The 114,543-nt window shown below is 72.1% G+C and carries 101 protein-coding genes (2 of these 101 only partly in view); 58 read left to right on the top strand and 43 right to left on the bottom strand.

The window, feature by feature from the left end:
- Window positions 1–1,178, top strand: the 3' portion of a protein-coding gene (locus ACFQW6_RS06025) for a vanadium-dependent haloperoxidase (RefSeq protein WP_378542281.1). The gene continues 151 nt to the left of window position 1, outside the view; 1,178 of the gene's 1,329 nt are visible here — the last part of the coding sequence; its start codon lies off the left edge, out of view; it ends in the stop codon at window positions 1,176–1,178.
- A 27-nt stretch (window positions 1,179–1,205) separates the two neighbouring features.
- On the opposite strand, the gene ACFQW6_RS06020 is transcribed toward ACFQW6_RS06025, so the two are convergent.
- The 3 genes from ACFQW6_RS06020 to lipB all read right to left on the bottom strand — a co-directional run bounded on the left by ACFQW6_RS06020 (window position 1,206) and on the right by lipB (window position 3,780).
- Window positions 1,206–1,913, bottom strand: coding sequence for a DUF4191 domain-containing protein (locus ACFQW6_RS06020; RefSeq protein WP_378542279.1), 708 nt, complete (start codon window positions 1,911–1,913; stop codon window positions 1,206–1,208).
- A 61-nt stretch (window positions 1,914–1,974) separates the two neighbouring features.
- Entirely contained in the window at window positions 1,975–2,916 is a 942-nt protein-coding gene (gene lipA, locus ACFQW6_RS06015; protein WP_378542277.1) for a lipoyl synthase, read from the bottom strand.
- Window positions 2,917–3,027: 111 nt separating this feature from the next.
- Entirely contained in the window at window positions 3,028–3,780 is a 753-nt protein-coding gene (gene lipB / locus ACFQW6_RS06010) for a lipoyl(octanoyl) transferase LipB (RefSeq protein ID WP_378542275.1), read from the bottom strand.
- 165 nt (window positions 3,781–3,945) lie between these two features.
- On the opposite strand from lipB, the gene ACFQW6_RS06005 reads away from it, so the two are divergent.
- Entirely contained in the window at window positions 3,946–4,530 is a 585-nt protein-coding gene (locus tag ACFQW6_RS06005; RefSeq protein ID WP_378542273.1) for a hypothetical protein, read from the top strand.
- Here ACFQW6_RS06005 and ACFQW6_RS06000 read toward each other — a convergent pair.
- From ACFQW6_RS06000 to lpdA, 4 genes are all read right to left on the bottom strand, one after another.
- A complete protein-coding gene (locus ACFQW6_RS06000) occupies window positions 4,476–5,366 on the bottom strand; it encodes a TIGR01777 family oxidoreductase (RefSeq protein ID WP_378542271.1) in 891 nt (296 codons plus the stop codon). The two genes, ACFQW6_RS06005 and ACFQW6_RS06000, sit on opposite strands and share 55 nt — an antisense overlap.
- 40 nt (window positions 5,367–5,406) lie before the next feature.
- Window positions 5,407–8,916: an ATP-binding cassette domain-containing protein gene (locus tag ACFQW6_RS05995; RefSeq protein WP_378542269.1), complete on the bottom strand. Its 3,510-nt coding sequence runs from the start codon at window positions 8,914–8,916 to the stop codon at window positions 5,407–5,409.
- Window positions 8,917–9,308: 392 nt separating this feature from the next.
- A complete protein-coding gene (gene sucB / locus ACFQW6_RS05990) occupies window positions 9,309–11,291 on the bottom strand; it encodes a 2-oxoglutarate dehydrogenase, E2 component, dihydrolipoamide succinyltransferase (protein WP_378542267.1) in 1,983 nt (660 codons plus the stop codon).
- A 40-nt stretch (window positions 11,292–11,331) separates the two neighbouring features.
- On the bottom strand, window positions 11,332–12,708 hold the full coding sequence (lpdA, locus tag ACFQW6_RS05985; protein ID WP_378542265.1) for a dihydrolipoyl dehydrogenase: 1,377 nt from the start codon (window positions 12,706–12,708) through the stop codon (window positions 11,332–11,334).
- 148 nt (window positions 12,709–12,856) lie between these two features.
- Here lpdA and ACFQW6_RS05980 point away from each other — a divergent pair, with 148 nt between their 5' ends.
- Window positions 12,857–13,216 (top strand): hypothetical protein, encoded by a 360-nt coding sequence (locus ACFQW6_RS05980; RefSeq protein WP_378542263.1) that lies wholly within the window; start codon window positions 12,857–12,859, stop codon window positions 13,214–13,216.
- Between the two features lie 16 nt (window positions 13,217–13,232).
- On the opposite strand, the gene ACFQW6_RS05975 is transcribed toward ACFQW6_RS05980, so the two are convergent.
- Window positions 13,233–14,750, bottom strand: a complete 1,518-nt coding sequence (locus ACFQW6_RS05975; protein ID WP_378542261.1) for a leucyl aminopeptidase — start codon at window positions 14,748–14,750, stop codon at window positions 13,233–13,235.
- A gap of 54 nt (window positions 14,751–14,804) precedes the next feature.
- On the opposite strand from ACFQW6_RS05975, the gene gcvT reads away from it, so the two are divergent.
- The 5 genes from gcvT to ACFQW6_RS05950 all read left to right on the top strand — a co-directional run bounded on the left by gcvT (window position 14,805) and on the right by ACFQW6_RS05950 (window position 18,747).
- Window positions 14,805–15,914 carry a glycine cleavage system aminomethyltransferase GcvT gene (gene gcvT, locus ACFQW6_RS05970; RefSeq protein WP_378542259.1) on the top strand — a complete coding sequence of 370 codons (1,110 nt, stop codon included), beginning with the start codon at window positions 14,805–14,807 and terminating at the stop codon, window positions 15,912–15,914.
- A gap of 1 nt (window position 15,915) precedes the next feature.
- Window positions 15,916–16,167, top strand: a complete 252-nt coding sequence (locus ACFQW6_RS05965) for a hypothetical protein (protein ID WP_378542257.1) — start codon at window positions 15,916–15,918, stop codon at window positions 16,165–16,167.
- Between the two features lie 76 nt (window positions 16,168–16,243).
- Window positions 16,244–17,101 (top strand): hypothetical protein, encoded by an 858-nt coding sequence (locus tag ACFQW6_RS05960; RefSeq protein WP_378542255.1) that lies wholly within the window; start codon window positions 16,244–16,246, stop codon window positions 17,099–17,101.
- A gap of 32 nt (window positions 17,102–17,133) precedes the next feature.
- Complete coding sequence (locus ACFQW6_RS05955) at window positions 17,134–17,913, top strand: class I SAM-dependent methyltransferase (RefSeq protein ID WP_378542253.1); 780 nt, start codon at window positions 17,134–17,136, stop codon at window positions 17,911–17,913.
- Between the two features lie 24 nt (window positions 17,914–17,937).
- Window positions 17,938–18,747, top strand: coding sequence for a thymidylate synthase (locus tag ACFQW6_RS05950; RefSeq protein WP_378542251.1), 810 nt, complete (start codon window positions 17,938–17,940; stop codon window positions 18,745–18,747).
- Here ACFQW6_RS05950 and ACFQW6_RS05945 read toward each other — a convergent pair.
- On the bottom strand, window positions 18,744–18,875 hold the full coding sequence (locus ACFQW6_RS05945) for a hypothetical protein (RefSeq protein WP_378542249.1): 132 nt from the start codon (window positions 18,873–18,875) through the stop codon (window positions 18,744–18,746). The genes ACFQW6_RS05950 and ACFQW6_RS05945 overlap by 4 nt on opposite strands.
- Window positions 18,876–18,969: 94 nt before the next feature.
- Here ACFQW6_RS05945 and ACFQW6_RS05940 point away from each other — a divergent pair, with 94 nt between their 5' ends.
- The 3 genes from ACFQW6_RS05940 to ACFQW6_RS05930 all read left to right on the top strand — a co-directional run bounded on the left by ACFQW6_RS05940 (window position 18,970) and on the right by ACFQW6_RS05930 (window position 20,557).
- A complete protein-coding gene (locus ACFQW6_RS05940) occupies window positions 18,970–19,464 on the top strand; it encodes a dihydrofolate reductase (RefSeq protein ID WP_378542247.1) in 495 nt (164 codons plus the stop codon).
- Window positions 19,461–19,811, top strand: coding sequence for a GntR family transcriptional regulator (locus ACFQW6_RS05935; RefSeq protein ID WP_378542245.1), 351 nt, complete (start codon window positions 19,461–19,463; stop codon window positions 19,809–19,811). Before ACFQW6_RS05940 ends, ACFQW6_RS05935 begins: the two co-directional genes overlap by 4 nt.
- A 335-nt stretch (window positions 19,812–20,146) precedes the next feature.
- Window positions 20,147–20,557: an NUDIX domain-containing protein gene (locus tag ACFQW6_RS05930; RefSeq protein ID WP_378542243.1), complete on the top strand. Its 411-nt coding sequence runs from the start codon at window positions 20,147–20,149 to the stop codon at window positions 20,555–20,557.
- 7 nt (window positions 20,558–20,564) lie between these two features.
- On the opposite strand, the gene ACFQW6_RS05925 is transcribed toward ACFQW6_RS05930, so the two are convergent.
- Window positions 20,565–21,368, bottom strand: coding sequence for a nucleotidyltransferase domain-containing protein (locus ACFQW6_RS05925; protein ID WP_378542241.1), 804 nt, complete (start codon window positions 21,366–21,368; stop codon window positions 20,565–20,567).
- On the bottom strand, window positions 21,365–21,697 hold the full coding sequence (locus ACFQW6_RS05920) for a TfoX/Sxy family protein (RefSeq protein WP_378542239.1): 333 nt from the start codon (window positions 21,695–21,697) through the stop codon (window positions 21,365–21,367). Before ACFQW6_RS05920 ends, ACFQW6_RS05925 begins: the two co-directional genes overlap by 4 nt.
- 112 nt (window positions 21,698–21,809) lie before the next feature.
- Between ACFQW6_RS05920 and dapA the strand changes: the two genes are divergently transcribed.
- From dapA to ACFQW6_RS05905, 3 genes are all read left to right on the top strand, one after another.
- Window positions 21,810–22,700: a 4-hydroxy-tetrahydrodipicolinate synthase gene (gene dapA / locus ACFQW6_RS05915; RefSeq protein WP_378542237.1), complete on the top strand. Its 891-nt coding sequence runs from the start codon at window positions 21,810–21,812 to the stop codon at window positions 22,698–22,700.
- A gap of 28 nt (window positions 22,701–22,728) precedes the next feature.
- A complete protein-coding gene (locus tag ACFQW6_RS05910; RefSeq protein WP_378542236.1) occupies window positions 22,729–24,414 on the top strand; it encodes a ribonuclease J in 1,686 nt (561 codons plus the stop codon).
- Between the two features lie 88 nt (window positions 24,415–24,502).
- A complete protein-coding gene (locus ACFQW6_RS05905; protein WP_378542234.1) occupies window positions 24,503–26,284 on the top strand; it encodes an ATP-binding protein in 1,782 nt (593 codons plus the stop codon).
- Here ACFQW6_RS05905 and cydD read toward each other — a convergent pair.
- The 3 genes from cydD to ACFQW6_RS05890 are packed head-to-tail and all read right to left on the bottom strand — an operon-like array spanning window position 26,244 to window position 32,113.
- Window positions 26,244–29,603 (bottom strand): thiol reductant ABC exporter subunit CydD, encoded by a 3,360-nt coding sequence (gene cydD, locus ACFQW6_RS05900; RefSeq protein WP_378542232.1) that lies wholly within the window; start codon window positions 29,601–29,603, stop codon window positions 26,244–26,246. The genes ACFQW6_RS05905 and cydD overlap by 41 nt on opposite strands.
- Window positions 29,600–30,619, bottom strand: coding sequence for a cytochrome d ubiquinol oxidase subunit II (cydB, locus tag ACFQW6_RS05895; protein ID WP_378542230.1), 1,020 nt, complete (start codon window positions 30,617–30,619; stop codon window positions 29,600–29,602). The genes cydD and cydB overlap by 4 nt, the downstream gene beginning before the upstream one ends.
- 48 nt (window positions 30,620–30,667) lie before the next feature.
- Window positions 30,668–32,113: a cytochrome ubiquinol oxidase subunit I gene (locus ACFQW6_RS05890; protein ID WP_378542228.1), complete on the bottom strand. Its 1,446-nt coding sequence runs from the start codon at window positions 32,111–32,113 to the stop codon at window positions 30,668–30,670.
- 90 nt (window positions 32,114–32,203) lie between these two features.
- On the opposite strand from ACFQW6_RS05890, the gene ACFQW6_RS05885 reads away from it, so the two are divergent.
- Both ACFQW6_RS05885 and ACFQW6_RS05880 read left to right on the top strand, forming a co-directional pair.
- Window positions 32,204–32,593: a BlaI/MecI/CopY family transcriptional regulator gene (locus ACFQW6_RS05885; RefSeq protein WP_378542226.1), complete on the top strand. Its 390-nt coding sequence runs from the start codon at window positions 32,204–32,206 to the stop codon at window positions 32,591–32,593.
- 13 nt (window positions 32,594–32,606) lie between these two features.
- Window positions 32,607–33,473 (top strand): M56 family metallopeptidase, encoded by an 867-nt coding sequence (locus ACFQW6_RS05880; RefSeq protein ID WP_378542224.1) that lies wholly within the window; start codon window positions 32,607–32,609, stop codon window positions 33,471–33,473.
- Between the two features lie 101 nt (window positions 33,474–33,574).
- Here ACFQW6_RS05880 and ACFQW6_RS05875 read toward each other — a convergent pair whose 3' ends face one another.
- Complete coding sequence (locus tag ACFQW6_RS05875) at window positions 33,575–36,946, bottom strand: M4 family metallopeptidase (protein ID WP_378542222.1); 3,372 nt, start codon at window positions 36,944–36,946, stop codon at window positions 33,575–33,577.
- 256 nt (window positions 36,947–37,202) lie between these two features.
- Here ACFQW6_RS05875 and ACFQW6_RS05870 point away from each other — a divergent pair, with 256 nt between their 5' ends.
- The 7 genes from ACFQW6_RS05870 (at window position 37,203) to ACFQW6_RS05840 (ending at window position 52,380) form a co-directional block, all read left to right on the top strand.
- Window positions 37,203–39,863, top strand: a complete 2,661-nt coding sequence (locus ACFQW6_RS05870; RefSeq protein ID WP_378542220.1) for a DNA translocase FtsK 4TM domain-containing protein — start codon at window positions 37,203–37,205, stop codon at window positions 39,861–39,863.
- On the top strand, window positions 39,863–41,563 hold the full coding sequence (locus ACFQW6_RS05865; protein WP_378542218.1) for a helix-turn-helix domain-containing protein: 1,701 nt from the start codon (window positions 39,863–39,865) through the stop codon (window positions 41,561–41,563). The genes ACFQW6_RS05870 and ACFQW6_RS05865 overlap by 1 nt, the downstream gene beginning before the upstream one ends.
- 6 nt (window positions 41,564–41,569) lie before the next feature.
- Window positions 41,570–42,646 (top strand): serine hydrolase domain-containing protein, encoded by a 1,077-nt coding sequence (locus tag ACFQW6_RS05860; RefSeq protein WP_378542216.1) that lies wholly within the window; start codon window positions 41,570–41,572, stop codon window positions 42,644–42,646.
- 152 nt (window positions 42,647–42,798) lie between these two features.
- Window positions 42,799–44,259, top strand: coding sequence for a 30S ribosomal protein S12 methylthiotransferase RimO (rimO, locus tag ACFQW6_RS05855; protein WP_378542615.1), 1,461 nt, complete (start codon window positions 42,799–42,801; stop codon window positions 44,257–44,259).
- Window positions 44,256–44,897: a CDP-diacylglycerol--glycerol-3-phosphate 3-phosphatidyltransferase gene (gene pgsA, locus ACFQW6_RS05850; protein WP_378542214.1), complete on the top strand. Its 642-nt coding sequence runs from the start codon at window positions 44,256–44,258 to the stop codon at window positions 44,895–44,897. The genes rimO and pgsA overlap by 4 nt, the downstream gene beginning before the upstream one ends.
- Before the next feature lie 250 nt (window positions 44,898–45,147).
- Window positions 45,148–49,902 (top strand): ExeM/NucH family extracellular endonuclease, encoded by a 4,755-nt coding sequence (locus tag ACFQW6_RS05845; RefSeq protein ID WP_378542212.1) that lies wholly within the window; start codon window positions 45,148–45,150, stop codon window positions 49,900–49,902.
- Window positions 49,903–50,043: 141 nt separating this feature from the next.
- Complete coding sequence (locus ACFQW6_RS05840; RefSeq protein WP_378542210.1) at window positions 50,044–52,380, top strand: bifunctional metallophosphatase/5'-nucleotidase; 2,337 nt, start codon at window positions 50,044–50,046, stop codon at window positions 52,378–52,380.
- Window positions 52,381–52,419: 39 nt separating this feature from the next.
- Here the strand turns inward: ACFQW6_RS05840 and ACFQW6_RS05835 are convergent, their stop codons facing one another.
- On the bottom strand, window positions 52,420–54,186 hold the full coding sequence (locus tag ACFQW6_RS05835; RefSeq protein WP_378542208.1) for a glycoside hydrolase family 15 protein: 1,767 nt from the start codon (window positions 54,184–54,186) through the stop codon (window positions 52,420–52,422).
- Between the two features lie 18 nt (window positions 54,187–54,204).
- On the opposite strand from ACFQW6_RS05835, the gene ACFQW6_RS05830 reads away from it, so the two are divergent.
- Both ACFQW6_RS05830 and ACFQW6_RS05825 read left to right on the top strand, forming a co-directional pair.
- Window positions 54,205–54,693, top strand: a complete 489-nt coding sequence (locus ACFQW6_RS05830) for a CinA family protein (RefSeq protein ID WP_378542206.1) — start codon at window positions 54,205–54,207, stop codon at window positions 54,691–54,693.
- A gap of 120 nt (window positions 54,694–54,813) precedes the next feature.
- Window positions 54,814–55,125 (top strand): helix-turn-helix domain-containing protein, encoded by a 312-nt coding sequence (locus tag ACFQW6_RS05825; RefSeq protein ID WP_378542204.1) that lies wholly within the window; start codon window positions 54,814–54,816, stop codon window positions 55,123–55,125.
- A gap of 19 nt (window positions 55,126–55,144) precedes the next feature.
- Here ACFQW6_RS05825 and ACFQW6_RS05820 read toward each other — a convergent pair whose 3' ends face one another.
- Window positions 55,145–55,936, bottom strand: coding sequence for a DNA-formamidopyrimidine glycosylase family protein (locus ACFQW6_RS05820; RefSeq protein WP_378542202.1), 792 nt, complete (start codon window positions 55,934–55,936; stop codon window positions 55,145–55,147).
- Window positions 55,929–60,488: an ATP-dependent helicase gene (locus ACFQW6_RS05815; RefSeq protein WP_378542200.1), complete on the bottom strand. Its 4,560-nt coding sequence runs from the start codon at window positions 60,486–60,488 to the stop codon at window positions 55,929–55,931. The genes ACFQW6_RS05820 and ACFQW6_RS05815 overlap by 8 nt, the downstream gene beginning before the upstream one ends.
- Window positions 60,489–60,641: 153 nt before the next feature.
- Here ACFQW6_RS05815 and ACFQW6_RS05810 point away from each other — a divergent pair, with 153 nt between their 5' ends.
- The 8 genes from ACFQW6_RS05810 (at window position 60,642) to ACFQW6_RS05775 (ending at window position 69,073) form a co-directional block, all read left to right on the top strand.
- Window positions 60,642–60,866, top strand: coding sequence for a hypothetical protein (locus ACFQW6_RS05810; RefSeq protein WP_378542198.1), 225 nt, complete (start codon window positions 60,642–60,644; stop codon window positions 60,864–60,866).
- A gap of 124 nt (window positions 60,867–60,990) precedes the next feature.
- Window positions 60,991–62,532, top strand: a complete 1,542-nt coding sequence (locus tag ACFQW6_RS05805; protein WP_378542196.1) for a M1 family metallopeptidase — start codon at window positions 60,991–60,993, stop codon at window positions 62,530–62,532.
- Window positions 62,533–62,677: 145 nt separating this feature from the next.
- Window positions 62,678–62,953 (top strand): Fe-S cluster assembly protein HesB, encoded by a 276-nt coding sequence (locus ACFQW6_RS05800; RefSeq protein WP_378542194.1) that lies wholly within the window; start codon window positions 62,678–62,680, stop codon window positions 62,951–62,953.
- 113 nt (window positions 62,954–63,066) lie between these two features.
- Window positions 63,067–63,864, top strand: coding sequence for an aldo/keto reductase (locus tag ACFQW6_RS05795; protein WP_378542192.1), 798 nt, complete (start codon window positions 63,067–63,069; stop codon window positions 63,862–63,864).
- 114 nt (window positions 63,865–63,978) lie between these two features.
- Window positions 63,979–66,705: an AAA family ATPase gene (locus ACFQW6_RS05790; protein WP_378542190.1), complete on the top strand. Its 2,727-nt coding sequence runs from the start codon at window positions 63,979–63,981 to the stop codon at window positions 66,703–66,705.
- Window positions 66,706–66,784: 79 nt separating this feature from the next.
- Window positions 66,785–67,609 carry an alpha/beta fold hydrolase gene (locus tag ACFQW6_RS05785; protein WP_378542188.1) on the top strand — a complete coding sequence of 275 codons (825 nt, stop codon included), beginning with the start codon at window positions 66,785–66,787 and terminating at the stop codon, window positions 67,607–67,609.
- A gap of 13 nt (window positions 67,610–67,622) precedes the next feature.
- The gene (locus ACFQW6_RS05780) at window positions 67,623–68,468 is read left to right on the top strand and encodes an alpha/beta hydrolase (protein ID WP_378542186.1); all 846 of its coding nucleotides are present in this window, start codon (window positions 67,623–67,625) and stop codon (window positions 68,466–68,468) included.
- 107 nt (window positions 68,469–68,575) lie between these two features.
- Window positions 68,576–69,073: a winged helix-turn-helix transcriptional regulator gene (locus ACFQW6_RS05775; protein ID WP_378542184.1), complete on the top strand. Its 498-nt coding sequence runs from the start codon at window positions 68,576–68,578 to the stop codon at window positions 69,071–69,073.
- A 67-nt stretch (window positions 69,074–69,140) separates the two neighbouring features.
- Here ACFQW6_RS05775 and ACFQW6_RS05770 read toward each other — a convergent pair whose 3' ends face one another.
- From ACFQW6_RS05770 to ACFQW6_RS05760, 3 genes are all read right to left on the bottom strand, one after another.
- Complete coding sequence (locus ACFQW6_RS05770) at window positions 69,141–70,055, bottom strand: lipase family alpha/beta hydrolase (protein ID WP_378542182.1); 915 nt, start codon at window positions 70,053–70,055, stop codon at window positions 69,141–69,143.
- Between the two features lie 265 nt (window positions 70,056–70,320).
- On the bottom strand, window positions 70,321–71,619 hold the full coding sequence (locus ACFQW6_RS05765) for an RNA polymerase sigma factor (protein WP_378542180.1): 1,299 nt from the start codon (window positions 71,617–71,619) through the stop codon (window positions 70,321–70,323).
- Window positions 71,620–71,655: 36 nt separating this feature from the next.
- Window positions 71,656–72,018 carry a YciI family protein gene (locus ACFQW6_RS05760; protein WP_378542178.1) on the bottom strand — a complete coding sequence of 121 codons (363 nt, stop codon included), beginning with the start codon at window positions 72,016–72,018 and terminating at the stop codon, window positions 71,656–71,658.
- A 170-nt stretch (window positions 72,019–72,188) separates the two neighbouring features.
- Here ACFQW6_RS05760 and ACFQW6_RS05755 point away from each other — a divergent pair, with 170 nt between their 5' ends.
- Complete coding sequence (locus ACFQW6_RS05755) at window positions 72,189–73,343, top strand: PQQ-dependent sugar dehydrogenase (protein ID WP_378542176.1); 1,155 nt, start codon at window positions 72,189–72,191, stop codon at window positions 73,341–73,343.
- Window positions 73,344–73,346: 3 nt separating this feature from the next.
- Here the strand turns inward: ACFQW6_RS05755 and ACFQW6_RS05750 are convergent, their stop codons facing one another.
- Complete coding sequence (locus ACFQW6_RS05750) at window positions 73,347–74,102, bottom strand: YqjF family protein (RefSeq protein ID WP_378542174.1); 756 nt, start codon at window positions 74,100–74,102, stop codon at window positions 73,347–73,349.
- A gap of 130 nt (window positions 74,103–74,232) precedes the next feature.
- Between ACFQW6_RS05750 and ACFQW6_RS05745 the strand changes: the two genes are divergently transcribed.
- Genes ACFQW6_RS05745 through ACFQW6_RS05730 form a run of 4 tightly spaced genes read left to right on the top strand, consistent with a single transcriptional unit; the run spans window position 74,233 to window position 78,460 of the window.
- On the top strand, window positions 74,233–75,147 hold the full coding sequence (locus ACFQW6_RS05745) for an ABC transporter ATP-binding protein (RefSeq protein WP_378542613.1): 915 nt from the start codon (window positions 74,233–74,235) through the stop codon (window positions 75,145–75,147).
- A gap of 32 nt (window positions 75,148–75,179) precedes the next feature.
- Entirely contained in the window at window positions 75,180–76,001 is an 822-nt protein-coding gene (locus tag ACFQW6_RS05740; RefSeq protein WP_378542173.1) for an ABC transporter permease, read from the top strand.
- A gap of 1 nt (window position 76,002) precedes the next feature.
- Complete coding sequence (locus ACFQW6_RS05735; protein ID WP_378542171.1) at window positions 76,003–76,803, top strand: ABC transporter permease; 801 nt, start codon at window positions 76,003–76,005, stop codon at window positions 76,801–76,803.
- A 28-nt stretch (window positions 76,804–76,831) separates the two neighbouring features.
- Entirely contained in the window at window positions 76,832–78,460 is a 1,629-nt protein-coding gene (locus tag ACFQW6_RS05730; RefSeq protein ID WP_378542169.1) for an AMP-binding protein, read from the top strand.
- Window positions 78,461–78,469: 9 nt separating this feature from the next.
- On the opposite strand, the gene ACFQW6_RS05725 is transcribed toward ACFQW6_RS05730, so the two are convergent.
- The 6 genes from ACFQW6_RS05725 to ACFQW6_RS05700 are packed head-to-tail and all read right to left on the bottom strand — an operon-like array spanning window position 78,470 to window position 83,144.
- Window positions 78,470–79,450: a nucleoside hydrolase gene (locus tag ACFQW6_RS05725; protein ID WP_378542167.1), complete on the bottom strand. Its 981-nt coding sequence runs from the start codon at window positions 79,448–79,450 to the stop codon at window positions 78,470–78,472.
- Window positions 79,447–80,352, bottom strand: coding sequence for a hypothetical protein (locus tag ACFQW6_RS05720; RefSeq protein WP_378542165.1), 906 nt, complete (start codon window positions 80,350–80,352; stop codon window positions 79,447–79,449). Before ACFQW6_RS05720 ends, ACFQW6_RS05725 begins: the two co-directional genes overlap by 4 nt.
- Complete coding sequence (locus tag ACFQW6_RS05715) at window positions 80,349–80,897, bottom strand: hypothetical protein (RefSeq protein WP_378542163.1); 549 nt, start codon at window positions 80,895–80,897, stop codon at window positions 80,349–80,351. The genes ACFQW6_RS05720 and ACFQW6_RS05715 overlap by 4 nt, the downstream gene beginning before the upstream one ends.
- The gene (locus ACFQW6_RS05710) at window positions 80,894–81,778 is read right to left on the bottom strand and encodes an ABC transporter ATP-binding protein (protein ID WP_378542162.1); all 885 of its coding nucleotides are present in this window, start codon (window positions 81,776–81,778) and stop codon (window positions 80,894–80,896) included. Before ACFQW6_RS05710 ends, ACFQW6_RS05715 begins: the two co-directional genes overlap by 4 nt.
- The gene (locus ACFQW6_RS05705) at window positions 81,775–82,581 is read right to left on the bottom strand and encodes a hypothetical protein (protein ID WP_378542160.1); all 807 of its coding nucleotides are present in this window, start codon (window positions 82,579–82,581) and stop codon (window positions 81,775–81,777) included. The genes ACFQW6_RS05710 and ACFQW6_RS05705 overlap by 4 nt, the downstream gene beginning before the upstream one ends.
- Window positions 82,578–83,144: an RNA polymerase sigma factor gene (locus ACFQW6_RS05700; RefSeq protein ID WP_378542158.1), complete on the bottom strand. Its 567-nt coding sequence runs from the start codon at window positions 83,142–83,144 to the stop codon at window positions 82,578–82,580. The genes ACFQW6_RS05705 and ACFQW6_RS05700 overlap by 4 nt, the downstream gene beginning before the upstream one ends.
- A gap of 161 nt (window positions 83,145–83,305) precedes the next feature.
- Between ACFQW6_RS05700 and ACFQW6_RS05695 the strand changes: the two genes are divergently transcribed.
- Window positions 83,306–83,803, top strand: a complete 498-nt coding sequence (locus tag ACFQW6_RS05695; protein ID WP_378542156.1) for a superoxide dismutase family protein — start codon at window positions 83,306–83,308, stop codon at window positions 83,801–83,803.
- Between the two features lie 18 nt (window positions 83,804–83,821).
- Here the strand turns inward: ACFQW6_RS05695 and ACFQW6_RS05690 are convergent, their stop codons facing one another.
- On the bottom strand, window positions 83,822–84,304 hold the full coding sequence (locus tag ACFQW6_RS05690; protein WP_378542154.1) for a GNAT family N-acetyltransferase: 483 nt from the start codon (window positions 84,302–84,304) through the stop codon (window positions 83,822–83,824).
- 43 nt (window positions 84,305–84,347) lie between these two features.
- On the opposite strand from ACFQW6_RS05690, the gene ACFQW6_RS05685 reads away from it, so the two are divergent.
- The 12 genes from ACFQW6_RS05685 to ACFQW6_RS05630 all read left to right on the top strand — a co-directional run bounded on the left by ACFQW6_RS05685 (window position 84,348) and on the right by ACFQW6_RS05630 (window position 93,229).
- Window positions 84,348–84,872, top strand: coding sequence for a DinB family protein (locus ACFQW6_RS05685; protein ID WP_378542152.1), 525 nt, complete (start codon window positions 84,348–84,350; stop codon window positions 84,870–84,872).
- Complete coding sequence (locus tag ACFQW6_RS05680) at window positions 84,869–85,489, top strand: class I SAM-dependent methyltransferase (protein WP_378542150.1); 621 nt, start codon at window positions 84,869–84,871, stop codon at window positions 85,487–85,489. Before ACFQW6_RS05685 ends, ACFQW6_RS05680 begins: the two co-directional genes overlap by 4 nt.
- Window positions 85,486–85,680, top strand: coding sequence for a DUF3046 domain-containing protein (locus ACFQW6_RS05675; protein WP_378542148.1), 195 nt, complete (start codon window positions 85,486–85,488; stop codon window positions 85,678–85,680). Before ACFQW6_RS05680 ends, ACFQW6_RS05675 begins: the two co-directional genes overlap by 4 nt.
- Entirely contained in the window at window positions 85,677–86,933 is a 1,257-nt protein-coding gene (locus ACFQW6_RS05670) for an MFS transporter (RefSeq protein ID WP_378542146.1), read from the top strand. Before ACFQW6_RS05675 ends, ACFQW6_RS05670 begins: the two co-directional genes overlap by 4 nt.
- Window positions 86,934–87,141: 208 nt before the next feature.
- Window positions 87,142–88,194, top strand: coding sequence for a recombinase RecA (gene recA / locus ACFQW6_RS05665; protein ID WP_378542144.1), 1,053 nt, complete (start codon window positions 87,142–87,144; stop codon window positions 88,192–88,194).
- Window positions 88,195–88,299: 105 nt separating this feature from the next.
- Window positions 88,300–89,034, top strand: coding sequence for a regulatory protein RecX (locus ACFQW6_RS05660; RefSeq protein WP_378542142.1), 735 nt, complete (start codon window positions 88,300–88,302; stop codon window positions 89,032–89,034).
- A 204-nt stretch (window positions 89,035–89,238) separates the two neighbouring features.
- Window positions 89,239–89,730: a phosphoribosyltransferase gene (locus ACFQW6_RS05655; protein ID WP_378542140.1), complete on the top strand. Its 492-nt coding sequence runs from the start codon at window positions 89,239–89,241 to the stop codon at window positions 89,728–89,730.
- A gap of 1 nt (window position 89,731) precedes the next feature.
- Complete coding sequence (locus ACFQW6_RS05650; protein ID WP_378542138.1) at window positions 89,732–90,481, top strand: GNAT family N-acetyltransferase; 750 nt, start codon at window positions 89,732–89,734, stop codon at window positions 90,479–90,481.
- A gap of 7 nt (window positions 90,482–90,488) precedes the next feature.
- A complete protein-coding gene (locus tag ACFQW6_RS05645) occupies window positions 90,489–91,340 on the top strand; it encodes a PPK2 family polyphosphate kinase (protein ID WP_378542136.1) in 852 nt (283 codons plus the stop codon).
- Window positions 91,337–92,149: a HipA family kinase gene (locus ACFQW6_RS05640; RefSeq protein WP_378542134.1), complete on the top strand. Its 813-nt coding sequence runs from the start codon at window positions 91,337–91,339 to the stop codon at window positions 92,147–92,149. The genes ACFQW6_RS05645 and ACFQW6_RS05640 overlap by 4 nt, the downstream gene beginning before the upstream one ends.
- Window positions 92,146–92,532: a DUF3037 domain-containing protein gene (locus ACFQW6_RS05635; protein ID WP_378542132.1), complete on the top strand. Its 387-nt coding sequence runs from the start codon at window positions 92,146–92,148 to the stop codon at window positions 92,530–92,532. The genes ACFQW6_RS05640 and ACFQW6_RS05635 overlap by 4 nt, the downstream gene beginning before the upstream one ends.
- A 4-nt stretch (window positions 92,533–92,536) precedes the next feature.
- Window positions 92,537–93,229 carry a DNA alkylation repair protein gene (locus ACFQW6_RS05630; RefSeq protein ID WP_378542130.1) on the top strand — a complete coding sequence of 231 codons (693 nt, stop codon included), beginning with the start codon at window positions 92,537–92,539 and terminating at the stop codon, window positions 93,227–93,229.
- Window positions 93,230–93,349: 120 nt separating this feature from the next.
- Here ACFQW6_RS05630 and ACFQW6_RS05625 read toward each other — a convergent pair whose 3' ends face one another.
- The 4 genes from ACFQW6_RS05625 to ACFQW6_RS05610 form a co-directional block, all read right to left on the bottom strand.
- Window positions 93,350–94,093 carry a sirohydrochlorin chelatase gene (locus tag ACFQW6_RS05625; RefSeq protein ID WP_378542128.1) on the bottom strand — a complete coding sequence of 248 codons (744 nt, stop codon included), beginning with the start codon at window positions 94,091–94,093 and terminating at the stop codon, window positions 93,350–93,352.
- Between the two features lie 120 nt (window positions 94,094–94,213).
- Window positions 94,214–94,957, bottom strand: a complete 744-nt coding sequence (locus ACFQW6_RS05620) for a phosphoadenylyl-sulfate reductase (protein WP_378542126.1) — start codon at window positions 94,955–94,957, stop codon at window positions 94,214–94,216.
- Entirely contained in the window at window positions 94,954–95,130 is a 177-nt protein-coding gene (locus ACFQW6_RS05615; RefSeq protein WP_378542124.1) for a hypothetical protein, read from the bottom strand. Before ACFQW6_RS05615 ends, ACFQW6_RS05620 begins: the two co-directional genes overlap by 4 nt.
- A gap of 15 nt (window positions 95,131–95,145) precedes the next feature.
- The gene (locus tag ACFQW6_RS05610) at window positions 95,146–96,858 is read right to left on the bottom strand and encodes a nitrite/sulfite reductase (protein ID WP_378542122.1); all 1,713 of its coding nucleotides are present in this window, start codon (window positions 96,856–96,858) and stop codon (window positions 95,146–95,148) included.
- A gap of 324 nt (window positions 96,859–97,182) precedes the next feature.
- Between ACFQW6_RS05610 and ACFQW6_RS05605 the strand changes: the two genes are divergently transcribed.
- A complete protein-coding gene (locus tag ACFQW6_RS05605) occupies window positions 97,183–98,667 on the top strand; it encodes a glycine hydroxymethyltransferase (protein WP_378542611.1) in 1,485 nt (494 codons plus the stop codon).
- A 66-nt stretch (window positions 98,668–98,733) separates the two neighbouring features.
- Here the strand turns inward: ACFQW6_RS05605 and ACFQW6_RS05600 are convergent, their stop codons facing one another.
- Both ACFQW6_RS05600 and glgA read right to left on the bottom strand, forming a co-directional pair.
- A complete protein-coding gene (locus tag ACFQW6_RS05600; protein WP_378542120.1) occupies window positions 98,734–99,621 on the bottom strand; it encodes a DUF559 domain-containing protein in 888 nt (295 codons plus the stop codon).
- Window positions 99,622–99,754: 133 nt separating this feature from the next.
- Entirely contained in the window at window positions 99,755–100,951 is a 1,197-nt protein-coding gene (glgA, locus tag ACFQW6_RS05595; RefSeq protein ID WP_378542118.1) for a glycogen synthase, read from the bottom strand.
- A gap of 79 nt (window positions 100,952–101,030) precedes the next feature.
- Here glgA and glgC point away from each other — a divergent pair, with 79 nt between their 5' ends.
- On the top strand, window positions 101,031–102,278 hold the full coding sequence (gene glgC, locus ACFQW6_RS05590) for a glucose-1-phosphate adenylyltransferase (RefSeq protein WP_378542609.1): 1,248 nt from the start codon (window positions 101,031–101,033) through the stop codon (window positions 102,276–102,278).
- A 5-nt stretch (window positions 102,279–102,283) separates the two neighbouring features.
- Here the strand turns inward: glgC and ACFQW6_RS05585 are convergent, their stop codons facing one another.
- The 4 genes from ACFQW6_RS05585 to ACFQW6_RS05570 are packed head-to-tail and all read right to left on the bottom strand — an operon-like array spanning window position 102,284 to window position 104,615.
- Window positions 102,284–103,531 (bottom strand): RNA polymerase sigma factor, encoded by a 1,248-nt coding sequence (locus ACFQW6_RS05585; RefSeq protein ID WP_378542116.1) that lies wholly within the window; start codon window positions 103,529–103,531, stop codon window positions 102,284–102,286.
- 9 nt (window positions 103,532–103,540) lie between these two features.
- Window positions 103,541–103,894, bottom strand: a complete 354-nt coding sequence (locus ACFQW6_RS05580; RefSeq protein WP_378542114.1) for a YciI family protein — start codon at window positions 103,892–103,894, stop codon at window positions 103,541–103,543.
- On the bottom strand, window positions 103,891–104,244 hold the full coding sequence (locus ACFQW6_RS05575; protein WP_378542112.1) for a YciI family protein: 354 nt from the start codon (window positions 104,242–104,244) through the stop codon (window positions 103,891–103,893). Before ACFQW6_RS05575 ends, ACFQW6_RS05580 begins: the two co-directional genes overlap by 4 nt.
- Before the next feature lie 20 nt (window positions 104,245–104,264).
- Entirely contained in the window at window positions 104,265–104,615 is a 351-nt protein-coding gene (locus tag ACFQW6_RS05570) for a YciI family protein (RefSeq protein ID WP_378542110.1), read from the bottom strand.
- Between the two features lie 136 nt (window positions 104,616–104,751).
- On the opposite strand from ACFQW6_RS05570, the gene pgm reads away from it, so the two are divergent.
- Window positions 104,752–106,395: a phosphoglucomutase (alpha-D-glucose-1,6-bisphosphate-dependent) gene (gene pgm / locus ACFQW6_RS05565; RefSeq protein ID WP_378542108.1), complete on the top strand. Its 1,644-nt coding sequence runs from the start codon at window positions 104,752–104,754 to the stop codon at window positions 106,393–106,395.
- On the opposite strand, the gene ACFQW6_RS05560 is transcribed toward pgm, so the two are convergent.
- The 3 genes from ACFQW6_RS05560 to ACFQW6_RS05550 form a co-directional block, all read right to left on the bottom strand.
- Window positions 106,376–106,720, bottom strand: a complete 345-nt coding sequence (locus ACFQW6_RS05560; protein WP_378542107.1) for a hypothetical protein — start codon at window positions 106,718–106,720, stop codon at window positions 106,376–106,378. The two genes, pgm and ACFQW6_RS05560, sit on opposite strands and share 20 nt — an antisense overlap.
- A 156-nt stretch (window positions 106,721–106,876) precedes the next feature.
- Window positions 106,877–107,188, bottom strand: coding sequence for a hypothetical protein (locus tag ACFQW6_RS05555; protein ID WP_378542105.1), 312 nt, complete (start codon window positions 107,186–107,188; stop codon window positions 106,877–106,879).
- Between the two features lie 96 nt (window positions 107,189–107,284).
- Window positions 107,285–108,937 (bottom strand): acyl-CoA dehydrogenase family protein, encoded by a 1,653-nt coding sequence (locus ACFQW6_RS05550; protein ID WP_378542103.1) that lies wholly within the window; start codon window positions 108,935–108,937, stop codon window positions 107,285–107,287.
- Between the two features lie 109 nt (window positions 108,938–109,046).
- Between ACFQW6_RS05550 and ACFQW6_RS05545 the strand changes: the two genes are divergently transcribed.
- From ACFQW6_RS05545 to ACFQW6_RS05530, 4 genes are all read left to right on the top strand, one after another.
- Window positions 109,047–110,012 carry a YihY/virulence factor BrkB family protein gene (locus ACFQW6_RS05545; RefSeq protein ID WP_378542101.1) on the top strand — a complete coding sequence of 322 codons (966 nt, stop codon included), beginning with the start codon at window positions 109,047–109,049 and terminating at the stop codon, window positions 110,010–110,012.
- Between the two features lie 2 nt (window positions 110,013–110,014).
- On the top strand, window positions 110,015–111,112 hold the full coding sequence (locus tag ACFQW6_RS05540; protein ID WP_378542099.1) for a potassium channel family protein: 1,098 nt from the start codon (window positions 110,015–110,017) through the stop codon (window positions 111,110–111,112).
- 4 nt (window positions 111,113–111,116) lie between these two features.
- Window positions 111,117–111,740, top strand: coding sequence for a hypothetical protein (locus ACFQW6_RS05535; protein ID WP_378542097.1), 624 nt, complete (start codon window positions 111,117–111,119; stop codon window positions 111,738–111,740).
- A gap of 236 nt (window positions 111,741–111,976) precedes the next feature.
- Entirely contained in the window at window positions 111,977–113,662 is a 1,686-nt protein-coding gene (locus ACFQW6_RS05530) for a CHAP domain-containing protein (protein ID WP_378542095.1), read from the top strand.
- 12 nt (window positions 113,663–113,674) lie between these two features.
- Here the strand turns inward: ACFQW6_RS05530 and ACFQW6_RS05525 are convergent, their stop codons facing one another.
- Window positions 113,675–114,543 carry the 3' portion of an AI-2E family transporter gene (locus tag ACFQW6_RS05525; RefSeq protein WP_378542093.1) on the bottom strand. Its footprint extends 253 nt past the window's final position, so only the last 869 of its 1,122 coding nucleotides appear in the window; its start codon lies off the right edge, out of view; its stop codon occupies window positions 113,675–113,677.

The following is a 114,543-nucleotide window of genomic DNA, read 5'->3' as shown; positions in this document are numbered from 1 at the left end:
ACGTCGTGGTCGACTGGAGCCGCATCGTCTTCGAGGCGGCCATGACCGACGACGGCTATATCTCCTTCCTCGGCGTACGGCACCAGGCGATGGTGCACATCGCGATGCACGACGCGCTCAACGCCATCAGGCCCCGCTACGAGCAGTACGCCTACCTCGGCCGTTCGTACGGTGCGGACCCGGTCGCGGCTGCCGCGACAGCGGCGCACCGCGTGCTCGTGGCCGTCTATCCCGCCCAGCAGGAGACGCTGGACGCGGAGCTGGCGACCTGGCTCGCCACCGTGCCCGACGGCCCCGCCGAGACCACTGCCGTGACGCTGGGTACCGAGGCTGCGGCGGCGATCGTCGCCCTCCGCGAGGACGACGGCACGGCCGTCGACCTGTTCAGCCCGACGTACGTGCCGGGGACCGAGCCGGGCGACTACCAGTTCGTGCCGCCGTACCCCTTCACCTTCGCCGAGGACCTCCGCTACGCGACGCCCTTCGGGCTCACGTCACCTGCCCAGTTCCGGGTGCCGCCGCCCCCGTCGTTGAGGAGCCGCACCTACGCCCGGGCGTACGACGAGGTCTCGTCGGTCGGCGCCCTCGGCAGCACGACCCGCACCGCGGACCAGAGCAGCTACGCCAACTGGTGGTACGAGGGTTCGGAGATCGGCTGGGCCCGCATCGCCCGCGTCACGACGACGAGCGAGGACCTGGAGCTCTGGCGGGCGGCGAGGATGTTCGCCCTCGTCAACATGGCCCTGTACGACAGCTACGTCGCGGGCTGGGACTCCAAGTTCCACTGGGACTTCTGGCGGCCCTACACCGCGATCCGGGCCGGCGACGCTGACGGCAACCGCCGCACGGTCGCCGACCCCGCGTGGCTGAGCTACCTGGAGACCCCGCCGGTCCAGGACTACCCCTCGACGCACAGCACGCTGGGCGCCGGAGCGGCGGAGGTGCTCGAGCGATCCTTCGGCACCGACCACGTGCCGTTCTCGATGGACTCCACGACGGCCCTGCCGGCGGACCCCGTGCGTTCGTTCGAGACCTTCACCCAGGCCGCGGACGAGAACGCCGACTCGCGTGTGCAGGCCGGCATCCACTTCCGCTTCTCGACCGAGATGGGCAAGTCCCTCGGGCGGAAGGTCGGCGCCTACATCGTCAAGAGCCATCTCCGGCCGTTGCGTCGCTGACGCCGACGGCCGGAGCGTACGGCGCGGTCAGCGGCCGCGCTGCTGCGAGCGCATGCCCTTCATCGAGGTCGGCATGGGTCCCTTGGGGAGCGGCAGCTTGCCGCGCTGGGCGTCGAGGGCCTTGAGGCGCTGGAGGATGTCGGTCATCTCGGCGGGCTTCACGTTGCGACCGAGCTTCTGGACGTGCTTGACGAGCTTGGGCAGCGGGACCTCGCCCTCGCCGCGGCCGCAGACGACCTCGTGGATCGGGACGCCGTAGGCGACGCGCTCGTGCTTCTTGCGCTCCGTCGCGAGCAGCTGCTTGACCCGGCTGGGGCTCGAGCCCTCGCCGACCAGGACGATCCCGGGCGGGCCGACGACCCGGTGCACGACGTCCTGCTGCTTGGTGAAGCCGACGACCGGGTCGACCTTCCAGCCGCGGCGCAGCATCTGCAGGGCTCCCGCCCCGGCGGCCGGCTGGCCCTCCATCTGGGTGTACGCCGCCTTCTGGGCGCGGCGACCGAAGACGAGCAGCGCGCAGAGCGCGCCGATCAGGAGCGCACCGACGACCGCCATGATCCAGCCGATCAGGCCGTCGCCGGGCAGCACCCACATGAGCGCGAAGCCCAGGGCGGCGCCGAGCACGAAGACACCCACCACGATCAGGCCGATGCGCGGGTCGCTCCGCTTGGCCATCTGGTAGGTCTGCATGATCTGCCCGCGGCGCGAGCTGGGCGTGGTGGCGGGGGTCGACATGAGGTGGCCTTGTCCGGTCAGGTGTTGAACAGGTGCTGGGTTCAGATGAGGTGGTGCGGGATCAGACGGTGGCGGCGGCGCGCGCGTCCATCGCCTGACCGTACAGCCGGCCGGCGCGGTAGGACGAGCGGACCAGCGGACCCGAGAGCGCTCCGGCGAAGCCGATCTCGTCGGCCTCGGCCTTGAGCTCCACGAACTCCTCCGGCTTGACCCACCGCTCGACGGGGTGGTGCCGGGGGGAGGGGCGGAGGTACTGGGTGATGGTGATGAGCTCGCAGCCGGCCTCGTGGAGGTCGCGCAGCGCCTGGCTGACCTCCTCGCGGGTCTCGCCCATGCCGAGGATCAGGTTGGACTTGGTCACCAGGCCGAAGTCGCGCGCCTGGGTGATCACGTCGAGCGAGCGGTCGTAGCGGAACGCGGGGCGGATCCGCTTGAAGATCCGGGGGACCGTCTCCACGTTGTGGGCGAGCACCTCGGGGCGCGACTCGAAGACCTCCTGGAGGAGGTCGGGCTTGCCGTTGAAGTCGGGGATCAGGTTCTCGACGCCGGTGTCGGGGTTGAGCTCGTGGATCGCCCGGACCGTCTCGGCGTAGAGCCAGGCGCCACCGTCGGGGAGGTCGTCGCGGGCGACGCCGGTGATGGTGGCGTACTTGAGCTGCATCTTCTGCACCGACTCCGCGACGCGGCGCGGCTCGTCGCGGTCGAGCGGCTGCGGCTTGCCGGTGTCGATCTGGCAGAAGTCGCAGCGGCGGGTGCACTGGTCGCCGCCGATGAGGAAGGTGGCTTCCTTGTCCTCCCAGCACTCGAAGATGTTGGGGCAGCCCGCGGACTGGCAGACGGTGTGGAGCCCCTCGGACTTCACGAGGTTCTGCAGGGAGGTGTACTCCGGGCCCATCTTGGCCTTGGTCTTGATCCACTCCGGCTTGCGTTCGATCGGGGTCTCCGCGTTGCGGATCTCCAGTCGGAGAAGCTTGCGTCCTTCGGGTGCGGGAGCGGTCGTCACACGCGCCACTCTACGACGGTGCCCCGAGCGTCCCCAATCAGCATCCGGTCAGCATCCGGCGCACTCAGGCCGGGGCGTCGACGTCGTCGGGCTCGGTGGACCCGAGCCGGGTCAGGCGCCCGGTCGCACCAGCTCGATGCGCGGGCCGCGGCCCGGCTCGGGACGCGCCTCGTAGTCGGGGGTGGCGTCGTAGGGCTGCCAGGCGAGGTACGTCGCCAGGTGCCGGCGCACGCTCGGGAGCACGTCGTCGATCGTGACGTCGCGACCGAGCTCCTTCGAGAGCGAGGTGACGCCGGCGTCGGCGATGCCGCACGGGACGAAGCGGTCGTACCAGCCCAGGTCGACGTCGCAGTTGAGCGCGAAGCCGTGCATCGTCACCCCCCGGCTGACCCGGATGCCGATGGCGGCGATCTTGCGCTCGGGGCCGCGCTCGTCCTCGCGCAGCCACACGCCGCTGCGGCCGGGGATGCGGGCCGTGGTCACACCCAGGTCGGTGCAGACCGCGATGAGCGCCTCCTCGACCCGGCGCACGTAGTCGACGACCTTGACGTGGTCGGGCAGCCGGACGATCGGGTAGCCGACGAGCTGGCCGAGACCGTGGAAGGTGATCTTGCCGCCGCGGTCGACGTCGATCACCGCGGCACCGCCCGGGTCGACCGGACGCTCGTGCGGGTCGGTGCGCTTGCCGGCGGTGAAGACGGGCGGGTGCTCGAGCAGCAGCACGGTGTCGCGCCGCGCGCCCGCGACGACCTCCTCGTGCACCCGGCGCTGGAGGTCCCAGGCCGCCAGGTAGTCGACGGCGTCGTCGCCGAGACCGGCGACCTCGACGTCGAGCGGGTGCGTGGTGATCTGGTCCGACGACATGGCCCCGAGCGTACGCCGGTGGACCGTCCGTCCCACCGCGGGTCGGCGCTGCGTCGTACGGATCGGCACCCATGGGTTCGGCTGCGGATGACGCAGGGGAGGGGGACCCGCCAACGCCTGTGGATGACGCCTGCAGGCGGCCGGGGGATCGGCGAGGGTGGAGGGGTGGACCCGCGCCGACTGCTCCCCGCGCTGACCGCCGTCGCCTGCGCGCTGGTGGTGGCGATGCTCGTTGTCGTCGTGGCGCGGCCCGACCCTGCGCCGCGCCCGCGCCCGACGAGCCCGGCGTCGTCCCCTGCCTCCTCCCCGTCCGCACCGCAGCCCGCCCGCTCCGGCCCGGCTGCGGTGCTCGCGGCATGGGACGAGCGCCGGTCCGCCGCCTGGGCCGAGGGCGACGCGGACGCGCTGGCGAGGTTGTACGCCGACGGGTCCGGCGCGGGGGCGGCCGATGTCGGGCTGCTCCAGGACTATGCCCGGCGCGGGCTCCGGGTCAGGGAGATGGCGACGCAGGTGCTGGCCCTGCGCGTGGCCGCTCGGTCGCCGGGCCGGCTCGAGCTGGTGGTGACGGACCGCGTCGTCGGTGCGGAGGCCGTCGGATCCGGCGCGCCGGTGTCGCTGCCGGTCGACCGACCCTCGACGCGACGGGTGGTGCTGGTCCGTGAGGGCGCGAGGTGGGTGGTGGAGGAGGCGCGCGATCAGGACAGCGCAGCGGCCAGCACCTCGCGCACGTCCTCGTCCTCGAAGTCGTAGCCGGCGCGCTCGAGCGCTGCCGGTCGGGCGTTGACCGAGCCGAGCACCTCAGGTGCGAGGTCGCCGGCGGCCAGCTTCAGCAACGGTGCGGGCACGGCGAGGAAGGCCTTGCGGTGCAGCGCGGCCGCCAGCGCTTGGGTGAACTCGGCGTTGGTCGGCGTCTGCGGGCAGCAGAGGTTGAACGCGCCGGAGACGTCGCGTGACTCGATGAGGTAGCTCACCGCGCCCACCCAGTCGCGCAGCGAGATCATCGGCATGAACTGCTCGCCCGACCCGAGCCGGGCGCCGCCGCCGGCCTGGAAGAGCAGGCGCAGCTGCTTCAGGGGCGGTGACGTGCGATCCATGACGGGCGAGGTCCGCAGCTCGCACACACGCGCCCCGGCCTTGCGGGCAGGGTCGGCCGCCGCGGACCACTCGTGGGAGACGTTGGTGAGGAAGGCGTCGCCGGTGCTGGGGGTGTCCTCGGTGACCGGCGACGTGCCGTGGTCGCCGTACCAGGCGACGCCGTTGCCGGCGAGGAACGCCGCGGGGCGCTCGGTCCCGGCGATCGTCTCGGCGAGCAGCCGGGTGGTCGACACCCGCGACTCGAGCACCTCCCGGGCCCACTTCCTCGAGTGCGGGTTGCCGGCGATCGGCGCTCCGGCGAGGTTGACCACCGCGTCGGCGGACGCGATCAGTGCGGCGTCGACACGGCCGGCGGCCGGGTCCCAGCGGCATTCATGGGCCGAGACGGGCTCGCGCCGGACGAGGGCCGTCACCTCGTGGCCGTGCACCCGCAGGTGGTCGGACAGGTGGGTCCCGAGGAATCCCGAGGCACCAGCGATGACGACGCGCATGTCACCACCCAACCATGCGGCCAAAGCGCGCGCGGGCGGTTCACCCGGCCAGGTGGGCCCACCGTGACGACAGCTCGTGCCACGGTCCGTCGTCGACCACGCGGCCGGCGTCGAGCACCACGACACGGTCGGCCTGCGCGAGCGCCGCCGCCTTGCTCGTGGCACCCACGACGGCGGTGCCGCGAGCCCGCAACGCCTGCCACAGCTCGATCTCCGTGGCGGCGTCGAGCGCGGAGGAGACGTCGTCGGCCAGCAGCACGTCGGCGTCGGTCGCCAGCGCCCGAGCCAGCGCGAGGCGCTGCACCTGGCCACCGGAGAGGCGTACGCCGCGGTGGCCGACGACGGCATCGGCGCCACCGGCCTCCGAGACGTCGCGGCCCATCCGGGCCGCCTCGAGCGCCGGCACCACCGACCGGTCGGCGTGGTCGAGGGCGACGTTGCCGGCGAACGTGCCGGACAGCACCCGCGGCACCTGCGCCACGTGGGCGACCCGGCCGGGCCGCAGGGTGGTCTGCGGGTCGTCGACGAGGCGGTCGTTCCAGCGGATCTCGCCGGTGCTCCCGACGAGGCCGGCGAGCGCGCTGAGCAGGCTGGACTTGCCCGACCCGACCTGGCCGAGCAGCAGGACGAGCTCGCCGGCCCGCACGTCGAGGTCGACGTCCCGGACGCCGACCGTGCCGTCGTCGTGCACCGCGGCGAGGTCGCGCACCGTGAGGACCCGCAACGGGTCGCGGTGGGGCGTGGAGGGCTCCGGCCCGGTGCCGCGGACGAGGTCGACCCCGGGGGGCAGGTCCATCAGGTCGCCGCCGCCGGCGAGCTCGCTGGTGGCGTTCATCCAGGCACGGGTGCCGGGCGCCTCGGTCACGACCGTGCCGGCGACCCGGCCGAACCAGTCGAACCCGCTGACGGCGTTGGCGACGAGCAGCGCTGTCGCGAGCTCCCACTGGCCGGTGAGCAGCCCGCCCCACGCCGCGACGACGCCGAGCTGGACCATGACCACGGGCACGCCCTCGAGCAGCGCCTGCACGCGGTGCTCGCGCACGGCGGCGTCCACCCGGCCACCATCGACGTCGCGCAGGTGCTGGTGGACCTGCGGCGTCGCCGCGGCGAGCTTGACGGTGCGGACCGACTCCAGCGCCGACACGAGCGACTGCCCGAACCTCGCGCGCGCGGTCGACGCGGCCGCAGCCGAGCGTCCGGCGACGCGGCGGCCCAGGGTCGAGGCGAGGGCGGACGCGACCATCACGGCCAGCAGGACCGCGCCGGCCACCCAGGTGCGGGCGATCAGGGCGGTCACCACCGCGATGATCAGTCCGTTGACGAAGTCGACCCAGCGGTCGGTGTAGCGGGCGAGCCGGTCGGCGTCCATCGTGCGGGCGACGACCTCGCCGGGCGGCGTGCGCAGCAGCCGCCGCTGGGACGTCTGCCCGTGGAGCACCGCGGCGCGCACGCGGAGGCGTACCTCCACCCACCAGTGCGGGTAGGTGCGGAACGCCTGGGCGAGCAGGAGCGGCCCGACGAGGAGGGAGGCGACGAGAGCGACGACCAGGAGCCCGGGGCGCTCACCGGCCTGCAGGTCGGTGACGATGTGGCCCCACACCCAGCCGGTCACCGCGCCGAAGGCACCGGTCAGCGAGGAGATGAGGAACAGGACCGCTCCGAGCAGGCCCCACTGCGGCTGCATGCTGATCGTGTGGAGCACCTGCCGGGCCAGGCTCGGTGTCGGCGCGAGCTCGGGCGGCGCCGGGGGAGTGGTGCTGCGGCGCACGGACCCGATCGTGGCGTCGTCGTGGTGGTGCTCCTCGACGACCGCCTCGTGGGCGGCAGCGTCGAGGAGGTCGCGGAACCGGCCGTCCTCGGCAGCGAGGCGGTCGCGCGGGCCCTGCTGGACCACCCGACCGGACTCGAGGACGGCGACCTGCTCGGCGCGCTCGGTGGTGGAGAGCCGGTGGGCGACGAGGATGCCGGTGCGCCCCGAGATCAGCCGGTCGGCGGCGCGTACGACGCGGGCCTCGGTGACGGGGTCCATGCGGGCCGTGGCCTCGTCGAGGACGACCACGCTGACGTCGCGCACCAGGAGCCGCGCGAAGGCGACGAGCTGCTCCTCGCCGGCGGACAGGCTGGTGCCGCCGGGGCCGAGGACGGTGTCGAGGCCGTCGGGCAGCCCGGCGACCCAGTCGGTCAGGCCGAGCTCGGCCACCGCGGCCTCGACGACCGAGACGGGTACGTCGTCGAAGAGCGTGATGTTGTCGGCGAGGGTGCCGGCGAGGACCTCGGTGCGCTGGGTCACCACACCGACGGCGGAACGCAGCTGCTGCAGGTCGAGGTCGAGGACGTCGACCCCGCCGAGGAACACCATGCCGCGCGGTGGCTCGACGGCGCGGGAGAGCAGGGAGGCGAGGGTGGACTTGCCCGACCCGGTGCGACCGACGAGGGCACAGGTGTGGCCCGCGGTGAGCAGGAGGTCGACGTCGCTGAGCGCGAAGGTGCCCGTGCCGTAGCGGAACTCCAGGTGCCGGAACTCCACGTCGAGCGGGCCGTCGGGCACAGGAAGGCCACCGGTGGGCTCGACGGGCGAGGCCATCATGGCGCGCAGCCGGAGCACGGCGCCGAAGCCCTCCTGGAGGTCGGGCAGGTGGCGCGCGAGCATGTCGACGCCCCCGACGAACATCGTCGTGACGAGGAACAGCGTGACCAGCCGCGCCGTGGACAGGTCTCCGGACAGGACCAGCGCGACGCCGAGGACGCCGACCCCGGCGAGAGCGCCGTGGAGCAGCCCGCCGCTTCGGCGGGTGACGCGCACCTCGACCGCCAGCACCGCGTCGAGGGTCTGGTGGACGACCGACGCGAGGTGGGCGTTGCGGCGGAGCACGTGGGCCTGGCCCAGCGAGGTGCGCACGTCGTCACGAGCGGCGACGCCCTCCTCGGTGGACGCGGCATGATCGGTCCAGGCGGCCTCCTCGAGGACCTTGCGCTGGGCGATCTGGGGGAGCAGGTGGCGGATCGCGAGGTAGGTGACGACCGCGGTCAGCGGGAAGAGGAAGACGGCCGGCCACCAGGTGAGGGTCGCGACCACCCACAGGGGGCCGGAGGCGAGGAAGGTGCGCGCGGCCTGCCACACGCCCCAGCGCATCAGCTGGCCGACCTCCCACGTGTCGTCGTCGATGCGGTCGAGGACCTCGCCGACCGCCTGCTCCGAGAGCTCGGACAGCGGCTGCGCCATGGCCGCGTCGAGCAGGTCGGCGCGCAGCTGCCCCTCTGCGCGGTCGCAGATGGTGGCCCAGATGGTCTTGGCGACCGTGTCGATCGCCGCGCCGCCCACGACGCACAGCGCCAAGAGGGTCAGGAGCGTGCTGGTCGGGCCGTCGGCGAGGCGTCCGGCCACCATCGAGCCGAGGGACGCCGCGACCGCGCCGAGCAGGGACATCGAGAAGCAGAGGTAGGTCAGCGGACGGCGGACCCGGTGCCAGTCGACAGGCACCCGTCCCGGCGGCAGTCCGTCGGTCGGGGACGTGGTCGCCGGTGCCGGGTGGGTCTGCGTCTCGGTCACCGTCACAATGACCAGACGTTACGTGTCGGGACCGACATCGCGCCCCCGGTTTTCGTGTGACGCCCGCCGCTGTCGCGGCGGTCGCGCGCTCGTACGTGCTGAGGATCGTGGAAGATCCGCGTCACCTGGCGGCTCGGACCTTCCACGTTGTCGATGCGATCCCCGGATATCCGGGGATCGCGCCGGCCGGGGCGGCCGGGGGCGGCGGGAGAGCGTCAGACGGCGGACGTACGACGACGCCCCGCCCACCGAGGTGGACGGGGCGTCGGTCAGCGGCGCTGCTCAGACAGGTTTCGAGACGACCGGTCCACCCGGCTCGCAGGCTCGCCGGGTGCCGGTCCCTCAACCTCTTCGGCCGACGCCGCCCGTCGCTTCGCTCCGGGCGACTGGCCTCAGACCTCGAACTGGCCGGCCTCGAGGCGCTTCTTGACCTCCTGGAGGAAGCGGCCCGCGTCGGCGCCGTCGACCAGGCGGTGGTCGTAGGTCAGCGACAGGTGGACCATGTGGCGCACCGCGATCGTCTCGCCGAGGTTGGGGTCGTCGATCACGACGGGGCGCTTCACCACGGCACCGGGGCCGAGGATGGCGACCTGCGGCTTGTTGATGATCGGGGTGTCGAAGAGCGCCCCGAAGCTGCCGAGGTTCGTGATGGTGAAGGTGCCACCGGACAGCTCGTCCGGAGTGATCTTGTTGGTGCGGGTGCGCTCGGCGACGTCGGCGATCTTCTTCGCCAGCCCGGCGATCGAGAGGTCACCGGCCTCCTTGACGACCGGCGTGAGCAGGCCCTTCTCGGTGTCCACCGCGAACGCGATGTTCTCGCGGTCGAAGTAGGTCACCTCGCCCTTGTCGGTGTCGATGGCCGCGTTGAGCTTGGGGTGCAGCTTGAGCGCGTCGATCGCCGCCTTGGCGAAGAAGGGCAGGTAGGTGAGCTTCACGCCCTCGCGGGCCAGGAAGTCGGCCTTCGACGCCTCGCGGAGGCGGGCGATCGAGGTGACATCGACCTCCATCACCTGCGTCAGCTGGGCGGCCTCCCGCAGCGACTCGACCATGCGCGTGGCGATCACCTTGCGCAGGCGCGAGAGCGGCTCGGTGGTGCCACGCAGCGGCGACGGCGACGCGGACGACGGAGCGGCAGCTGCGGGCGGAGCGCCGGCGGCAGCGGCTGGCGCGGCGGCAGGCGCAGCCGGGGCGGAGGCGGCCTGCTGGGCGGCAGCCGCGGCGTCGAGGACGTCCTGCTTGCGGATGCGGCCACCGACACCGGTGCCCTGCACCGAGCCGAGGTCGATGCCGTGCTGGTCGGCCATCTTGCGCACCAGCGGGGTGACGTACGCCGACTGGTCGCGGCCACCCTCCGACGACGCGGCCGATCCACCGGACGAGGACGCCTGGGCCGCGGCGTCCGTGCGCTGCGGCTCGGGCTCGCCCTGTGGCGCGGGTGCGTAGGGCGCCTCGCCCTTGGCCTCCGGCTCGACCTCCTGCTTCTCCTCAGCAGCGGGGGAGTCCTGCTTGTCGGACTCGGGGGTCTCGTCGCCGGCCGGCAGCTCGCCCTTCTCCTCGGCGATCTGCTGCTCCTGCTCGGCCTTCTTCTCGGCGTTCTCCTCGTCCTTGGGTCGAGCCTCGGCGGACTGGGGCTCCGACGACCCGCCGGAGCCGGCGTCGCCGGACCCGATGATCGCGAGCTCGGCGCCGACCTCGACCGTCTCGTCCTCCTCGGCCTTGATCTCCAGCAGCGTGCCGGCGACGGGCGAGGGGATCTCGGTGTCGACCTTGTCGGTGGAGACCTCCAGCAGCGGCTCGTCGACGGCGACCTCGTCGCCGACCTGCTTCAGCCAGCGGGTGACGGTGCCCTCGGTGACGGACTCACCCAGCGCGGGCAGCGTGACCGGCGTACCGCCACCGCCACCGCCGGAGGACGAGCCACCGGAGGAGGAGCTGCCGGACGAGGCCTGCTCGGCCGCGGGCTCGGACTGGGCCGGGGCGTCGTCCTTCTCCGACTCGGGGGTCTCGTCGCCGTCGGGGAGCTCGCCCGTCTCCTCGGCGACCTGCTCCTCCTGCTCGGCCTTCTTCTCCGACTCGCCCTCGTCCTGGGGCTGCGCCTCGGGCTCGGCGGTCTCGGAGGCGTCGCCCGCGGACTCGCCCTCCTCGCCGATCACGCCGAGGACCGCGCCGACCTCGACGGTGTCGTCCTCGTTGGCCTTGATCTCGAGGAGCGTGCCGGCGACGGGCGACGGGATCTCGGTGTCGACCTTGTCGGTGGAGACCTCCAGCAGCGGCTCGTCGACGGCAACCGTGTCACCGACCTGCTTCAGCCAGCGGGTGACGGTGCCCTCGGTGACGGACTCGCCGAGTGCGGGGAGGGTGACTTCGGAGGCCATGTGTTTCCTTCTCGCGTTGGTTGGGGAGGTTCTGGGGTCTTCAGGAGTGCGCGTGGAGCGGCTTGCCGGCCAGCGCGAGGTGCGCCTCGCCGAGGGCCTCGTTCTGGGTGGGGTGGGCGTGCACGAGCGGCGCGACGTCGTCGGCGTGTGCCTCCCAGTTGTAGATGAGCTGGGCCTCGCCGATGAGCTCGCCGACCCGATCGCCCACCATGTGGACGCCGAGGACGGGACCGTCGACCAGGCCGACCAGCTTGACGAAGCCCTGGGTCTGCAGGATCTGGCTCTTGCCGTTGCCGCCGAGGTCGTACGTCACCGTGGTGACCGCGTCGCCGTGGAGCTCGCGGGCCTTCGCCTCGTCGAGCCCCACCGACGCGATCTCCGGGTGGGAGTACGTCACCCGGGGGATGCCGGCGTCGTCGACCGGGCGCGGGTCGAGCCCGGCGATGTCCTCGGCCACGAAGATGCCCTGCTGGAATCCGCGGTGGGCCAGCTGGAGGCCGGGGACGATGTCGCCGACGGCGTAGACGCCCTCGACGTTGGTGCGGCAGCGCTCGTCCGCGAGCACGAAGCCGCGGTCCATCTCGATGCCCTGCTCGGCGTAGCCGAGGCCGTCGGTGGAGGGCCCGCGCCCGACGGCGACGAGGAGGACCTCGGCCTCGATCACGTCGCCGCCCTCGACGGTGACGGCGACGCCGTTGTCGGTGGTCTTGACGCTCTGGAACGGGGTGCCGGTGAGGAAGCTGATCTTGCGCTTGCGGAACGCGCGCTCGAGCGCCTTGGAGCAGGCCTCGTCCTCGGCGGCGACGAGCCGCGGGAGGGCTTCGATGATGGTGACGTCGGAGCCGAAGGACCTCCACACGCTGGCGAACTCGCAGCCGATCACGCCGCCGCCCAGCACGATGGCGGACGCCGGGACGCGGTCGAGGCGGAGCGCGTGCTCGGAGGTGAGGACCTTCTCGCCGTCGACCTCCAGGCCGGGCAGCGACTTGCTGTAGGAGCCGGAGGCCAGCACGACGGCCTTGCCGGTGTACGCGGTGCCGTCGACGGTCACCTCGCGGGGACCGGTCAGCGTGCCGGAGCCCTGGATGACCGTGATGCCGCGCGACTTGATGAGTCCGGTGAGGCCCTTGAACAGCCGGTCGACGACCTTGTCCTTGTAGGCGTTGACCCCGGCCATGTCGATGCCGTCGAGGGTGGCGGTGACGCCGAACTGCGCGGCCTCGCGGGCCGAGTCGGCGACCTCCGCGGCGTGCAGGAGCGCCTTGGTCGGGATGCAGCCCACGTGGAGGCAGGTGCCGCCGAGGTTGCCCTTCTCGACGAGCCCGACGCTCAGGCCCAGCTGGGCTGCTCGTAGGGCACAGGCGTAACCGCCCGATCCAGCCCCGAGGACGAGGACGTCGAACTCACCGTCCGTCACTGACTTCCCTCCACACGCTCGACTCGCACCGACCATCTCGGGCGCGTCCATCTTTGCACTCTTCACGGCGCTGTCCACACCGGGTCGGGTGGGCCCGAACCGGCGATCCGCGCGCACTGATGGGGAACGTCCCGGCAGAATGTGCGCCATGGGCATGTTCGACCGATTCCGCCGCAAAGGACGCACCAGCGCTCCGGCGCGGGACGCCACCCGCACCGGCTCGACCCGCGTGCGTGCATCCGACGGTGAGGACGTCCGGCACCTCGAGACCTTCGTCGCCACCCGCCAGGGGGTCGAGGGGTTCGTCGAGCCCCGCACGGCCGTCAACGACGTGACCCTCCTGCTCGTCGCGCACGACGGCGAGTGGACGCGACGGCGCGTGCCCAGCGTGAAGTGGGCGCACGACTTCGCCAACCGCCACCGCGTGCCGTCGTACGACGCCGCGGTGGTCGGCGTGCCGCAGCGGATGCGCGACTACAACCGGCGCAAGAAGGCCGGAGGCCTCTAGCCGCGCGAGCCCCGGGTCAGTCCTCGGACGGGCCCTCGGCGAGCGAGCGCGCGATCTCCACCAGCGTGGTGACCCCGAAGCCGGTGGCGCCTGCGGGCACGTGTCCGTACGCGCCGCCGGTGTTGATCTCCTTGCCGGCGATGTCGAGGTGCGCCCACCGCAGCCCGCCGGTGAACTCGCGCAGGAACGCCGATGCGTAGAGGCCGCCGCCCCACCGCACCCAGTCGTGCTGGAGCAGGTCGGCGATCTTGGAGGACGTGATGCGCTCCTTCATCTCCTCCGGGATCGGCATCGGCCAGTGCTGCTCGCCCGCGGCCCGGCCGGCGGCCAGGACGACCTGCACCTCGTCGTCGGTTCCCATCACGGCGCCGACCTTGTCGCCCAGCGCGAGCTGCATGTGGCCGGTGAGGGTGGCGATGTCGACGACCACGTCGGGGTCCTCCTGCACCGCGAGGGACAGCGCGTCGCCCAGCAGCATCCGGCCCTCGGCGTCGGTGTTGGCGATCTCCACGGTCGACCCGTTGTGCATCGTGATGACGTCACCGGGGCGGGTGGCGGTGCCCGACACCATGTTCTCGGCCATCGGCGCGAACGCGGTCACCTTGACCGGCAGGCCGAGCCGCGCGATCGCGAGGGTGGCCGCGACGACGCTGGCCGCACCGGCCATGTCGCCCTTCATGTGGACCATGCTCGAGGACGGCTTGATGGTGAGGCCGCCGGAGTCGAAGGTGACGCCCTTGCCGACGAGCGCGAGGTGCGCCACGGCCCCCTGCGGTGCCCAGGTCAGCTTGACCAGGCGGGACGGCGCGGCCGAGGAGTCGCCGACGCTGAGGATGCCGCCGCACCCCATCTCGGCGAGCTGCTCGTGGTCGAACACCTCCAGCTCCACCTTGGGGCCACCGCGGCCCTTGGTGACCTCCTTGTGCGCGGCCGTGACGAGCTCGGCCAGCAGCGGGGGCGTGCAGTCGCGCGGCGGCGTGTTGACCCAGTCGCGGGTCAGGGCGACGGCGTCGGCGAGGACCTCCGCGCGCTCGAGGGCGGCGACGGCATCGGCCCTGCGCGCGATCGCGGTGAGCACGACGACGTCGTTGGGCTCGGTGGTCTCGGACTTCGAGGACTTGTAGGCGGTGAACGTGTAGCCGCCGAGGCGGTGGCCCTCGACCACCGCGGCGACCAGCTCGGGGGTCTCGCTCGGCAGGGCGAGGGCGACCGAGGCGGCGTTGGGGATGTTGCGGGCGGCGACGCCCGCGGCACGGCGTACGGCGATGGGGTCGGTCGGGTCCTCCCCGAGCCCGACGAACACCAGGAGCGGGGCGTTGACCTCGTCGCGAGTCGGCGTCCGGACCGCCTCACCGGCCTTGCCGGTCACGCCCATGGTGGAGAGGAAGGGGCGCAGCCGGCGACCGTACGCAGCGCTGACGTCCGCCGCGGCCTCGCACAGGTGTGGACCCTTCGGGCCGGCGACCACTCCCACGACGACGGCGTCGGCTCGGGTCTTGGCGGGGCTGGCGCTGCGGAGGGCGTAGGTGCTCACCCGGGGCATGTTAGGGGAGACCTGACGCAGCTACCGCTGCGGTAGGTTCGCGCCATGGCCGGATCGCTCAAGCAGTCGCCCCTCCACGACCGTCACGAGGCCCTCGGTGCGAAGTTCGCCGAGTTCGGTGGGTGGTCGATGCCGCTGGAGTACCCGACCGGTGTCGTCAAGGAGCACACGACGGTCCGCGAGTCGGTCGGCATCTTCGACGTGAGCCACCTCGGCAAGGCGATGGTGTCCGGCCCGGGCGCCGCCGACTTCGTCAACGCGACCCTGTCCAACGACCTGGCGAAGATCGAGCCCGGCAAGGCGCAGTACACCCTGTGCCTCGACGAGTCCGGCGGCATCGTCGACGACCTCATCGCCTACTGGCACGACCTCGAGCACGTGCTGCTGATCCCCAACGCGGCCAACACCGCGGAGGTGGTCGCCCGCCTCGCCGCCGCCGCGCCCGAGGGGGTGAAGGTGCGCAGCCACCACGACGACTACGCCGTGCTGGCCGTGCAGGGCACCCGCTCCGACGAGGTGCTCGAGAAGGTGGGGATGCCGACCGGCCACGACTACATGTCCTTCGTCGAGGCCGAGCTGGGCGACACCGGCGTCGGCGTCGTCGTGTGCCGCACCGGCTACACCGGCGAGCGCGGCTACGAGCTGGTCGTCGCCAACTCCGCGGCCGGCCAGCTCTGGGACGACCTGATGGCCGCCGGCGAGGAGTGGGGGATCACCGCCTGCGGCCTCGGCTCGCGCGACACGCTGCGCACCGAGATGGGCTATCCCCTCCACGGCCAGGACATCAGCCTCGACACCGACCCCGTCGAGGCGGGGCTGTCCTGGGCGGTCGGGTGGAAGAAGAACACCTTCTGGGGCCGCGACGCGGTCGTCAGGGTCAAGGAGGACGGTCCCAGGCGTCGCCTGCGCGGGCTCGTCGCCGTCGGTCGCGGCATCCCGCGCCCCGGCATGGGCGTCACCCTGACCCACGACGTGCCGCTGGCAGACATCACCTCCGGGACCTTCTCCCCGACGCTGAAGAAGGGCATCGGGCTCGCCCTGATCCCGACGATGGTCGCCGAGGACGCCCAGGTCGGCGTCGACATCCGCGGTCGGCGCGAGATCTTCCAGCTGGTCAAGCCGCCCTTCGTCGACCCGTCGGTCAAGGAGTCCTGACGTGCTGCCCGGCCAGCCCCCCACGTTCCGCCAGCCCACGTCCGCCGAGAGGCCGTGGTGGTGGCGACTCGAGGACGCGTCCGGCGAGGCCGTCGAGGTCGCCGGCCACTCCGACCAGCGCTTCGCCAACCAGGGCGACGCTGAGTCGTGGGTCGGCGAGATCTGGGCCGACCTGGCCGAGCACGGCGTCGCCGCGGTCACGCTGTTCGAGCACGACCGCCAGGTCTACGGGCCGATGTCGCTGAGCGCCTGACCCCATCCGCAGCGGCCACCGGGTCCGAACGGTCGATGACGCCTCACCCGGACGAGGCGAGGCGGCGGGAGGTGGCATGACGGACCGGTCGGACTTCGCGACGTACGTCGACGCGCGCTGGCCGGACCTCGTCGCCGGGCTCGAGGACGACGGCGTGCCGGGTGACCGCGCACGCCTCGCGGTCGCCGAGGTGCTGCTCGCCGCCCGCCGGCCGTGGCAGCGCCGGGTGCGTGACGAGCAGGTCGACGTCACGCTCTGGGCGGAGGTGCGCGAGAGGGCGGGGCTGCCCGTGCGGCCGGGCGAGCCGGTGCCCCACGCCGTACGTCCTCGCGACCCGCGGGACCGGCCGGAGGGGTGGCTCGACCGCGCGGTGGAGGTCCGTGCCGTGCGTCGACGGCGGGCAGTGCGTCGTGGCGTCGCCGGGCTCGCCGTCGTGGCCCTGCTCGCCGCGGGGTGGGCGTGGTGGGCAGCGCAGCCGGAGCCACCTCCGGTGCGCGCAGAGGCCAACCGGCTCCCGGTCGCGTGGTACGCCGAGGGCGAGCTGCACCTCGAGGACGTGGTCGTCGGGCTCCCGGAGGTCGAGGCCTTCGTCGCCGACGGCCCCGCCGTGGTCGCCCGGCTGCGGTCCGGCGAGATGGTCCGGGTGGACGCGGAGGGAGACGTCGAGACGGCGGACGAGGCCCCCGACGCCCTCGACGCGGACCTCACGCCGCCGCCCCTCCAGGGACTCGGCCCGTACGACGTCCTGGTGGAGAGCGTGCCGCTGGCCGGCGGGGGATGGGCCCACCTCGTCGACTCCGCGCGCCGCGCCGGAGGGGAGGACGAGCTGCGGCAGTCGGAGACAGGCCGTCGCGCCGTCGTGGTGTGCCCGACCGAGTGGACGTGCGGCGACCCCGTCACGGTCGTCGCGGGCGGCACGGTCCGGTTGCGCTGAGGCGTGGCCGCCGGTCGCTAGGGTCCGGCCTCGTGGCAGAAGCACTCTGGACAGGCGTGGCGCACGCCTACGCACGCAGCTTCGCCGGCCTGTGCGCCGGCGCGATCCCGGCCCTGGTGGCGGGCCTGCCGCGCGACGGGCGGCTGCTCGACGTCGGGTGCGGCACCGGCGCGCTCGTGCAGGCAGCCCGCGACGAGGGGCACGACGCCATCGGTGTCGAGCCCGATGCGGAGATGGCCGCGCTGGCCTCGACCGCCCTCGGCACCGACGTGGTCGTCGGCGGTCTTCCCGACCTGCCCCTGGCCGACGACGGCTTCGAGGCGGTGACGGCCTGCTTCGTGCTCAACCACGTCGACGACCCCCGCGCCGGGGCGCGCGAGCTGGCGCGGGTGGCCGCGCCCGGCGGCACCGTGCGCGCGACGATCTGGGGCGCGACCCCACCGCCGCAGGGGGTGATGTGGACCGGGCTCTTGGACGCCGCCGGCGCCAGCCGCCCCCCGGCGCCCCGACTGCCGGCCGATCGCGACTTCGAGCGCTCGCCGCACGGGCTGGCAGGCATCCTCGGTGAGGCAGGGCTCGCGGTCACCCACGCCGGCACGCACGCCTGGCGGTGGCGCGTCGCCGCCGACGACCTGTGGGAGGGGCTCACCTCGGTCGGCAACTTCGGCGTCCTGTGGCGCGAGCAGACCGACGACGTGCAGGCCCGCCTGCGAGTGGCGTACGACGCCCTGGACGCGCCGTGGCGGTTCGGCCCCGACCTGGTCTTCGACGTCGAGTGCGTCGTGGCCGAGGCGCGCGTCCCCAGGTCGTAGGTCGGTCGGTCGTAGAGTCGTCCCGTGCGCGCCTACCTCGACCTGCTCCAGCGGATCCTCGACGAGGGGGTGGAGAAGACCGATCGCACCGGCACCGGCACGCTGAGCGTCTTCGGCCACCAGATGCGCTTCGACCTGTCCGAGGGGTTCCCCCTCGTGACCACCAAGAAGGTGCACACGCGCTCGGTCTTCGGGGAGCTGCTGTGGTTCCTGCGCGGCGACACCAACGTGAAGTGGCTGCAGGACCGCGGCATCACCATCTGGGACGAGTGGGCCGACGACGACGGCGACCTCGGTCCCGTCTACGGCTACCAGTGGCGGTCCTGGCCGACCCCCGACGGCCGGCACGTCGACCAGGTCGCTCGCCTGGTCGAGGGCATCCGCACGAACCCCGACTCCCGTCGCCACATCGTGTCGGCGTGGAACGTCGCCGACGTCGACGACATGGCCCTGCCGCCCTGCCACACGCTGTTCCAGTTCTACGTCGCTCCCTCCGAGACCGGTCCGGGCCGGCTCTCCTGCCAGCTCTACCAGCGCTCGGCCGACACCTTCCTCGGCGTGCCGTTCAACATCGCGTCCTACGCGCTGCTGACGCACATGGTCGCCCAGGTGACCGGCCTCGAGGTGGGCGACTTCGTGCACACGATGGGCGACGCGCACCTCTACCTCAACCACGTCGAGCAGGCGAAGCTCCAGCTGTCGCGCGAGCCGCGCCGGCTGCCGCGCCTGGTCCTCGACCCGAGCGTCACCGAGATCGACGGCTTCGACCTCGAGCACGTCGCCGTCGAGGGCTACGACCCCCACCCGGGCATCAAGGCGCCCATCGCGGTCTAGCGGCGCTCGAGGGCCTGGCTGACCGCCCTCGCGACGTCGGCCACCAGCCGGGTGTGCCACCGCTCGTGAGCGGCGAGGTCGGCCACGAGGGCGTGGCAGTCGGGGCACGTGCTGTCAGTGGTGCTCATCGCAGCCTCCAGGCTCGGGTTCTGCCTCCCACCGTGACACGGCAACCGCACGGGGAACAGGGCCGAACGCCTGGTCGTCAGTAGGGTCGGTCCCGTGACCCGTCCCGACCAGCGCGTGGTGCTCGTCGCCGCCCACGCCCGCAACCGGGTGATCGGCAACGGCCCAGACATCCCGTGGACGCTCCCGGGCGAGCAGGCTCAGTTCAAGGAGCTGACCTGGGGCCACACGCTGCTCATGGGCCGCACGACCTTCGAGTCGATCGGCCGCCCCCTGCCCGGGCGTACGACGATCGTCCTCACCCGGCACGCCGGCTGGACCCACGACGGGGTGCTCGTCGCGCACACGGTGGAGCAGGCCCTCGAGCTCGCCGCCGACAGGCCCGGCGACCTGATGGTCGCCGGCGGCGGGGAGGTCTACGCCGCGCTGCTTCCCTTCGCGACGCACCAGGTTCTGACCGAGGTCGACCTCGAGCCCGACGGGGACGTGCACTATCCGCAGTTCCCCGCCGGGGAGTGGGTGGAGACCCTCCGCGAGTCCTTCGACGGCTACGAGCGCGTCTGGCTCGAGCGGATGGACGCGGCCGCGTGAGGCTCACCCTCGACCCCACGTCCGGCGTCCCTCCCTTCGAGCAGGTACGCGACGGCATCCGAGCGCAGGTCGACGCCGGCATCCTCGAGGCGGGCCTCCGGCTGCCGCCCGTCCGCGTGCTCGCCGCCGAGCTCGACCTGGCTGCCAACACCGTCGCCCGCGCCTACAAGGAGCTCGAGGTCCTCGGGGTCGTCGAGACCCGTGGCCGCGCCGGCACCTTCGTCACCGGCCGCGGCGTCCAGCGGTCGCTGCGCGAGGCCGCGTCGTCGTACGTCTCCACTGCCCGTTCGCTCGGCGTCTCCGACGCCGAAGTCCTCGAGGCCGTACGTCGCGCGCTCGGCACGTAGCCCGTCTGCGGCGGTGCGATCCCCGGATATCCGGGGAACTTCACGCTTGTCGGCCGAAATTTCAGCCGACAAGCGGGAACATCCCCGGATATCCGGGGAAGTCGCCGCCGGTGACCGGCATCACGGAGTCCGGGGAATGAACCCGGGCCGGCCTCCGTTGGACCGGACAGCTGGCTCCGCACTCATGCCCCCGGGCCTCACCACTTGCCGCTACGAGCGGCCCTTCGCCGAGAGGCGGCTGACGGACCAGCGAGCACCACCACGCAGCCACCCGCCGGGTAAGCCCCGGTCAGGGTGGCTGCGTGCTGTCCGGGCCGACCTGCGATCCTCGGCCCATGGAGGTGGACCGGGACAGGCACATCGTCGTCGCGGCCGTCGCGCTCGTGCGCGACGGACACGTGCTGACGGTCCGGAAGCGGGGGACCGAGCGGTTCATGCTGGTCGGCGGCAAGCTCGAGCCCGGCGAGTCGGCGCGGGACGCGGCGCTGCGGGAGACCTACGAGGAGGTCGGCCTCGAGATCGAGTCGGCCACCCTGTTGGGGGAGTTCCTCTCCGAGGCGGCCAACGAGCCGGGACACTCGCTGCACTCGACGGTGTTCTGGGTGGAGTCCGACTCGGACCCGGTGGCGTCCGCCGAGATCGCGGAGGTCCGCTGGACCCCGCTGCACGACCACCCCGACGACCTCGCGCCGATGCTCGAGCACCACGTGCTGCCCGTCCTCCGGGCGACGGCCGGCGAGGCCTGAGCGGTCCTCAGCCGGCGCGCACCTCGAACAGGCGCAGCTCGTCGCCCCAGCCCTCGACCATGTCGGTCGTGCGCGTGTGGCCCCGGGCGGCGTCGTACGACGAGCAGGCCGGGCGCACCCGGGCGAAGGTCTCGGGGATCGCGCCCACGTCACCCTCGAGCGTGCGCTCGACCAGCCCGAGCAGCTCGTCGGCCGGCCATCCGTCGAGCGGGTGGGTCCGGAGCTCCCAGGGGAGGTACTTGTTGTAGGGGCGCACCCGGCCGGCCATGGCGAAGACCACGTCGAGCAGCCACGGCACCGACTCGGCTGCGTCGAGGCGCGCCTCGAGCGGGCGGCCGTCGCGGTCGTCCTTCAGGGCGCGGTAGGCGAAGTTGAGCCACCCGTCGAGCCGGTCGTGGTCGATCAGCACGCCGTCGGCCTCGTCCGGGGACAATGTGGCCTGGCGGCGGACGGCGTCGGCCAACGCGCCGCCCGTGCGGTCGAGGAGCACGGGCGCCCAGGCGTAGGACCAGCGCTGCCACCAGTCCTCGGTGCCGAAGGTCGGGACGTCCTGCAGCTCGGACCAGGAGTCCACCGCCTCGTCGACCTCGCGCGACTTGGCGGTCGAGCGACCGGCGGCCGCCTCGTCGGTCAGCACGACGATCACGTCGAGGTCGGAGAGCTCGGTGGCGAGGTCACGGGCCGCGGACCCGCTCAGCACGAGGCCGAGCAGGTCGTCGCCGTGCGCCGCGTCGTTGCGCTCGGCGAGCGACACGAGCGTGGCCCGCTGAGCCGGGGTCAGCCACCCCGGCAGGACGAGGTCGACGCTCATCTGGGCGGCAACGTCCGGACGAAGGCGATGCCACGGTCGACCCACAGCTGCAGCTGGTCGTCGTCGGCGAGCGCGTCGGGGGCCACCAGCAGCCACCCGGCCATCGGCCGACCGCGCATCTCCATCGGCGTCACCGACGAGCCGTCGGCCCACTCCTCGGCGTCGGCCGGGTCGGCCCGCACCATGAGCGAGCCCTGGCTCCCGGCGGCGACCGCCATGTGGCCGTCCACCATGAAGCCGAGCCCGCCGAACATCTTCCTCGACGTCACGCCGGGCTCCCCGTCGAGCAGGTCGTGGATCCGCTGCGCCAGCTCCTCGTCGTGCGCCATGCCGCGAGCGTAGGGCAGGCGTCCGACAGGCACCCGGCTCGGCGCTGACGGTCATCCCGGACCGGGGCGATAACCTTCGAGCATGAGCGAGCGGAGCGAAGCGAGTACGCGCGTGAGTGTCGACGTCCCGTTCGGCCGCCTCCTCACCGCGATGGCCACCGCGTTCCACGAGGACGGCAGCGTCGACCTCGAGGGCACGGCGCGGATCGCGACGCACCTCGTCGACCACGGCAACGACGGGGTCGTCGTCAGCGGCACGACGGGGGAGAGCCCCACCACCTCGGTGGCCGAGGACGGGGAGATCCTCCGCGCCGTGCAGGACGCGGTCGGCGACCGGGCGAGCGTCATCGCGGGCGTCGGCACCAACGCCACCGCCCACTCGGTGGAGCTCGCGCGCCAGGCGGAGAAGATCGGCGTCGACGGGGTGCTGCTCGTCAGCCCCTACTACAACAAGCCCGGCCAGATCGGCCTGCAGCACCACTTCACCTCGGTGGCCGAGGCGACCGACCTCCCGGTCATGCTCTACGACGTGCCGGGCCGCACGGCGAGTCTCATCGAGCTCGACACCTACGAGGCGATGCGTCGCTACGACCACGTCACGTCGGTCAAGGAGGCCTCCGGCCTGCTGCCGCGCACGGCGCAGCTGGTGGAGATGGGCTACTCCGTCTACTCCGGCGACGACGTCGCCACCCTGGGCTACCTCGCGTACGGCGGCGTCGGCCTGGTCTCGGTCGTCGCGCACGCCGCGGGCGACCAGCTGGCGTCGATGATCGACGCGTGGGTCAGCGGCGACCACGCCGAGGCCCTGCGCATCCACACGTCGCTCCTCCCGGCCTTCGACGCCGTGATGGGCGTCCCCAACTACGGCGCCACCACCGCCAAGGCAGCCCTCGAGCTGCTCGGCGTGATCGACAACCGCCGCGTCCGCGGCCCGCTCGTCGCGCTCGACGACCACGAGGTCGCGGCGCTCCGCACGGGCCTGGCTGCCGCCGGCCTCATCTGAACCACTGACACCGAACCCGAGGAATACCTTGAGCCACCCCCACCCCGACCTGAGCGCGCCCGCCCCCCTCCCGGCCGGAGGCCTTCGGGTCATCCCGCTCGGTGGGCTGGGCGAGGTGGGCCGCAACATGACCGCGTTCGAGTACGACGGCCGGCTGCTGCTCGTCGACTGCGGCGTGCTGTTCCCCGAGGACCACCACCCCGGCGTGGACCTGATCCTCCCGGACTTCGAGCCGATCCGGGACCGCCTCGACGCCGTCGAGGCGCTGGTGCTGACCCACGGCCATGAGGACCACATCGGCGCCACGCCGTACCTCCTGCGCGAGCGCGGCGACATCCCGCTCGTCGGGTCCAAGCTGACCCTGGCCCTGCTCGGGTCCAAGCTCCGCGAGCACCGCCTGAAGGAGACGGTCCACTACGAGGTCGCCGAGGGGCAGACCATCACCTTCGGCCCCTTCGTGCTGGAGTTCGTCGCGGTCAACCACTCGATCCCCGACGCGCTCGCGGTCGTGATCCGCACGGGCGCGGGCGTCGTCCTCCACACCGGCGACTTCAAGATGGACCAGCTGCCGCTCGACGGCCGGATCACCGACCTCAACGAGTTCGCGCGCCTCGGCGACGAGGGCGTCGACCTGTTCCTCACCGACTCCACCAACGCCGAGGTGCCGGGCTTCACCACCTCGGAGAAGGACATCGCCCCGGTGCTGGACCGGGTCTTCGCCAAGAGCGACCAGCGGATCATCGTGGCCTGCTTCGCCTCCCACGTGCACCGCGTCCAGCAGGTGCTCGACGCCGCGGTGGCCCACGGCCGCAAGGTCGGCTACGTCGGGCGCTCGATGGTGCGCAACATGGCCATCGCCCAGGAGCTCGGCTACCTCACCGTCCCGCCGGGCGTGATGGTCGAGGCCAAGGAGCTCGCCGACCTGCCCCCGCACAAGCAGGTCCTCGTCTCGACCGGCTCCCAGGGCGAGCCGCTGGCGGCCCTGAGCCGGATGTCGCAGAGCAACCACCACTTCGTGCAGCTCGAGCCGGGCGACACGGTCGTCCTCGCCAGCTCGCTGATCCCGGGCAACGAGAACGCCGTCTACCGCGTGATCAACGGGCTGTCCCGCCTCGGCGCCAACGTCGTGCACAAGGGCAACTCACTCGTCCACGTCTCCGGCCACGCGAGCGCCGGCGAGCTGCTCTACTGCTACAACATCGTCAAGCCGCGCAACGTGATGCCGGTGCACGGCGAGGTCCGCCACATGCGGGCCAACGCCGACCTCGCCCGGGCGACCGGGGTGAAGAACGTCGTGCTGGCCGAGGACGGCGTCGTCGTCGATCTGGTCGACGGCGTCGCCCGGGTCGCCGGCAAGGTGGAGGTCGGCTATGTCTTCGTCGACGGCACCACGATCGGTGACGTGTCCGAGGCGTCGATGAAGGACCGGCGCATCCTCGGCGAGGAAGGCTTCCTCTCGGTGATCGTCGTCGTGGACTCCGTCACCGGCAAGGTCGTGTCGGGCCCGGAGATCCACGCCCGCGGCTTCGCCGAGGACGAGACCACCTTCGACGAGATCCGGCAGCCGATCATCGACGCGATCGCCGCGGCCGTGCAGGAGGGCGTCACCGACTCCCACCAGCTCCAGCAGACCATCCGTCGCGTGGTCGGTCGCTGGGTCAACCGCGCCCACCGTCGCCGTCCGATGATCATTCCGGTGGTGATCGAGGCCTGACGGCCCTAGCATCAACGCCGGGGAGGGCGGGACCAGCAGGACCAGCAGGAGTGGGGCCGTCGGGGCCTGGGTGGGTGGGGAGGTGGACATGCCGCGAAGCCAGGGCGCTCTGAGCCGGTTGGCCGAGCTGATGCGGCGCGTCAACTCCTCCACCGATACCGAGGTGATCCTCGAGGAGATCGCCCACGGTGTCGTCGACGTCCTGGGCTACGGGGTCGCGGCCATCGCACGGCTCGAGGGCGACGTGCTGGTGATGACCCACGTCGCCGGCCCGCCCGAGGTGGTCGCGCAGATCCTCCACCGCCGCACCCCGGCCGACCAGATCCTCGACGAGTTCCGCGAGGCCGACAAGTGGGGCATCCTCCGCTTCGTGCCGGCCGGGCGGATGTCCGCGGCGCGGCTGCAGGCGGCCTGGATCCCCGAGTTCCAGCCGACCGGTGACCCTGAGGCGTGGCACCCCGAGCACGCGCTCTACGCGCCGCTCTACTCGGCGGGCGGCGAGCTGCTCGGCAACATGGCGGTCGACCTCCCCGCCGACGGCCGGGTGCCCGACGAGGCCGACCGCGAGCTGCTGGAGATGTTCGCCGTGCAGGCGGGCGTCGCCCTGTCCAACGCCCGCGAGCGCGAGCGCCTCACCGACCGGGTGCGCCTCGACCGGATGCTCACCACGGTGGCCGGCGCCGCGACCGCCCAGAACCTCTCCCAGGCGCTCGGCGCGGCCGTGGTGGCCGTCGCCGAGTCGCTCGGCACGGTGCAGACGGTGGTGCGCACGTTCCCCAGCGACGCGCAGGGCAGCCAGCTCGGCGTCGGGACACCGTACGCCTTCACGCCCGAGCACGAGGTGCCCGAGATCCGCGAGGACCTCACCCGCCTCGAGGAGCTCCCCGTGCTCATCGAGCTCGGCGTGGACGACCCCTCGTCACCGCAGCTGCCCCGCAGCGCCGCCCGGATGCAGGAGCTGATGCGCGGCATGCGCGTCGATCGTGCGCTCGTGTCCCCGCTCGTGTCGCAGGACGACCTGGTCGGCTACCTCGTGCTCGGCTTCGCACGCCACGCCCGCGCCGTGACCGCCAACGAGGCCGACGCGGTGCTCGAGGTGGGCCGGCTGCTCGCCCAGACCGTCCGCGCCTCCCGCGTCCTCGAGACCGAGCAGCGGCTCGTCCAGGAGCTGCGCGAGCTCGCCCGCTACCGCAGCGAGCTGATCGCGACGATCTCCCACGAGCTCAAGACGCCGCTCACCGCGATCCTCGGCCACGCCGAGCTCATCGCCGACCGGCACCCCGACCTCTCCTCGATCGACGCGATCATCCGCAACGCCGGCCGGCTCAACAACCTCGTCGCCAACCTGCTGCACTACTCCCGGATCCAGGGCAGGCGGGAGACCGTGCGCCGGGCCGTCGACCTCGCCGAGCTGTGCGAGGCCAGCGTCGACCTGCTCAGCATCCGCGCCAAGCAGGCCGGCGTCCGGCTGCACTTCGACCAGCCGGGGACGACGCCGGTGGTGGTCTTCGGCGACCCCGAGGAGCTGGCCCGGGTGATCGACAACATGGTCGACAACGCCGTGAAGTACACGCCCGAGGACGGCTCGGTGTCGGTCGCGATGACGGTCCGTGATGACGAGGTGAGCGTCGACGTCACCGACACCGGCCTCGGCATCTCGATGGCCGACCAGCAGCACGTGTTCTCCGCCTTCCACCGCTCGACCAACCCCAACGCGCTGTCCGTGCCGGGCACCGGTCTCGGGCTGCCGATCGCGCAGCGGATCGCGGAGTCGCACGGCGGGACCCTGTCGGTGTCCTCCGAGCTGGGTCAGGGGAGCACGTTCACCTTCACGCTCCCGCTGCGCTCGCCGCGAGAGCAGGCCGACTGACCGAGGCGGCCGTCCCCGCCTCCAGGTGCACCACCCGGTCCATCGCGTCCAGCCCGACCGTGCCGTGGGTGATCCACAGGATCGACCGTCCGACCCGGGACGCCGAGTCGAGCATCTCGTCCGCGACGGCCCGCGCGGTCGGCCCGTCGAGGTGGGCCGTCGGCTCGTCGAGGAGGAGCACCGGCGGGTCCGCCAGCAGCGAGCGGGCCAGGGCCAGGCGTGCGCGCTCGCCGCCGGACACCTCGCGACGGTCCGCGCCGACGTGGGTGTGGATGCCGGCGGGAAGGCCGTCCACCCAGCTGCCGAGGCACGCCCGGTCCAGCGCGGCGCGGACCTCGTCGTCGTCGGCGTCCGGCCGGGCGAGGCGGACGTTCTCGGCGACCGTCGAGGCGAAGACGTGGGGGTCGTCGTCGACCAGGCCCACCCGGCGGCGTACGTCGTCGAGGGCGAGCCGACGCAGGTCGCTCCCACCGAGCTGCACCGCACCGCTGAGCGGGTCGATGAAGCGGACGAGGGTGGCGGCAAGGGTGGACTTGCCGGACCCGGAGGGGCCGGTGATCCCGAGGTGCTCTCCGGGCCGCAGGACGAGGTGGTCGAGCGCCAGCGCCGGCCGGTCGGACCACCCGAGCTCGGCACCGTTCACCACCACGCCGTGCCCGTCGGGCAGGGGCAGGGGAGCGGCGGGGTCGCTGACCGCCGGGGCGGTGGCGGCGAGCCGGTCCAGGCGCTCGCGGGCCGCACGTGCGCGCACCGACAGGGCGCCGGCGTCGGCCAGTCCACCGACCGCATCGGCCAGGGCGAGCGGCACGAGCAGCAGCAGGGCCAGGCGGGCGGGGGAGGTGCTCGCGGGGTCGACGAGGGCGGCCACGGCGACCACGCCCAGGCCGGCTGCCGTGCTGGTCAGGGCCGTACCCGCTGCGACGGCCCGGGAGGAACGTCGTACGGCACGGGCGAGCCCGGCCGCCTCCTCCCGGACCGCGTCGAGCGCCCGGTCCGTCGCGCCCCACTGCGCGAGCTCGCGCAGCCCGTGCGCCAGCTCCTCGACCCGCGTCCCGAGCCGTGCGCGGCGCAGGACGACCAGGGGCTCGGCGTCGGCGGTGCCGCGCCGGGCGAGCACGAACGCGAGCGCTCCCGAGCCGGCGACCAGCAGCACGACCGCGCCCGCCACTGGAGCGACGAGGGCGGTGAGCAGGGCGGCGCCCACACCGACGAGGGCGGCGGTGACGAGCGGTTGGCGCACCCGCAGGCGGTCGTCGAGCAGGGCGTCGACGTCGTCGACGACACCGGTGAGCAGGTCGCCGCGGCGCGGGCCGAGGCGACCGGGGACCAGCGGGACCAGGTCGGCGAAGACCCTGGCCCGGCGCTCCGCGAGCTCGCGGAGGACGACGTCGTGGCTGAGCACGCGCTCGGCGTGGCGGAGCACCGGGCGGGCGAGCCCGAAGAGGCGCACCCCGACGATCGCCACCATCAGGTAGAGCACCGGCGGCTGTTCGCTGGCGCGGGTGATGAGCCAGCCCGCGGTCGCCGTGAGCGCGACACCTGACGCCGTGGACAGCGCGCCGAGCAGGGTGGCCGTCCGCAAGCCCCACCGCGGCCGACGCTCGTCGTCGTCGGCCGGGACGACCGCTGCGGGCGTCGCTGGGTGGCGGCAGATCGCCTGATCCGACGGTCCCGGTGTGCCATCTGCCGCCACCTCGCTGGCGGGAGCGGTCGCCGGCACCAGCTCGACCACCCGGTCGGCGGCGGCGAGGACGGCCGGCCGGTGCGCCACCACGAGCACCAGGCTCCGCTGCGCGAGCAGGGCGAGGGTCTCGAGGAGGACCTGCTCGGTCTCCTCGTCGAGGTGGGCGCTCGGCTCGTCGAGGAGGACGAACGGCCGCCCGGCGAGCACGACGCGGGCCAGCGCGACGCGGGCCCGCTGGCCCGCGGACAAGCCGGCACCGTCCTCGCCGAGCGGCGTCTCCAGGCCGTGGGGGAGGGCGCGCACGACGTCGGCGAGGTCGACGCAGCGCAGGGCCTCCCACACCTCGTCGTCGCCGGCCGAGGGTCGGCCGATCCGCACGTTGGCGCCGATGGTGTCGGTGAGCAGCCACGGTCGCTGCGGTGCCCACCCGACCAGGCTGCGCCACCAGCCCGGGTCGAGGTCGCCGAGCGGGGTGCCGCCGAGCCGGACGTCGCCGGTCAGGGGCGCCAGCTCGCCGCGGAGCGTGGCGAGGAGCGTCGACTTGCCGCAGCCGGACGGCCCGGCGATCGCGACGAGGCCCCGGTCGGGCAGCTCGAGGTCGAGCGGACGGGTGAGGGAGGCTCCGGCGGAGTAGCCGATCTCGAGACCGCGCAGTGCGAGCCCGGTCGCGGTGGGCAGCGCCGTGCCGGGCTCGAGCGACCCGGCCCGCGCGAGCAGCTCGTCGGCGTCGGCGAGGGCGGCGGTCCCCTCGGCCGCGGCGTGGAACTCTGCGCCCACGCGGCGCAGCGGCCAGTAGGCCTCGGGGGCGAGCAGCAGGACGGTGAGGGCGACCTGGAAGCCGACGCTCCCCGACGCCAGCCGCAGGCCCACCGTCACCGCCACCAGCGCGACCGACAGCGTGGCGACCAGCTCCAGCACCGACGAGGAGGCGAAGGCGACCTTCAGGGTGTCGACGGTCGCGCGGCGGTAGCGGTGCGTGACGGACCGGATCGTGTCGACCTGCGCGTCGGCGCGGCGGTGGGCGACGAGGGTCGGCAACCCGCGCACCACGTCGAGGAAGTGCCCCGACAGTGCCTCGAGCGCGCGCCACTGGGTGCGGGCGCGATCGCGGGTGGTGAGCCCGACCAGCACCGCGAAGACAGGGACCAGTGGCAGCGTCAGGGCGACCACGAGGCCCGACAGCGGGTCGAGCCACGCGATCGCAGCGAGCGCGACGAGCGGGAGCACGGCGGCCGGTACCAGTGCGGGCAGGTAGCGGGTGACGTAGGGCTCGACGCCGGTGACGCCGCGGGTGGCCAGCACGACCAGCCGGGCGGGCGACAGGTCGTCGCTCCGTCGCGCCGCGTCCAGCAACCGTTGCCGCAACGCGCCGGAGACCTCGCCCGCGGCTCGGGCCGCCGCCCGCTGACCGACGTACGCCGCCGCGGTCCGCAGCAGCACCAGGCCGCCGAACGCCCACGCCGCACCCGCCCAGCCGCCGGCCGGCGGGGAGACGGCTGCGACCACGAGCGCGCCCAGCGCGAATGCCTGCGCCACCGTGGCCACCCCGCCGACGACGCCGCTCGCGACGACCAGCGACAGGGCGCCGCGCGCAGGACGGAGGTGGCGGAGGACCGCCGGGTCCAGCGGCTTCACGTGGCCGCGTCCGCGAGGACCGGCGAGGGGATGTGGTGCACCGAGATCCGCTTGCGGAACACCCAGTAGGTCCACGCCTGGTAGCCGAGCACGATCGGGGTGAAGACGACGGCGACCCACGTCATCACCTCGAGCGTGTACGCCGTCGCCGCCGCGTTGGTGGTGGTGAGCGAGAAGGCCGGATCGGTCGTCGACGGCATCACGTCGGGGAACAGCGCGACGAACAGGCCGACGACGGCGAGGCCGATGGTGAGGAACGTGCCGACGAAGGCCCAGCCCTCCCGGCCGCGCATCGCCGCGAAGAGGGCGACGACGAGCGACAGCGCGGCGACCACGAAGACCACTGCCGAGGCGGCGGTGCCCGTCTTCAGCTGGGTCCACGCCAGGAACACCACGGCCAGCAGGGCGGCGACCGCGCCGGTCCGCACCGCCAGGTCGCGGGCGCGGTGGCGGATGTCGCCGTCGGTCTTGAGCGCGACGAACATCGCCCCGTGCGTGGCGAAGAGCGTCAGGGTGACGAGCCCGCCGAGCAGGCCGTAGGGGTTGAGCAGCGTGAGGGCCGTGCCGGTGAACTCCTTGTCGGCGTCGATCGGCACGCCCGCGACGATGTTGGCGAAGGCGACTCCCCACAGCAACGCCGGCACGAACGACCCCCAGATGATGGCGAGGTCCCACCGGCCCTTCCAGCTGTCGGCCTCCCTCTTGTGGCGGTACTCGAAGGAGAGCCCACGCACGATGAGCGCGACGAGGATCAGCAGCAGCGGCAGGTAGAACCCGCTGAACAGGGTGGCGTACCACTCGGGGAACGCGGCGAAGGTCGCGCCGCCCGCCACGAGCACCCAGACCTCGTTGCCGTCCCACACCGGCCCGATGGTGTTGATCATGACGCGTCGCTCGGTCTCGTTGCGGGCCAGCACGGGCAGCAGCATCCCCACCCCGAAGTCGAAGCCCTCGAGGCAGAAGTAGCCGACCCACAGCACGGCGATCAGGGCGAACCAGACGGTGGTCAGTTCCATGGTGGTCTCTCTGATGTCTCTCTCGTGGTCCGGCGGGAGGGCGGCTGGTCAGTAGGCGAAGGTGAGCGGGGCGTCCTCGTCGGAGCCGCCGATCTTGACGCGGGGCGGCTCGAGGTAGGGATCCGCACCCTTGTTGACGTAGGTGACGAGGAGCTTGACCTCGATCACCGCGAGCACGGCGTAGAGCGAGGTGAGCACGACGAGCGACGTGGCGGCCTCGAAGACCGAGACGCCGGGCGAGACGCCGGACTCGGTGGTCATCAGCCCGAAGACCACCCACGGCTGGCGGCCCATCTCGGTGAAGATCCATCCCCAGGACGAGGCGAGCGTCGTCGCGATCGGCAGGCCGAGCCCGAGCACGCCGAGCCAGCGCACGCCCGGCGTACGCCCCTGGCGCGTCAGCCACAGGATGAGGGCCGCGCCGCCCGCGGCGAAGAAGCCGAGGCCCATCATGAAGCGGAACGACCAGTAGGTCACGGGGATCACCGGGGTGTAGTCACCCTCGGTGAAGGCCTTCGAGGACGGGTCCGAGCCGTACGTCTCGGCGTACTGCTCGCGCAGCGGGTTGATGCCCTCGACCTTCCCGTCGAAGGAACCGGTGCCGAGGAAGGACAATAGGCAGGGGACCGTGACGGCGAACTTCTCCTCCTTCCCGTCGGGGGTGCCGAGGGTGAGGACGGAGAACGGCGCGCAGCTGTCGCTGGTCTCGTAGAGGCCCTCCGCGGCCGCCATCTTCATCGGCTGCACCTCGGTCATCACCTTGCCCTGCAGGTCGCCGGTGACGGCCACGCCGATCCCGGCGAGCAGGGTGATGACCGCGCCGATGCGGATGGCGCCGTGGTACATCGGCCGGTCGGCCTCGTGCTTCTTCTTCATGTAGAGGTAGGCCGAGACCCCGAGCAGGAAGGTGCCCGCTGTCATGTACGCCGCGAAGATCACGTGCGGGAACGTCACGACCTGGACCTTGTTGAACATCACCGCCCAGAAGTCGGTCAGCTCGGCGCGGCCGGTCTCGGGGTTGAAGCGGTGGCCGACCGGGTGCTGCATCCACGAGTTCGCGGCGAGGATGAACCACGACGAGGCCAGGGTGCCGAGGTGCACCAGCCACATGCAGGCGGCGTGCAGGCCTCGAGGAAGCTTGTCCCAGCCGAAGATCCAGAGGCCGAGGAAGGTCGACTCGAGGAAGAAGGCCAGCAGGCCCTCGATCGCGAGGGGCGCCCCGAAGACGTCGCCGACGAAGCGTGAGTAGTCCGACCAGTTCATCCCGAACTGGAACTCCTGGACGATGCCGGTGACGACGCCGATGGCGAAGTTGATGAGGAAGAGCTTGGCGAAGAACTTCGTCAGCCGGAGGTAGTCCTCCTTGCCGGTGCGCACCCACGCGGTCTCCAGCCCGGCGATGACCGCGGTGAGTCCGATCGTCAACGGCACGAACAGAAAGTGGTAGACGGTGATGATCCCGAACTGCCACCGGGCGATGTCGAGGACGTCCATGGGACCCTTTCGGCGAAGGAGTTACTACAAACTGTAGTAGATACTACGCCGTGTCGTAATTCGCAGGTCAGGGCCCCTAGACTCCTGTCCATGAGTCCAAGGTCCCGGATGGGGGAGCTCGAGCAGGCCGTCCTCGAGACGCTGTGGGACCTCGACGGCAGCGATGCCGAGCGCCCGGGCGTCAGCGGCCGCGCCGTGCACGACCGGCTCCAGGGGCGCGACGGGCGCGACCTGGCCTACACGACCGTGATGACCGTGCTCGATCGCCTCGCCCGCAAGGACGTCGTGGTCCGCGAGCGCGACGGACGCGCGTTCCGCTACGCACCACGACTCACAAGGGCCGCGATGACCGCCGAAGTCATGCACGAGGCGCTCGAAGCCACGCGCGACGACCGCGAGCAGGCCCTGGTCTCGTTCGTGGGAGAGGCCAGCGCCGAGGACCTCGCGGCCCTGCGACGCGCCCTCGACGACCTGGCCTGACCGGCCACCGGCGATGCCGCCCCCTGTCGTCCTCGGCGCGCTCTCGGTGCTGCTGGCCGGCCCGCTGCCGTGGGTGCTCTCGCGCTGGACCCGGCTCCGTCGTACGCCGGCCGCCGCGATGCTGCTCTGGCAGAGCGCTGCGCTGGCTGCCGTCCTCGCGGCGCTCGGTGCCGGGCTGTCGCTGGTGACCGCGCACCTGTGGGAGGACCCGGCCGGTCCCGCTGACGTCGTGCTCGCAGGTCTTGCGGGAGCGGTCACCGCGGTCGTGCTGGCCCGGCTCCTGCTGAGTGGCCACCGCACCGGCACCGCGCTGCGCCGCATGCGACGGCTGCACCGCGAGCGCGTCGACCTGGTCGCCCGGGTGGACGGGGGAGTCTCGGTCCTCGAGCACGACGTGCCCGTCGCCTACTGCGTCCCCGGCATGAGCCGCTCGCGCATCGTCGTGTCCCGATCGACCCTGACCCGCCTCGCGCCGGCCGAGCTCGGCGCGGTCCTCGATCACGAGCGCTCGCACCTGCGGGCGCGCCACGACCTGGTGCTGGAGGCCTTCACGGTCCTGCACCTGGCGTTCCCGCGCTGGGTCGCCAGCGCGTCGGCCCGGCGCGAGGTCGAGGTGCTCGTCGAGGTGCTCGCGGACCGCGCGGCGTGCCGTACGGGCGACCGGCGGGCGCTCCTCTCCGCGCTCGTGACGCTGGCGGGGTCGCCGGCGCCCGCCGGGTCGCTCGGCTCGGCCGGCTCGTCGCTCGCCGCACGGGTGGAGGCGCTGCGCGACACCCGGCCACACCCGTGGCAGTCGGCGGCCGTGTCGCTGCTCGCCGTGGCGATCCTGGCGCTGCCCACGCTCCTCGTGGTGCGGCCCTGGCTCACCGGCCTTCTCTGACGGCGCGGTCCGACCCGGTCCCGCCCATGACGTGCACGAACGCACGAGGGCCCCGGCGGAGATCCGCCGGGGCCCTCGTGTGCTTCGTGCTGGTATTCAGATCAGCGACGCGTGATCCGGAACGTCAGCTTGTCCTTGCTCCGCTTGACGATCTCGGAGCCCTTGTAGATGACGATGAGCTTGTGCTTGCCGACGCCGTAGTTCCTGCGGACCGTCATCACCGCCCGTCCGTCGTCCAGCTTGCGAGTGCCGACCTTCTTGCCGTCGATCCGGAACACGACCCGGCTCCTCGGCACGAGGACTTCACCCTTGGCGCGCACCTTGCCGATCACCGTGAAGTCCCGGTTGAACTCGGGAGTCTTCGGCGACACCTTGGCGACCGCCCGCGAGGCGACCCGCTTGACCTTTCCTGCCACGGTGGCGGTGAAAGCCGTGCTGGCCGGGGCCAGGGTCTCGGTGCCGAGGTAGGCCGCGGTCAGCGTGTGCTTCCCGGCTGGAAGGGTGGCCGGCAGGCCGATCGTCGCAGTGCCGCTGGCCAAGGTCCCGCGACCGAGCTCGGTGCCGTCGGCCTTCTTCACCACGACGACGCCGTCCGGTGCCGGACCGGTGGAACCGTCACGGGTGACGGTCACCTTGGCCGACGAGGCCTTGCCGGCCTTGGACGGTTCCGGCACGTGCGCTGCCGTGATGATCGTGGCGACCTTGCAGATGGTGACCTTCATGTTGTCGACCCACCAGCCGGTGACGCCACCGCAGCCGTCGCGACCGATGTCGAGGCGGAACTGCAGCCTGTCACCGTTCTTGACATTGAGTCGGCCCAGGTCGACGACCGAGGTGCCCCACTTGGTGGTGAGCTTGCCGCCGTCGGTCCCGGTGAAGGCAGGCTCGCCCGCCATCGGGTTGGTGTTGCCCGCCGATGCCGGCAGGAGGGTGCGCGGCGCGTTGAAGGCGTACGCCGACGCCGGCACGGCCTCGAACGCGCTGCCGTTGATGCTCACCTTCACGTTGCCACCATCCACGTCGAGCTCCGTCGCAACCGAGTGCTCGAACGAAAGTCGCTGGCCGGTGAGGGGCCCGGTGGGCATCGTGATGGTCGGGCTGATGATCGAGTCACGGCTGGAGAAGTCGCCGGGCCCGTTCACGCACTGACCGATGCGACCATCGGCGTTGCCGAAGGCGACCTGGCTGGTGTGCCCGGTCGGGTTGGTCACCGTGGTCCATGGCCGGGCGAGGCCGCCGGGGTAGACGATCTGCTGGTCGGTGCCCCACCCGTCGAGCCCGTCCTCGAAGTCCTCGCTCCAGATGACGGACTCGGAGAACCCCGTGCCGCAAGACACCTTGCCCTCGTTGAACAGCGGCTGGAAGTTGCACTGGGTGGGCTCCCTGCGGAGCTCGACCGCGGCCGCGGCGTTGTCGACCTGGGTGCAGTCGGCAGCCGTGATCGGTGCGGCGGCCACCGGGGTGGCGTCGGGCACGACGGTGAGCTTGTTGATCGCCTGCCCCGTCAGGTCGCGGCACGAGGCAGCCAGTGCATCCGCGTGGTCGACGAAGTCCGAGATCGGCGTCTGGTAGGCGGTCATCGCGCGGTAGTAGATCGCTGCGGCCTTGTCGAGGCCGATGCCCGAGATGGTCACGCCGTTGGACGTGCCGCCGTCGACCAGCAGCGCGTAGCCGTGGTTGGGCACACCGGAGTTGGTGTGCACGCCGCCGGCGTCGCTGGTGTCGCACTGGTACTCCGCGTCCGACACCTTGCCGGGGTCGCCGGCGCACGTCGGCATCCACATGTCGCGAATGGCGCCGCCGAAAGCGGTCGACTTCTCGCCCATCAGCCAGCGGTAGGAGTTGTCGGTCTGGTCGGTGCCGGAGAGGCGGATCGTGCCGTTGACCGGGCCTTTGGTGAGGCCGGCGACGATGCGCTGGCCGTCGGCCTGCGAGATGCCCACGACCGGGACGTCCAGAGGTGGGTTGATGCCCCCGCCGGGCGCGAACGGTCCGCCACCGTTGTTGTTGTAGAGGATCACGCCGATCGCGCCCGCTGCCCTCAGGTTCTGGGCCTTCACGGTGAAGGCACAGGTGCCGCGCTGGACCATCCCGATCTTGCCGTTGACGGCTGCGGCGTTGGTGATGGCGGAGCAGCCGTCGTTGGTGGCCGGTCCGGCTGCGTCGGCCGCGTCGAGGCCAAGAACGATGTCACTGGTGACGCCCGTCGTGTTCGGCTGGGCGGCCCAGCTGGCGCTTCCGGCGACACAGACCTTGGCGACGGTGGCAGGGGAGTTGAGGACGACCTGGACCGCACGCGGACCCGCGGCGGCGCAGAGTCCGTCGGTGCGCTTGGCGGTGAGGTCGCCCTCGCCCTCGTCGAGCTTGCCGTTGATCAGGTCGATCGTCTCGCCCCAGATGTCGGAGTAGGACTCGTTGAGGGCGCCGGCCTGCCACTGGTAGATCAAGCCGTGGGTGTACTCGGTGTAGGCGTGACCCCACTCGTGGGCCACCACGTCATCGGACGTGACCCCGTTGCAGTAGTTGGTCGTCGTGCCGTTCCAGTTGGCGTTGGGGCAGCTGATCCGACCGTCGTTGTTCACGGTCGTCATCGTGTGGCCGGCGGCGTCGTAGGAGTCGCGGTTGAAGACGTTCTTGAAGAACCAGTAGGAGTCGCCGGTGAAGTTGACCTCGTTCTGCTGGTCCTGGTTGAGGGTGCCCGGGAACGGGTCGCCCTCCTGCCACACCTGGGTGAAGGTGGCGGGGTTGCTCGAGCCGTTCGCCTCGATGAGTCGGCGGTTGAGCGCGCTGTCCACGAGGGAGTAGCGGTTGACCGGCTTGCCGGTATTGGCGTCGAGGATGACGACGTCGCGGATCGAGTCGCCGTTGCCGACCTCGGTGTACCAGGCGAGGACGGAGTCCCCGGCCTCGCCCTTGGTGGAGCCCTTGCGGTAGACGACCAGGCGCGGGTCGCTCGCCTCGAGGTCAGCGGTGCTCGTGGCACCGTCGTCGGTCGTCGGCGGCTGGGCCTCGACCACGCCGACCGCGTTCTGTGCAGCCTTGTCGGCAGGCACGCGCGGGTCGACGGACAGCGAGAGGTCGGGAGCGGCGTAGCCGTTGACCGACGTCAGGTCGCCCTGCTCGTCGACCTGGGCGCGCAGCATCGACCCGAAGACGTCGACGCCCCGGTAGGTCTGGGTGTAGGTGACGGTCCAGCCGGCGTTGGGCGCGACGTCCACACCCACCCGCTGGAGCTCGGCGGGGCGCGCACCGAAGTTGGTGGCGTACTGGTCGAGGTAGGCGTCGGCCTTGTCGCGCGCGCCGTCGAGGGAGTTGCCCGCGACGGACGGGAGCAGGTCGCCGTTGCCCTTCACTCGGATGAAGCCGACCTTGTTGGTCGCTCCTTCGCGCGTCACGGCCACCTCGCCGTCGGCCCGGTCGGCCATGGCTGAGACGCCGTTGGGGTCGGCCTGTGCGGCCGGTGCTGCTTGCACGCCGATTGTGGGAATAGCGGCGAGACCCGCCCCCACGACCGCGAGCGCAAGTCCTCTGTTGAGGAGCTTCACTCTGGTTCCTCCGATTCCGAGATGCACCCGGAACCCAAGTCGCCCGAGTGACCCGGCTCACTTTAAGTAGGACGTCCGACAATGGGAAGGGAGGGTGAAGGATCCACCCCCAAAGGGTGTGGCCGCACGACACGCACTCCTGTGGTCCCTGTGACGGGTGTGACGTGGCCGTAGGGTTCGGACCATGGCGACCCGTACGTCTTCCCCGCCGGGGTCGCGGAGCTCGAGCACGTCTGGATCCAAGCGCACCACCAAGGGTTCGAGCACCCGATCACGGAGTACCAGCAAGCGCCCCGCCCCTCGCTCCTCAGCGAAGGGCCGGAGCGGCTCGAGCGCGTCCGCGCGTCGTTCGGGCTCGCGCCCGGCGCCCCGTGCCGTCAGGAGCGGCCCCGGTCCGGTCGCGCGCAGCTTCGGCGTGCTCGGGAGAGGGGTCGCAGCCGTGTGGCTCGGCATCGCCCACGCTGTCGGCGCGGTCGCGCGGTCGATCGGACGATCCGCCCGCGACCTCGACCCGGAGCACCGCCGCGACGGCGTCGGGCTGTTCCTCTTCGGCGTCGCCATGGTCGTCGCGGCCGCCGTGTGGTGGCAGCTGCCCGGTGGGGTGATGGACTTCGCCCGCTCGGTGACCTCGGGGGCAGTCGGCAAGGTCGGCTGGTTCGTCCCGCTGTTCCTCGTCTATGCCGGGTGGCGCACCCTGCGTGACCCCGAGCGCAACGGTCCCGCCGGCCGACAGGTCATCGGGTGGGCCGCCTTCACGCTCGGGCTGCTCGGCATCGTGCACATCGCCAACGGCAACCCGCAGCCGGTGCTCGGCGACGCCACCAACCTTCAGGGTGCCGGCGGCGCGGTCGGCTACGTCACCTCGAGCCTGCTGCTCGACCTCATGCAGACGACGTACGTCGTCGTGCCGCTGCTGGCGCTGCTGGCGATCTTCGGCGTCCTCATCATCACCGCGACGCCCGTCTACCAGGTCCCGGTCCGGCTCGCCGAGCTGCGCGACAAGGCCCTGGGCCGCACCCCGGCCGCCGAGGCGCAGGACGACGAGCCCACGAAGCCGGCGCGAACGCGCCGCCGCTCGATGCTGGACGACGACATCGACCCCGAGATGGGTGACCCCGCCTACGACAGCCCGGTCCTCACCGACCGCGAGCTGCGCAAGCGCCGCAAGAAGAAGGAGGTCGAGCCGCAGGAGGACTACGGGATCGACCTGTTCGCCGACCCGATCGACTCCGGTGACTCCTCGGCCGACGCCCCCACCGAGGTCACCCCCGCTGTGGTCCCCGCCGTGGCGGGTGGCAAGGACGACACCGGACCGGTCGAGCCGCCGCCGCACACGCCGCTGCCCGCCCGCGTCGAGCAGCTCGCGCTGTCCGGCGACATCACCTACTCGCTGCCCGACAACTCCTCGCTCAAGCCCGGCTCGCCGCACAAGGCGCGCTCCAAGGCCAGCGACGCGGTCGTCGAGCGGCTGATGCAGGTGATGGACGAGTTCGGCATCGACGCCACCGTCACCGGCTACACCCGCGGCCCGACGGTCACCCGCTACGAGGTCGAGCTCGGCCCCGCGGTGAAGGTGGAGAAGGTCACGGCGCTGTCGAAGAACATCGCGTACGCCGTCGCGTCCGCCGACGTCCGCATCCTCAGCCCCATCCCGGGCAAGTCGGCGATCGGCATCGAGATCCCCAACACCGACAAAGAGATCGTCTCCCTCGGCGACGTGCTCCGGTCCACCACCGCGCGCTCCGACCACCACCCGATGGTCGCGGGGCTCGGCAAGGACGTCGAGGGTGGCTTCGTCGTGGCCAACATGGCGAAGATGCCGCACCTGCTGGTCGCCGGTGCGACCGGCTCCGGAAAGTCGAGCTTCATCAACTCGCTGATCACCTCGATCCTGATGCGGTCCACGCCCGACGAGGTGCGGATGATCATGGTCGACCCGAAGCGGGTCGAGCTGAACGCCTACGAGGGCGTCCCGCACCTGATCACCCCGATCATCACCAACCCCAAGAAGGCCGCCGAGGCACTGGCGTGGGTCGTGCGCGAGATGGACATGCGCTACGACGACCTGGCCAACTTCGGCTTCCGTCACATCGACGACTTCAACAAGGCGGTGCGGGCCGGCAAGGTCGAGGTGCCCGCGGGCAGCGAGCGCACGCTGACGCCGTACCCCTACCTCCTCGTCATCGTCGACGAGCTGGCCGACCTGATGATGGTCTCGCCGCGCGACGTCGAGGACTCGGTGGTCCGCATCACCCAGCTCGCCCGCGCGGCCGGCATCCACCTGGTGCTCGCCACGCAGCGGCCCTCGGTCGACGTCGTGACCGGCCTGATCAAGGCCAACGTGCCGTCCCGGCTCGCGTTCGCGACGAGCTCGCTCGGCGACAGCCGCGTCATCCTCGACCAGCCCGGTGCGGAGAAGCTGGTCGGCCAGGGTGACGGCCTCTTCCTGCCGATGGGCGCGTCCAAGCCGGTACGCGTGCAGGGCGCCTGGGTCACCGAGGCGGAGATCCACCAGGTCGTCAAGCATTGCAAGGACCAGCTCGAGCCGACCTACGTCGAGGAGGTGACGGCGCCGAAGGAGTCCAAGCGCGAGCTCGACGACGACATCGGCGACGACATGGAGCTCGTGGTGCAGGCCATCGAGCTGATCGTGTCCACGCAGTTCGGCTCGACCTCGATGCTCCAGCGCAAGCTGCGCGTCGGCTTCGCCAAGGCGGGCCGGCTGATGGACATCCTCGAGAGCCGCGGGGTCGTCGGACCCAGTGAGGGCTCCAAGGCCCGCGACGTCCTGGTCAAGCCGGACGAGCTCGATTCCGTGATTGCCACGTTGGAGGGAGGAGCCTGATGGGCGCCAGGTCGATGCAGGCAGCAGTGCACGAGGACGACACCACCTGGACCGAGACGGGGGAGCACGAGTCGCTCGCCGTCGCTCCCGACGCGGTGGAGGTACGCCGCAGCGCGGCCGTCGCCGCGGGCGTCGGGCTGACCGCCTCCGCGGTCGCCATCGCCTACCTCGCCCGCGCCACCCAGACCGGCTCGGTGCTCGACTGGGCGTTCGTGGTCGCGATGGGCCTCCTGGGCGCCTACTGGCTCGTCGGCCTCGTCGACGCCCGCACCCCGCTGCTCGTCGCCGACGCGCAGGGCATCCGGATCCGGCTCGGCCGCACCTGGCGCGGGCTGCCGTGGACGGCGGTGCACCACGTGGAGCACACCCCGCGGCAGGGCCTGCTGCGCGACGGCCGCCTGGTCGTCGTGCCCCACAACCTCGAGCTGATCGAGGCGGAGCTCACCGGCGCGGGCAAGCGGCACACGAGCATCTCCCGGCTGCTGCACGGCGCGCCGTTCGCCGTCCCGCTCGGGCTCTCGACGCGCGTCATCGGTGCGGACGGCGACCTGACCGAGGCCCTCGGCCGCGTCGCACGCGACGCCAGCCAGATCGTCGTCCTGGAGCCGGCTGCCGGCGAGGTCGAGGACTCCGGGCCCGCCGAGGCTGCAGAGTCCGTCGACCACCCGGAGGCCCGTGAGGCATCCGAGAACCCCGACGGCGCCGAGGCATCCGTGCCCTCGGAGCCCGAGGTCGTCGTCCCGGTCGTGGTCGCCAGCCCCACGCCGGCGGCGCTGCGCGAGACCGGTGCCGCCCGGCGCTCCGAGGTGCGGCGCGACGTCGTCGTCGAGGAGGAGGAGCCCGAGGGTCGTGAGCTGCGCCGCCCCGGTCGGGTCAGCCTCGTGGAGGAGACCCAGTCCTGGGGCGACCGCGTCCGCGCGATCGCGCGGCCGGGGGAGCCGGTCGAGCCGCTGGTGCTCGACGACTTCGAGGTCGAGCCCGCGGAGGACCCGGTCATCGGTCCCGAGCTCGCCGCGGCCCGCACCCGCCTGGGTCTGAGCGTCGACCAGCTGGCCGACCGCACGCGCATCCGCCCGCACGTGATCGAGGCCGTCGAGGTCGACGACTTCGAGCCCTGCGGTGGCGACTTCTACGCCCGCGGCCACCTGCGCACGCTCGCCCGCGTGCTCGGCATCGACGTCGCACCTCTGCTGGCGTCGTACGACGAGCGCTACGCCCACGCGCCCATCAACCCGCGGCGCGTCTTCGAGGCCGAGCTGGCCACCGGCGCCCACGGCTCGATCCGCGGCACGCGCGGCGGTCCCAACTGGTCGGTGCTCGTCGCCGTCGTCATGGCGCTCGTGCTCGCCTGGTCGATCGCCCGGCTGGTCATGGACACGCCGCCCGAGCTGCGCGGCGCCACCCCGGTCCTGAACGGCTCCGGCGGCCCGCAGGGTGCCGGCAACGCGCCGGTGGCCGAGCCCGTGTCCGTCGTGGTGACCGCCGCCTCCGGTGGGGCGAGGGTCGTCGTACGCGACGGCGCGGGGGAGCAGGTCTTCAAGGGCAGCCTCGCCGTGGGCCAGGCCCGGGAGCTCAAGGCCTCCCCTCCGGTACGGGTGGACTCGACCGACGGCGCTGTCACCGTCTCGCTCGCCGGCGGCGAGGCTCGTCCGGTCGGCGAGCCCGGCGTCGCCGGTCAGGGCACCTTCGTCGCCGACTGAGTCGTCGTGGCTCGCGAACCGGCAGCGGTGCTCGACGGCCTCGTGGCCTCGGGACGCGACCCGGGGTGCGCCGTGGCTGTCGTGCGTGACGGGGTCGTCGAGCTGGACCACGCCGCAGGCACCGTCGACGGTCGTGACCCGTGGGTGTCGGACACGCTGGTGATGACCTACTCGGTCGCCAAGCCGTTCGCTGCGCTGACCGTCCTCGACGGAGTGGCCGAGGGGGCTCTCTCCCTCGACACCACGGTCGCGTCGGTCTGGCCCGAGTACGCCGTCGCGGGCAAGGGCGGCACGACGGTCCGCCAGGTGCTGTCGCACCAGGCGGGCCTTCCGGTGTTTCCCGAGGAGGCGGCGGGGATGGCGTACGACGACCGGGAGGCGCTGGTCCAGCTCCTGGCGGGGGCCACGCCCGTCCACGAGCCGGGACGGGCCGTCGCGGAGCACGCCCTGACCTACGGGCACCTCCTCGACGAGGTGCTGCGCCGTGCCACGGGCGAGCACCTGGCTGAGCGCTTCGCGCGCATCGCCGGTGCAGGCGCCTGGGACCTCCACCTGCGGGTGCCCGAGCAGGACCTTCCCCGGGTGGCGACGGTGCAGGAGGTGACGTCGACCTGGCGCTCGGACTACGAGCGTGATCCGAGGTGGGGACCGGCGCTGGGGCGGCCTCCCGGGCTGCTCGACCCCGCCGCGCTCAACTCTGAGCGCTTCCGGCGTACGTCGTTCCCAGCCGTCGCGCTCCATGCCTCCGCCCTGGCGCTCGCTCGCTTCTACGACGACGTCCGTCGCGCGGACGGACTGGTGGCGCAGCGGCTCGGACATGAGACGTGGCGTGCCTACCTCGAGCCCGCGGCCGCAGGTCGAGACCTGGTCCTGGACCGCGAGGTCGTCTGGACTCTGGGCTTCCAGCGAGAGGAGGAGGACGGGCGCCTCGAGATCGGCATGGGCGGGGCGGGCGGCTGCTCGGCATGGACCGAGCCCGCCGCAGGCTACGGCGCTGCGTTCGTCAGCCGCGGCCTGGGCCGGCACGATCGGGGCGGAGACGTCTGGGAGGCCGTCAGGAGCATGTACGCGCCGACGTCCTGACGCAGGGCCGGCGACTCGCCCGGCCCCCGGCGGCGGGGTGAGAGGCTCCTCACCGCCTCCGCAGTGCGCGTCCGTGCGCCCCGACCCGGCATACTCACGGTGCGATGACCACCACTGAGTCCGAGACCCCCACCGCCGCGCCTGACGCACCCCTGCAGGTCGCCGTCGTGACCCTGGGCTGTGCCCGCAACGAGGTGGACTCCGAGGAGCTCGCCGGACGGCTCGAGGCCGGCGGCTTCGTGCTGGTCGACGACGCGGAGGACGCCGACACCGTCGTGGTCAACACCTGCGGCTTCGTCGAGGCCGCGAAGAAGGACTCGGTCGACACGCTGCTCGAGGCGGCCGACCTCAAGGCCTCAGCCGGCCACGGTGGCCGCGCCCAGGCCGTCGTCGCGGTGGGCTGCCTGGCCGAGAGGTACGGCAAGGACCTCGCCGAGTCGCTTCCCGAGGCCGACGCGGTCCTCGGCTTCGACGACTACCCCGACATCGCCTCCCGGCTGCGGGCGATCGTGGCCGGAGAGACCCACCACCCGCACACGCCGTCCGACCGACGGCGGCTGCTGCCGATCTCGCCGGTCGACCGCGACGCCTCCGGGATCTCCGTGCCAGGGCACCAGGACCGGCCCGACGTCGGTGACGTCGCAGAGATCGGTGCGGGTGCGCCCGTCACCGGCCCGCGCGCCGTACGCCGTCGCCTCGACGCCGGCCCGATGGCTCCCCTCAAGCTGGCCAGCGGCTGCGACCGGCGCTGCTCCTTCTGTGCGATCCCGAGCTTCCGTGGCTCGTTCGTCAGCCGTCGTCCGAGCGACGTCCTGCAGGAGGGCCGGTGGCTGGCCACGCAGGGGGTCAAGGAGCTCTTCCTCGTCAGTGAGAACTCCACGTCCTACGGCAAGGACCTCGGCGACCTCCGGCTGCTCGAGACGCTGCTGCCCGAGCTGAGCGGCATCGACGGCATCGAGCGGGTGCGCGTGTCCTACCTGCAGCCCGCCGAGACCCGTCCCGGCCTCATCGAGGCGATCGCCTCGACACCCGGCGTCGTCCCGTACTTCGACCTGTCCTTCCAGCACGCCAGCGCCGCGGTGCTGCGACGGATGCGCCGGTTCGGCGACCCCGACAGCTTCCTCGGCCTGCTCGATCAGATCCGCTCGCTGGCCCCGCTGGCCGGCGTACGGTCCAACGTCATCGTCGGCTTCCCGGGCGAGACCAAGGACGACCTGCAGACCCTGTGCGACTTCCTGGTCGCGGCCCGGATGGACGTCACGGGCGTCTTCGGCTACTCCGACGAGGACGGCACCGAGGCCGCGGGCTTCGCCGACGACCTCAAGCTCGACGACGACGAGATCCGCGCCCGCACCGAGCACGTCACGACCCTGGTCGAGGAGCTCAACGCGCAGCGCGCCGAGGAGCGCATCGGCGAGCAGGTGGCCGTGCTGATCGAGTCCGTGGACGACGGCGTCGTCGAGGGCCGGGCCGCACACCAGGGACCGGAGGTCGACGGTACGGCGACGCTGACCGGTGCCGGTCGCGCGGCCGTCGGCGACCTGGTGACGGCCACCGTCACGGGGACTGACGGTGTCGACCTGATCGCACGCACGGACGGAGCCCCGGCATGAGCGACGACCCCGCCGGCACCGAGCAGCAGACGGTGTCGAACTTCAACATCGCCAACGTGCTGACCACGCTGCGCATCGTCATGGTGCCGTTCTTCGGCTGGGCGCTGCTGGTCGACGGCGGCAACGACCCGTTCTGGCGGTGGGTCGCCTTCGGGCTGTTCGCCGTCGCGATGATCACCGACAAGATCGACGGCGACCTCGCGCGCAAGCACAACCTGATCACCGACTTCGGCAAGATCGCCGACCCCATCGCCGACAAGGCGATCACGGGCATGGCCTTCATCGGCCTCTCGATCGTTGGCGACATCTGGTGGTGGGTGACGATCATCGTGCTCCTGCGCGAGTGGAGCGTGACGCTGCTGCGGCTGTCGATCCTCAAGGACGTCGTCATCCCCGCCGCGCAGAGCGGCAAGGTCAAGACCGTCCTTCAGGCCGTCGCGCTCTCCGGCCTGATCTGGCCGCTGCCGCACGGCGACGCGCACGGAGGAGCCTTCGACTTCTGGCCCGGCCTGCTCGGTGAGGGGATCTTCTACCTCGCCCAGGTCATGCTGGCCGCCGCCGTCGCGATGACGATGTGGTCCGGGTACGAGTTCTTCCGCGACGTGCGGCGGCAGCGTCGGGTCCCCACCCAAGGGTGAGGCCTGTCAGGTGTCGACGACCGGGCCAGCGCGATTTCGTCACTGTTTGGTAGACATCCGTTCGCCGCCGCCGGGCGCAATTGTCGGTGGCATGGGTGAAGATCTGTCGGTCACATCAACCCGAACAGTCGGAGCACCCATGCGCGCACCGCTCCCCTCGCCGCGTCGTATCGCGGCAGGAGCCGGTCTGGCCCTCTTAGCGGCCGGATTCACCCCCCTTGCAGCATCAGCAAACCCTGCCGGTACCGGCTTGGTCATCAGCGAGGTCTACGGCGCCGGTGGCAACAACGGCGCCACCTACAACGCAGATTTCGTCGAGATCCACAATCCCACCGCCGCCCCGCTGAGCCTGGCGGGCAAGGCCCTCGAGTACCGCAGCGCCACCGGTGGCACCGGCGGCACCGTCACCCTGAGCGGCTCCGTCGCCGCGGGTGGTCGCGTCCTGGTCCGGATGAGCGACGCGGGCGCCACAGGCGCAGCGCTTCCGACGCCCGACATCACCGCACCGACCCCAATCGGCATGAGCGGCTCCAGCGGGCAGGTGCTCCTCATCAACGGGTCGGGGCCCTTCACCGGCAGCGGCAACGTGGCCGGCAACACCGGTCTGGTCGACATGGTCGGCTACGGGACTGCCACGACGTTCGAGACGGCGTCCACGGGTGTCGCCTTGACCTCGACGACCTCGGCGCAGCGGGCTGCCAACGGTGCAGACACGGACGCCAACGCCCCGGATTTCTCCGAACTTGCACCGACGCCGCAAGGAGGCGGCTTGGTCGTGGTCCCACCGACCGAGCGCACGGCCACCATCGCCGAGATCCAGGGCACCGGTGCAACGTCGCCATTCGTCGGTGACATCGCCACCACCACGGGCGTCGTGACCGCCGTCTACCCGATCGGTGGGTTCAACGGCTTCACCATCCAGGCGGGCGGCACCGGTGGTGCGACCGACGCGACTCCCGGGGCTTCCGACGGCATCTTCGTATGGGGCGGCTCGACGGGATTCACCACCTACCCGGAGATCGGCGACTCGGTCGAGGTCAAGGGCACGGTCGCCGAGTTCGCCTCGAGCGGGGCAAGCCTCACCCAGCTCGCCGACGCGACGTTCACCGAGCTGGGCGCAGTCCTGGCGCCCGTCTCCGCGGTGACCGGCCCCTGGTGGACGACCGACGCCGAGCGCGAGGCGCACGAGAGCGAGCTCTTCGACCCCACGGGCGACCTCACCGTCACCAACAGCTACGCCACCTGGCAGTTCGGTGAGATCGGTCTCGCGACCGGCACCACGCCGCTCGTGGCGCCGACGGAGGTCCGCGACGCGCAGACGGGCAGCCCGAACCAGGTCGCCGCTGACAACGCTCGCCGGCTGGTCACGCTCGACGACGGCAAGTCCCAGAACTTCGCGGGCTCTGCGAACGACGTCCCGATGTCCTGGCTCGACACCAGCCACCCGGTCCGGGTCGGCGCCGCCGCGACTCTCAAGGGCGCCTTCGTCGTCGACCACCGCAACGGCCTGTACAAGCTGCAGCCGACTGCTCCGGTGAACGGCCTCGGGACGTCCGTGGCGGAGTTCGAGAACACGCGCTCGGAGAACCTCGCCCCCGCCGACGTCGGCGGTGACATCCGGCTGGCCACCTTCAACGTTCTCAACTACTTCCCGACGACCGGCGTTGAGTACGTCGCCAGCGGTGCGGGTACCTGCACCTACTTCAACGACCGGGCCGGAGACCCCGTGGCGGTCAACAGCTGCACCAACAACGGTCCCCGTGGTGCTGCCGACCAAGACGACTTCCTCGCCCAGCAGGCCAAGATCGTCACGGCGATCAACAAGCTGGACGCGAGCGTGGTCTCCCTGGAGGAGATCGAGAACTCGGTGAAGTTCGGCAAGGACCGCGACGACGCCGTCAGCAGGCTCGTCACCGCCTTGAACGCCGCCGCTGGTGCGGGCACGTGGGACTACGTCCGCTCGCCCGCGGCCGCAGACCGCCCGACCCCGGCCGAGGAGGACGTGATCCGCACGGCCTTCATCTACAAGCCGGCGGACGTCGCTCCTGTCGGGGTGTCGCGGATCCTCAAGGACGAGGTGAACTTCGACAACGCCCGCGAGCCGCTGGCGCAGGCCTTCAAGGCCGTCGGTGCCCCGGACTCCGAGGCATTCGGCGTCGTGGTGAACCATTTCAAGTCCAAGGGCTCCGGCGCCGACGACGGGACCGGTCAGGGCCTCGCCAACGCCGACCGAGTGGGGCAGGCCAACGCGCTCAGCGCCTTCGCTGGCCAGTTTGCCTCGGACCGCGGCATCGATGCCATGTTCCTCGCCGGTGACTTCAACGCCTACAGCAAGGAAGACCCGGTCCAGGCCCTCGAGGCTGCCGGGTACATCAAGCTCGAGTCGACCGACGACCCGACGGAGGAGTCCTACTCCTTCCAGGGCCTGTCTGGTTCCCTCGACCACGTCTTCGCCAACGCCGCCGCGAAGGCGCTCGTCACGGGCGTCGACGTCTGGAGGATCAACGCAGACGAGACGCTCGGCTACCAGTACAGCCGGTCCAACTACAACGTGACCGACCTCTACGAGGCCAACCAGTTCAACGCCTCCGACCACAACCCCGAGGTCGTCGGCCTCAAGTTCCCGGAGGACGAGGGCACCACCGACGTCAACCTGCTCAACATCAACGACTTCCACGGGCGCATCGACGCCAACACGACGAAGTTCGCGACGACCATCGAGCAGCTGCGCTACGCCGAGGGCGAGGCCAACACCCTCTTCCTGTCGGCCGGTGACAACATCGGCGCCTCGCTGTTCGCCTCGGCGATCCAGGACGACGACCCGACGCTCGACGTGCTCGACGCGCTCGACCTGCGTGCGTCGGCGGTCGGCAACCATGAGTTCGACCAGGGTTTCGCAGACCTGCGCGACGACGTGATCCCCGACGTCGACTTCGCCTACTTGGGCGCCAACGTCTACCGGAAGGGCACCACCACCCCGGTGCTCGACGAGTACGACGTCTTCGAGGTCGACGGCGTGCGTGTCGGCGTGATCGGCGTTGTCACCGAGGAGACGCCGGCGCTAGTGAGCCCCGGTGGCATCGCGGACCTGACGTTCGGTGACCCCGTCGCCGCGGTCAACCGCGTCGCCGCCGAGCTGTCGGACGGCATCCGGACCCGTCAGAACGGCGAGGCCGACGTCATCGTCGCCGAGTACCACGAAGGTGCTGGCGCCAGCCTCCCGGACACCGCCACGTGCGCCGAAGAGGTGGCCGACGGCGGCACGTTCGCGCGGATCGCCACTGCGACCTCGGCGGAGGTCGACGCGATCTTCACCGGTCACACTCACAAGGTCTACGCCTGTGACCTCCCCGTTCCGGGAGGCAAGGGCAAGACCCGGCCGGTGCTGCAGACCGGCTCGTACGGTGACAACGTCGGCCAGGTCGTGCTGACGGTCGATGACCAGACCGGTGAGGTCGAGGGTTACACGCAGCGCAACGTCGCCCGCGCAGCCGCTGAGAACCTGAGCTACCCCCGGGTCCAGGAGGTCAAGCAGATCACCGACGCAGCGCTCGCCGAGGCCGCCCGGATCGGCAACCAGCCGATCGGACGCATCGCGGACGACATCACAACTGCCTACACGGGTGGGACCTACGGACCCGACGGCTACTCGGTGGCCAACCCTGCCAACGGCCGCGACGACCGTGCCGCGGAGTCGACGCTCGGCGGCTTTGTCGCCAACGCCCTCCGGGACGGCGTCTCCGAGTTCGCCGAGCCCGACTTGGGCCTGACCAACCCCGGAGGGCTCCGCGCGGAGCTGCTGTACGCCGGGAACACGTCGAGCAACCCGCTCAACACCGATGGCGTGGTGACCTACGCCGAGGCCAACGCGGTGCTGCCGTTCAACAACACGGTGGCGATCGTCGAGCTCACCGGCGCGCAGCTGAAGGAGGTCATGGAGCAGCAGTGGCAGACCAACGCGGACGGCACGGTGCCGTCGCGTCCCTACCTGCAGCTCGGGTTCTCCGACAACGTCAATGTGGTGGCCGACGAGTCCAAGCCGGCCGGCTCTCGGATCGTCTCGGTGCGCATCGACGGCCAGCCGCTCGACCTGGCGGCGACCTACACGGTCTCCACGCTGTCGTTCTTGGCGCAGGGCGGTGACAACTTCCGCGCGTTCACCGGCGGGAGCTACGTCGACACCGGCCTGCTCGACGCCCAGCTCTGGCGCGACTACCTGGCCACCGGCACGGAGGCGGCGCCGCTGGCGCCCGACTTCGCCCGTCAGCAGGTCTTCGTCGAGGGCCTCGGGGCCACGATCACCCCGGGCGAGACCAGCAGCTTCACGCTGGGTCGTCCGACCGGGGACACGGTTGCGCCGATCACCGGTACGAAGCTCGACCTGACGTCGCTGGGCAGCCCGGCCAACACCGCGGTCGTGGCCACGCTCGTCGACGGGACGACGGAGACCGACCTCGGTACCTTCCCCGTCACCAACGGCGTCGCCTCGGTGACGCTCGAGCTCTCGGCTGACGCCGCCGGTGCGATCGTGCGCCTGGTGGCCGAGCCGAGCGGCACGACGGTCGAGGTCCCCGTGGTGGCAGCGGGCGCGGAGCCGACGCCGACCCCGGAGCCGACGCCGACGCCGACCCCGACTCCCACCCCGACTCCCACCCCGACGCCCACGCCGACGCCGACGCCGACGCCGACGCCGACCCCCGCGCCGACCCCGGAGCCGGAGAAGGTGGAGCCGACCCTGAAGGCCGTCAATGCCAAGGGCGAGGTTGGCGAGAAGGTGCGCTTCAAGGTGAAGGTCAAGGCCGGCGACGAGAGCGCCACCGGCTGGATCAAGGTGCGCCGCAAGGGCAGCGACAAGGTCTACCGGTTCAAGGTGAAGGACGGGGTGGCGATCGTGAAGCTGCCTGCCTTCAACCGGCCCGGGACCAAGAAGCTGGTCGTGCGCTACCTGGGCGACGACAACGTCAAGCGCGACAAGATGGTGGTGAAGCTCAACATCAGGCGCTGACCTGACACCACCAGCCGCGGCCCCCGCCCTGCTCTGCAGGGCGGGGGCCGTCGGCCATTTCTCCGGCGTTCTGCCGGGAAAAAACCCGCAAAGCCGTGGTAGGTCTGATGTGTCTCGCCCCCCTGTTGAAAGGCCACCCTTGTGCCAGCATCACGGACCGGTCGCCGAGTTGCCCTCGCGACCTCACTGACGGGGCTGCTCGCAGCGCCGCTCGCCGTCATCGCCACGACAGCACCGGCCCACGCGGCGCCTGTCACGATCCAGGTCCTGGCGACCAACGACTTCCACGGCCGCCTGATCAACGAGGACGGCACGGGAGGGACGACCAACGGCGTCACTGCTGGCGCGGCAATCCTCTCCCGCGCCGTCAAGGAGCTGCGGGCGGCCAACCCGAACACCGTGTTCGCAGCCGCGGGCGACCTCATCGGCGCCTCGACGTTCGAGTCCTTCATCCAGCACGACAAGCCGACTCTCGACGCTCTCAACGAGGCCGGGCTCGAGGTCTCCGCCGCCGGCAACCACGAGTTCGACGCCGGCTACAGCGACCTGGTCAACCGGGTCATGAAGCCCGCCAGCGCGTCCAACCCCGAGGGCGGTGCCAACTGGCAGTACCTCGCGGCCAACGTCCGCAAGCGGTCCGACAACTCGTACGCGCTCCCGGACGTGGCGGCGTCGCCCGGCACCTCCGACGGCGCGACCTGGTACAAGGACTTCGGCAGCGTCCGGGTGGGCTTCGTCGGTGCGGTCACCGAAGACCTGCCGAGCCTCGTGTCGCCCGCCGGCATCGCAGACGTCAAGGTCTCCAGCATCGTCACCGAGGTCAACGCCGGGGCGGCCGCGTTGCGGACGGCCGGGGCCGACGTCGTCGTGATGCTGGTGCACGAGGGCTCCGCGACGACCAGTTGTTCCGGGGTCTCCGACGACAGCGCCTTCGGACGGATCGTCAAGGGCGTCGGCACGAACGTCAACGCCATCGTGTCCGGCCACACCCACCTGGCCTACAACTGCTCCTACAGCGGTGTCCCGGTGGTCTCGGCCGGTCAGTACGGCATGGCGCTGAACCAGCTCCAGTTCACGGTCGAGGACACAACGGGTGCGGTCACCGCGGTCACGTCGGACATCAGGTACCTGAAAGCGCAGACGTCCCCGTTCGCGGCGAACTACCCCGCAGACCCCGCCGTCACCACCATCGTCAACGACGCGAGGGCCAAGGCAGACGTCCTCGGAGCGGTCCCGCTGGGCAGGCTCGCAGGTCCGTTCAGCCGGGCCAGGCTCGCCGACGGCACCACGGAGAACCGTGGCGGCGAGTCGACCCTCGGCAACCTGGTCGCCGAGGTTCAGCGGTGGGCGACGCAGACGCCGCAGGCGGGCGGCGCGCAGATCGCCTTCATGAACCCGGGTGGTCTGCGAGCGGACATGGTGGGCAACCCCGGCGGCTTCCCGTCCACGCTGACCTACAAGCAGGCCGCGGTGGTCCAGCCGTTCGCCAACACGCTCGTGAACATGAAGATGACGGGGGCGCAGATCAAGGAGGTCCTCGAGCAGCAGTGGCAGCGTGACGGCAACGGTGCGGTGCCGACGCGGCCGTTCCTGCGCCTGGGCACGTCGAAGGGATTCTTCGCGACCTACGACCCGACCCACCCGGAGGGCAACCGGGTCACGAGCATGTGGCTCGACGGCAAGGCCATCGAAGCGACCACCGCCTACTCGGTGACGGTCAACTCGTTCCTGGCGAGCGGTGGTGACAACTTCCGGGCCTTCACCAAGGGCACCGGAAAGCGCGACACCGGCAAGGTCGACCTGCAGGCGATGGTCGACTACATGGCCGCGTTCGCCTCCACGTCGCCGCAACCCGTCAACACCCGGCAGCAGCACGTCGGTGTCAGCTGGCCCGCGGACGCCCCCCGCTTCTACCGGATCGGGCAGGACTTCAAGGTCAACCTGTCCTCGCTCGCGATGACGGGGCCGGGGGATGCCAAGGACGCCACCCTCGACATCAAGGTGGGCGACGTCAAGCGCAGCCCGGCGAAGGTCGACAACACCGTCGGCACCACTCCGTTCGACGAGAGCGGCAAGAGTGCGGTGCGGTTCGGGCTGAACGGCAAGGTGAAGAAGGGCAAGCAGGTCGTGACCTTCACTGGACCGACGACCGGCACGACGTTCTCGCTTCCGATCGACCTCCGCAAGGCCAAGCCCGAGGTCAAGGTCCGCACCAAGCCTGGCCGGATCGTCGCTGGTGAGACCCGCACCCGGGTGAAGATCAAGGTCACGGCCCTCGGCCTCTCCGAGGTGAGCGGCAAGATCGTCGTGAAGGTCGGCGGCCAGAAGTACAAGGCCAAGCTGAAGGACGGCAAGGCGTTCGTCCGCGTCGACCGCTTCGCCAAGACCGGCCAGAAGTCTGTCAAGGTGAAGTACGCCGGCAACCGCAAGGTGCAGGACACCACGGAGTTCATCAAGATCAAGGTGCGTCGCGACTGACCTGCGAGCCCCTGAGCCTCCTCGCGGCCCTCGTCCTGCTCAGCGCAGGGCGAGGGCCGCTTGCACGAGCGCGAGGTGGCTGAACGCCTGCGGGAAGTTCCCCGCCATCCGGCCGTGCCGGGCGTCGTACTCCTCCGAGAGCAGGCCGACGTCGTTGGCGAGGCCGCACAGGCGGTCCATCAGCTCCATCGCCTGGTCACGGCGCCCGGCCTTCGCGAGGGCGGACACCAGCCAGAAGGAGCAGGCGAGGAACGGGTGCTCGTCGCCCGCGATCCCGTCGACCCCCGTCTCGGTGCGGTAGCGCAGCAGCAGGCCGCCGTCGTCGAGGTCGGTGATCACCGCGTCGATGGTGCCCAGCACCCGCGGGTCGTCGCCGGGCAGGAACCCGACCAGCGGGATGGTGAGCAGCGAGGCGTCGACGGAGGTCGTGTCGTAGTGCTGCGTGAACGTTCCGCGCTCGTGGTCGAGGCCCTTGTCGAGGATCTCCTCGCGCACCCGGTCGCGCAGCTCGCGCCACCTCGCGACCGGGCCGTCCAGCCCGTGCTGCTCGACCGCCTTCACCGCGCGGTCGAAGGCCACCCACACCATGACCCGGGAGTGGGTGAAGTGCCGCTGCGGCCCGCGGATCTCCCACAGCCCGTTGTCCGGCTCGTCCCAGCGCTCGGCGAGCTCGTCGACCAGCGCCCGCTGCAGGGACCAGGAGTTGTGGGTCTCCTCGAGGCCGGCGTCCCGGGCGAGCTCGAGCGCGATCATCACCTCGCCCAGCACGTCGTTCTGGCGCTGTGACACCGCGCCGTTGCCGATCCGCACCGGGCGGCTGTCGGCATAGCCCGGCAGGTGCGGCACCTCGCGCTCGGGCAGCTGCCGGCCACCGTCGACGGTGTACATGATCTGCAGGTCGGCGGGGTCACCGGCCACGGCCCTCAGCAGCCAGTTCCGCCACTGCAGCGCCTCCTGTGCGTAGCCTGCGCCGAGCAGCGACTCGAGGGTCAGGGCCGCGTCACGCAGCCAGCAGAAGCGGTAGTCCCAGTTGCGCTCGCCGCCGAAGTCCTCGGGCAGCGACGTGGTCGGCGCCGCGACGATGCCGCCGGTCTCGGCGTGGGTCATCAGCAGCAGGGTGAGCAGGCTGCGTCGCACCATGTCGGCGTGCGGCACGTTCCCCGGCGAGCGTGCGGACCACTCGCGCTGCCCCGCGGTCGTGGCGTCGATCCGCTCGTCGAAGCCGAGAGGCCGGGGGATGTCGCGCCACGAGCGCACCCAGGTCGTGGAGAAGGTGACCTCGTCGCCTGCGGTCATCTCGAACTCGTCGCTGTGGTGGCCGTCGTGACCGCGGGGGAGGTGCGGCCCGCGCAGCACGAGCTTGTCCGGACCGGCGACCGCCACGACGACCTCGTTGCCGTGCGCCTGCTCCCGGCTCACCCATGGGCGCACGTGGCCGTAGTCGGTGCGCACCACCCAGTCGTGCCGGATCCGCACCGTGCCGCGCGTGCAGGTGAGGCGGCGTACGACGTCCGCGCGGTCGTCGCCGACGGGCATCACGTCGAGCAGCACCACTTCGCCGTCCTCGACCGTGAAGGTGGTCTCGAGGCACGCGGTCCCGTCGAGGTACTGCCGCGACGTGGCGACCACCTCGTCGGCTGGGGCGAGCAGCCAGCGGCCGTTCTCCTCGGTGCCTAGCAGTGCGGCGAAGCAGGCGGGGGAGTCGAAGCGCGGCAGGCACAGCCAGTCGATCGACCCGTCCTTGCCGACCAGGGCGGCCGTGCCCCGGTCGCCGATCAGTGCGTAGTCCTCGATGGGGAGCGCCATGCGGCTAGTGTCGCCGACATGTGGTCAGCCGAGCCGGACGGCAGCCTCGCCGCGCGCGTCCTCGAGACCCTGGCAGGTCGCGGCGAGACGCTCGCGACGGCCGAGTCCCTGACCGGAGGACTGCTGTCGGCCCGGCTCACCGACGTGCCGGGCGCCTCGCGCAGCTTCGTGGGCGGCGTGGTGTCGTACGCCTCCCGCGTGAAGGTGTCGGTGCTCGGCGTGCCCCCCGAGGTGGTGCAGGAGCACGGCGTCGTCTCGGAGGAGTGCGCCCTCGCGATGGCACACGGTGTGCGTGGCCGGCTCGACGCGACGTGGGGCCTGGCCACCACCGGGGTCGCCGGACCCGACCGGCAGGAGGGTCGGGCGGTCGGGACCGTGTGGGTCGCGGTCGCCGGTCCTGCGGGAGCGACGACCCGGTTGCTGGCGCTCGGCGGCGACCGGGCGGCGATCCGGCAGGCGTCGTGCGTCGCGGTCCTCGAGCTCCTCGCCCGCGAGCTGGGGGAGTGACCCATCGCGACGGCCGGACGTGCTCAAACCGAGGTATCCCCGCGGGAAGAAGGAGGCCTCGGGTAGCGTTGGGCACAGAGACTTCCCTCATCCGGACATCCCGAGAGTAAGGACTCGCGCATGGTGCTCTTCCGACGACTGCTCGGTGACGTGCTGCGCAGTGCCCGGATGCAGCGTGGGATGACCCTGCGGGAGCTCTCTGCGGAGGCCCGGGTGAGCCTGGGCTACATCTCCGAGATCGAGCGGGGCCAGAAGGAGGCGTCCTCCGAGCTCCTCGCGTCCCTGTGCCAGGCGATGGACCTGCCGCTGTCCGACGTGCTGCGTGACGTCGCCGACGCGGTGTCGATCGAGGAGGCCGCCGTGGGCGTGGTCGTGAGCACGCCGCTCGGCGCCGGCCGCCCGGCCCGCGACGTGGTCGCCTCCGCAGCCTGACCGGACCGATGGCCCGGGCTCAGCGCTCGGGCTGGCAGCTGGGACACCAGTAGGCCGCGCGCTCGCGACCGAGCTCCCCGAGCATGGTGACCGCGATCGGCGTGCGGCACCGGCGGCACGGGGCGTTGTCGCGCCGGTAGACCCACATCCGCTCGCGCTCGCGGAGGTCGCCGGTCGTCGTCTGGATCGCCCGCTCCTTGTTGACCTCGAGCATCTGCTTCCCGCGCCGCACGAGCCGGGGGAGCTGGTCGACGGTGGCGACGGCGCTGGCCGGGTGCACCCCCATGGCGAAGCACAGCTCGGCCATGTACATGTTGCCGATGCCGGCGAGGTTGCGCTGGTCGAGCAGCGCCTGTCCGATCGGCCGGCCCGGCTCGTCGCGGAGGTTGGCGAGGGCACGCTCCTCGTCCCAGTCGGGGCCGAGCAGGTCGGGACCGAGGTGAGCCACCAGGTCGGCCTCCTGCTCGCGCGGCACGAGCTCGACGATGCCGAGCTGGAAGCCGACGGCCTTGCGTCCCTCGATGCCGAGCACGAGTCGTACCTGGGTGTCGGGGCGACGCCACCGCTCGCCGTCGGGGTAGACGTGCCAGGAACCCTCCATCTTGAGGTGGGTGTGGATCGTCCACGCGCGCTGGTGGTCGACGCGGGTGAGGAGGTGCTTGCCGCGGGACAGCGTGCGGATGACCGTGCCGTCGCGGAGGTCGACGGTGGCGAAGGCGGGCACGCGGAAGTCGGAGAGGGTCAGGCGGTGACCGGTCAGGGCGCGGTCGAGCTTCGCTGCCGCGCGGTAGACGGTGTCTCCCTCAGGCACGCAGCCTCAACCCCTTGGGTGTCGCCAGGAAGCCCGCCGCAGTGAGCGCGAGCCGGATGGGAGTCTCGCCGCCACTGCCGATCAGCGCCTGGCCGTCGGCCTTCTCGACGGTGAGCCGGCCGAGCGCCCCCCGGCGGGCGGCATCGGCCAGCGCCGCCATCGCCGGCGTGAGGACGTCGAGGTCGTCGTCCCAGGTGAGGAGCGTGCGGCCGCCGCGCTCGACGTAGACGGTGAGCGCCCCGTCGACCAGGACGACCAGCGCCCCCGCCTTGCGGCCCGGCCGGTGACCGCTGCGCTCGGGGTCGCCCGCGTCGGGCCACGGGAGGGCGGCGCCGAAGACGTTGGCGGGGTCGGTCGCGGCGAGCGCGACGACCGACGGCTTGGTGCCGGACCTGTCGCTGTCGGGCTCGGCGAAGGTGCGCAGCCGGTCGATCGCACCGGCGCTGCCGAACTGCGCCGCCCCGAGGCCCTCGATGAAGTAGCCGCGGCGGCAGCGGCCGGTGTCCTCGAAGGCGCTGAGCACCTTGTAGACCCCGGCGAACCCGCCCGCGACCCGTTCGCTGACGACGGCGCCGCGGGTGACGACGCCGTGGCGCTCGAGGAGGTGCTCGGCGCGGGCGTGGGCACGCCGGGTCGGATCGCCGTCACGATCGGGCAGCAGCGCCCACCGACCGGCAGTCTCCGGAGGGCCGGTGCGCACGGGCATCCGGCCGCCGGTCGTGCGCCCGAGCCGGGGCGGCGTACGACGGGTACGGTGGGACGGGGTGCCGCTGCGGACGAGCGCGCGGAGTGGCGCCAGGGTGTCGTTGGTGACTAGGCCCTTCCAGGTCAGCTCCCACAGCGCGCTGCTGAGGTCGGCGTCGGACGTCGACCCGACGCGGTCGGCGAGCTGGCGGAAGAACCACGCCCCGCCCGGGTCGAGCGCGTCGAGGACGGCGCGCTGGAGGCCGTCGGGCTCGTCGCCCTCGACCTCCGGCAGGGTCAGGTGGGCCTGGTCGGCGAGGTGGAGGCTGACCCAGCCGTCGCTGCCGGGGAGCGGGGCGTGACCGGTCCAGATCACCTCGCCGGACGCCGTCAGCTCGTCGAGCATCGACGGCTCGTAGTCGCGCACGCGGGCGGCGAGCACCAATGGCTCGAGGGCGCTGGCCGGCACGGGGCATCCGGCGAGCTGGTCGATGGCGGCGACCACGCCGTCGACGCCGCGCAGGGAGCCACCGACGCGCTGCCAGGCGGGGAGGAAGCGGGCGACCGCGTCGTGGCTGACGGGCTCGATCTCCTGCCGGAGGCGCGCGAGGGACCGGCGACGCAGCTTGCGCAGCACCTCGGCGTCGCACCACTCGGTGCCCGACCCCGAGGGACGGAACTCCCCGTCGAGCACCCGGCCGCGGTGGGCGAGGCGCTGCAGGGTCTGGCGGGCGACGGCCTCGCCGAGGCCCAGCCGGGCGGCCACCTCGGCGGTGGTGAAGGGGCCGTGGCTGCGGGCGTAGCGGGACACGAGGTCGCCGAGCGGGTCCTCGGGGAGCTGGAGGAACGCGTCGGGGGTGCCGACCGGGACGGGCACGCCGAGCCCGTCGCGGAGGCGGCCGATGTCCTCGATCGCGGTCCACCGGTCCTCACCGGCCATCCGGACGAGGGCGACGCGACGGTCGAGCGAGGCGAGCCAGCCCTCCACGTCGGCGCCGTCGACCGACCGGGCCCGGATCTCCTCCGCCGACAGCGGACCGACGAGCCGCAGCAGGTCGGCGACGGCCTCGGCGTTGCGGGCGCGACGGTCGGTCGCGAGCCACTGCAGCTCGGCCTCGACCTCGGTCAGCACCTCCGGGTCGAGCAGTTCGCGGAGCTCGGCGCGGCCGAGCAGCTCGGCGAGCAGGCCCTGGTCGAGGGACAGCGCGGCGGCGCGGCGCTCGGCGATGGGGGAGTCGCCCTCGTAGACGAACTGGGCGACGTAGCCGAAGAGCAGGCTGCGGGCGAACGGGCTGGGCTGGGTGGTGGCGACGTCGAGGACGTTGACCTCGCGGCGCTGCACGCGACCGAGGAGCGTGACGAGCGCCGGCAGGTCGTAGACGTCCTGGAGGCACTCGCGGACCGCCTCGAGCACGATCGGGAAGGCTGGATACTGGGACGCGACCTCGAGCAGCTGGGCGCTGCGCTGGCGTTGCTGCCACAGCGGGCTGCGACGGCCGGGGTCGCGTCGGGGGAGCAGCAGGGCGCGGGCGGCGCACTCGCGGAAGCGGCTGGCGAACAGCGCCGACCCGCCGACCTCCTGGGTGACGAGCTGCTCGATCTCCTCGGGCTCGAAGACGATGACCTCGCCCGTGGGCGGCTCGGCGTCGGTGTCGGGGATGCGGATGACGATGCCGTCGTCGGAGGCGACGGCCTGCCCGTCGACGTCGAAGCGCTCGCGCAGCCGGGCGTTGATCGCCAGCGCCCACGGGGCGTGGACGGGTGTGCCGTAGGGCGAGTGGACCACGAGGCGCCAGTCGCCGAGCTCGTCACGGAACCGCTCGACGACGATCTGGGTGTCGTTGGGGACGACCTGGGTGGCCTCGCGCTGCTCGCCGAGGTAGGTGACCAGGTTGGTCGCGGCGTTGACGTCGAGGCCGCGCTCGCGGACGCTGTCGATGGCCTTGGCCGTGGGCTTGGCGGCCAGCTCCCGCGTGAACGCACCGACGGCCGCTCCGAGCTCGGCGGGCCGACCGAGTGCGTCGCCCTTCCAGAACGGCAGGCGGCCGGGGATGCCCGGCGCGGGGGTGACGAGCACGCGGTCGTGGGTGATGTCCTCGATCCGCCAGCTGGTGGCGCCGAGGGCGAAGATGTCGCCCACCCGGGACTCGTAGACCATCTCCTCGTCGAGCTCGCCGACACGGCTGGCCTTCTCGCCGACGAGGAAGACGCCGAAGAGCCCGCGGTCGGGGATCGTGCCGCCGCTGGTGACGGCGAGTCGCTGGGCGCCGGGGCGCCCGCTGAGCTGGCCGGTCACCCGGTCCCAGACGATGCGGGGACGCAGCTCGGCGAACTCGTCGCTCGGGTAGCGGCCGCTGAGCAGGTCGAGGGTCGCGTCGTAGGCGGAGCGGGGGAGCTGGGTGTAGGAGGCGGAGCGGGTGACGAGCGAGAAGAGCTCGTCGACCTGCCACTCCTCCATGGCGAGCGCGGCCACCACCTGCTGGGCCAGGACGTCGAGCGGGTTCGTGGGCACCGCCATCTTCTCGATGGCACCGGAGCGCATCCGCTCGACCGACACGGCCGTCTGCGCGAGGTCGCCGCGGTGCTTGGGGAACAGCACCCCCCGGCTCACCTCGCCGACCTGGTGGCCGGCGCGGCCGACGCGCTGGAGCGCGCTGGCGACGTTGGGCGGCGACTCGATCTGGATGACGAGGTCGACCGAGCCCATGTCGATGCCGAGCTCGAGGCTGCTGGTCGCGACGACGCAGGGGAGGCGACCGCGCTTGAGGTCGTCCTCGATGACCGCCCGCTGCTCCTTGGACACCGACCCGTGGTGGGCCTTCGCGATGACGGCCTCGGCGCCGCTGCTCTGGCCGGACTGCGCCATCACCTGGGCGGGGGGCTTGCCGTTCTCTGCTCGTCGAGACGGGCGCTCCGCGCCCGCCACGAGACCCGGGTCCTGCTCTCGGGCGGCGGCTCGCTCGGCGGCGATCTCGTTGAGGCGGGCGGTGAGTCGCTCGGCCAGTCGGCGCGAGTTGGCGAAGACGATGGTGGAGCGGTGCTGCTCGACGAGGTCGACGACATGCTCCTCCACGTGGGGCCAGATGCTCGTCGACCGGCCGGGGTCGCCGGACTCCTCGTCGTACTCCTCGGGCATGGTCATGTCCTCGACGGGCACGACGACGCGCAGGTCCCACTCCTTGGTGCTCGGCGGGGCGACGATCTCGACCGGCTGGGTGCCGCCGAGGAAGCGGGCGACCTCCTCGAGGGGGCGGACGGTCGCGCTCAGCCCGATGCGCTGGGCCGGCCTCTCGAGCAGGTGGTCGAGGCGCTCGAGGCTGATGCCGAGGTGGGCGCCGCGCTTGGTGCCGGCGACCGCGTGCACCTCGTCGATGATCACGGTGTCGACGCCGCGGAGCGTCTCGCGCGCCTGGCTGGTCAACATGAGGAACAGCGACTCGGGTGTCGTGATGAGGATGTCGGGCGGCGTCGTGCCGAGCTTGCGCCGCTCGGCGGTGCTGGTGTCGCCCGACCGCAGCCCGACGGCGATGTCGGGGACGGTGGTCTCGAGCCGCTCGGCGGTGTGGCGGATGCCGGTGAGCGGGGCGCGGAGGTTGCGCTCGACGTCGACCCCGAGCGCCTTGAGCGGTGAGATGTAGAGCACGCGCGTGCGGCGGGTCTTGTCGTCGGGGCGCTCGGTGCTGAGGAGCCGGTCGATCGCGTGGAGGAAGGCGCTCAGGGTCTTGCCGCTGCCGGTCGGTGCGACGACCAGCGCGTTCCTGCCGGCGGCGATCGCGTCCCAGGCGCCCTCCTGCGCCGGCGTGGGGCTCGCGAAGGACGCCTCGAACCACGCGCGCGTGGCTGCGCTGAAGCGGTCGAGGGCGGTCATGCCCTGCAGTCTTGCACCGGGATCCGACAACAGGCCCCGTCCTTTGGGCTGGCCACGTCGTTCGGCCGTGGATCCTCCGGTGTCGGGCCACCAAATCGGGCATGTTGGCGCGCATTGACTGTCTCCGACCGGACGAGCGCGCACGCTGTGAACATGACAGCGGTGATGCTCGACGAGACGGCCACGGTGATCCGTGAGCTTGCTCGCGCCGCCGAGGCCTTCGCGCAGCGCGCGATGGAGCAGGAGGCCTGCCGCGACCGTGCACGTCCCGGCACCGCGGTGCAGCACCGCCACGCGCACTCCGCCACGCTGTGGCGACTGGCCGAGTCGAGCCTGCGGGCACGCATCAGTGAGCTGGAGGCTGCGCCGGCCGCGTGACCGGCACACGCGTACGCCGCGGACGCAGGCGGCTCGCACATCCTCAACTTGGGAGACGCCCGCTCGGCGGCCCGCGCCGTACTGTCGTGGGACGAGCTGCGCCCCACGACTGGAGGCTCGAGCGATGGGAACTCTCTCCCGGACATCACGGATCCTGGTTGCCGCCAGCCTCGCCGCCGCCGTCCTCGCCTCGGTCGGGGCCGGTGCCGCCCCCGCCGAACCGGGAGCGCGAGCGCCGGGTGGCCCGCGGTTCACCGCAGGCGCGGACGGAGCCGGAGACCCCTACTTCCCGCGAGCGGGCAACGGTGGCTACGACGTCTCCCACTACGACCTCGACATCGACTACGAGCCACCGACGGCGACGGTCCCGCCGACGCCGCTGTCGCAGATCCGTGGCCGCCTCGACGGCGTGGCGACGATCGACCTCGTGGCGCGCCAGGACCTCGACCGGTTCAACCTCGACCTGCGCGGCATGGCCGTGTCGGCGCTGACCGTCAACGGGAAGCCGGCCACCGGCGTGGCGCCGCCCGCGGACGGCGAGGAGGTCGAGGGAGCGGCGTACTGGCACGTGCAGGACGACGCCGACCGGCGCTGGGAGCTGACGGTGCAGCCCCGGCCCAAGCTCAAGGCGGGTCAGTCGGCGCGGGTGGTCGTCACCTACGGCGGCGAGACCGCGCGCCCGACCGACATCGAGGACGCGCTCTACGGCTGGGTCACCACGCGCGACGGGGCCATGGTCGTCAGCGAGCCGGAGGGCTCGATGACGTGGTACCCGGTCAGCGACCACCCGAGGGACAAGGCGACCTACAGCTTCGAGATCACGGTGCCGGCCGGGAAGACCGCCGTGGCCAACGGCGAGCCGACCGGGGACCCGGTGACGGCCGGTGGCCGGACCACCTGGTCCTGGGACGCCCCCGACCAGCAGGCCAGCTACCTCACGACCGCGTCGGTCGGCGACTTCGTCCGACGACCGGCGACGACGTCTGCGAGCGGGGTGCCGATCCTCGACTTCGTCGACAGCAAGCTCACGAGTGGCCAGCTGGCCACGACCAACGCCAGCCTGGCGCTGCAGCCGCGGATGATCGACTTCTTCGAGTCCCGGTTCGGCGCCTACCCGTTCAGCTCGTTCGGCTCGATCGTCGACAACGACAGCGTGGGCTACGCGCTGGAGACGCAGACGCGCCCCGTCTACTCGGGCTCGGCCGGCCAGGGCACGGTCGCGCACGAGCTCGCCCACCAGTGGCTCGGCAACGCGGTCAGCCCGGACGAGTGGCGCCACATCTGGCTCAACGAGGGCTGGGCGACGTACGCGGCATGGATGTGGGCCGAGGAGAACGGTGGCCTCACGACGCAGCAGGCGTTCGCCAACTGGTACGCCCCCGCCCGCACGCCGGCGTACTGGGCGCTGCCCATCGCCGACCCCGGGCCGCTCGGGCTCTTCGCCACGCAGGTCTACAACCGCGGCGCGGGCACGCTCCACGCGCTCCGGACGAAGGTGGGCGACGACGTCTTCTTCGCCGCGACGCGCGAGTGGCTCCGCCGCTACGACGACTCGACCGGGACCACCGACGACTTCATCGCCGTCTTCGAGGAGGAGTCCGGCCAGGACCTCTCGGCGTTCTTCCACACCTGGCTGGTCGCCCCGGAGAAGCCCACGAGCTGGTAGCCGACCGCTCCTCAGTCGTCCGAGACCGGACGGATCTCCACGACGCCCGGTGGCCCGGGAGGGATCGCCCTGATCGGCGGTTTGCGTGCGCGCCGGGTCCGAGCAATGGTGAGAGGGACACATTCTCCATCCGGAAGGAGAGCCCATGCTTGCTCTCACCGAGAACGTGACCGACATCGTGACGCAGCTCGCCGAAGAGGTGCCCGAGATCACCGCGCTCCGCATCGCCACCGAGGCGGACGGGGAGTCCCTGTCCGTCAGCCCGGCCGACCACGCCGAGAGCGACGACCAGGTCATCGAGCAGGACGGCGCCACCATCTACGTCGACGGACCCGCGTCGGAGTTCCTCTCCGACAAGGTGCTCGACGGCGGCGTGGACGAGGACGGCACCATCCAGTTCGCGCTGGGCCAGCAGGCCTGACGCACGCACGACCGACACGCACGGACGGAGTCCCGGGCCCATGGGGTCCGGGACTCCAGTCATGTCCGGCGCTCGCAACGGGCGTACTTGGCGGACGTGACAGCATCGGAGAGGTGACCGACCACGACCTGCAGCTGCCCGACCAGGCCCTGACGTTGACGAACGCGACGAGCATCCCGCTGCTCGGCTTCGGCACGTGGCAGATCACCGGGGACGACGCGGTGCGCGCGACGACGGCCGCGCTGGAGGCCGGCTACCGGCACCTCGACACGGCAACGGTGTACGGCAACGAGGCTGAGGTGGGCCGCGCGCTCGCCGAGAGCGGCGTCGCGCGCGAGGACGTGTTCGTGACGACCAAGTGCCCGCCGGGCCGCGCCGGCCGCGAGCTCGAGACCCTGCGCGAGAGCCTGGACCTGCTGCGCACCGACCACGTCGACCTGTGGCTCATCCACTGGTCCGGCAGGGGCTCGACGAACGTCGACATGTGGCGCGCGTTCGTGGAGGCTCGCGAGCAGGGTCTGGCCCGCGAGATCGGCGTGAGCAACTTCGACGCCGCGCTCATCGACGAGCTGACCGACGCGACCGGCGTACGGCCGGCGATCGACCAGATCGAGTGGAGCCCGCTCCTCTTCGACGCCGGGACGTTGCAGGAGCACCGCGAGCGTGACGTGGCCGTCGAGGGCTACAGCGCCCTGCGGGGCGGCACCCTCGACCACCCCGCGATCGTCGCGATAGCCGATCGGTTGGGCCGCACCCCCGCCCAGGTCATCATCCGGTGGCACCTCCAGCACGAGGTGGTCGTGATCCCGAAGTCGGCGCACCCGGAGCGCATCCGGTCCAACGCAGACGTCGGCGGGTTCGCCCTGGCCGAGGAGGACATGGCGACGCTCGACGCCCTGGGCGGGCGCTGACGGCGACGCATCCGCCGCGTCGAGCGCGTGGGTGGCCTGGCGTCGGTCAGGTCGGCCGCGAGAGGTCTGGACCACAGCTGGCGTCACCTGACTTCACCTGGTTAGAGTCAGCGGATGGCGACTGCGGAGCGTCTTCTCGGGCGGCACGCCGAGCGAGAGCAGGTACGTGCCCTGATCGGGCAGGCCCGCAACGGACGCGGGGGAGCGCTGCTCCTCACCGGCGAGCCGGGGATCGGGAAGACCACCCTCCTCGACGCCACCACGTCCGACCCTGCCGGCATGCGCCTGCTCCGGGTGGACGGGTTCGAGGCCGAGTCGATGATCCCGTTCGCGGGCGTGCAGCGGCTGGCGATCCCCTTGCGCCGGCACCTGTCCGAGCTGCCCGAGAGCCACCGCCACGCCCTGCGCGTCGCGGCCGGGGTGGAGCAGGGCGACCCGCCCGACCGGTTCCTCGTCGGGCTCGGCGTGCTGGGCCTCCTGGGCGCCGCCGGGGAGACCGAACCGGTGCTCTGCGTCGTCGACGACGCGCACCTGCTCGACCCCGAGTCCCTTGACGTGCTCGGACTGGTGGCCCGGCGGCTGGAGGCCGAGTCGGTCGCGCTGGTGCTGGCGGCGCGCGACGCCGCGCCCGTTGCAGCGCAGCTGGCCGGCGTCCCTGCCCTGCGCCTCGCCGGACTCGAGAGCGAGTGGGCCACGCGGCTGCTGTCGGCATCGCTGGCGGAGCCGATCGACCCGGCCGCCGCCGCACAGGTGATCGCTGCCACCGGGGGGAACCCACTCGCCCTGGTGGACCTGGCGGGCGAGCTGAGCGTCCGGCGGCTGACGGAGGCGAGCCTGGCCGACGAGCCGCTACCGATCGGGCACCACCTCGAGACGCTCTACCTGCGACGGATCCGCCACCTCTCCGCGGACCTCCAGACCTGGTTGCTGATCGCTGCCGCCGACTCCACCGGCAACCTCGACCTGATCCGCGCAGCCGGACAGTTCTGGGGACTTCCGGGCGACCCGGTCGAGGAGGCGGAGTCCGCGGACCTCGTCGAGCTCGGCCCCACGATCACCTTCCGTCACCCACTGGTCCGCTCGGCGGCGTACAACGCCGTCCAGGGCTCCCAGCGCAGGCGTGCCCACCGTGCCCTGTCGGAGGCCGCCGACCACCTGGGGCTGGTCGAGGTGGAGGCATGGCACGCCGCCAAGGCCACCCTGGGCACCGATCCGGACGTGGCCGACCGGCTCGAGCGGGTGGCGGACGCAGCCGGGCGGCGCGGCGGGCTCGCCTCCCGCGCGCGCGTGCTGGCGCAGGCGTCGGCGCTCACCCCGCCCGGGCGCACGAGGTACGCGAGGCTGGTGGACGCCGCCGACGCCGCGCTCGCCTCGGGAGCAGCCCAGCTCGCCAAGACCTACCTCGACGACGTGGACGAGGACGCGCTCGACGCGGTCACCCGGGGGCGGCTCATCTGGACCCGCGCCAGCATCTCGCTCTTCACCGCCGATCCTGCCCTCATGGAGGCGGGCGCCACGATGCTGTCGGCGGCCGAGTGCCTCCACGGGCACGACGTCGCGCTCGAGCAGGACGCCCTCATCAAGGCCTTCGAGTACACCCTGCCCGCCGAACGCATGGCCCGGGGCCTGACGCTGTCCGAGCTCGGTGCCCGGCTGCGCAAGGGAGCCGACCTGCGGGAGGGGACGGCGGCCACGATCCTCCGCGGACTCGGCGCGCACATCCTGCTGCCGTACGACCAGGCCGTCCCCGTCATGCGGGCAGCGGTCGACGCCATCCTCGGCCTCGACCCCGCCAGGCTGCTGCGCTACGGCGCCACGAGCGTGGCGCTGACGACGGCGCTCTGGGACGCCCGGGCCAGGCGCGAGTGTCTCGAGCGGACCGCCGCCGCCGCGCGCGATGCCGGCGCCCTGCAGCTGCTGGACACCACCCTGTGGACCATGTCCTTGGCCGAGCTCTCCGGTGGCACGCCGCGGCAGGCGCACCAGTACATCGAGCAGGTGCGCGAGCTCCGCCGGGCCATCGGCTACGACGCCGAGCACGTCATCAACGTCGCCCTCCTCGCCTGGGCGGAGGCACCTCGCCCGCAGGTGGAGATGATCGCCGAAGGTGCCGGGTCGATGGGCTTCGGAGGTGTGCAGTCGGCCGGCCATGCGGCGCTCGCGGTTCGCGACCTGGCGGACGCGGACTACGAGCAGGCATACCGCCGGCTCAAGCCGCTGGTGGACGACCCGTTCCTCCAGGTGACCCCCCTGGAGCTGCCCGACTTCGTCGAGGCGGCGTGCCGCAGCGAGCGGTCGGGGGAGGCGTGGGCGCACGTCCGTCACCTCGAGGCGCTGGCGGCCGCCAACGGATCGCCGTGGACCGTCGGGGTGGCGCACCGCTCGCGGGCCCTCGTCGAGGAGGACGCCGAGCCGCACCACCGGGCGGCCGTCGATGCGCTGGCCGCCGGTGACGTCCCGATCGAGCTCGCACGAGCCCACCTGTTGTACGGCGAGTGGCTGCGGCGGGCCAGGCGCCGACGCGAGGCCCGGGAGCAGCTCCACCTCGCCCTGGGCCTGTTCGAGCGCGGCCAGGCCCCGGCATTCGCCCGCCGGGCCCGCGCGGAGCTCACCGCCATCGGCGACCAGACCGCGCAGGCCGGCGCCCGTGACCCCCTCGACCTGACGCCGCAGCAGCTGACCGTCGCACGCCTCGCGGCCACCGGCCACACCAACGCCGAGATCGGGTCGACGATGTTCCTCAGCCCGAACACCGTCGACTACCACCTGCGCAACGTCTTCCACAAGCTCGGCATCTCCTCCCGCCGGCAGCTCGCCGACCGGCTCGACGGGACGGACTGACCCCGGGACTACGTGGCGTACGTGGTCCGCACCGGCCCGGCCTCCGCCACGCTCGGAGGACCCGACCACAGGAGGCCCGATGCCCTACGTGACCGCCGACGACGGCGCCCGCATCTTCTACAAGGACTGGGGCGTCGACGGCACCCCCGTGATCCTCAGCCACGGCTGGCCGCTCAACGCCGACGCCTGGGAGGCCACCGCCCTGTTCCTCGCCGAGCACGGGCACCGCGCGATCGCCCACGACCGTCGCGGCCACGGCCGCTCGAGCCAGACGTGGGACGGCAACGAGATGGACACCTACGCCGACGACCTGGCCTGCCTGGTCGACACGCTCGACCTCTCGGACCTGACCCTCGTGGGCCACTCCACGGGCGGCGGCGAGGTCGTGCACTACGTGGGTCGCCACGGGACCGCCCGCGTGGCCCGCCTCGTCCTCGTGTCCGCCGTGCCGCCGCTGATGCTGCGCACCGACAACAATCCCGACGGCCTGCCGATCGAGGTGTTCGACGACATCCGGGCGGGGGAGGCCGCCAACCGCTCGCAGCTCTACCGCGACCTGGCCGACGGACCGTTCTTCGGGCACAACCGCAACCACGACGTGGCGCAGGGCTTCCGTGACGCCTTCTGGCTCCAGAGCATGGCCTGCGGCCACCGGGCGGCGTACGAGTGCATCGCCGCGTTCAGCGCGACGGACTTCCGCCCCGACCTTGAGAAGGTCGACGTCCCCACCCTGGTGATCCACGGCGACGACGACCAGATCGTGCCCTTCGAGGTCGGCGGCGCGCGGTCCGCCGCCATGGTCGCCGGCGCCGAGCTGAAGGTCTACGAGGGCAGCGGCCACGCCCTGCCCGACACCGACCGCGACCGCCTCCACGCCGACCTGCTCGCCTTCATCGACTCCTGAGAGGAACCACCCCATGACCGACGCACGACCCGAGACACGACCCGAGACGATCGTGCTGGTGCACGGACTCTGGATGACCCCGCGCAGCTGGGAGCACTGGGTCACCCACTACGAGGCGCAGGGGCACACCGTCCTCACGCCTGCCTACCCCGGATTCGAGATCGAGGTCGAGGCGCTGCGCGAGAACCCGCAGGTCATCGCGGACCTCACCGTGGCGGAGACCGTCGACCACCTCGCCTCGGTGGTCGAGGGTGTCGGCACCCCGCCGATCATCATCGGACACTCGTTCGGCGGCACCCTCACGCAGCTCCTCCTGGCCCGCGGACTGGGGTCTGCGGGAGTGGTGATCGACTCCGCGCCGACCGAGGGCGTCCGGGTGAACCCGGTCTCCCAGGCCAGGTCGCTGTTCCCCGCGCTGAAGAACCCGGCCAACCGGCACAAGGCGGTGGGCTTCACGCCCGAGGAGTTCCACTACGCCTTCACCAACACCCTCTCCGAGGAGGAGTCGCGGAAGGTCTGGGACCGCTACGCCATCGCGGCTCCGGGCTACTGGGTGTGGGAGTACGGGCTGTTCGCCAACTTCAAGCCCGGCCACCAGGACACCTGGGTGGACTACTCCGCCGACCGGGCCCCGCTGCTGTTCATCGCGGGCTCGGAGGACCACATCATGCCGCCGTCGGTGAACCGGTCGAACGCCAAGCACTACGACAAGTCACCGGCCGTCACCGAGTACCACGAGCTCGAGGGACGCGACCACTGGACCTGCGCCGCACCCGGGTGGGAGGAGGTCGCCGACCACGCGCTGGCGTGGGCCCGCGAGCACAGCCGGACCGCACCGGCACGGGCCGTCGAGACCTGAGCCACCTGCACCCACGACCGGGCCGACCGGGCCGACCCAGCCCGGTCGGCCCGGTCGGCACGGGTGCTCCCGGACGGGTCGCCGCGAACTACAGTGAGGAGGTGTCGATGAAGTTGGAGGGGGCGCTCGCCCGCCGTGACAACCAGCCGGTCGGTGCCTACTGCCCGATCGAGCGCACCTTGGCTGTGCTCAGCACCAGGTCCGCGATGCTGGTCCTGCGCGAGGCCTTCTACGGCGCCTCGCGGTTCGAGGAGTTCGCCGCTCGCGCCGACCTGACCGACGCGACGACCTCCGCGCGGCTGCACGACCTCGTCCGTGCCGGCGTCCTCGAGAGGCGGCCCTACCAGGAGCCCGGGCAGCGGGGTCGGCACGAGTACGTCCTGACGCCGGCGGGGGAGGACCTGATGCCCGCGCTCTTCGCCCTGCTCCAGTGGGCGAACCGCCACGACCCGCCGCCGTACCCGCCGCGGCTCACCCACGACGGCTGCGGCCGCCCGGTGACGATCGCGGCGCACTGCGACGCCGGCCACCACGTGTCGAGCGACGACATCACGGTCACCGCCGCCGGACCCTTCGGCCTCGACGACCCGCTGCCGTCGAGCTGAGCCTGCCGCGCCCGGTCGGCGCACCGACGAGGTCGACCGCCCGAGCGGCCGACCGGTGTCGTGTCCGTCAGCGGGCCGCCTCGCGGATCAGCTTCGTCACCACTCGCGGGTGGCTCATCATCACCACGTGGGAGCTGTCCACCTCCACGACCCGTGCACCGGCCCGGGCCGCCATGGCGCGCTCGGCCTCCGGCGGGATGATCCGGTCCTGCGCGGCGACGACGTACCAGCTCGGGATCTCGGCCCACGCCGGCGGACCCGACTCGGTCACCAGTGCCGCCAGCGCACCGGGTCGCTGGCTGGCGGCCATGAACCGGGTGGTCCGTCCCGGCAGGTCCTGCGCGAAGAGCTCGCCGAACCAGGCCGGATCGATGTAGGCGTCCGCGTTGGGCGGGCTGACGCCGGGGATCGGCCGGAGCACCAGGTGGTCGGTGACCTCGGTGTGGCCCCCACCCAGGAGGTTCGCCTCGGCGACGCTCTCGCCCTCGGCGGGGGCGTACGCCGCCACGTAGACGAGGGAGCGGACGGCGGGGTTGCCCGTCGCGGCGTTGCTGATCACCGCGCCGCCGTACGAGTGTCCGACCAGCACGATCGGGCCCTCGATGGTGCCGAGGAACGCGCGGAGGTACGCGCCGTCGCTGATCGGGTCGCGCAGCGGGTTGGAGAACGCCAGGACCGGGTAGCCCTGGTCCATCAGCTGCATCGCGACGGCCTCCCACCCACTGGAGTCGGCGAAGGCGCCGTGGACCAGGACGACGGTGGGCCGATCACTGGCATCGGGCTGGCCGGGCGGGGCGGGATGTCCGCGTCGGCCGGGGTGTCGGGCGGAGGCGTCGGCCACCGCGCGGGCGGCCGCGTCGGCGGCCGACGCCGAGGTAGGACCCGGTGGCGAGCCGGCAGTGGCAGCGGCGAACAAGGTCCCCACCAGCGTCAGCGCCAGGAGGGCGGCCGACAGTGGGCGGGTCAGGAAACGGTGTCTCATCTGGACTCCTCGTCTCGAAGGTGGTCCCGATCGTCGACCGGCCCGCACCTCGCCCGGACCACGTGCCACACGTAGTCGGTCCGAGCGAACGTGGCAGCAATGGCAGCGCCATCCCATTCACCGGTCGCCGAGGCGCTCGTGCGGTGATCGTGGTGCACCTGGTGCATCAGGATCACCGCGATACGGCCTGCGTCACTCCGGCGACACCATGGCCCGCGGACGATCAGTAGTTGGACCACACCCAGGTTCCGTCGGTTCAGCCGTTTCAGCCACCGAGCGTCCGGTTGTCCGCGGCGCGCCGCCGCAGCACGCGGCGCTCGCCCTCGTTGCGGGTGAGGCGCGCCGCCTCGTCGAAGACCGACGCGGCCTCCGCGTGGCGACCGGCGCGCTCCAGGAGGTCGCCGCGCACGCTGGGCAGCAGCGGGGAGGCGCCGAGCCGGGACGGGTCCACGGCGTCGAGCACGGCGAGCCCGGCGGCGGCTCCGTGCGCCCTACCGTGGGCCACGGCCCGGTTGACCTCGACGACCGGGCCGGGCGCGGCCTGCGCGAGGACGTCGTACAGGACGGCGATGCGGCCCCAGTCCGTGTCCTCGGCCCGCGACGCGGTGGCGTGCTCGGCGGCGATCGAGGCCTGGAGGAAGTAGCGACCGACGGGCGCGCCGGCCGCAGCGAGACGGGAGGCGGCCCGCAGCGCCGCGAGGCCGCGCCGGATCATCAGCTCGTCCCACAGGGAGCGGTCCTGCGCCTCGAGCAGCACGGGCGTGCCATCGGAATCGAGGCGGGCCCCGGTCCGCGATCCCTGCAGCTCCAGCAGGGCTTGCAGGCCGAGCACCTCGGGCTCGTCGGGTGCCAGGTCGGCGAGCATGCGGGCCAGCCGTGTCGCCTCGGCTGCGAGGTCGGGACGCATCCAGTCGTCGCCCGCGGTGGCGGCGTAGCCCTCGTTGAAGATCAGGTAGACCACTGCCATCACGTCGTCGAGACGCGCCGTCCGCTCGTCGCCCGTCGGCAGGTCGAGCTGCGCCCGGGCTTCCGCCAGCGTCTTCTTCGCCCGGGAGATGCGCTGGCCCATCGTCGTCTCGCTGGTGAGGAAGCCGCGGGCGATCTCGGCGGTGGTGAGGCCCCCGACCAGCCGCAGCGTCAGCGCGGCGCGGGACTCGGGGGTCAGCGAGGGGTGGCAGGAGAGGAAGACCAGCCGCAGGACGTCGTCCTCGATGTGGTCGACCTGGTCGTCGAGGTCCGGCACGCGTGCCTCCTCCCCGCCTCCGGCGTGCTCGAGCTCGGCCACCTTGCGACGCAGCGTGTCGGCGCGCCGGAAGTGGTCGACACCGCGGCGCTTGGCCGTCGTCATCAACCAGGCAGACGGGTTGTCGGGGATCCCCGACACGGGCCACTGCTCCAGCGCGGCGACGAGCGCGTCCTGCGCGAGGTCCTCGGCCAGGTCGACGTCGCGCGTCATCCGGGCGAGGGCGCCGACGAGGCGGGCCGACTCGGCCCGCCACGTGGCGATCACGACCCCCGAGGGTCCCGAGAGCCCCGGGAGGTCGTCGTACGTCCCTGCTGGCACTCGTCCAGCGTAGTGAGCCAGCGTCGTGAGCCGGCGTCAGTCGCCGGGCGCCTCCGGGCCCTCGGACACCTGGCGCAGCGTGGAGACCACGGTGACCTCCGGCCAGTGCTTCGCGTGCAGCTCGGCGAAGAGCTGCTGGTCGGCCACCGCCTCCTCGAGGGTGGCGTACTCCATGAGCGACCAGCCGCCGACGACCTCCTTGCCCTCGGCGTACGGCCCGTCGACCCGGGTGACCCCACCCTGACGGACCACGAAGTTGACGGCGTCCTCGGTGCCGTAGAGCCCGCCGCCGTCGAGGAACGAGCCGTTGGCGGCGCGCTCCCCGATGAAGACGTCCATCGCGTCGAACAACGACTGCGGCGGCACCCCGATGCCCTCTTCCATCCTGACGAATCCCATGAATCGCGGCATTGTGATCGTTCCTCCTGTGGTGCGGTGGGTGTGTTCTCGCACGTACGTCGAACGGGCGCGGCGCGGCTCGACATCGGCGACGCAGATTTCTTCGACGCTTTCCGCGACATCCTTCTCCGACCGGTGCCGCGCTTGCCACCCCCGCGCACCATGGACCCATGAAGCCCCTCGCACCGGCGCTGGCCGGACTGCTGACCGTGCTGGCCACCGCCTGCTCCGGGGACACCGCAGCGTCCGGCTCGCTCGGTCCCGCGGCGGGTGAGGGGGATGACGGCTGGCCGTTCGTGGTCGAGGAGATCGACCGGCTCGACGAGCCGTGGGCGATGGCGTTCCTGCCCGACACCGGCGACCTGCTCATCACCGAGCGCAGCGGCACGCTCCACCTGCGCGACGCCGAGACCGGGGACCGGGTCGCGGTCGCGGGCGTGCCGGAGGTGGTCGACGCCGGCCAGGGCGGGCTGGGCGACGTCCTGCCCGCGCCGTCGTACGAGGAGGACGGGCGGGTCTACCTGAGCTGGGTCGAGGCGGGCGACGGCGGCACGGGCGCCGTCGTGGGTCGCGCGGTGCTCGAGACGGACGGGGACGAGCCGCGCCTCGACGGTCTCGAGGTGGTGTGGCGCCAGACACCTAAGGTCGCCGGCGACGGGCACTTCAGCCACCGCCTGGCCTTCTCTCCCGACGGCCAGCACCTCTTCGTCTCCTCGGGCGACCGTCAGCTCGGCGACCCGGCCCAGGACACCAGCAACACGCTCGGCACGATCGTGCGCCTGACGCCCGACGGCGAGCCCGCACCCGGCAACCCGCTTGCCGACCAGGGCGGGGCGAGCGCCGAGATCTGGAGCTGGGGCCACCGCAACCCGCTCGGGCTCGAGCACGCCCCCGACGGCACGCTGTGGTCGTCGGAGATGGGGCCCGAGGGTGGCGACGAGCTCAACGTGATCGAGGCCGGCTCGAACTACGGCTGGCCCGAGGCGTCCGACGGGAGCGACTACGGCGGCGGTGAGATCCCCGACCACGCCGAGGGTGACGGGTACGCCGCCCCCGCCCGGTCGTGGAACCCGAGCATCTCGCCGGGAAGCCTGATGGTCTACGACGGCGAGCTGTTCGAGGGCTGGCGGGGCGACGCGTTCCTCGGCGCCCTGTCGGGCGAGGCGCTGGTGCGCGTGGACCTCGACGGCCGGACCGCGGGCGAGACGGAGGTCTTCGACATGGGGGCACGCGTGCGAGCCGTCGAGGAAGGGCCCGACGGCGCGATCTGGGTGCTCGAGGACGAGGGCGCCGGCCGCCTCCTCCGCCTCACCCCGTCGACGTAGGCGTCAGCCGGCGCGTGGACGACGGGCGTCGCGCGGCAGGCCGAACTCCGTGCGGACGCCGGGGCTGAACGACAGATGGTCCGGGGGACGTCGAGCGAGCCGGTCGAGGCCCACCGACGCCATCAGCTGGTCGTCGAGGGCGATCAGCTCCGCGTCGTGCACCGGCCACCGCTCGTGACGGTTGGGGACCTGGAGGGTGCGCCCCCAGCAGCGCGTGTGCAGACGCCACCGCGCGCTCAGGAAGTGGTCGAGCGCGGTGGGCTCCCGCTTCGCCCCCGCCCGGACGACGACCCGGCTGGCGGGTCGGGCACCGAGCCGGCGCAGGCGGGCCTCGTACGTGTGCACGTCACCGTCGCGGTGGTGACGCATCCGTGCCCACCGGTAGGGCAGACCCAGCGCGCCACGGGCACCCACGACGATGGCGGCGCGGTCGGTGTCGAGGCTGAGGAAGACGATTCCGCGCCGGCCCGTCTCGTCGACGGAGTAGAGCCGCACGTTGGTCTCCAGGAACGTCCCCAGCCACGGGACCGCCGGCCCGCGGCCCAGCCCGGCATCGACCATCCGGAACGGGACCAGCCCGACGTAGGTCCGTCCGTCGAGCGTGTCGGGCCGTACGCCCGGCGGCATCCACTGCGCCACCAGGGCGGGATCGACCGCCCAGTGCAGGAACGTCAGGTCGCACCAGCGCTGGGTCATCGCGACGGCCCCCGAGATGGGCGGTGCGTCCGGGGACACGGGCTCGACGCCGGCTTCCTCCACGTCTCGAGCCTACTGTCGTCTCCCCTCGGGCCGGCCTGCGCAGAAGTGGGGTCCTACGCCCGACCGGTCGGGCGATCCGTTTCGTCGTTGTCGCCCCCCTCATCTAGTGTCGGCACCTGTGACAGAAGCCATGATCTCGGCACGGGGACTGCGCAAGTCGTTCGGCGACTTCGAGGCCGTCAAGGGCATCGACGTGGAGGTGCGCCGCGGTGAGGCGTTCGGCTTCCTCGGCCCCAACGGCGCCGGCAAGTCGAGCACGATGCGGATGATCGCGTCGGTGAGCCCGGTGACCTCCGGCGAGCTGCGGATCCTCGGCATGGACCCCGCCACCGACGGCCCCGCGATCCGTGGCCGGCTCGGCGTGTGTCCCCAGGAGGACACGCTCGACAACGAGCTCAACGTGTTCGACAACCTCTACATCTACGGCCGCTACTTCGGCATCGACCGCGCCACCTGCCGCGAGCGCGCGCAGGAGCTGCTCGAGTTCGCGCAGATCACCGACAAGGCCAAGGCGAAGGTCGAGGACCTGTCGGGTGGCATGAAGCGGCGCCTGACGATCGCCCGCAGCCTGATCAACAACCCCGACCTGCTGCTCCTCGACGAGCCGACCACCGGCCTCGACCCGCAGGCGCGCCACGTGCTGTGGGACCAGCTCTTCCGGCTCAAGCAGGCCGGGGTCACGCTCGTGATCACGACTCATTACATGGATGAAGCCGAGCAGCTCTGTGATCGCCTGGTCGTGATGGACAAGGGCCTCATCGCCGCCGAGGGGTCCCCGCGCCAGCTGATCGACGCCCACTCGACCCGTGAGGTCGCGGAGCTCCGCTTCGGCGTGGGCGAGCACGAGGCGCTCGCGGAGAAGATCGAGGACCTCGGTGAGCGCGTCGAGGTGCTGCCCGACCGGCTCCTCGTCTACAGCGACCACGGCGAGGACGTCGTCACGGCCGTCCTCGACCGTGGGCTGCACCCGATCGCCACCCTCGTGCGGCGGTCCACCCTCGAGGACGTCTTCCTGCGCCTCACCGGTCGGAGCCTGGCGGACTGATGGCCTCGCGACCAGGAGCCGACACGACCTCGGTGACCACCACCGCCCGCCCGGCCCGCCCCACCGGCTCCCTGTCGGCGTGGGAGGGCATGGCCCGGCAGTACGACTACTGGCTCACGGTCCTCAAGCGCACGTGGCGCGGGGGAGTGGTGAGCAGCTTCCTCACTCCGCTGCTCTACGTCGTCGCGATGGGCGTCCTTCTCGGCGGGTTCATCGAGGCCGACCCCGACAAGCTCGAGGGTGCGACCTCCTACCTCGCCTTCGTGGTCCCCGGCCTCGTCGCCTCGCACGCCATGACGCTCGCGGTCAGCGAGTCGACGTACCCCGTCATGGGGTCCATCAAGTGGCACAAGACGTTCTTCGCGCAGCTGGCCACGCCGCTGGCCGTGCGCGACCTGGTCAACGCCTACGTCGCGTTCGTGATGTTCCGGGTGGCCTCGGCGTGCGCGGTGTTCATGCTGGTGATGGCCCCGTTCGGCGTCTTCGCCACGTGGTGGGGGCCGATCCTGGCGTGGCTCTCGCAGGTGCTCGTCGGCTTCGCGTTCACCACGCTGGTCTTCGCCTACAGCGCATGGCTGAGGTCGGAGGAGGGGTTCGGCCTGCTGTTCCGCCTCGGCGTCATCCCGCTGACCCTCTTCTCCGGTGCCTTCTTCCCGATCAGCAACCTCGGGCCGGTGCTGGAGTGGATCGCCCGGCTGACCCCGCTGTGGCACGGCGTCTCGCTCTCCCGGATGTTCTGCGTCGACCAGATCGACTGGGCGCTGGTCGTGCTGAACGTCGTCGTGCTGGTCACCCTCACCGTCGTCGGGTGGTTCCTCGCCGTGCGCAACCTCGACCGCCGGCTGGAGGTCTGACATGGCGCTCATCGAGGGGATCCCGGCCCCGCTGACCCCGGCCGCCGCCACCAAGGTGCTGGTGCTGCGCAACTACGTCGTCTACAAGGGCGCGTGGAAGCTCTTCATCACCGGCTTCCTGGAGCCGGTCTTCTACCTGTTCTCGATCGGCATCGGCGTCGGCCAGCTGATCGACACCTTCGAGTTCCACGGCGAGGCGATCCCCTACGCCGAGTTCGTCGCGCCGGCCATGCTCGCGACGTCCGCCTTCAACGGCGCGCTGCTCGACTCGACGTACAACGTCTTCTTCAAGATGAAGTACGAGAAGCTCTACGACCAGATGCTCGCCACCCCGCTGTCGACCGGTGACATCGCGCGCGGCGAGATCACCTGGGGCCTGATGCGCGGCTCGGTCTACTCCGCCGCCTTCCTCCTCGTGATGGCGCTGATGGGCCTGACCCACTCGTGGTGGGCCGTCCTGGCCCTGCCGGCCGCGATCCTGATCGCCTTCGCCTTCTCGGCCGTGTGCATGGCGGTCACGACGTGGATGACGAGCTGGCAGGACTTCGACAAGATCACGCTCGCCCAGATGCCGCTCTTCCTCTTCTCAGCCACCTTCTTCCCGATCGAGGCGTTCGGCGACGGGGTGCTGCGCTGGGTCGTCGAGGCCACCCCGCTCTACCGCGGGGTCGTGCTCTGCCGCGAGCTCACGACCGGTGTCATCACCTGGGAGTCAGCCGTGTCGGTGGTCTACCTCGTCGTGATGGGCGTCGTCGGCCTGCTCGTCGTCCGACGCCGGCTCGACAAGCTGCTGCTGACCTGAGCGGCTCTCCCGGGCTAGGTTCGGGAGCATGGCGAGCAGCACGGACTCCTGGACGAAGGGTGGGTCGACCCCGGCACTGCTGGAGGAGACCATCGGGGACAACCTGGCGCGCACCGTCGCGTCGTACGCCGACCGCGAGGCGCTGGTCGAGTGCGCGAGCGGGCGGCGCTGGACCTGGGCGGAGCTGCAGGCCGACGTCGACGCCGTCGCGCGCGGTCTGGTCGGAGCGGGCATCCGCAAGGGCGACCGCGTCGGCATCTGGGGGCCGAACAGCGCCGAGTGGACGCTGGTGCAGTTCGCCACCGCGCGGGTCGGCGCCATCCTGGTCAACGTCAACCCGGCCTACCGCACCCACGAGTTCTCCTACGTCGCCAACCAGTCGGGCATGCGTCTGCTGGTCGCCGCGACGTCGTTCCGGACGAGCGACTACCGGGCCATGGTGGACGAGACCGCTGCCGAGAACCGTGCGCTGGAGCGCGTGGTCTACCTCGACGACGAGGAGAGCTGGGCCGGGCTGCTCGCGGACGGCGAGGGCGTCTCGGCCGACGACCTGGCCGAGCGGGCCGCGAGCCTGGCGCCCGGCGACCCGATCAACATCCAGTACACCTCCGGCACCACCGGCTTCCCCAAGGGCGCGACCCTGAGCCACCGCAACATCCTCAACAACGGCTACCTCGTCGGCGAGGTGTGTCGCTACACCGAGGCCGACCGCGTGTGCATCCCGGTGCCCTTCTACCACTGCTTCGGCATGGTCATGGGCAACCTGGCGTGCTCCTCCCACGGAGCAACGATGGTGATCCCGGCGCCCGGCTTCGACCCGGCGCTCACGCTGAAGGCGGTGACGGAGGAGCGCTGCACGTCGCTCTACGGCGTGCCGACGATGTTCATCGCCGAGTGGGCGCTGCCCGACATCGACTCCTACGACCTGTCCTCGGTGCGCACCGGGATCATGGCGGGCTCGCCCTGCCCCGCAGAGATGATGAAGAAGCTCATCGCCGCCGGCATCGAGGAGATGACGATCTGCTACGGCATGACCGAGACGTCGCCGGTCTCCACCCAGACCCACCCCGACGACTCCTTCGAGCGGAAGGTCGGCACGGTCGGCCGGGTCTGCGCGCACCTCGAGGTCAAGATCGCCGACCCGCTCACGGGAGAGGCCGTCCCGCGCGGGGAGGCGGGCGAGCTCTGCACCCGCGGCTACTCGGTGATGCTCGGCTACTGGGACGACGAGGAGAAGACCCGAGAGGCCATCGACGACGACGGGTGGATGCACACCGGCGACCTCGGGGTGATGGACGACGACGGCTACGTCCAGGTCACCGGGCGCATCAAGGACATGGTCATCCGGGGCGGCGAGAACATCTACCCGCGCGAGATCGAGGAGTTCCTCTACACCCACCCCGACATCGAGGACGTGCAGGTGGTCGGCGTCCCGGACGAGAAGTACGGCGAGGAGCTGTGCGCGTGGCTGCGGATGCGCCCGGGCAGCGAGCCGCTCGACGCCGACGAGGTGCGCGCCTTCGCGACCGGCAGGCTCGCCCACTACAAGATCCCGCGCTACGTGATGGTCGTCGAGGAGTTCCCGATGACCGTCACGGGCAAGGTGCGCAAGGTCGAGATGCGCGAGGTGTCCACCGCCCGCCTCGGGCTGGCCTGACCCAGCGGGTCACCGGAAGACGCTGCGGTAGACCTCGTCGAGGGCCGCGGTGTCGAGGGCGGTCACGACGCGCACCTGCCCGTCGCCCGTACGCCGGAGCCGTCCCCGGTCGTCGCTCGTGTCGACGGTCCAGGTGCCCGACTCGGTGGTCGCGGCGGATTCGTCCACGAACGTGCCGGCGGTCGCGAGGTCCCAGTACTTCGGCGACTCGAACCCGGGGACCCGGCCGAGCCCGCCGACGACGGGACCGGCCAGCCCGTCCGGCGCGCCGGACGGCACCGGGTCGTCCGGCAGCACCGTCACCGGCACGGGGCCGGCCAGCACCTCGGCGAACGGCACGGGGTCGGCTCCGGCGTTCCACTCAGCCACGCCGTCGGCGTGCGACTCGCTGTCGACGGTGCCCGCCATGGTGGTGACGCCGTCCAGCCGGGCGTACGCCGCCGGGTGCTCGCGCAGGACGGCGGCCACCTCGGTCAGTGGCGCGAGGGCGACCACCTGTAGATCGGTATGGCGCCGGGCGAGCCGGGCGATGAGCTCGGCGGCCGGCGTACGCACCGGGGTGAGCTCGCCGGCGGTGCCGTCGCGTGGCAGCCCGCTGTTCATCAGCGCACCGGCGCCCCACTCGGGCGGGAACATCACCCCGTCCTCGCCACGCGGCGTGGTGCCGCAGGCGACGAGCGGCGGGGCAGTCTCGAGCGCGTGGAAGAAGTCGCCCAGGAGTCCGGTGCCACGGCAGTCCAGCTCACCCGTCTGCGGGACCGTCACGGCGACGACGCGGACGCGGGGGTGACGCAGCAGCAGGGCGAGCGCCGCGAGGTCGTCGGGTGCCAGGTCGGTGTCGACGACGACGGGCACCGCGTCCGGCTGCTTGGCGGCGGCCGGTGCCATCGGGCCGGTGGCGAAGACCTCGCCGTCGACGTCGGAGGCCGCAGGGCTGCAGGCGGCCAGCACCGCGACGGCCAGCGTCACGAGGAGCACACGTCGCCTCACGGGATCACCACGTGCTGACCGACGATGCCTGCCACGGCGAGGACCGTCCCGACGGCGAGCAGTGCCCGCCGCCCCGACCGGGGCCACGCGACGCCGAGCAGCAGCGCGGCAAGCCCGAGCAGCCACATGTTGTGCCACCAGGCGAGCGCCTCCGACACCAACTGGCGCTGCCAACCGCCGTCGGTGGTGTGGGGCGCCCCGACGAGCAGCCAGTCGGACGGAAGGCTGAGGGGGTCGGTTGAGGGCGTACCGGCCGGGAGGTGGACCGGCTGCACCTGGATCACGGAGAACGGCGTCACTGCCGCCTGCCCGAAGAGCCAGTAGACGCTGACGACGAACCACAGCACGAAGAGCGCGGGGACCACGGCCACGAGCCGCGACGTCCGTCGTCCGAGCGCGGCGCCGAGCGCGACGGCCACCAGCGCGAGGGCGACGATCTGCGCCAGCTCGGCCGTGGTGTGGAGCGCCTCCGTCGTGCGGCCGGGCTCCATGCCGATCCACAGGCCACCGATCTCCCTCTCCCGCCAGGCGACCAGGACGGCGTACGCCGCAGCGACCACCACGAACGGGAGCGCGGCCAGCAGCCGGGCGAGCGTCCGGCGCGCCTCCGAGACGGGTGCGGCCGGCGCGACGTCGTGGCGTGCGCGGTGGAACGGCAGCGCGGCGGCGACCGAGATGCCGAAGAGGAACGGCGCGACGGCGGGCATGATCCCCTCGTACGACGAGCCCGGCCACTCGCCCGGCTCGGGCCGCACGGTCCACATCGCCCAGACCGATAGGGCCAGGCAGCCCCAGGGCACCGGGTTGCGCAGCATCCGGCGTGTCTCGGCGGCGACCAGCGCGCGGGTCACCGTCGCTGGGGCCGACGCGGTCGTCACGGGCCTGGCGGTCGTCGCGCTCATCGCCGCCGTCCTGCCACGCAGAGGAGGGTCGCTGCCGCGAGCACCCACCACGGCTCCGTCAGCCACCAGCCGACGACGTCCGAGACCGTTCCGTCCGGCAGGAGCTGGTGGAGGGCGAACAGGGCCACCGGGGTGGATGCTCCCAGCAGCACGGCCCGTCGCTGCGGTGCCCACAGCGCGACGGCCACACCGCAGGCCGCCGCGGCGAGCAGGGGACCCGGCCCGGACAGCCGCGCGGTCGTCAGCGAGTCGAGCAGGAACCACACGGCGAGGGCCGGCAGCCCGAGCAGGCCGAGCCGCAGGACCCGACGCTGCATGAGCGACACCGGCACCGCCGTTAGCATCGCAGCGGCCGGGTCGTGCAGGCCGGAGACGACGGTCGCGGCGAGGCCGGCCGCGGCGATCGCCAGGACGACGTCCGCAGGGCGTCCGGCGGACCGGGCGAGCAGGGTTGCGGCGACGAGCACAGCTGCGAGCAAGACCGCGGGCGCCCAGCGCATGGCTCGCGCCGTGGGCAGGGCGGCGTGGGCGAGCGCGGTGTTCATCGGGTCAGCCTCGTCACGAGCAGGTATCCGTCGTCGACGGTGGGGACGGCCGGTGAGGCGCCGTCGGGCAGCGTGCCCACGTGGCGGCGGGTGCCGGGGCCGGTCAGCCAGGACCGCAGCGCGGTGGGCTCCTCGACGTCGGACTCCCAGACCCGGCCCTCGGCCTCTCCCGCCAGCTCGGTGGGCGTGCCGGACCAGCAGATCCTGCCGCGGTCCATGACGACGACCTGCTGGCACAGGGCCGCGACCTCGGCGGTGTTGTGCGTCGACAGGACGACGCAACCGCGGTGGGAGGTCTCGGCGAGGACGGACCGCAGCGCGATCCGCTGCTCCGGGTCCAGCCCGGTGGCCGGCTCGTCGAGGACGAGGAGGTCCGGGGCGCCGACGAGTGCGGACGCCAGCGCCACGCGCTGCTGCATGCCGCCCGACAAGGTGCGGATGCGCTTGTGCATCGCGTCACCGAGGCCGACGGCCTCGAGCATCGTCGCTGCTTCCCGTCGTCGCTGGGACGCGTCCGTGTGCTCCTTGAGGATGGCGACGTAGTCGACCATCTCGAGGGGTGTGAACCCGCCGTAGAGCCGGGGCGACTGGGGGAGGTAGCCGAGCCGGCGTCGCACCTCGGTGCGCGCCGTCGGGTGGGCCGGGTCCAGGCCCAGCAGGGACAGGGTGCCGCGGTCGGGGGCGAGCACGGTCGCCAGGATGCGCAGCAGCGTCGTCTTGCCGGCGCCGTTGGGCCCGAGCACCCCCACGATGCCCCGCCCGAGGGTGAGGTCGACCTGGTCCACGGCGGTCTGGGAGCCGAACGCCTTGGTGATGCCGGCCGCGCTCAGCAGCGTGCCCGTGGGCGTGTGGGTGGCGGTGTCGGTGTCGGTGCTGCTCATGCGGTCCTCCGGTAGGCGACGGTGTCGCGACGGGCGACGGTGAGGGTGATCGCCGCGAGGGCGACCACCAGTGCGGTGAGCTGGCTGGGGGCCGAGGCGAGCAGGTCGGTGACCACGTCGGCGGGCACCCTGCGTGAGGCGGTGGGCCACGAGACGGCGACGGCCCACAGCGAGCCCAGGGACGCAGCGACGACCGAGGGATCCAGCCGCGTCGTGCCGGCCAGGGCCACCAGCGAGGTCAGGGCGGCGCCGGGCAGCAACCAGCCCAGGGCCACCGGCGTGGGGAGCCCGAGGAGCAGGGCCACGCCGACGCCGATGGGCACAGCCGGGAGGGCCACCAGCACGGCCCGCGCCGCCACCAGGCGCAGGCCGGCCGTCGGGGTGGCGAGGGCGAGCTCCCCGGCCGGCTCGGCGTGGCGTCCGTAGGTGAGGGCCACCGCCGCGAGCGGAGCGACGGGGGCGAGCGCCATGAAGACGGGCAGCTGGAGGCCGAGGACGGACACGACGACCGGCAGGGTGAGCAGCAGCAGGATCGAGGAGAGCCAGGCGGCGCGCAGCCCGGGGGTGGCCAGGCCGAGGCGCAGCAGCGGGTTGGAGCGTGGACGGTCGATCCGGTCGGCCAGCGCGTCCCAGCGTCGTACGACGTCGCTGCCGGAGGCGGACGGCGCGAGCATGGCCGTGCGCCGACGGCACTCGTCGCAGCGGAGCAGGTGGGCCTCGAGCGAGGCGGCGGGGAGGGGCGCCGCGGAGCCGTCCGCCCACGCGCGCAGCGTCTCCTCGTCGGCGTGCCAGGTCTGCGTCACAACAGTCCCTCCCTCAGCTGGGTGCGAGCGCGGCTCATCCGGCTCTTGACGGTGCCGCTCGGGATGCCGAGCAGCGCGGCGGCCTCGCGCGTGGAGAGGCCGTCGAGGACGGTGGCCTGGACGACGGCCTGCAGGTCGGGGGAGAGCCGAGCGAAGGCGAGGCCCACGTCGCTGTGCTCGACCCGGGCGAGCACCTCCTCCTCCGCCGACGTCGCCGGGTGGCTGCGGAGGTTGCGCAGCCGCTCGACCACGCTGGCCCGCGGCCGCAGCTGGTGCAGCATGGACCGCACGGCGATGCCCCACAACCACGCGGCGACCTCGCCCTCGCCCCGCCATCCGGACGGCTTGCGCCAGACCGCGAGGAACGTGTCCTGGACCGCGGTGTCGACGATCGCCGGATCGGCACACCGCCGCGACAGCCGGATGGCCATCCATGGCTCGTGGCGCACGAAGAGCTCGCGCAGCGCGCCGCGGTCTGCGTCTGCCACGGCGGCGAGCAGCTCCGCGTCGGACCGGTCGTCGACGCCCTCTCGGGCGTCCCAGCCGGTGTCGTCCACTCCCATCACGTCTCCTAGTTGCGCCGACGCCCATGATCGGTTCGCCGGCGCCGCCACGTCGTGCACCGGTCCAGACCAGGCGTGAACCGAACACCGATCGCGGAGGCACCTCTTGGTGGCGGCCCGTTCGGTCCGCCGGACGAGCTCAGTCATGGAGGAGGACCCAGATGTCGAGGATCAGGACAGGAGTGGCGGCAGCAGCCGTCCTTGCCGCAATGCCCACCACCGCGGTGGCCGCCGGGGTGCTGGTGGACCACGGGCACGGGCCCACGGTCGTGCACGACACGGCGTACGACCAGGTCAAGACGCAGGTGCACGCCTGGTCCAGCGACGGGACCACTCGCGTCCGGCTCATGGTGACCGGGCTGCCGGCCGGACAGACGTTCGGGGCGCACGTTCACACGGGTACCTGCGGCGCCGACCCGCTCGCGTCCGGCGGCCACTACCAGCACTCGACCGACGCGACGGTCCCGCTCGCCGAACGGGAGGTCTGGCTCGACGTCACCTCGGACGAACGCGGTCGAGGGGTCGCCACGACCACGGTGCCGTGGACCTTCGTGGCGGGCACCGCGGGGTCGGTGGTGATCCACGCGCAGCCCACCAACACGACCACCGGGGCCGCCGGCGCCCGGTTGGCCTGCACCAGCGTCGCGTTCGGGGCCTGACCGCGGGACCGGGTGACGTCAGCCCAGCACCTTCTGGAGCCAAGCGACGTCGATCCAGCGGCCGTGCTTGCGGCCGACCTCCCGCATCACGCCGACCTCCTCGAAGCCGCAGGCGCGGTGCAGGGCGAGGCTGCCGGCGTTGGGCAGGGCAACCGCGGCGACGACCAGGTGGATGCCGTCGCCGGCGAGGCGGGCCAGCAGGTCGTCGTAGAGGGCGCGACCGGTGCCCCGACCCTGCTGGCCCGGCGCGACGTAGACAGTCGTCTCGCGGGTGTGGGCGTACGCCGGCTTCGGTCGGAACGTCGACGACGTGGCGTAGCCGGTGACGGTGCCGCCGTCGTCGGCGACCAGGAAGTGGTCGCCGTGCTCGCCGAGCCTCGCCTCCCAGACCTCCATCGGGCGCGGCTCGAGGTCGAAGGTCGCATGCCCCTCACGGGCCTCGCGGCCGTAGATCGCGGCGACGGCCGGCAGGTCGGCGGGAAGTGCGCGACGGATGTCCATTCCACACATTGTCACCGCCGCCGGGACTGGTTGGATGGCGGCCATGAGCATCACGCCCGACACGAAGGACTGGACCTGGGTGCTCTCGCGGTCGTGCCCCGAGTGCGGCTTCGACGCCGCCGCGCACGACGTGTCCGACCTCCCCGACCTCCTCGAGGCGACGGCGTCCTCGTGGTCGCGGGCGCTCGCCCGCGGTGACGCGGCCGACCGCCCACGACCCGGGGTCTGGTCGGCGCTGGAGTACGGCTGCCACGTGCGCGACGTGCACCTGCTCTTCGCCGAGCGCGTGCGGCTGATGCTCACCGAGGACGTCCCCACCTTCGCCAACTGGGACCAGGACGCCACCGCGGTCGCGCGCGACTACGGCAGCCAGGACCCCGCCGAGGTCGCGGCCGAGCTGGTCGGTGCCGCCCGCACCGTGGCGATGCTCTACGGCTCCGTCACCGATGCCACGCGCGGTCGCCGCGGGCTGCGGTCCAACGGCGACGAATTCACCGTCGAGAGCCTGGGCCGCTACCACCTGCACGACGTCGTGCACCACCTCCACGACGTGGCGGCGCCCGCGTGACCAGCGAGACCGTCCGGTCCTACGACCGCGACGCAGCGGCGTACGTCGCCCGCACCGCGACCGTGCCGGACTCCGTGCGCGCCGCGCTGGAGCACCTCGCCGACCGGCTCGGCCCGGGCGCGCGCGTGCTGGAGATCGGCTCGGGCGGTGGTCGTGACGCGCTGCTGATGGAGCAGCTCGGACTCGCCGTGCGGCGCACCGACGTCACCCCCGCCTTCGTCGCGCTGCTGCGCGAGCATGGCCACGCCTGCGACCGCCTCGACCCCCTCGTCGACGACCTGACCTCGCCAGACGGCCCGAACGACGCCGTGTGGGCCAACGCGTCGCTCCTGCACGTCGCGCGGGACGACCTGCCCACCGTCCTGCGCCGCCTGGCCGTGGTCACCCGGCCCGGAGGGGTGCTGCGGATGTCGCTCAAGGAGGGCGACGGCGACGGCTGGTCCACCCACGGGACGATCAGCGGCCCGCGCCACTTCACCTACTGGCGGGCCGCGGACGTCGAGACCGTCGTCCGTGCCGCGGGGTGGGGCGACGTGGTCGTCCGACACGGGCTCGGGGGCGACCGGGGGGAGACCTGGCTCGAGCTGTCGGCGGTCCGTGATGGGGTGTCGGCATGAGGCACACCGAGTTCTGGGCACGGCTCGACAAGGCCCTCGGGCGGGCCTACTCCCGCACGTGGGCCGAGCTCACCGTCGTGCGCGACCTCGACGGCCGCACGACCCAGGAGGCGCTCGACGCAGGTGTGCCGCCCAAGCAGGTGTGGGCTGCCGTGCATCGCCAGCTCGAGCTCCCGGACAGCGAACGGTGACCACCCGGCTCGCGGGAGGCCTCACCGTCGCCCAGGTCCAGCGTCGTACGGTCCGCACCCTCGTCGTCTCCCAGGCGGTCGGCGCGGTCGGTGTCACCATCGGCGTCGCGACCGCCTCGCTCCTCGCGCGCGACATCTCCGGCAGCGAGACGATGGCCGGCCTCGCCCAGACCTTCCAGGTCCTCGGCACGGCCGCCGCCGCCTACGGGCTCGCGCGCGTCATGCGCCGCCGCGGGCGACGTGTCGGCCTGGTCGCGGGCTACCTCATCGGGGCGACCGGCGCGGTCCTGGCCGTCGTCGCCGGTGTCGTCGACTCGATGGCGGTGCTGCTGCTCGGCGCGCTCATGCTGGGAGCGACCACGGCGGTCAACAACGGGTCGCGCTACGCCGCGACCGACCTCGCGACCGAGGAGCACCGTGCCCGTGCCCTGTCGGTCGTCGTGTGGGCGACCACGGTCGGGGCCGTCGCCGGCCCCAACCTCACCGGCGTGGGCGCGAGCGTCGCCCGCTCCATGGGGGTGCCCGAGCTGACCGGTGGGTTCGCCATCGGTGCGGTCGTGCTCGTCGTGGCGGCCGGGTGGGTGTCGTGGCGGCTGCGACCCGACCCGCTGCTCCTCGCCCAAGAGACGGCCGGGGTCGTGCCCAGCGCCGGTCCCGAGCCGCGCGGGCGGTCCTGGAGCAGCTTCGTCGCGGTGGTGCGCGACGTGCCGGCGGTCGGCGCCGCGGTGGTGGCGATGGCCTGCGCCCACGCGGCGATGGTGACGGTGATGATCATGACGCCGCTCCACATGGAGCACGGCGGCGCGCACCTGGAGGTCATCGGTTTCGTCATCTCGATCCACGTGCTCGGCATGTTCGCCTTCTCGCCGCTCGTCGGCTGGGCGGCCGACCGCTTCGGCAGGGCGGCCGTCCTGATCACGGGGGGAGTGGTCCTGCTGGTGTCGCTCGCGCTGTGTGGCCTGTCACCTGAAGGGACCTCGTGGCAGATCTTCGCGGGGTTGTTCCTCCTCGGCGTCGGCTGGTCCTGCGCGACGGTTGCCGCGTCGACGGTCATCGCGGACCGCACGCCCATCGAGGCGCGCACCGACGTGCAGGGCACCTCCGACATGGCGATGGCGCTCACCGCCGCCGCTGGAGGAGCCCTCGCCGGGGTCATCGTCGGGCAGCTGGGATACCCCGCGCTCGCGACCTTCGCCGCGCTGCTGGCGGGTGCGGTCGTGGTCGCCGGCGCCGCGACCCGCCGGCACTCCTGAGCCGCTCCTCGGCCCCACGCACTCGGTGGCCGACACGCCGAGGCGGTGTAGCGCGTCGAACACCTGTTCGGGCTACTGTGCATCCACAGGTACGACGAGGGGCGAGGTTGTCCACAGCGTTCGACCGTCCTGATCAGGGACTGTCGGTGGCTCGCCCTAGCGTCGCAGACGTACCTCTCACGACACGACGACAAGACAGGACACAGCAATGGCTGGTGCAGACCGCGAGAAGGCCCTCGACGCCGCGCTCGCACAGGTGGAGAAGCAGTTCGGCAAGGGCTCGGTCATGCGACTGGGCGACGAGACACGTGCGCCGCTCGAGGTGATCCCCACGGGGTCGATCGCTCTCGACGTGGCCCTCGGGCTGGGCGGCCTGCCGCGCGGTCGTGTCGTGGAGATCTACGGCCCGGAGTCCTCCGGAAAGACGACGGTCGCCCTCCACGCGGTGGCCAGCGCCCAGGCGGCCGGCGGCATCGTCGCCTTCATCGACGCCGAGCACGCGCTCGACCCCGACTACGCGAAGAACCTCGGCGTCGACACCGACGCGCTCCTCGTGTCCCAGCCCGACTCCGGTGAGCAGGCGCTCGAGATCGCCGACATGCTGATCCGCTCCGGTGCCCTGTCGCTGATCGTCATCGACTCGGTGGCCGCGCTCGTGCCCCGCGCCGAGATCGAGGGCGAGATGGGCGACAGCCACGTCGGCCTCCAGGCCCGACTGATGAGCCAGGCGCTGCGCAAGATGACCGGTGCCCTCAACAACTCCGGCACGACCGCGATCTTCATCAACCAGCTGCGCGAGAAGATCGGCGTGATGTTCGGCTCGCCGGAGACCACGACCGGTGGTCGGGCCCTGAAGTTCTACTCCTCGGTGCGCCTCGACGTGCGTCGCATCGAGACGCTGAAGGACGGCACCGACATGGTCGGCAACCGCACCCGCGTCAAGGTCGTGAAGAACAAGGTGGCTCCGCCGTTCAAGCAGGCCGAGTTCGACATCATGTACGGCAAGGGCATCAGCCGCGAGGGTGGCCTCATCGACGTGGGCGTCGAGGCGGGCCTGATCCGCAAGGCCGGCGCCTGGTACACCTACGAGGGCGACCAGCTCGGCCAGGGCAAGGAGAACTCGCGCAACTTCCTGCGCGACAACCCCGACCTCGCCAACGAGATCGAGAAGCTCATCCTCGAGAAGCTGGGTGTGACGCCCGCCGTCGACAAGCCCGGGGACGACCTGAGCGACGAGCCCATCGGGGTCGATGACTTCTGACCGCACAGCCGCCCTCGAGGGACGAGAGGGCGGCGTGGGTGCGGGCAGGTCGAGCAAGCGATCGAGCGAGCCTGCGAGGTCGATGATGCGTGTCGGGACCCGCCGGTGAGCGGCGAGACCCGTCCGGCACCCGACTGGGCCGGTGACGTCGGGCTCGGGGTCCAGGCGTGGGTGGGGGACACCCCATCCACGCCCGCCGAGCCTCGCCCGGACCGTCCCCGAGGCGGGCGCGGCGGCGCGGGTCGCCGCGAGGGCCGCAAGGGTGGCCGCAAGGCGACCCGCACCTGGGAGGAGCGCGAGGCAGCCAGGCTCGCGCGGGAGGAAGCCGCGGCCGCGGAGCTCGAGGCCGATCCCGAGGCCGTCGCCCGCAAGATCCTGCTCGACACCCTCACCGGGCAGGCACGCTCGCGCCAGGAGCTGGCCGACAAGCTCGCCAAGCGGGGCGTGCCCGACGAGCTCGCCGGTGAGCTGCTCGACCGCTTCACCGAGGTCGGCCTGATCGACGACGCCGCCTACGCCCGGCAGTGGGTCGAGAGCCGGCACCGCAGCCGAGGTCTGGCCCCCCGCGCGCTGGCCCAGGAGCTGCGCCGCAAGGGCATCGACGACGAGGACTCGAAGTCCGCGCTGGAGCAGATTGACGAGTCCGACCAGCGGGCGGCCGCTCGCGCGCTGGTCGACAAGAAGCTGCGCTCCATGCGCGGCCTCGACCGCCAGGTGGCCACCCGCCGCCTGGCCGGGCTCCTGGCCCGCAAGGGCTACGCCGCCGGCCTCGCGTTCTCGGTCGTCCGCGAGGCGCTCGGCGAGGCGGAGGACGACGGCGAGCCCCACCCCGACTTCTGAGGTGCTTTCGGCTGGCGCCGGGTGCGTCATACGGATCCGCACGGACAGGTTCAGGTTCGGATGACGTTGGGGCCGGCTGCCGGCTGGCGCCGGGTGCGTCATACGGATCCGCACGCACAGGTCCCGGTTCGGATGACGCTGGGACGCGCGACCCTCGGCGGCCCGGTCTTCCGGCGAGCGACGGGCTCTGGTGGGATGGGTCCCGTGAGCAGCGAGCGCGAGATCCTCACCTACGACCTCTTCGGCACGGCCACCCGCGAGCTCGCGCGGGAGGTGGCTGACTCCGGGTTCCGCCCCGACATCATCCTGGCGATCGCGCGCGGCGGGCTCGCCCTCGGCATGGGGCTGGGCTACGCCCTCGCGGTGAAGAACATCTCGGTGGTCAACGTCGAGTTCTACACGGGCGTGGACCAGCGCCTCGAGGTCCCGATCATGCTGCCCCCGACGCCCGCGGCCATCGAGCTGTCCGGCCTCAAGGTGCTCGTCGCCGACGACGTCGCCGACACCGGTCGCACCCTCGAGCTCGTCCACGCGTTCTGCGAGGGCCACGTCGCCGAGGTGCGCACGGTGGTGATCTACGAGAAGCCGCAGTCGGTCATCAAGCCCGACTACTCCTGGCGGAGCACCGAGCGCTGGATCGACTTCCCGTGGTCCGTGCTTCCTCCCGTCGTCGACCCGGACGCCCTCGCGCACTGACGTGCCTGACGCCGATGCGACGGCGGCGCGCCCCGTCGTCGTACGCCACGGTGACCGGCAGCTGGCCGGCGCCCTGCTGCCCGGGGAGCCGTGGGCAGCGGCCGCGGCCCGCATCTGCGCGCCGGTCGGCGGCGAGCCGGTCGCCCAGGACCTCTCGGGCGACGTCCTGCGGTTCGACGTCGATCCCGACCGGGCCGTCTACCTGCGGGCGATGACGTACAGCGACCTACCGGCGCTGACACGCTGGTTGCAGGAGCCGCACGTCCGACGGTGGTGGCACAACGACGGTGAGCCCTCCATGGAGCGCGTGACGGAGACGTACGGGCCTCGCGTCGACGGCAGGACACCGACACGCATGTGGGTGGTGGAGGTCAACGGTCGGTCCGTCGGTTTCGTCCAGGACTACCGGATCCGCGACTACCCCGGGTTCGCCCTGCTGACGCCCGATCCGGACGCCATCGGCCTCGACTACGCCATCGGGGAGCCCGGGTGGGCGGGACGCGGTCTGGGCGCGCGCATGCTGTGGGCCTGGATGCAGGACGCGCAACGGCGCTTCCCCGACGCCACGTCGTACTTCGCCGCGCCCGACCACGCCAACACGGCATCGCTGCGGATCCTCGACAAGGCCGGGTTCACCCGGGGCACCTGGTTCGACGAGCCGCAACGTGACGGCACCACCGCGACGGTCGTCGGCTGCACCCTCGACGTGCGCCGCGTCCTCGGCCCGGCACCGCGACGCCGTGCGCCATGATGTGCCCATGACGGACGACATCGCCGCCCACCTGCGCCTGCCCGCCGGACCGGTGGACCTGACGGCGATCGAGACCGACGCCGCCCCCGGCTTCGACGGCGGCAAGAGCGACGGCAAGGCAGCGCTCGCCGCGATGGGGACCGAGCTCGCCGACCTCCAGGAACGGCTGTGGGCCGAGCGGACCGTCGGGTCCGAGCGCCGCGTCCTGCTGGTGCTGCAGGGCATGGACACGAGCGGCAAGGGCGGCGTGCTGCGCCACACGATCGGCCTCGTCGACCCCCAGGGCGTCCGGATCACCAGCTTCAAGGCGCCCACCGATGAGGAGAGGAAGCACGACTTCCTCTGGCGCATCGAGAACGGCCTGCCGCCGGCCGGCTACATCGGGGTCTTCGATCGCTCGCACTACGAGGACGTGCTGATCGCGCGGGTCCGGAACTTCGCCGACGCCGATGAGCTCGAGCGCCGCTACGACGCGATCAACGACTTCGAGGCGCGGCTCGCCGACGAGGGGTTCTCGATCATCAAGTGCATGCTCCACATCAGCGCCGACGAGCAGAAGGCCCGGCTCGCCGAGCGGTTGGCCAACCCCGAGAAGCACTGGAAGTACAACCCCGGCGACCTCGACGAGCGCGCGCTGTGGCCGGCCTACCGCGACGCGTACGAGATCGCGCTCGAGCGCACCAGCACCGACGTTGCGCCGTGGCACGTGGTCCCGTCCGACAAGAAGTGGTTCCGCAACCTCGCCATCGGCCGGCTCCTGCTCGACACCCTGCGGGGGCTCGACCTGCAGTGGCCGGTCGCCGACTTCGGCGTGGCCGCCGAGACGGAGCGCCTGGCCGAGGAGACGCCCGTCCAGTGAGCTCCACCGGCCTTCCCACCGACCTTCCCACCGGCCTTCCCATCGGCCTCCCCATCGTCACTGTCACCCGTTACGTCACCCCCCTGCGCGAGGGCGGCAGCCTGCCCGGAGTGGTCGAGGGCGACGACCTCGGCACGTACGTCTGCAAGTTCCGCGGCGCCGGGCAGGGTGCCAAGGTCCTCGTCGCGGAGGTGATCGTGAGCGCGCTCGCCACCCGCCTCGGACTGCGCACCCCTCGCCTCGTCGTCCTCGACCTCGACCCGGAGCTCGCGCGCTACGAGGCCGACGAGGAGGTGCAGGACCTGCTCAACGCGAGCGTGGGTCCCAACCTCGGCATCGACTTCCTGCCCGGCTCGTTCGGCGTGGACGGACAGGTGAGCGCGGCCGACGACGAGGGCGCGCGCGTGCTGTGGCTCGACGCGTTCACCGCCAACGTCGACCGGTCCTGGCGCAACCCCAACCTGCTGCTCTGGCACGGGGACCTCTGGGTCATCGACCACGGCGCGTCGCTCTACTTCCACCACGGCTGGCGCTCCGGGGTGACCGACCCGGCGAAGTTCGCTGCGCAGGCATGGGACGTCGGCGGCCATGTCTTCGAGGAGTGTGCGGACCGCGCGAGCGAGCTCGACGAGGAGATCGCGGCCCGGTTGAGCCGCGACGTCTTCGTCGACGTGCTGGCCGGGGTGCCCGACGTCTGGCTCGAGCCGGTGCCCGGCGCGGAGACACCCGACGCGCTGCGCACGGCGTACGTCGACTTCCTCGACGCCCGCCTCGGCACCCGCCAGTGGCTCCCGGAGGCGTCGCGATGACCGCCAACCGACTGGCCTACCAGTACGTCGTCCTCCGATGCGTGCCGCGCCCCGAGCGCGAGGAGTTCGTCAACGTCGGCGTCGTGCTGCACTGCCAGGCGGCCGACTTCCTCGACGTGACGTGGTCGGTCGACGCCGACCGCCTCCGCTCGCTGCACCCCGACATCGACGTCGACCAGGTGTGCGACGCCCTCACGTTCACCGACTGGGTGTGCCGTGGCGACGAGCGCGGGGGCGAGGCCGCACGGCAGTCGCTGGGCCAGCGGTTCGGCTTCCTCAAGGCCCCGCGCAGCACCGTGCTCCAGCCCGGCGCGGTGCACGGCGGGCTGACCGGCGACCCGGCTCGCCAGCTCGAGCACCTCCGCGAGCGGCTCGTGGGCTGAGCCGATGACGTACGTCGGTGCCGTGCGGGCCGCCTTCGCCGTGGCCGGCGACCCGCAGCGTGCGGCGCAGCAGCAGGCGTACATGAAGTCCGAGCTGCCCTATGTCGGCCTCGGCTCCCCGGCTCTCAAGGCGCTGCTGCGACCCCTGCTGGTCGAGCACCGCTTCGTCGACCGGGCCCAGTGGGAGGCGGCGGTGCTCGAGCTGTGGGAGGACGCCGAGCACCGCGAGGAGTGGTACGCCGCGATCGCCCTCCTCCGGCACCGGTCCTACCGCGCGTGGCTCGATCCCGACCTGCTGCCGCTGCTCGAGCAGCTCGTGCGCACCGGCGCGTGGTGGGACGTCGTCGACGAGATCGCCGCGCACCCCGTCGGGCAGGTCCTCCTCGACCAGCGCGCCGACGTCACTCCGGTCATCGAGCGGTGGTCGGTGGATCCCGACAGCCTGTGGGTCCGGCGTACGGCGATGCTGGCGCAGCTGCGTCACCGCGAGCAGACCGACACCGACCTCCTGGAGCGGGTGCTGGTCGCCAACCTCGACGACACGGCGTACGGCCGCGAGTTCTTCGTCCGCAAGGCGCTCGGCTGGGCGCTGCCGCAGCACGCGCGAACGGATGCGGCGTGGGTCCTGGCCTTCGCCCGGACCCACGCCGATCGCCTCAGCGGGCTCTCCCGCCGTGAGGCGCTCAAGCACCTCTAGCGGGACGTGCCCGAGGGTTGAACTCGACGCGCTCGGGCGACTTCGTGCCTCAGTCGCGTCGCTTGCTCGATCTGGCCGAGCCCACGCGTCGCCCTCGTTCCTCGGACGCCGCTGCTCGTCTCAGACCGGGACGAGCTCGACAGCACCCACGGCGTAGCGGGCGAGGATCGCGCGCGCGACCGCGGGGTGCGCCCCGAGCGGGTCCGAGACGGCCACCGCGCCGGCCTCGACGGCCAGCTCGGTCGCTCGGTCGGGCAGCCGGCCGGGTGCGAGGAAGAACGACGCCACGGCGATGTGGCGCTTGCCCTCGGCGCGGAAGGCGCGCACCGCCTCGCCGGCGGCCGGCGGAGCGGCCGAGGCGAAGGCCGCGGTGACGGGCAGCCGGTGCCGCGCGCCCCAGGTGCGGGCGATGCGGGCGACCGCCTGGTTGGCGAGCGGGTCGGACGAACCGGCGGCGGCGAGCACCAGGGCGTCGAGCTCGCGCACCCGGGCGGCCTTGAGCGCCTCGCGGAGGCGGACGTCGAGCACCTCGAGGAAGGCGGCCTCCATGCCGAGGATCCGGCTGGCCTGGATGCGGACGCCCTCGTGGCGTGCCATGGCCGCGGCGATGGCCTCCGGCACGTCGACCTTCGCGTGGTAGGCCTCCGCGAGCAGCAGCGGGACGACGACGATCTCGTCGTGACCGGCCTTCACCAGGCGGTCGACGACCGTGTCGAAGCCCGGCTTGGAGAGGTCGAGGAAGGCCGTCTCGATCTTGAGGTCGGGGCGCATCGCCTTGACCTCGGCGACGAGCGCCTTGATCGTCGCGGCCGAACGCGGGTCCCGGCTTCCGTGGGCCAGGGCAACCAGAGCAGGAGCAGCCATCAGGGGTGCCTCCGATCGTGTGTGGTGGTGCTGTCGTGCTGGGTGGGTGCGACGACGTTGTCGCTCGTGCTGAGGAGGTCGCGCAGCGACCGTCTCGAAGTGCTGGCATGGGGGAGTGACCTAGGCATGGATCCCGCACTCCGTCTTGTTGGTACCGGCCCAGCGGCCGCTGCGCGGGTCGTCGCCGGGGGCGACGCGGCGCGTGCAGGGCCAGCAGCCGATGCTGGGGTAGCCGTCGTGGACGAGGGGGTTCACGAGCACGCCGTTGTCGAGGACGTACTGCTCGACCTGCTCGTCGCTCCACCGGGCCAGCGGCGAGACCTTGACCTTGCCCTTGCGGGCGTCCCAGCCGACGACCGGCGCGATGACCCGGTTGTGCGTCTCGGCGCGGCGCAGGCCGGTGGCCCAGGCGTCGTACTCCGAGAGCGTGTCGGCGAGCGGCTTGACCTTGCGCAGGGCGCAGCAGAGGTCGGGGTCGGTCTTGTAGAGGTCCTTGCCGTACTGCTCGTCCTGCTCGGCGACGGTGAGCGAGGTGCTCACGGTCCGCAGGTTGACCGGCAGCGTCGCCTCGACGGCGTCGCGGGTGCCGATGGTCTCGATGAAGTGGTAGCCGGTGTCGAGGAACACGACGTCGATGCCGGGGGCGACCTGGGAGGCGAGGTGCGCGAGCACGGCGTCGCCCATCGACGACGTGATCGCGAACCGGTCGCCGAACGTCGCGACGGCCCACTCGATGATCACCTCGGCCGGGGCCAGCTCCAGCTCGGCGCCGACGTGGGAGACAAGCTCGCGGAGCTCCTCGGGTGTCCGTCCCTCGGTGTGGGTGCCCTTGAAGTCGCGGGCAGCGCGGGTGGAGAGGCTCATGATGTGCCTCCCTCGACGGCGGGGTCCGTGCCGGGGTGGGGGATCATCCCGGTCATCTGCACGGTGAAGCTGCGCAGGCACGAGCGGCACTCCCAGGCACCCGCACCCTCGCGGGGGAACAGGTTCTCGTCCCCGCAGTAGGGGCAGTGGAAGGGCTGTGCTCTCTCAGACATGGGCGCGCTCACTCATCAGACCGCCACCGGCTCCCCGCGCAGCAGGACCTCGTCGGCGCGGGCCACCCAGGCGGCGAACCGCTCGCCCTCGGTCCTGTCCCGGAGGTACGCGCTCACGACGGCGGAGACGTAGTCGTCGAGGCCCGCGCTGGTGACCTTGTGGGCGCGGAGCTTGCGGCCCATCGCGGGGTTCAGCCCGAGGGCGCCGCCGAGGTGCACCTGGAAGCCCTCGACCTGGCGGCCGTCGGCGTCCATGACGAGCTGGCCCTTGAGGCCGATGTCGGCGACCTGCGTGCGTGCGCACGCATTGGGGCAGCCGTTGACGTTGACCGAGATGTCGGTGTCGAGGTCGGGGAACCGCTTCTCGAGCTCGGTGACGAGCCGGCGCGAGCGCTCCTTGGTGTCGACGATCGCGAGCTTGCAGAACTCGATGCCGGTGCAGGCCATCGTGGATCGACGCCAGTTGCTGGGGCGGGCGGTGAGGCCGATCTTCTCGAGGTCGTCGGCGAACGCCTCGGTGTCCTCGGCCGCGACGCCGATCACGACAAGCTTCTGGTACGCCGTCAGCCGGGCGCCGCGGGCGTCGTACCGCTCCACGAGGTCGCCGAGCGCGCTCAGCGTGGTGCCGTCGATGCGGCCCACGACGGGAGCGGCGCCGATGTAGAACCGGCCGTCCTTCTGCTCGTGGATGCCGATGTGGTCGCCCTGGGCGATCGGCGCCTCGGGGGAGGGGTTGTCGACGAGCGAGCGGTGGAGGTACTCGTTCTCCAGGACCTCGCGGAACTTGTCCTTGCCCCAGTCGGCGAGGAGGAACTTCAGGCGGGCCTTGGAGCGCAGCCGGCGGTAGCCGTAGTCGCGGAAGATGCCGGCGACGCCCTCCCAGGCGTCGGCCACCTCGTCGAGCGGGATCCAGACGCCCAGCTTGTGGGCGAGCATCGGGTTGGTGGACAGGCCACCGCCGACCCAGAGGTCGAAGCCCGGGCCGTGCTCGGGGTGGACGGTGCCGACGAACGCCACGTCGTTGACCTCGGGCGCGACGTCGTGGCTCGGGTGGCCGGTCAGCGCCGTCTTGAACTTGCGCGGCAGGTTGGAGAACGCCGGGTTGTCCAGCGCCCGGCGCTTGATCTCGGCGAGCGCCTCGGTGCCGTCGATGATCTCGTCCTTGGCGATGCCGGCGACGGGGGAGCCGAGGAAGGGGCGCGGGCTGTCGCCGCACGCCTCGAGCGTGCTGAGGCCGACCGACTCGAGGCGCTCCCAGATCGCCGGGACGCTCTCGATCTCGATCCAGTGGTACTGGATGTTGTTGCGGTCCGTGATGTCGGCGGTGTTGCGGCCGTACGTCGTGGAGACCTCGCCCAGCGCCCGGAGGGCCGCGGCGTCCAGGATGGCGCCGTCGGTGCGCACGCGCATCATGAAGTACCGGTCGTCGAGCTCCTCCTCCTCGAGCTGCGCGGTCTTGCCGCCGTCGAAGCCGGGCGCGCGCTGCGTGTAGAGACCCATCCAGCGGAAGCGACCACGCAGGTCGGCCGGGTCGATCGAGTCGAAGCCCCGGCGGGAGTAGGTGTAGAGGATGCGGTCCCGCACGTTGAGCGGGTCGTCGTCCTTCTTGGACTGCTCGTTCTTGTTGAGCGGCTCGGTGTAACCGAGCGCCCACTGACCCTCGGCGCGCTTGGGGCGCGGGATCTCGGTGTGCTGGGCGGCCTGGGGCGTGAACCGGAGGTCGGGCATGGTCAGGAAGGTCCTGTTCGCTGAGGTGTGCCGCGCGCGACGTTGAGCGCGGAGGGATGCAGGGGCGGCGTCAGCGATGCCAACAGGTCGCGCTGCCCACGCGCATGAGGTCGACGTGACGTCGAACCACAAGGTGTGCGTGGGTGGAAGCGGTGACCATGTCAAGAAGTCTCAGGGAATGGACACAGGTTCCACAAGGCGAAATCTTGCTATTCGAGATGACGCGCCACGATGTGAGACGCCGCTGGCCGTGCTCGCCCGGACCCGGTCCCGAGTGCGGCCCAGGTCACACCATGGTTACGCGCGAGTACGCCGTTCGCACCCCTGCGGGCCGCGGAGGGACGGCGCGCGCTGGCCTCTAGGCTGTCGCCCATGACGGACTCCCTGATCAGCAGTGCGTACTCCCAGGCCCTCGAGGTCATCGCCTCGGTCGAGCCCCGCATCGCGGAGGCCACCCGCCAGGAGCTCGCCGACCAGCGGGCCTCGCTCAAGCTGATCGCGTCGGAGAACTACGCGTCGCCGGCCGTCCTGATGACGATGGGCACCTGGTTCAGCGACAAGTACGCCGAGGGCACCGTGGGCCACCGGTTCTACGCCGGGTGCCAGAACGTCGACACCGTCGAGTCGCTCGCCGCCGAGCACGCCCGTGAGCTCTTCGGCGCGCCGTACGCCTACGTCCAGCCGCACTCGGGCATCGACGCCAACCTCGTCGCCTTCTGGTCGATCCTCGCCAACAAGGTCGAGTCGCCCTACCTCGAGAAGATGCAGGCGAAGAACGTCAACGAGCTCTCCGAGGCCGACTGGGAGACGCTGCGCCACGAGTTCGGCAACCAGCGCCTCCTCGGCATGTCGCTCGACGCCGGCGGCCACCTCACGCACGGCTTCCGGCCGAACATCAGCGGCAAGATGTTCCACCAGCAGCAGTACGGCACCGACCGGGAGACCGGTCTGCTCGACTACGACGCTGTCGCCGCCAAGGCGCGGGAGTTCAAGCCGCTGGTGCTCGTCGCCGGCTACTCCGCCTACCCGCGCCGCGTGAACTTCGCGAAGATGCGCGAGATCGCCGACGAGGTTGGCGCCGTGCTGATGGTCGACATGGCCCACTTCGCCGGTCTCGTCGCGGGCAAGGTGTTCACCGGTGAGGAGAACCCGGTCCCCTACGCCCACATCACGACGACCACCACCCACAAGTCGCTGCGCGGCCCGCGCGGCGGCATGGTGCTGGCGCAGGAGGAGTTCGCCGCTGACGTCGACCGCGGCTGCCCGATGGTGCTGGGTGGCCCGCTGTCGCACGTGATGGCCGCCAAGGCCGTCGCCCTCGCTGAGGCCCGGACCACCGCGTTCCAGGACTACGCCCAGCGGATCGCCGACAACGCCAAGTCGCTGGCCGACGGCTTCCTGACCCGCGGCGCCAATCTCGTCACGGGCGGCACCGACAACCACCTCGTCCTGCTCGACGTGTCGTCCTTCGGGCTCACCGGTCGCCAGGCCGAGTCGGCGCTGCTCGACGCCGGCGTCGTCACCAATCGCAACTCGGTCCCGGCCGACCCCAACGGCGCCTGGTACACCTCCGGCGTCCGGCTCGGCACGCCCGCGCTCACCACCCGCGGCTTCGGCCACGACGAGTTCGACACCGTGGCGGAGCTCATCGTCGACGTGCTCAGCAACACCGAGGCCGGCACGACCAAGGCCGGCGGGCCCAGCAAGGCGTCGTACGTCCTGGGCGACGGAGTCGCCGACCGCGTCACGAAGCGCTCGGCCGAGATGCTCGACAAGCACCCGCTCTACCCCGGTCTTGTCCTCAGCTGACCTGCTCGCTCCCCCGACACCGAACGTCTCGTAGACGCGCGGACAGAAGTCGTGCAGGAAGGACGCCTACGCGGCTATGGGCCCCACGGCGGGGAGTTCTGTCCGCGGGTCTACGCCGATGGCTCGGCAGAGCACCGAGCGCACCCATGCCGGCCGCAACATGACGTCGTCCCACGTGAACCGCAGCACCGTCCAGCCGTCGGCGGCGAGAAGGCTGTAGCGGCGGACGTCCTTGAGGAAGCCCCTGCGGTCGCCGTGCCACTGCCACGAGTCACACTCGATGACGATCCGACGCTCGCGATCGACCAGGTCGGGACAGGCCCAGACGTAGTCGCTCGACACCACCAGCTGGGGAGTGACGGAGAGGCCGGGGACCTGAAGGCAGATGGCGCGCATGACGGACTCGAAGGGGTTTGCGGCGCGCGCGTCCGCCTGGGCCCCGATGCGTCGGACCTTGGCACTGCCGGCTCCGCGAACCGACGCCAGCACACGGCGCAGCGTCGAGATCTCTCCGTGCCGGAGGGCCGAGTCCGCGATCGCCAAGGCCTCGTCGTCCGGCAGTGAGCGCAAGCACTGGAGCAGGGTGAGCTCGCGGCTGGTGGCGATGCCCGCGATGTCGTCCGGTCCCAGGTCGGCCCGGTGCACCACCACCTCGCGGCGGCCGAGGCGGGGGACGTTCCGCTTGCGGGGGAAGACGACGTGAGGAAGTGGTGGGACGGCCTTGACCTCCCACCCGTGGTGCAGGGCGGCGCTGGTCAGGCTCAGGTGGCCGTTCAGCCGGTGGGCCGTCGCAGCAGCCAGGTCGACACCGGGGAGCGCGTAGCGGCCCTGTCCGATGCGTGTGAGGGACCCTCGTGCCAGGGCGCGATCGACGTCTGCGCGAGATGTCGCCAGGATCAGTTCTGCCCGGGTGGCCAGGCCTCCTGAGCGCTCGATCACGGTGAGAACGTCCACCCTTGCAGCATGGACGGCCTTCAGGTGCGCGCGCTGGGCTTGTCCACAGCCCGTAGGCGCGCGGACACAACCCGCGCTGGCGGCTGCGGCTGAGGCGGAATGACAACCGCGGCGCGGACTTCTGTCCGCGCGTCTACGTGGAGCGCACGAGCGAGGAGTAGAGGTCCACCGTGCGGGTGGCGATCGAGCCCCAGCTGAAGGACTCCTCCGCGCGGCGGCGCCCCGCGACGCCGTAGGTGCGGGCGCGGTCGGGGTCACTGACGGCGTCGGTCAGGGCGGCGGCGAGGTCGGCGACGTAGCGCTCCGGGTCGAGCGGGGTGCCGGTGCCGTCGGTGGCCTGCTCGATGGGGACCAGCCAGCCGGTCTCGCCGTCGACGACGACCTCGGGGATGCCGCCGGTGGCGGTGGCGACGACGGCGGTCTCGCAGGCCATCGCCTCGAGGTTGACGATCCCGAGCGGCTCGTAGATCGAGGGGCAGGCGAAGACGGTGGCGGCGGTCAGCAGCGCGACGACGTCCGGTCGGGGCAGCATCTCGGCGATCCAGACCACCCCGGACCGCGTGGCGGCGAGGTCCTCGACCAGGCCGCGGACCTCGGCCTCGATCTCGGGGGTGTCGGGCGCGCCTGCGCAGAGCACGAGCTGGACCTCGGGCGGCAGCGCGGCAGCGGCCCGGAGGAACAGCGGCAGGCCCTTCTGGCGGGTGATCCGGCCGACGAAGATCACGCTCGGCCGGTCGGGGTCGACGCCGAGCTCGCGGACGCGGTCCGCATTCGGCACAGGCGCCCACTCCGTGGTGTCGATGCCGTTGTGCACGACGTGCACCCGCGCCGGGTCGACCGACGGATAGCTGCGCAGCACGTCGTCGCGCATCGCGGCGCTGACCGCGACGATGCCGGCGGCGCCCTCGTACGCCGTCCGCTCCGCCCAGCTCGACAGGGCGTAGCCGCCACCGAGCTGCTCGGCCTTCCACGGCCGCATCGGCTCGAGGGAGTGGGCGCTGACGACGTGGGGGATGCCGTGCATCAGCCCGGCGAGGTGGCCGGCCATGTTGGCGTACCAGGTGTGCGAGTGGACGAGGTCGGCGCCGGCGCAGTCGTCGACCATCGCGAGGTCGACGCCCAGCGTGCGGATGGCCGCGTTCGCCCCGACGAGCGACTCCGGTTCGGCGTACGTCGTCGTGCCCGGCTCCGAGCGCGGGGCACCGAAGCAGCGCACGCGCGCGTCGACGTCGGGCAGCACCCGGAGGGCACGGACCAGCTCGGCGACATGGACGCCGGCGCCTCCGTAGACCTCCGGCGGGTACTCCTTGCTGAGGACGTCGATGCGCATGCGCCGAACCTAGCCGCAAAACGTGGACCCGAGGGAGGTCGACCGCGCACCCGCGGACGGCTAGTTTCGTCGCATGGCCATCACGCCCCCGCGCAAGAAGGTCCTCGCTGTCGTCCTCGCCGGAGGGGAGGGCAAGAGGCTGATGCCGTTGACGGCCGACCGGGCCAAGCCCGCGGTGCCGTTCGGCGGGATCTACCGGCTGATCGACTTCGCGCTGTCCAACGTCGTCAACTCCGGCTACCTCAAGGTCGTCGTGCTGACGCAGTACAAGTCGCACAGCCTGGACCGCCACGTCACGACGACCTGGCGCATGTCCAACCTGCTGGGCAACTACGTCACCCCGGTGCCGGCGCAGCAGCGCGTCGGCAAGCGGTGGTACCTCGGCAGCGCGGACGCGATCTACCAGTCGCTCAACCTGCTCACCGACGAGCAGCCCGACATCGTCGTCGTGGTGGGTGCCGACCACGTCTACCGGATGGACTTCTCCCAGATGGTGGCCGACCACGTCGAGTCCGGAGTCGGGTGCACGGTGGCCGCGATCCGCCAGCCGATCGGCCTGGCCGACCAGTTCGGGGTCATCGATGTCGACCCCGGCAACCCCAAGAAGATCCGGGCCTTCCTCGAGAAGCCGACCGACCCGGTCGGGCTGCCGGACTCGCCCGACGAGGTGCTGGCCAGCATGGGCAACTACGTCTTCACCGCCGACGCGCTGCGCGACGCCGTCACCCGCGACGCCGAGCGCGAGCAGTCCAAGCACGACATGGGCGGCGACATCGTGCCGTGGTTCGTCGACAAGTCGGAGTCGGCCGTCTACGACTACAAGGACAACGAGGTCCCCGGCTCGACCGACCGCGACCGCGGCTACTGGCGCGACGTCGGCACGATGAGGTCGTACTACGACGCCCACCTCGACCTGGTCTCGCCGCTGCCGGTCTTCAACCTCTACAACAAGGCCTGGCCGATCTACACGAGCTACGGACCGCACCCGCCCGCCAAGCTCGTCGAGGGCGCGAGCGGCGCGGGGGTCTCGACATTCAACTCCATCCTCTCGCCCGGCGTCGTCGTCAGCGGTGGCACCGTCAACCAGTCGGTGCTCTCGCCGGCGGTCTGGGTCAAGGACGGCGCGGAGGTCTCCGACTCGGTGCTGATGGACGGGGTGCACATCGGTGAGGGCGCGATCGTGCGCAACGCCATCATCGACAAGGGCGTCATCGTCCCGCCCGGCGTCCAGATCGGGGTCGACCAGGACGCCGACCGCGCGCGCGGCTTCGTCGTCGACGAGGGGCTCACCGTCCTCGCCAAGCAGCAGCCGGTGCCCGCCGAGTAGGGGAACTAGCCGGCCGGCAGCGCGTCGCGCTGCGCAACGAGGAAGGCCGTCTCGACCTCGTTGCGGCAAGCCGCGATCGCCTGGTCGTACGCCGCCCGGGCGGCGTCGACGTCTCCCGCGCGGGACAGCAGCTCGGCCCGCACCGCCGCGGGCCGGTGGCTCTGGGGTACCTCCAGCCCCTCGAGCGCGTCGAGGCCGGCGGCCGGCCCGTGCTGCTCGGCGACCGCGACGGCTCGCGCGAGCCGGGCCGACGGGGTGGGCGCCACCTGGAGCAGCAGGTCGTACAGCCGCACGACGCGGTCCCACCGGGTCTCCTGCGCGCTCGGCGCGGTGGCGTGCTCGGCGGCGATCCGCGCCTGCAGGACGTACGACGCCGCCAGCGGGGTCAGCGGTCCGGCCAGCTGCGGCCGGGCGAGCAGCCGGGTCGCCTCCGCGATCTCGTCGTGGTGCCACCGGGTGCGGTCCTGGTCGGCGAGGAGCACCAGTCGTCCGTCACCGACCCGGGCGTCGCGCCGGGAGTGCTGCAGCAGCATCAGGGCGAGCAGCGCCACGAGCGCCGGCTCGTCCGGGCGCAGGCCGAGCACCACGCGTACGAGCCGGATCGCCTCGCCGGACTGGTGGGCGCGCAGCAGGTCGGGGCCGGTGCCGGGGGAGTAGCCGGCGGTGAAGGTGAGGTAGGCGGTCTGCGCCACGACCTCGAGGCGCTCGGGCAGCACGTCGGCGTCGGGCACGGCGAATGGGATGCCGGCGCCCACGATGCGCTTCTTGGCGCGGGTGATCCGCGCGGCCATCGTCGGCTCGGGCACGAGGAACAGCCGGGCGATGTCGGCAGTCGGCACTCCGAGGACCAGCCGCAGGCTCAGCGCGCTGGCTGCCTCGGGCGCCAGGGCCGGGTGGGCGCACATGAGCACTAGGCGCAGCACGTCGTCCTCGACCAGGCTTCCGGCGTCGGCCATGGTGCGGACTCCTTCCTCGTGCTGCTCGGCGTCGAGGAGCAGGAGCGGCTCCTTGCGTCGGGCGACGTCCTCGGTGCGGAGCCGGTCGAGCACCCGTCGCCGGGCCGCGGTCATCAGCCACGCCTGCGGGTTGGCCGGCACGCCGTCGGCGGGCCAGGTGCGGCTGGCCGCCTCGACGGCGTCGCCCAGCGCGTCCTCGACGAGGTCGAGGCGGCGGAACTGCGTGAGGAGGAGGGCCACGAGGCGGCGCCACTCCTCGCGCACGACGTCGGTCAGGGCGTCCTCGGCGTGGGTCATGTGCAGCGGTCAGCCCATGTCCACCGCGGGCTGCACCTGGATGTCGTACGCCGGCAGCGCCCGCAGCAGCTCCAGGAGCACGTCGAGGTCGGGGGCCTCGACCAGGTAGAACCCGCCCATCCCCTCGACCGCTTCGGCGTAGGGCCCGTCGGTGACCTGCACCTGCCCGTTGCGGGTGCGGACGGTGGTCGCGGCCTCGGGGCCGGCGAGGGCCTCGCCGGCGAGGATCTCGACGCCGTCGCGCGCGGCGCAGGCCGCGCCGAAGTCGGCGAACTTCGCCATCGTGGCGGCCTGCTCGTCGGGCGTCTGCTCGGGCCACGTCTTCTCGTCCCCGTCGTCCATCAGCAGCACGAGGTACCTCACGACGCGTCCCCGGTGATCTTGCGGTGCACCTCGACGGCGTCACCGGTCGCGGACAGGATCTTGCACACGTCCATGAGGTCGTCGAGGTCGTCGGTGCGGACCTCGTAGTAGCCGCCGAGCTGTTCGGCGGTCTCGCTCCACGGCCCGTCGGTGACGGTGTCGGAGTGAGGCGCGAGCGACTTCGCCTCGGACGCGCGCGGCAGCTCGGCGCCGCCCACGATGGTGTGGCCGCGGCGCTCGAGCTCCTCGGTGAAGCGGCCGTGCACGTCGTACGTCGCCTTCTTCTCCTCCTCGGGCGTGTCCCACCACGCCTCGGTGTCGCCCAGCAGCAGCACGATGTAGTCGGTCATGTCAGGTCTCCTTCTCGGTGTCACTCGGCCAGTCGTCGGAGCTCGATGTGCTCGCCGCGCGCGGCGAACCGCTCGCACGCCGCTCGCAGCGCGTCACCGTCCTCGGAGTCGACGAGGTAGAAGCCGACCACCTGCTCGGCGGTCTCGCTGAACGGCCCGTCGGTGACCAGTGCGCCGCCCGCGCCGTCGGGGCGCATGGACGTCGCCTGCGCCGAGGGCTCGAGCGGGCTGACGGTGACGAGCGTGTGCCCCTCGGCCTCGAGGTCGCGCTGGAACTCCTGGTGGGAGCGGTGTCCCTTCTCGTGCTCCTCGGGCGGCAGGTCGGCCCACTCGGCCTCGGGGGCGGGCAGCAGGATCAGGTAGCGGCTCATGGACGGATCGAGCTCCTTCGGATGTCACGGGCCGCAGGACTGCGGCCTCATCACTCTGACGGACCGACCCTGCCCGAATCGACATCGCGCGCACACCATTCTCGACGCGAGTTGCTCGACCCACCAAGATGGGCCCATGGCCACCCACGAGAGAGCCGGACAAACCGCCCGTACCGAGGACCTGGTGGACGTCTCCCACCTCGTGACGGCCTACTTCGACCTCGAGCCCGATCCCGACGACGTGTCCCAGCAGGTCGCCTTCGGCACCAGCGGCCATCGCGGCACCTCGCTCACCACCTCCTTCAACGAGGTGCACATCGCGGCGACCACGCAGGCGATCTGCGACTACCGCAAGGAGCAGGGATACGACGGCCCGCTGTTCGTGGGACGCGACACCCACGCCCTGTCCGAGCCCGCCTGGGCCACGGCGCTGGAGGTGCTGGTCGCCAACGACGTCACGGTGCTGGTGGACGACCGCGACGGCTTCACCCCGACCCCTGCGGTCAGCCACGCGATCCTGCGCGCCAACCAGGGACGTACGACGGGTGCCGGGCTCGCCGACGGCATCGTCGTCACGCCCTCGCACAACCCGCCCCAGGACGGCGGGTTCAAGTACAACCCGCCCCACGGTGGGCCCGCCGACTCCGACGCCACCAGCGTGATCGCCGCCCGTGCCAACGAGCTCATCCGCGGCAACATCGCAGGTGTCCGCCGGATCTCGTTCGCCAAGGCACGTGCCGAGGTCGGTTCCTACGACTTCCTCGGCACCTACGTCGACGACCTGCCGTCGGTGCTCGACCTCGACGCGATCCGCGAGGCAGGGGTGCGCATCGGCGCCGACCCGCTGGGCGGCGCGAGCGTCGCCTACTGGGGCGAGATCGCCGAGCGGCACCGGCTCGACCTGTCGGTCGTCAACCCGCTGGTCGACCCGACGTGGCGCTTCATGACGCTCGACTGGGACGGGAAGATCCGGATGGACTGCTCCTCGCCGTACGCCATGGCCTCGCTGGTGGGCCGCAAGGACGAGTACGCCATCGCGACCGGCAACGACGCCGACGCCGACCGCCACGGCATCGTCACTCCCGACGCCGGCCTGATGAACCCCAACCACTTCCTCGCCGTCGCCATCGCCCACCTGTTCGGCGGTGCGCGTCCGGAGTGGTCCGCGGACACGCGCATCGGCAAGACCCTCGTGTCGAGCTCGATGATCGACCGCGTCGCCGAGTCGATCGGCAAGCCGCTGGTCGAGGTGCCGGTCGGCTTCAAGTGGTTCGTGCCCGGCCTGATGGACGGGTCCTTCGGCTTCGGCGGCGAGGAGTCGGCGGGCGCCTCCTTCCTGCGGCGTGACGGCTCGACGTGGACCACCGACAAGGACGGCATCCTGCTCGCGCTGCTGGCCAGCGAGATCCTCGGTGCGACCGGGCAGACGCCCAGCCAGCACTACGCCGAGCTGGTCGCCCGGCACGGCGACCCGGCGTACGCCCGCATCGACGCCCCGGCCGACCGTGAGCAGAAGGCCAAGCTCGCGGCGCTCTCGCCCGACGACGTGTCGGCGACGACGCTGGCAGGGGAGGAGATCACCGGCAAGCTCACCGAGGCACCCGGCAACGGTGCCAGGATCGGCGGGCTCAAGGTGACCACCGAGTCGGCGTGGTTCGCCGCCCGCCCCAGCGGCACGGAGGACGTCTACAAGATCTATGCGGAGTCGTTCCGCGGTCCCGACCACCTCGCCGAGGTGCAGGACGAGGCGCGGGAGGTCGTCAGCGCGGCCCTGCGCTGAGCAGGTGCTGCTCGCCCCGCGAGGGGTGCGGCACCGTCACCGGGCCGGCCTCGATCGGCCCGCGCTCGGCCTCACCGTGCGGGCGGGCGCCCGCGGTGTCGGGGTGCTCCACCTGCGAGCGGCGGAACCTCACCGCCGTGACCGCGTCGAGCCGGACCAACGCCTGCCCGTCACCGTCGTCGAGCACCGCGCCGAGGCCGTCGCAGCCGATCACCCGTCCCTCGAGCCAGCTTCCCGCGACCAGGACGCTCACCTCGGCACCGGTGTCCTCGGCGCGCCTCAGCAGCGTCCCCACGCTGAGCATCGTGCTGGAGAGCTTCGTCATCCCCCACCTCCCCGCCAGGCATCACCCACACCGTGTGGGTGCGGTGAACCTAGGGCGGGAGCGGCGGTCTCACGACGGGCTCGGGCGAGAGTGGGGCAGGACTTCGACGAACGTGCGACGAGCCTGCGGGACAGGCCGCCGACCGGTGTGGACCAGTCAGCCGCCGACCGGGCCGGCCTCGATCGGGTCCCGCCGCCGGCGTCCGTGGGGCCGGGCGGGCTCGTTGCCCGCCTCGCCACCCGGGTCGTCGATGTCGGCCCGCGAGAAGCTCACGGCCACGATCGAGTCGAGACGGACCAGCACCTGCTGGCTGCCGCCGTCGTCGAGCACCACCCCAAGGCTGTCGGCACCGGCGATCCTGCCGTCGAGCCAGGTGCCCTGCACCAACAGGCGCACGGGGGCGCCGGCGTCCTGCGCGTGCCGCAGCAGGGTGCCGACGGTGAACAACGTGCTGCCCTTGCCCGACATCACGACTCCTCTCGATCGGGGTAACGCTACGTCGTCGGAGCCGCGGCGAGGGGCCGATCGCCTCAGGTGTGTCCTGACGACCGTCGCCTGACGCGCTCAGGGCCGCGGCGTCGCCCGGTCCACGACCTCGCGGAGCGACCCGCTGTCCAGCATCCCGAACGTGCCGCCGTACGACGTCCCGAACCGGCTGCCGCAGAACGCGTCGGCGACCTCGGCGGGCGCGAACCGCACGAGCAGCGAGCCCTGCAGGCAGGCGGCCATCCGGCCGGCCAGTCGGCGCGCCCCTGCCTCGAGGCCGGCGCCCTCGCCGAGGAGGGCGAGCGTGTCGTCGACCGCCCGGTCCAGGCGCCTGTCGGCTCCGCGGGCGGCGCCGACCTCGGTGATCCAGGCCTGCAGCACCTCGGGCTCGCGCCCCAGCGCCCGCAGCACATCGAGGGCGTTGACGTTGCCGGACCCCTCCCAGATCGAGTTGAGGGGCGACTCGCGGAACATCAGCGGCAGCCCCGAGTCCTCGACGTACCCGTTGCCGCCGAGGCACTCCAGCGCCTCGGCCACCATCGCCGGGGTGCGCTTGCACACCCAGAACTTCGCGAGCGGCAGCGCGATGCGGCGCAATGCCACCTCGTGCGGGTCGCCGGGCCGGTCCACCGCGGCCGCGAGGCGCATCGCGAGGGCCGTCGCGGCCTCCGACTCCACGGCCAGGTCCGCGACGACGTTCTGCATGAGCGGCTTGTCGACCAGCAGGCCGCCGAACGCCGAGCGGTGGGCGACGTGCCACGACGCCTCGGCCAGGGCGTGGCGCATGAGCGCCGCCGAGCCGAGGACGCAGTCGAGGCGGGTGGCGGCGACCATCTCGATGATGGTCCGGACGCCGCGGCCCTCGTCGCCGAGGCGCTGGGCGAGCGTGCCGGTGAGCTCGAGCTCGCTCGACGCGTTGGACCGGTTCCCGAGCTTGTCCTTGAGCCGCACCACGTCGATCCGGTTCCGGGTGCCGCCATCGAGCACCCGTGGCACGACGAAGCACGTCATCCCGCCGTCGGCCTGCGCCAGCACGAGGAAGACGTCGTTCATCGGGGCAGAGGTGAACCACTTGTGGCCGTCGAGGCGGTACCACCCGTCGTCCGTCGTCGGGGTCGCCCGGGTCTGGTTGGCGCGGACGTCGGAGCCGCCCTGCTTCTCCGTCATGCCCATCCCTGCCAACGCCCCGGTCTTGGTCGTGCGGCTGCGGACGCCGGGGTCGTAGGACCGGGCGGCCAGCAGCGGCGTCCACTCCTTGGCGACGGACTCGTCGGCCCGCAGCGCCGGCACGGCGGCGTACGTCATCGAGATCGGGCACCCGTGCCCCGGCTCGGTCTGCGACCACGCATAGAAGCCGGCCGCGCGGCGCAGGTGGGCGTGCGGGTCGCCGGCCTCCTGCTGCTCCCACGGCGCGGCCTGCAGTCCGTGGCCGACCGCGCGCTCCATGAGCCAGTGCCACGACGGGTGGAACTCCACCTCGTCGACGCGGTTGCCCCAGCGGTCGTACGGCACCAGCTCGGGGTGGTGACGGTTGGCCAGCATGCCGTGCTCGCGCGCCTCCTCGGTGCCTGCCTCGACGCCGAGCGGGGTGAGCTCCTCCACGAGCGACGCCGACCCGTGGCGGGCGAGCGCCTCGGTGAGGGCGACGTCGGTGGCGACGACGTCGTGCCCGACCAGGGCGGGCGCCTGGTTGGTCGCGGTGCGGGCGTCGACGGGGCGGTCCTTGTTCATGGGTTCACCGTAGGACGCGCGCCGAGGGCAGGTGACGAGGACCACGTCGCGGGTCGAACCGCCGCGCGGGTCCGGTCCATCGGCGCACCCTCTCGATAGCGTGGCCGACATGGTCGAGGCGCGCGAGGACACCCCCGCCCCGCGCCGGGCAGAGGTGCTGCTGCGGCGGTGGCGCGAGCACCTCTGGCGCATCATCGTCACGACCGTCGGGTCGTGCCTGCGGCACCGGGTGACCGGGCTCGCCGCCGAGGCCGCCTTCTTCGCGGTGCTGTCCGTCCCGCCGCTCATCTTCGCCCTGGCCGGCGCGGTGGGCTTCGTGAGCGAGCGGTTCACCGCGACGCAGGTCGAGGACGTGAGCAACGCCGTCCTCGAGATCTCCCGCCAGGCGCTGACCGACCGCGCCGTCGACCGGATCATCGCGCCGACCCTGCAGGAGGTGCTCGACGGCGGGCGCTACGACGTCATCTCGATCGGGTTCGTGCTCGCCCTCTGGTCGGGCTCGCGCGCGCTCAACGTCTTCGTCGACACCATCACGATCATGCACGGCCTGGGCGGTCACCGCGGGATCGTCGCCACCCGTGCCCTGTCGTTCGTGCTCTACGCGCTGGCGATGGTGACCGGTGCGGTGAGCATCCCGCTGGTCGTCGCCGGACCGTCCCTGGTGGAGCGGGTCCTGCCGGAACGGCTCGACTTCGTCAACAGCCTCTACTGGCCGGTCGTGCTCGTGCTGTGCATCTGCTTCCTGGCCACGCTCTACCACGTGTCCGTGCCGGTGCGGACCAACTGGAGCTTCAACCTGCCCGGCGCGGTGTTCGCCCTCTTCTGCTGGATCGCCGGGTCCTACACCCTCCGCTGGGTGCTCACGGTCACCGCGGCCGAGTCGCGCTCGATCTACGGCCCACTGGCGGCACCGATCGCCGTGCTGCTGTGGCTCTACCTGCTTGCGCTCGCCGTGCTGATCGGGGCCGCGGTCAACGCCGCCTTCGACACCGTCTACCCGCAGAAGAGCACGACGCGGGCCCGCCTGGAGCTCGTGCAGCGGCTGCGCGAGCGCATCAGCGTGCGAGACTCCTGACCGTGCGTGCCGACAGCGTCCACCCCAGCGTGGGGCGGGTCTCCCTCCCGGAGACCGAGCGGTCGCCGTGGTGGGAGCTCGGCCGGCGGCTCCTGCTGGCTGCCGCGATCCTCTTCGGCACCGTCATGCTCGTCTACCTCGATCGCGAGGGCTACAACGACAACGCCCATCCCGGACGCGACCTGACGCTGCTCGACGCGTTCTACTACACGACCGTCACCCTCAGCACGACCGGCTACGGCGACATCGCCCCTGAGTCGGAGCAGGCCCGGCTGGTCAACGCCCTGGTGATCACGCCCGCCCGCATCGCCTTCCTGGTGCTGCTGATCGGCACCACCCTCGAGGTCCTCGCCTCGCAGGGACGCGAGATGTTCCGGGTCTCCCGGTGGAGGAAGAAGAAGATGGACCAGCACGTCGTCGTGGTCGGCTACGGCACCAAGGGCCGCAGCGCGATCGAGACCCTCGTCAGCAACGGCTACTCCCGCGACGCGATCGTCGTGGTCGACCCGGAGCCCGTGGCGATGGAGGAGGCCAACCGGGACCGGCTGGTCGGGATCGCGGGCGACGCCACCCGACGCGGGGTGCTGCGGCAGGCCGGCGTCGAGAAGGCGACCCACGTCATCATCACCACCGACCGCGACGACTCCAACGTCCTGGTCACCCTCACCGTGCGCCAGCTCAACCCGGACGCGTGGATCGTCGCGTCCGTGCGTGAGCACGAGAACGTGCCGCTGATGCGCCAGTCGGGCGCCAACTCGGTGATCACGTCCTCCGACGCGGTCGGCCGCCTGCTCGGCCTCTCGTCGATGTCGCCGATGCTCGGCTCGGTGATGGAGGACTTGATGACCTACGGCGAGGGACTCGAGGTCGCCGAGCGCGAGCTGCTGGTCACCGAGGTGGGCAAGCAGCCGCAGCGGCTGCCCGACCAGGTCATCGCGGTGGTGCGCGACGAGAAGGTCTACCGCTACTTCGACCCTGTGGTCTCGCTGCTCGCCCGCGGCGACAAGCTCATCGTGATCCGACCGGCCAAGGAGCTGCCGTGGGCCCCGCGACCCGGCACCCACGGCGAGGAGCTGGCCGACGAGGACGACCAGGTGTGAGCGCGTGATCGCCTCGCACCGCCACCGATTCGTCTTCGTCAAGACCCGCAAGACCGCCGGCACCAGCCTCGAGATCGCGCTGTCACGCCACTGTGGTCCGGCCGACGTGGTCACCCGGATCAGCCCCGAGGACGAGGAGCTGCGCGCAGCCGCCGGGGGAGTGGGACCCCAGAACGACGACACCGAGCCCAGCTCGTACGCCCACATGGGCGCCCGTCGCGTCATCGAGGTGCTCGGGCGCGAGACCTGGGACGCCTACTTCACCTTCGCGGTCGAGCGGAACCCCTTCGACGTGGTCGCCTCGTCCTACCGCTACAGCGCCCGCAAGCCCACCTTCACCAAGACCTTCGCGGAGTTCGTCCGGACCCCGAAGCGGATGGAGCGGCTCGCCCTCAACGAGCGTCTCTACCGCCTCGACGGCCGCGTCGTCGTCGACCGGGTCTACCGCTACGAGGAGCTGCCGGACGCGGTCGCGGACATCTCCGCCCGCCTCGGCATCGAGCTCGACCTCCCCCACGCGAAGCAGGGGAGCGGCCCGCACTACCGCGAGCTCTACGGGCCCGGCGACGCCGAGATCGTCGCGGAGCGCTTCGCGCGGACCATCCGCGAGTTCGGCTACGAGTTCTAGCCGCGGGCTCCTGCTTTCCCGGGAGCGGCCCTGCCGGCGCCACAGCACAGCGCGGTCCGGCAGGGCCTCGACCGAGGCCCCACGCACTCGGTCTGTTCGGGAGGTGCTCGTCAGGGCCGCCTTGATACATGGCGCCCACCCCTGGGGCGGGGCCGCACGGGCCGAGGAGAATTACATGATTGATGTTCGCCCATCGGCGTGGCGGGCTTGACTTTTCCCCCATACGATCGCTTCTCGTGCACCAACAGTCACAGGAACCCCACGAGTCACAGCGTCGCTCGGCATCGCTCCGAGACGTCGTCCGACGTGCCGTCGGCACGGCGAAGCTGCTCGCCGGGGTCCTCGCCCTCGTGGTGCTCGTCGTGCCGACCACCGCTGGTCGGATGAGTCTCGCGTCCTCGACCTACCTGTGCCAGGGGTACCAAGGCTGCGAGGCCGCCGGCTACGGGAGCGGCGGCTACCGGCAGGTCTCCTCGACGATGTACTGGCGCATGTACGCCGGGCACAACTGCACCAACTACGTGGCGTACCGGCTCATCCAGTCGGGCATGCCGGACGTCCGGCCGTGGGAGGGCAGCGGCAACGCCTCGAACTGGGGCGTGGCGATGGCCGCCATCACCGACCAGGTCCCCACGGTGGGGTCCATCGCCTGGTACAAGCCGCACGTGACGCCGGCGGGTTCGGCCGGCCACGTCGCCTACGTGGAGCAGGTCGTCTCCGACACGGAGATCATCGTGTCGGAGGACTACTGGGGCGGCGACTTCTACTGGCGCCGGATCACCAAGACCGGCGGTGGCTGGCCGAGCGGGTTCATCCACTTCAACGACCGCGTCGTCCAGCCCACGTCGCCCCCCACCCTCGCCGGGTCGCCCATGGTCGGCGCGCCGTTGGAGGTGGCGGCGGGAGCGTGGACGCCGGCACCCACCAGCATCACCTACCGCTGGCTCGCCGACGGTGCCGAGATCCCCGGGGCCACCGGCGCCAGCTACGTGCCCACGCCCGACGTCAAGGGCAAGGCCCTGACCGCCGAGGTGACCGCACAGCTGAGTGGCTACACCCCTGGTGCGGCGGCGCTCGCCACCGCCCCCGTCGCCCCCGGGACCTTCCAGAAGACGCAGCTGCCGACGATCCAGGGGGCGCCGGAGGTCGGCTCGACCCTCACGCTCACGCAGGCGGCGTGGGCGCCGCAGCCCACGAAGGCCAAGACCCAGTGGTACGCCGACGGCGCTCCGCTGGCCGGGGCGACCGGGGCGTCGTTGACCCTCACCCGCGACCAGATCGGCAAGAAGATCAGCGCCCGCGTCATCGCGAGCGCGAAGGGCTACAAGAAGTCGAGGCAGACCGCTCCGGAGACCGTGCCCGTCACCGCCAAGCCGGTGACCCTCGTGCGCCCGTCCCGGCTCGACGGCACGGCCGAGGTCACGGGCCGCCTCGTCGTGAAGACCGGCCGCGTCCGGCAGGGCGGCGCGACGGCCACCTACCAGTGGCTGCGCGACGGCCGACGCATCGCCAAGGCGACGCACCCCACCTACACCGTCCGGCGGGGCGACATGGGCCACGGCCTGTCCGTCGAGGTCACGTGGAACCGGCGCAACTTCCGCGCCACGACCGAGACCCTCGCCGTGGCGTCTCCCGTGACGACCGTTCCCGAGGTGCGGGTCCGCACCGAGGTCAAGCGGGCACGTGTGGCGGTCGACATCCGCGTCAGGGCACCAGGAGCGTCCCGACCGGCCGGCGCGATCACCGTCAGCGTCGGTGGACGGACGGTCGAGGGCCAGGTCGTCGACGGGAGGGCGCGCCTCGTCGTCCGTGACGTCCGGCCGGGCACCAAGCCCTTGGTCGTGCGCTACGCCGGGACCGACCTCGTGCAGCCGGCCGTGTCGCGGTCGGACGTGACGGTGCCCAAGCGCAACCCGTCATGACAGGGGGTGGTGTCAGCGCGCGGGTTGTCGCTCGGGGACGACGGGTTCAGGGTCCGCGACCTGCGCATCGATCAGCGGAGCCACCCAGGACGCACGATCGTCGGCATCGATGAAGATGGCTCGGAGGAGCAGCGTCATGGGCACGGCGAGGAGCGCACCGAGCGCGCCGAGCAGGAACGTCCAGATGACGAGTGAGATGAAGGTGATCTCGGCGCTGAGTCCGACGGAGTTCCCGACGATGCGCGGCTGGATGAACGTCTGGATCGTGACGTTGAGCAGGGAGTAGGCCACGAGCACCCACAGCATGTCCTGCCAGCCGCCGTCGAGCAGGGCCAGGAGAGCCGGCGGGATGACGCCGATGACGAAGCCGATGTTGGGGATGAAGTTCGTGAGGAACGAGAAGAAGCCCCAGACCAGCGGCAGCGGAACGCCCAGGAGCCACAACGCTCCTGCATCGAGCACACCGACGATGGCGCCGAACAGAGCGGTCATGAGCAGGTAGGTCTGCGAACCTCGGACGAACTTCCCCAGCGCAGCGGTCAGCCCCGGCTTGGTGCCTCGGAGGGCCGCGACGCGCGGTGCGAAGCCGGGAACGGCGGCCACGAAGAAGAACATCAGCGTGACCAGGAAGAACAGGTCGCCGAGCGCGCCGAGGATGCCCGAGACCAGGTCGCCCAGGACACCCGCGAGCTTCGACAGGTCCACCTTCGACAACGCATCGCTCGTGGCGCCCGTGCTGAGGCCGACCTGCGCGAGGCCGTCCTCGACGTCCTTGGTGAGGTCCTTGCTCTCCGCGGCGTACGCGGGAAGCAGGTCCGCGAACTTGATCAGGCAGACGACGAGGCCGACGACCATGACCAGCAGGATCAGGTACGCCGCCA

The organism is Nocardioides sp. GCM10028917 (assembly GCF_042666175.1).
Classification (GTDB): domain Bacteria; phylum Actinomycetota; class Actinomycetes; order Propionibacteriales; family Nocardioidaceae; genus Nocardioides.
The sequence above is the reverse complement of the archived record's forward strand: the minus strand, read 5'-3'. Positions and strand labels throughout refer to the sequence as shown.

Bases quoted from the DNA above. Each gene is read 5' to 3' on its own strand.
- cydB (WP_378542230.1), bottom strand. From the start codon at position 30,619: ATGGAACTGACCACCGTCTGGTTCGCCCTGATCGCCGTGCTGTGGGTC.
- ACFQW6_RS05865 (WP_378542218.1), top strand. From the start codon at position 39,863: ATGGGCGCCAGGTCGATGCAGGCAGCAGTGCACGAGGACGACACCACC.
- ACFQW6_RS05885 (WP_378542226.1), top strand. From the start codon at position 32,204: ATGAGTCCAAGGTCCCGGATGGGGGAGCTCGAGCAGGCCGTCCTCGAG.
- ACFQW6_RS05920 (WP_378542239.1), bottom strand. From the start codon at position 21,697: ATGGCGCACGACGAGGAGCTGGCGCAGCGGATCCACGACCTGCTCGAC.
- pgsA (WP_378542214.1), top strand. From the start codon at position 44,256: ATGAGCGACGACCCCGCCGGCACCGAGCAGCAGACGGTGTCGAACTTC.
- ACFQW6_RS05870 (WP_378542220.1), top strand. From the start codon at position 37,203: ATGGCGACCCGTACGTCTTCCCCGCCGGGGTCGCGGAGCTCGAGCACG.
- ACFQW6_RS05630 (WP_378542130.1), top strand. From the start codon at position 92,537: ATGACGTACGTCGGTGCCGTGCGGGCCGCCTTCGCCGTGGCCGGCGAC.
- ACFQW6_RS05620 (WP_378542126.1), bottom strand. From the start codon at position 94,957: ATGAGCCTCTCCACCCGCGCTGCCCGCGACTTCAAGGGCACCCACACC.
- ACFQW6_RS05715 (WP_378542163.1), bottom strand. From the start codon at position 80,897: ATGAACACCGCGCTCGCCCACGCCGCCCTGCCCACGGCGCGAGCCATG.
- sucB (WP_378542267.1), bottom strand. From the start codon at position 11,291: ATGGCCTCCGAAGTCACCCTCCCCGCACTCGGCGAGTCCGTCACCGAG.
- ACFQW6_RS05790 (WP_378542190.1), top strand. From the start codon at position 63,979: ATGGCGACTGCGGAGCGTCTTCTCGGGCGGCACGCCGAGCGAGAGCAG.
- ACFQW6_RS05685 (WP_378542152.1), top strand. From the start codon at position 84,348: ATGAGCATCACGCCCGACACGAAGGACTGGACCTGGGTGCTCTCGCGG.
- ACFQW6_RS05905 (WP_378542234.1), top strand. From the start codon at position 24,503: ATGCCGCGAAGCCAGGGCGCTCTGAGCCGGTTGGCCGAGCTGATGCGG.
- ACFQW6_RS05785 (WP_378542188.1), top strand. From the start codon at position 66,785: ATGCCCTACGTGACCGCCGACGACGGCGCCCGCATCTTCTACAAGGAC.
- ACFQW6_RS05825 (WP_378542204.1), top strand. From the start codon at position 54,814: ATGGTGCTCTTCCGACGACTGCTCGGTGACGTGCTGCGCAGTGCCCGG.
- ACFQW6_RS05800 (WP_378542194.1), top strand. From the start codon at position 62,678: ATGCTTGCTCTCACCGAGAACGTGACCGACATCGTGACGCAGCTCGCC.
- ACFQW6_RS05760 (WP_378542178.1), bottom strand. From the start codon at position 72,018: ATGGGATTCGTCAGGATGGAAGAGGGCATCGGGGTGCCGCCGCAGTCG.
- ACFQW6_RS05545 (WP_378542101.1), top strand. From the start codon at position 109,047: ATGGTCGAGGCGCGCGAGGACACCCCCGCCCCGCGCCGGGCAGAGGTG.
- ACFQW6_RS05830 (WP_378542206.1), top strand. From the start codon at position 54,205: ATGTGGTCAGCCGAGCCGGACGGCAGCCTCGCCGCGCGCGTCCTCGAG.
- ACFQW6_RS05755 (WP_378542176.1), top strand. From the start codon at position 72,189: ATGAAGCCCCTCGCACCGGCGCTGGCCGGACTGCTGACCGTGCTGGCC.
- ACFQW6_RS05635 (WP_378542132.1), top strand. From the start codon at position 92,146: ATGACCGCCAACCGACTGGCCTACCAGTACGTCGTCCTCCGATGCGTG.
- ACFQW6_RS05710 (WP_378542162.1), bottom strand. From the start codon at position 81,778: ATGAGCAGCACCGACACCGACACCGCCACCCACACGCCCACGGGCACG.
- ACFQW6_RS05585 (WP_378542116.1), bottom strand. From the start codon at position 103,531: ATGACCCACGCCGAGGACGCCCTGACCGACGTCGTGCGCGAGGAGTGG.
- ACFQW6_RS05815 (WP_378542200.1), bottom strand. From the start codon at position 60,488: ATGACCGCCCTCGACCGCTTCAGCGCAGCCACGCGCGCGTGGTTCGAG.
- ACFQW6_RS05720 (WP_378542165.1), bottom strand. From the start codon at position 80,352: ATGAGCGCGACGACCGCCAGGCCCGTGACGACCGCGTCGGCCCCAGCG.
- ACFQW6_RS05780 (WP_378542186.1), top strand. From the start codon at position 67,623: ATGACCGACGCACGACCCGAGACACGACCCGAGACGATCGTGCTGGTG.
- recA (WP_378542144.1), top strand. From the start codon at position 87,142: ATGGCTGGTGCAGACCGCGAGAAGGCCCTCGACGCCGCGCTCGCACAG.
- ACFQW6_RS06020 (WP_378542279.1), bottom strand. From the start codon at position 1,913: ATGTCGACCCCCGCCACCACGCCCAGCTCGCGCCGCGGGCAGATCATG.
- ACFQW6_RS05835 (WP_378542208.1), bottom strand. From the start codon at position 54,186: ATGGCGCTCCCCATCGAGGACTACGCACTGATCGGCGACCGGGGCACG.
- ACFQW6_RS05775 (WP_378542184.1), top strand. From the start codon at position 68,576: ATGAAGTTGGAGGGGGCGCTCGCCCGCCGTGACAACCAGCCGGTCGGT.
- ACFQW6_RS05805 (WP_378542196.1), top strand. From the start codon at position 60,991: ATGGGAACTCTCTCCCGGACATCACGGATCCTGGTTGCCGCCAGCCTC.
- ACFQW6_RS05700 (WP_378542158.1), bottom strand. From the start codon at position 83,144: ATGGGAGTGGACGACACCGGCTGGGACGCCCGAGAGGGCGTCGACGAC.
- ACFQW6_RS05960 (WP_378542255.1), top strand. From the start codon at position 16,244: ATGACGGACCGGTCGGACTTCGCGACGTACGTCGACGCGCGCTGGCCG.
- ACFQW6_RS05945 (WP_378542249.1), bottom strand. From the start codon at position 18,875: ATGAGCACCACTGACAGCACGTGCCCCGACTGCCACGCCCTCGTGGCC.
- ACFQW6_RS05880 (WP_378542224.1), top strand. From the start codon at position 32,607: ATGCCGCCCCCTGTCGTCCTCGGCGCGCTCTCGGTGCTGCTGGCCGGC.
- ACFQW6_RS05645 (WP_378542136.1), top strand. From the start codon at position 90,489: ATGACGGACGACATCGCCGCCCACCTGCGCCTGCCCGCCGGACCGGTG.
- ACFQW6_RS05980 (WP_378542263.1), top strand. From the start codon at position 12,857: ATGGGCATGTTCGACCGATTCCGCCGCAAAGGACGCACCAGCGCTCCG.
- ACFQW6_RS05695 (WP_378542156.1), top strand. From the start codon at position 83,306: ATGTCGAGGATCAGGACAGGAGTGGCGGCAGCAGCCGTCCTTGCCGCA.
- ACFQW6_RS05745 (WP_378542613.1), top strand. From the start codon at position 74,233: ATGATCTCGGCACGGGGACTGCGCAAGTCGTTCGGCGACTTCGAGGCC.
- ACFQW6_RS05570 (WP_378542110.1), bottom strand. From the start codon at position 104,615: ATGAGCCGCTACCTGATCCTGCTGCCCGCCCCCGAGGCCGAGTGGGCC.
- ACFQW6_RS05625 (WP_378542128.1), bottom strand. From the start codon at position 94,093: ATGGCTGCTCCTGCTCTGGTTGCCCTGGCCCACGGAAGCCGGGACCCG.
- ACFQW6_RS05560 (WP_378542107.1), bottom strand. From the start codon at position 106,720: ATGACGAAGCTCTCCAGCACGATGCTCAGCGTGGGGACGCTGCTGAGG.
- ACFQW6_RS06000 (WP_378542271.1), bottom strand. From the start codon at position 5,366: ATGCGCGTCGTCATCGCTGGTGCCTCGGGATTCCTCGGGACCCACCTG.
- ACFQW6_RS05930 (WP_378542243.1), top strand. From the start codon at position 20,147: ATGGAGGTGGACCGGGACAGGCACATCGTCGTCGCGGCCGTCGCGCTC.
- ACFQW6_RS05810 (WP_378542198.1), top strand. From the start codon at position 60,642: ATGACAGCGGTGATGCTCGACGAGACGGCCACGGTGATCCGTGAGCTT.
- lipB (WP_378542275.1), bottom strand. From the start codon at position 3,780: ATGTCGTCGGACCAGATCACCACGCACCCGCTCGACGTCGAGGTCGCC.
- ACFQW6_RS05690 (WP_378542154.1), bottom strand. From the start codon at position 84,304: ATGGACATCCGTCGCGCACTTCCCGCCGACCTGCCGGCCGTCGCCGCG.
- ACFQW6_RS05615 (WP_378542124.1), bottom strand. From the start codon at position 95,130: ATGTCTGAGAGAGCACAGCCCTTCCACTGCCCCTACTGCGGGGACGAG.
- ACFQW6_RS05890 (WP_378542228.1), bottom strand. From the start codon at position 32,113: ATGGACGTCCTCGACATCGCCCGGTGGCAGTTCGGGATCATCACCGTC.
- ACFQW6_RS05675 (WP_378542148.1), top strand. From the start codon at position 85,486: ATGAGGCACACCGAGTTCTGGGCACGGCTCGACAAGGCCCTCGGGCGG.
- ACFQW6_RS05735 (WP_378542171.1), top strand. From the start codon at position 76,003: ATGGCGCTCATCGAGGGGATCCCGGCCCCGCTGACCCCGGCCGCCGCC.
- ACFQW6_RS05770 (WP_378542182.1), bottom strand. From the start codon at position 70,055: ATGAGACACCGTTTCCTGACCCGCCCACTGTCGGCCGCCCTCCTGGCG.
- ACFQW6_RS05575 (WP_378542112.1), bottom strand. From the start codon at position 104,244: ATGACCGACTACATCGTGCTGCTGCTGGGCGACACCGAGGCGTGGTGG.
- ACFQW6_RS05555 (WP_378542105.1), bottom strand. From the start codon at position 107,188: ATGTCGGGCAAGGGCAGCACGTTGTTCACCGTCGGCACCCTGCTGCGG.
- ACFQW6_RS05730 (WP_378542169.1), top strand. From the start codon at position 76,832: ATGGCGAGCAGCACGGACTCCTGGACGAAGGGTGGGTCGACCCCGGCA.
- ACFQW6_RS05925 (WP_378542241.1), bottom strand. From the start codon at position 21,368: ATGAGCGTCGACCTCGTCCTGCCGGGGTGGCTGACCCCGGCTCAGCGG.
- gcvT (WP_378542259.1), top strand. From the start codon at position 14,805: ATGGCCGGATCGCTCAAGCAGTCGCCCCTCCACGACCGTCACGAGGCC.
- ACFQW6_RS05550 (WP_378542103.1), bottom strand. From the start codon at position 108,937: ATGAACAAGGACCGCCCCGTCGACGCCCGCACCGCGACCAACCAGGCG.
- ACFQW6_RS05610 (WP_378542122.1), bottom strand. From the start codon at position 96,858: ATGCCCGACCTCCGGTTCACGCCCCAGGCCGCCCAGCACACCGAGATC.
- pgm (WP_378542108.1), top strand. From the start codon at position 104,752: ATGGCCACCCACGAGAGAGCCGGACAAACCGCCCGTACCGAGGACCTG.
- glgA (WP_378542118.1), bottom strand. From the start codon at position 100,951: ATGCGCATCGACGTCCTCAGCAAGGAGTACCCGCCGGAGGTCTACGGA.